This is a genomic window from Jiangella ureilytica (assembly GCF_004348545.1).
Classification (GTDB): Bacteria; Actinomycetota; Actinomycetes; order Jiangellales; family Jiangellaceae; genus Jiangella; species Jiangella ureilytica.
This window is the reverse complement of the sequence record NZ_SMKL01000024.1, coordinates 1-81,656: the sequence shown is the minus strand read 5'-3', so window position 1 is coordinate 81,656 and position 81,656 is coordinate 1. Positions and strand designations below refer to the sequence as shown.

The following is an 81,656-nucleotide window of genomic DNA, read 5'->3' as shown; positions in this document are numbered from 1 at the left end:
CCCCCGGCGCCCATCCCCCGCGGCGACCGCATCCAGCAGCTGGCCTGGGCGGGCGTCATCGTGCCGCCCATCGCGCTGATCATCGTCGCCATCATGTCCTGGCGCCCGTCCGACGAGATCGTCTTCCTCGCGGTGGTCGCCTTCGTCACCGGCTTCGTCACCCTGGTCGCCCGCATGCGCGGCCACCACCCCAACGACCCCGACGACGGCGCAGTGCTCTGACGGTGGAGCCCGACGACTCCGCGCCCGGCCGGGACGGGCTCGAGGGCGGCAACGCCCGGGCCGAGGTCCTGCAGGTCATCGGGGCGACGGCAGACGAGCTCGGGCGGATGCGGGCGTCTCGTAGCGCGGAGCTGCGTGAAGTGCGCGCGCGGGCGGGTGAGGAGTCGCCGGGAGTCCAAGCCGGCCGAGGCTGATCGACTGTCCAGATCGGGTGACGACCACCAGGGCGGTCGTCACCCGCCCACGACCCGGTGTCGCCGCCCGCGACTTCACTGCCGCCCGCGACTTCACTACCGCCAGCCGTCTTCACTACCGCCAGCCGTCTTCTGAGCCCTGACACGCGCGCAGAAGACGGCTCCCGCGAGTGAAGTCGATCCGCGGACGTGAGGTTGCCGGCCGGCGCCATGAACGCGAGCGGACGCGGGTGACAGAGGACCAGTCGCGCGGGCGCCGTCACCCCCGCAGGGTCAGGTCCGCCACCACGGGGAAGTGGTCGCTCGCCACCCGGGCGTCCGGGGTGTCGACGACGCGGTAGGCGGTCACGTCGGCGCCGCGGACGAAGAGGCCGTCGATGCGGTGCTGCGGCTGCGCCACCGGGAACGTCGGCGTCGGGTCGTTCGCACCGGCGTCGGTGTACTGCGAGGCCAGGCGGGTCCAGGTCGGGGCGGTCGAGACCTCGTTCACGTCGCCGCCGAGCACCATGGCCGACAGGCTCAGCCGGTTCACCAGGCCGGTGATGTCGGTGAGGTGCCGGGCCCGCTCGCCGGCGTCCAGGCCCAGGTGCAGCGACCCGGCGCCGAACACGACCCCGTCCTTCTCGAGCCGGGCCAGCACCAGGCCGCGCCGGGTCAGGCCGGGCGTGCGCCGCAGCCGGTGCTCCTGCACCTCGCGCAGGTCGACCCGGACCGCGGTGAACAGCGCCGTCCCGCCGGTCGTGCCCCCGCCGGCCGCGTAGAGCAGGTCGGCACGCCGTGCGAACGACGCCGCGCGGCCGCGCCACAGCAGGTACTTCGGCAGCTCCTGGACGAAAGCGACGTCCGGGTCGAGGTCGCGCAGGACGCGCGCGACGGCGGTGCCGTCGTCGCGCAGTCCGTGGACGTTGTAGCTGACGACCCGCAGCCGGACGGCCGTCACACCCGCGCGAGGTCGGCCGCGCCGATGACGCCGGCGTCGTTGCCCAGCGTCGCGACCCGGACCTCGGGCTCGGGGCGGTGCCCGGCGCCGGTGGTGTGCTTGCGCAGCGCCTCTTCGGCCGGCCCGACGAGCAGGTCGCCGGCCGCGGACACGCCGCCGCCGATGACGAACACCGCGGGGTCGAACAGCGCCGTGAACGAGCCCATCGCCTCACCCAGCCAGCGGCCGACCTGCGCGATCAGCACGATGGCGAGCTCGTCGCCGTCGTTCGCGAGCTCGGTGACCATGGGGCCGGTGATGCGCTGCGGGTCGCCGCCGGCCCGCTCGAGCAGCCGCTCCGCGGAGGGCAGCGACGCCGCCGCCCGCGCCTCGCGGACCAGGGCGGTGCCGCTGGCGTACGCCTCGAGGCAGCCGCGCAGCCCGCAGCCGCACAGGTGGCCGTCGGGGACCACGCGCATGTGGCCGACCTCGGCGGCGACACCGTGCGCGCCGCGGTAGATCTGGCCGTCGAGCACCAGGCCGCCGCCGACGCCGGTGCCGATGGTCAGCAGGATCATGTCGTCGACGTCCTCGGCGGCGCCGAACTTGAACTCGCCCCAGGCCGCGGCGTTGGCGTCGTTCTCGACGACGGCGGGCAGGCCGGTGGCATCGGCGACCTGGTCGCGGACGGGGACGTCGCGCCAGGCGAGGTTCGGCGCGAACAGCACCCGCGACCGGGCGGAGTCGATGAAGCCGGCCGAGCCCACGCCCACCGCGTCGACCTCGTGCTGGGCGGCCAGCTCCTTCGTGACCTCGATGATCGTGTCGACGATGGCCGCGGGGTCGTGCGACGGCGTCTCGCGGCGCGCCCGCGCCCCGATGACGCCCTTCTCGTCGACGACGCCGGCCGCGATCTTCGTGCCGCCGACGTCCACTCCGATGGTGAGGCTCACTCGTCCACTCCGTCCTCGACGCGCTTCTTGAGCTCTTTCAGAGCCGTGTCGATGATGACCTTCTCCGCCTTGCGCTTCATCAGCCCGAGCATCGGGATGGAGACGTCGACCGTCAGCTGGTACGTCACCTCGGTACTCGCGGCGTCGACGGCGGCCAGCGCATAGGAGCCGGTCAGCTCCTTGATCAGGCCGCCCTCGACCAGGCTCCAGCGGACCTCGTCGTCGCCGTCCCACTCGTAGGACAGCGTGTAGCGGTCCTTGACGGGTCCGGCGTCGAGGACGAACCGTGCTTCCTTCGGCCGCCCGGTGCCTGAACGACCTCCGGCCGCACCGGAGGTGAGTGGCTCGGCCGGGTACACCGTCAGCACCTCGACCTCGCGGACCGATGCGGTCCACTCCGGGTACGCCTCGAGGTCCGCGATGACGGCCATGATGCGGTCCGGGGTCGCGGCGACGACGATGCTCGACGTGGTCTGCGAAGCCATGTGTGACAGTGTCCCATCTGCCAGAAGGCGGAGATCGCAGACTACCGAGCCGGCGGCAGCCGCGGCACTCCGGCCGGTCGTCCGTGCTCGAGCCGGTCCTTGAGCTCGTGGATCCGCTCCTTGTAGGCGACGGTGTACCGGCGGGCCAGCCGCCGCACGCCTCGGGGCGACGGCGTCCGCGCCGGATCCGCGCGCAGGAACCAGTGGACGAGGACGCCGTCGCCCCATCGCTCCAGCCAGATCTCCGTGCTGCCGGTCAGCTCGCCGGCCACCGTCCAGCGCACGCCCTCGAGGCCGCGGTCCTGGTGGACGGTCAGCGTCAGCCGCGGCCACCACGCCCGCGCGACGGCGGGGTCGCGGACGTAGGTCGCCAGCTCGGCCCGTTCGGCCACCACGAACGTGTCGTCCATGAGATCGATCGCCGGCGCCATCAGGGCAGCCTACGGGGCGCACGTGACGCACCTCATGTCACACGCGCGGCCGGTCCCGGGTCGTATGGGCAGGAGCGACACCACGGGAGCGCACCATGTCAGACATCGATCCACGCCACTGGGCCGGCCGCGTCGTGCGGCTGGCCGATCGCCACGGCGGCCCGGTCCGCCGGCTGGCCCGCCGCCGCGCGGTGTTCCCGACCCGGTGGTCCGGGCTCTTCGGCCACATCGCGGTGGGCGGCTTCCTCGTCCTGCTGGTCACCGGCGTCCTGCTCACGTTCTGGTTCGAGCCGTCGTCGCGGCAGCTCGTGTACGACGGCGGATACGGCCCGCTCCGCGGTGTCCAGGTGTCCGAGGCGTACGCGTCCACCGTCGACATCTCCTTCGAGGTCCCCGGCGGGCTGCTGGTCCGTCAGGCGCACCACTGGGCCGGGCTGGTCTTCGTCGCCGCGCTGTCGGCGCAGCTGCTGCGTGACTTCCTGACCGGGGTGTTCCGCGGCCGACGGCGGGTGGGCTGGGTGCTCCTGCTGGTCCTGCTGGTCCTGGCGATCGTCGAGGCCTACGCCGGGCACTCGATGCTCGACGACTTCCAGTCCGGCACCGGGCTGCAGGTCACCGAGGGCTACCTGCTGGCGGTGCCCGTGGTCGGGACGTGGCTGTCGTGGCTGGTGTTCGGCGGCACGTTCCCGGGCGACGAGATCATCGCCCGCCTGACCGTGGTGCACGTCTACCTGCTGCCTGCCCTGATCGTCGCGCTGTTCGTGGCCCGGCTGGTGCTGCTGTCGCGGGGCCGGCGGGGTGGGCCCGCTACGGAGGAGGCGGACCGGCGGGTGGCGCCGTCGGACCATGTCTTCCCCGGCTACGCGGCCCGCATGGCCGGGCTGGTGGCGCTCGTCAGCGGCGTCCTCGTGCTGATGGCGGCCACCCTGCAGGTCAACCCGGTGTGGCTGTGGGGTCCGTTCGACCCGTCCCAGGCCGCGGCCGGCAGCCGGCCGCCCTGGTACCTGGGGTTCCTCGACGGCGCCGTGCGGCTGATGCCGCCGTGGGAGGTCGGCGTGTTCGGCTACACGCTGACGCTGAGCGTGATCATCCCCGTCATGGTGCTGCCCGGGGTGCTGCTGACGACGCTGGCGCTCTACCCGTGGTTCGAGCAGTGGGCCACCGGCGACCGCCGCGACCCGGACCTGCCGGACCGGCCCCGCGACGTGCCGGTGCGCACCGCGCTGGTCGCCGGGTTCGTCTCGTTCTACCTGGTGCTCTGGCTGGCCGGCGGCAACGACGTCCTGGCCACGCTGCTGCACATCCCGCTGAACGGGCTGACCCGGGCCCTGCAGGTCGCCGTGTTCGTCGTCCCGCCCCTGACGTTCTGGGTGACCAAGCGGATCTGCCTCGGCCTGGAGCTGAAGGACCGTGACGAGCTGGCACACGGACGGGCGACGGGCATCGTCGTCGTCAGTGCGACCGGCGGTTTCAGCGAGCTGCACCAGGCGCTGACGCCCTGGCAGGCCGAGCGCCGGGCGCCGCGCGCGGAGCTGGTGGCGGTCGGTGCCGGCGCACCGGCCGAAGACGCCTGGGGCATCCCCCACCCGCGGCACCGAGCCGAACACCGTCGTGCCGTGGCCGCCCGGTTCTACTTCGCCGACCTCCCTGCAACCGGTCCGTCGCGCGCAACGTCCAAGATGACAGAGGATGGTTGACTCGTCGTCCGGAGGTGCGTTCATGTCCCTGCCCCGCGTGGTCACCGCGGTGCTCGCCGGTGCTCTGCTGCTCGCCGGCTGCGGCTCGGCCGGCTCCGGCGACGACGGCGACGGCGGCGGCTCGGACACCGGCGCTGGAGGCGAGGCTTCCACCGTCGATCCCGGCCCGGCGCCGCGCATCGACGTCGTCGCCGATCTCGCGCCCGCCGACGCCGGCACCGTCGCCTCGTCGGTCAACCAGTTCGGCTTCGACCTGCTCGGGCAGCTCACCGACGGCACGGAGAACACCGTCACCTCCCCCGTCTCCGTCGCCTCGATGCTGGCCATGCTCCTGGCCGGCGCGGGCGGCGAGACCGCCGAGGCCATGGCCTCCACGCTGCACCTCGAGGACTCCCGCGACGTCCGGGTCGGCCAGCTGCTCCAGCAGCTCTCCGACACCGACGACGTCACGCTGTCGGCGGCCAACGCGCTCTGGGCGCAGCAGGGCATCCCGTTCGAGGACGGCTACCTGAGCTTCGTCCGCGACTCCTTCGGCGCGACGGTCGACGAGGCCGACCTCGGGTCCGAGGACACCGCCGAAGAGATCGACGCCTGGGTGCGCGAGCACACCGAGGACCGCATCGAGGGCATCGCCGAGGACCTCGGCCTGCCCGACCCGCAGGCGGCGCTCGTGCTGGTCAACGCCGTCTACTTCCTCGGCACCTGGACCACGCAGTTCGATCCCGCCGACACCCGGCCGCAGGCGTTCACGATGGGCGACGGCAGCAGCGCCGACGTGCCGCTGATGACGCTGCGCGAGCAGGTGCTGCCGGTCGTCCAGCGCGACGGCTACCGCATGCTGCGGCTCCCCTACGGCGCCGACGGCCGGTTCGCCATGGAGATCCTGCTCCCCGACACCGCGACCGGGCTGCCGCAGCTGCTCTCGACCATCGACGCCGCGGAGTGGTCCGCGGCCGTCGCCGCCCTCACCCCGGCCGAGCTGCAGACCGTCGTCGTGCCGAAGTTCGAGCTGGAATGGGACGCGAAGCTCAATGACGCCCTCACCGCGCTGGGCATGGGCCCGGCGTTCCAGGGCGCCGACTTCCGGCCGATGTCGCCGCAGCCGCAAGACCTCGCCAGCGTCGTGCACAAGACCTACATCCGCGTCGACGAGGCCGGCACCGAGGCGGCCGCCGTCACCGGTGGCACCACCCGCACGTCGGGCGGCGCCGACGACACCAGCTTCCGCGTCGACCGTCCGTTCGCGTTCACCATCTCCGACAGCCAGACGGGGACCATCGTCTTCCTGGGGGCGGTGACCGACCCGCTCGGCTGACGCTCCACCTCTGGGGGTCCGCATGCCGTACCGACGACTGATCGCCGCCATGCTGGCGGGCGGGCTGCTGACGGCGGCCTGTGGAACCGCGGACTCCTCCGGTGACGACGACGGCGCCGGCTCGGGTGACGGCGCGGCGGCCGCGGCGTCGATGGAGCTGGTGGCCGACCTCGCGCCGGGCGACGCGGCCGCCGTCGGCTCGTCGGTCAACCAGTTCGGCTTCGACCTGCTCGGCCAGCTCACCGACGGCACCGAGAACACTGTCACGTCGCCGGTGTCCGCGGCCGCACTGCTGGCTATGGTGCTGGCCGGGGCCGGCGGGCAGACGGCGGACGAGATGGCCGGCGTCCTGCACCTCGACGACGCCCGCGATGTGCGGGTCGGGGCGCTGCTGCGCGAGCTGGCCGACACCGACGACGTCACGCTCTCCGTCGCCAACGCCCTGTGGGCGCGGGAGGGGTACCCGTTCGAGGACGACTACCTGGCGTTCACCCGCGACTCCTACGGCGCCACCGTCGACGACGCCGACCTCGGGTCGCAGCAGACGGCCGACGAGATCGACGCCTGGGTCCGCGACCAGACCGAGGACCGCATCGACGGCATCGCCGAGGACCTCGGCCTCCCCAACGCCGACGCCGTGCTGGTGCTGCTCAACGCCGTCTACTTCCTCGGCACCTGGACCACCCAGTTCGACCCCGGCGACACGCGCGAGGAACGGTTCACGCTCGCCGACGGCGAGTCGGCCATGGTGCCGCTGATGCACCTCACCGACGTGGACGTGCCGGTCGCCGTGCGCGACGGCTACCAGATGCTGCGGCTGCCGTACGGCGAGGACGAGCGGTACGCCATGGAGATCCTGCTGCCCGACCACGGCGTCGAGCTGCCACAGCTGCTGGCCTCACTCGACGCCGCCGAGTGGACCGCCGCCACCGGCGCCCTGACCGAGCAGACGATCAGCGACGTCGCCCTCCCGCGGTTCGAGCTGGAATGGGACGCGGACCTGAACGACGCCTTGGTGGCCCTGGGCATGGGGAGCGCGTTCGGCGGCGGCGACTTCACCCCGATGTCGCCGGAGAACCCGTTCCTCGACGTCGTCGTGCAGAAGACCTACATCCGGGTCGACGAGGCCGGCACCGAGGCGGCGGCCGTCACGGGCGGCGTCATGACGGAATCGGCCGGCCAGACCTTCCGCGTCGACCGCCCGTTCGCGTTCACCATCTCCGACGGCGAGACCGGGACGATCCTCTTCCTGGGCGCCGTCACCGACCCGCGCGGCTGAGACGCCGTCCAGCAAGGGGGCAGCCATGACGACCACCCGACCGGCCGCCGGCGTCCTGGCCGGCGCCCTGCTGCTCGCCGCGTGCGGGACGAACGCGGCGACCGGGGACTCCGCCGGCGACGGAGCGGCGGCTGCGGCCCACATGGAGCTGGTGGCCGACCTGTCGCCGGCCGACGCGGCCGCCGTCGGCTCGTCGGTCAACCAGTTCGGCTTCGACCTGCTCGGCCAGCTGACCGACGGCACCGAGAACACCGTCACGTCGCCGGTGTCCGCGGCCGCGCTGCTGGCCATGGTGCTGGCCGGCGCCGAGGGCCAGACGGCGGCCGACATGGCCGGCGTCCTGCACCTCCAGGACTCGCGCGACGTACGGGTCGGCGCGCTGCTGCGCGAGCTGGCCGACACCGACGACGTCACGCTGTCGATCGCCAACGCGCTGTGGGCGATGGAGGGCGTGCCGTTCGAGGAGGACTACCTGGCGTTCGCCCGCGACTCCTTCGGCGCCACCGTCGACGAGGTCGACCTCGGGTCGCAGGAGACGGCCGACGACATCGATGCCTGGGTCCGCGACCAGACCGAGGACCGCATCAAGGGCATCGCGCGTGACCTCGAACTCCCGAATCGGGACACACTGCTCGTGCTGGTCAACGCCGTCTACTTCCTCGGCACCTGGACCACCCGGTTCGACCCCGACGAGACCCGGCCGCAGGCGTTCACGATGGGCGACGGCACGACCGCGACGGTGCCGTTCATGCACCTGGTGGGGGCGTCTGCGGCGGTCGCGCAGCGCGACGGCTACCAGATGCTGCGACTCCCCTACGGCAAGGACGAGCGGTACGGCATGGAGATACTGCTCCCCGACCACGGCGTCGAGCTGCCACAGCTGCTGGCGTCGCTCGACGCCGCCGAGTGGGCCGCCGCCGTCGCCGCGCTGCACCCCCAGCACGTGACCGAGCTGGCACTGCCGACATTCGAGCTGGAGTGGAAGGCGACGCTCAACGATGCGCTCGCGGCTCTCGGCATGAGCAGCGCGTTCGGCGGCGGCTTCCGGCCGATGTCGCCGGCCGAGCCGTTCCTCGGGCCGGTCGTGCAGAAGACCTACATCCGCGTCGACGAGGCCGGGACCGAGGCGGCCGCGGTCTCGGGCGCCGCGATGCCGTCCTCCGCGGGCGGTGGGTTCCGGGTCGACCGGCCGTTCGCGTTCACGATCTCCGACAGCGAGACCGGGACGATCCTCTTCCTCGGTGCCGTCACCGACCCGCGCGGCTGACTCGCCGAACCGGCCGCGATGTCCGATTCGGCGGCGCAAACGCCGCCCCGATTCGGGCTCATAACCCATATCCGGCGATCGCGCGAATCGAAGCGAACGGGGCGTCACAGCGTCACAGTGAGTTTTCGGCCCGTCACTGCCAGTAACGGAGCGATCTGTGGGGCAGATCACGTTTCCTTGATCCAATCACCGTCTCGAACTACGGGCACATGCCGCGATTCGGAACTCGCCGATCGACGTTTTACGGCAAACTGCCGCCTGTGAGTGTGTGGGCCCCCGATTCCGTCCAGCGTCATTGGCATGGCGTCGCCGTCGCGCGACCCGGCATGCTCGCGCTCGTCATCGCCCTCACGGGGTCCGCCCGCAGCGTCGTCACCGACTGGTGGTGGCTCGGCGCGCTGGCGCTCGTCGCGCTGGCGGCCGCCATCTCCGAACGGATCCTCCCCCGCACGCGCGTGCGGGTGGCCGCGGAGATGGCGCTGGCGTCGATCATCGTCGGGCTCGGGCTACCGGAGGCCTACCTGGCGCTCCCGTACCTGCTGGTGCCGGCATTCGCCGCCGGGCTCGCCGGCAGCATCATGGGCACGGCCGTCACGACGCTCACCGGCGCCATCGGCCTGGCCATCGGCAACGTGCTCGCCGGCGGCAACCTCATCGAGCTGCCCACGTTCGGCAGCGTCTCCGTCTGGGTCGTCATCATCTTCGCCACCGGCGCCATCGGGGCATGGGTGCTGCGGCTCGACAGCATCCAGATCGCCGACGGCGGACGCTATGCCGCCGCGTACCGGCTGCTGTCGGAGCTGCGGGTGGTGTCGCGCCGGCTCTCCGTCGGCCTCGACCCGGGCACGCTCGCCGAGGGCCTGCTCGACCACGTCGCCGGGCCGCTCTCGGTCCGCCGGGCCGCACTGCTGGTGCGGCGCGAGGGCGGCAACCTGTTCCCGCTCGCCCACCGCGGCGAGGACGACGGCTGGCTGCTCGGCGCCGAGCGCGACCCCGTCGTCCTCGAGGCATGGAGCAGCGAGACCCCGGCCTGGACCCCCAACGGGCGGCGCGGCTACCGCGTCGTGCTGCCGCTGCGGGTCGGGTCGCGGACCATGGGCGTCATCGTCGCCGACGTGCCGGACCAGGTGTCCTCCGACGAGCTGCAGATGCTCGTCGGCTCCACCGACGAGGGCGCGCTGCGGCTCGAGACGGCCCTGCTCTTCGACGAGGTGCGCGAACTGGCCACCCGCGAGGAGCGGCGGCGGCTGGCGCGCGAGATCCACGACGGCATCGCCCAGGAGCTGACCTCGCTGGGCTACCTCGTCGACGACCTCATCGCCCGCACCACCGACGCCGACGCCAAGTCGCTGTCGACCACGCTGCGCCAGGAGCTCACCCGCATCCTGTCGAACCTGCGGCACTCGATCTTCGACCTGCGCAGCGACCTCGACCACGACGGCGGCCTCGGCACGTCGCTCTCGGCCTACGCCCGCCAGGTGGGCGCCCAGGCCGGGCTCAAGGTCCACCTCGTGCATCAGGAGGAGCACGACCGTCTGCGGCCAGAGGTCGAGGCGGAGCTGCTGCGCATCGGCCAAGAGGCCATCACCAACGTGCGCAAGCACGCCAAGGCGAAGAACCTGTGGGTCACCGTGTCGGTCAGTCCGCCCAACGCGCAGATCCGCGTGGTCGATGACGGCATGGGCATGCGGGAGCAGCCACGTGGCCGCTACGGTCTGGAGATCATGGCCGAGCGTGCCCGGCGAGTGGGCGCCACACTCGTCATCGAAGACAGGCCCGAGAGCGGTACGGTCGTCGACGTATCCCTCGGCAACGCTCATGGAGAGGGGTAACAACCGTGCCCATGTCGGTCATGCTCGTGGACGACCACGAGCTCATCCGCCAAGGCCTGCGCCGCGCGTTCGAGCGTGACGCCGGGTTCACCGTGGTCGGCGAGGCGGCCACCGTCGCCGAGGCGGCCAAGCTCGCCGAGGCCACACAGCCCACGGTGGCGGTCATCGACATCCGGCTTCCCGACGGCAGCGGCCTCGAGCTGGCGCAGATGCTACGGCAGAACCGCGGCGACATCGGCCTGGTCATCCTCACCATGTACGCCGGCGACGACCACCTGTTCGGCGCACTCGATGCCGGTGCGTCGGCGTTCGTGCCGAAGAGCTCCCCCAGCGACGACGTCGTGGCCGCCGCGCGGCACGCCGCCGCCACGCCGTCCGCGTTCGTCGCCGACGGCCTGGCCGAGGCCATGCAGCGCCGTCTGCACCCCACGGGGCCGCAGCTCACGCGGCGCGAGCGCGAAGTGCTCGACCTGCTCGCCGACGGCCTGGGCGTGTCCAGCATCGCCCGCAAGCTGTACATCAGCGAGTCGACCACGAAGACCCACGTCTCGAAGCTCTACGACAAGCTCAACGCATCCAACCGCGCCCAAGCGATCATGGCCGCGGTACGCGCCGGCCTGTTGAGCAATGGCGAAGAGGCCCAGCCGGGGTAATGTGACACCAGGACATGTCCCCGTGACATCGGGGCCGTGGTTGTGACACTGGGTGACGCGCCGTCACCGAGTGTGACGCGCCTCCCCCGTTCGGTCGATACGTAAGTAGACGCTCGCTCCATCGACCCCGAAGTCATCTGACCTCATCCTTGATGTAGGCCGGTAGTGAGAGCTGCCGGAAGCGAGGTTGAGAAGTCCGGGGGTGATCGACCATGCGTGACGTACTACGGCAACGGAGTTCTCTGCGCTACGAGAGCGCTCTGATGCGGCTGGCCGTGTGCGCTGTGATTCTGGCCGGCACGTGGTTCATCAGCTGGCAGTTGGCTCACGCCATCACCGTGAGCTGACCGGAACCGATCAGCGGTTGCACCGCGAGAGCAACCGGTGGGGCGAGCGTCCGCGACAACGGCGTCGCGGGTCGCTCGCTCGGTTCTTCCCTCCATCTGTGCAGCGACCCGGAAACGACCGAGCCGGACGCCATTGTGGCGCCCGGCTCGTGTGTCGCTCTGGCGTGGTGCGCCGTCAGCCCGGCCGCGAGGCCCCCGCGAACGGCATGAGGTCGACGTCGTCGACGCTCACGACGTCGCCCGGGTGGGTGGCGTGCACGATCTTGCCGTCGCCGATGTAGATGCCGACGTGGCTGATGGGACTGTAGTAGAAGACCAGGTCACCCGGCTGCAGCTGGCTCTTCGAGACCCGCGCGCCGTCGTTGATCTGGGCGCTGGACGAGCGCGACAGGCTGACCCCGGCCTCGGCCCACGCGGCCTTCGTGAGGCCCGAGCAGTCCCAGCCGTCGGGCCCGTTGCCGCCCCAGACGTAGGGGTCGCCGACCTGCGCCAGCGCGAACTCGACGGCGACACCCGCACGGCCGGACACCGGGACGTCTGGCGCGGTCTCGCCGCCGTCGTCCTCTTCCTCGTCCTCGCCGCGGTCGGGCGCCTCGGAGCTCTCCTCGCGGTCCTCCTCGAGCTGGGCCTGCTCTTCGGCCTCCAGCTGGTCGAGGATCGCCTGCGCCTCGTCGAGCAGCTTCTCGACGTTCGCCTTCTCGGCGTCGAGGGTGGTCTCGATGGCCTGCTGGCGGATCAGCTCTTCGTCGGCGACCATGCGCGCCTGCTCGAAGCTGCGGCTCACCTCGGCGGCCGCGGCGAGGCTGTCGGCCTGCTGGCCGGCGAACGCGTTCATGACCGACGCCTGGGCGAGGAAGTCCTCGGGGCTCTCGGCGAGCAGCGTCTGCACCGTCGGGTCGACGGTGCCGCCGGAGCGGTAGCTCGCGGCCGCGAACGCACCGATCTGCGCCCTGACCGCGTCGACCGCCGCCTGCTGACGCGCCACCGACGCCTGCGCCCGCTCGATGCGGCGCTGGACCTCGGTCAGCTCGTCGGTGGCGGCGTTGTACCGCTCCGTGGCCTGCTCGGCCCGGTGGTACAGGTCGTCGACCTGCTCCCTGACCTCGGCGAGCGTCGGCTCGGGATCGGCATGACTCTGGGTGATGAGGGTCAGTCCCCCGGTGACACTGACTGCGGCAGTGCACAGCGCGACAAGCGCGCGGCGCGGTCGGCGGGGGTGACCACCTGGCTCAGGCACTCTGGTCCTTCCTTTGGGGGGAAACAGGCACCTGGGCCGGGAGCCTAGCCAGCCTCACGTGCCTCCCGCAAATCCCTCGGCCCGGTTTCGGCCGACTTTCTCGCCGCGATGTCACCCTCTGTCACGACCAGGCGCAGCGGCGGCACCAAACCCGCCTCGGCGAGCACGCCGAGCGCCTGGCGCTCCTCACCACCCAGTTCGGTGTCGATGGGCCCCAGGAGCACCGACACCACGCAGTCGGAACATGCCAGGCCCCGCATCTCGCAGCGATCGCAGTCGATGTGCATGACGTTCCCTCACTTCTCACGCCGTTGCGACGAGTCCTCTCGCCTGCCTGATCCACGACGTTAGAGGCAGGGTCCGACAAAGTCCGACGACGCACGTGAGGCGCATGTGACTGGAGGGACTGGGGGCGTCGTGGTGTCGCTCGCGGTGGACCTCCGTGATCATCGAGGATCCACCACACCACACACACCACAGGGGGTCGAATCCTTGATGATCATGGAAGAGGTAGGCTCTCCAGCGCAGCGGAAGCCGCTCTTCTCCATGGTTCAACAGCCAGCGGCCGGCGCGGCCCCACCACGACGGGACCAATGGCCGACACCACCCACGCAGCCGTCAGCGGCCGGCGCGGCCCGGGACACGGCGGGGCTGGAGGCTGGGCCATCCTGGGGAGAGGGCCGACCGGGCACCAACCCCGCCGAACTCGGCTAACGCGTCAACAACCCGATCAACGCTACCGACTCGACGCTGCGCACCCCCGGACGCCGCACCCCTTCGGCCACCTCGCGATCCGACGACACCACCACAACGGGACGCCCTTCCGGCTCGGCGCGGACCATCCGCCGGATCAGCTCGTCCGCCGTCTGGCCGGTGGGGCTGAACCGGACCCGGATCCCGGGAGCGGCGACCGGCGGCGGGACCGTCACGTCGGCGCCGTCGAAGACCAGGGTGACCTCGGACCCCGTCCGGGCCGCCACTGCCGCCAGCCCCTGCCCCAGCCGGGCCCGTTGCGCGTCCAGCGGCATGGTCGGCCACGCGGTCTTGGTGACGTTGTAGCCGTCGACGATCAGGTGCACCCGGGGCAGCGCCAGCAGCTCGTCCAGGTAGCCGGGCTCGTGGACGGCCCGCGCCCGCCCCACCCCGCCGCCGGCCAGCGGATCACCGGGGACGGCGGCCTCGACGGTGTCGGCGGGCGCGAGCGTCGACGCCGGTAACGCCAGCTCGCGACGGAGTCCGGCGGCGGCCTCGCCCAGGGTGTCGAGCAGCAGCGCCAGCCGGGCCGTGCCGAGGCCGCGTTCGGCGCGGCCGCTGCGGCGGGCGGCCTCGAGCGCCGCCTCGGCGTCGGCGAGGCGGGTGCGCAGGCGGCGGGCCTCGACCTCGGCGGCGCGCAGCGCGGCGCGGGCGTCGGTGAGCTCGCGGCCGGCCTGTTCCTGCTCGTCCTGCTCCTGCTGGCGCGCCTCGCTCAGCCGCTCGCGAGTCTCTTGGACGCGCCGTCGCAGCATGGTGTTCTCGGCCTTGAGCCGGTCGATCTCGGTGCGCATGGTGGTGCGCAGCTCGCGGGCCGACGCGCGGGCGGCCTCGAGCTGTTCGCGCAGCCGCTCGGCGGTGGCCGCCTCGCGGCTGAGCCGGGCCTCGTCGTCGCCGCGGCGGACGGAGGAGGCCGCCGTCTCGACCATGCCCTCCCACCCGTCAGGGCGCAGCAGGTAGGCCATGACGGCGACGTCGACGGGGTCCGCCGCGGCCGGGGCGGTCCCCTCGCCCAGCGCCTTCGCCAGCGCGGGGTCGGCCGCCGCGGCGGCCTCGTAGACGCGCCGCCGGAACCCGGCCTCGGTGTCGAGAGCCGAGGCGATCGAGCTGCCCCCGAGCCGGGCCCGCTTGGCCGCCGCGAACCGGGCGACGGGGCGCAGCACGCCGGGCACGTCGCCGGCCGGCAGCGCGCCGAGCACGTCGGACCCCAGGGCGACCAGCCGCGCCCGCACCGCGTCGGGCAGTGTGCTCACGCGGAGTCGGGCCGGGCGACGAGCTCCACCGTTCCCTCGCCGCCGCACCAGCGGCAGACCACGCGCTCGACGGAGTCGACCAGGACGTCCGTCTGCTCGACCTTCGCGACGCCGGCGAGGTCGACGTGCACGAACTCGCGCACGCGGCTGGACCGCACGACGTCGAACCGGGTGAGGTTGCCGCACTGCGCGCAGCGCCACCGAGTGGTCTCGGACGGCTGGGGAACGGGCATGTGCTCCTCCTCGGCGTCGGTGCGCTGGACGTGTTCCCAGCGTAGGCCGTCGCCCGGCGGGTCGTGGCCGGAGATTGTCAGTGGCGGTCCCTACTGTTCGATCAGGTGGCCGAAACGACCGAGAGGGGTGGGACATGACGGCCGTGGCCATCCAGGGCACCCTGGACGAGATCGGCATGCCGCTGGTCTCCACCACGTTCGTCGTGGTCGACCTCGAGACCACCGGCGGGGCGCCCGACGGCAACGAGATCACCGAGATCGGGGCGGTCAAGGTCCGCGGCGGCGAGGTCGTCGGCGAGTTCGACTCCCTGGTCCGGCCGGCCTCGGCCATCCCGCCGTTCATCGCCGTGCTCACCGGCATCACCGACGTCATGGTCGCCAGTGCGCCGCGCATCGGGTCGGTGCTGCCGGCGTTCCTCGAGTTCGCCCGCGGCAGCGTCATCGTCGCCCACAACGCCCCGTTCGACGTCGGCTTCCTCCGGGCCGCGTGCGACCTCACCGGCCACCACTGGCCGACGGTCCAGGTGCTCGACACCGCCCGGCTGGCCCGCCGGGTGCTCTCGCGCGACGAGGCCCGCGACTGCAAGCTGTCCACGCTGGCCCGGCTGTTCCGCGCGTCCACCACGCCCAACCACCGGGCGCTGGCCGATGCCCGGGCCACGGTCGACGTCCTGCACGGGCTGCTCGAGCGGCTCGGCAACGTCGGCGTGCACACGGTCGAAGAGCTCGCGCTCTGGCAGAGCAAGGTCACCGTGGCGCAGCGGCAGAAGCGGCACCTGTCCGAGCAGCTGCCGCACGCTCCCGGCGTGTACATGTTCACCGCGCCCGACGGCGAGACCCTCTACGTCGGCAAGAGCAAGGACATGCGCACCCGCGTGCGCACCTACGTCACGGCGTCCGAGACACGGCCGCGCATGACCGAGATGGTCTCCATCGCCACCGGTGTCACGGGCATCGAGTGCGCCACGCCGCTCGAGGCCGAGGTCCGCGAGCTGCGGCTCATCGCCGAGCGCAAGCCCCGCTACAACCGCCGGTCCCGCTTCCCCGAACGCGGCAGCTGGCTCAAGCTCACCGTCGAGGCGTTCCCGCGGCTGTCGCTGGTCCGCCAGGTCCGCGAGGACGGCTCGGCCTACCTCGGGCCGTTCGGGTCGCGGCGCATCGCCGAGGCCGCCATGACGGCGGTCCACGAGGCGGTTCCCATCCGCCAGTGCACGCAGCGGCTGTCCGCGTCGCCGTCGTCGTCGGCGTGCATCCTGGCCGACATGGGCCGCTGCGGCGCGCCCTGCACCGGCAAGGAGTCGGCCGCCGAGTACGCCGTGCACGTCGACCAGGTGCGCCAGGCGTTCACCGGCGACCCCGGCCCGCTGGTGCACCGGCTGCTCGAGCGCATCGCGGCGCTGGCCGGGCACGAGCGCTACGAAGAGGCCGCCGTCCGCCGCGACCGCCTGGCCACGCTGGTCCGCTCGCTCGTCCGGTCGCAGCGCATGGCGTCGCTGGCGGCCGTGCCGCAGCTGGTGGCGGCCCGGCGGCGCGAGGTGGGCGGGTGGGAGCTGCACGTCGTCCGGTACGGCCGGCTCGCCGGGGCCGAGGTCTCGCCGCCCGGAGCCGATCCCCGTCCGTACGTCGACGCCCTGGTCGCCACTGCCGAGACCGTCCAGCCCGCGCCGCAGCCGCTGCCCGCCGCCACCGCCGAAGAGACCGAGTGCGTGCTGCGCTGGCTCGAGACGCCCGGCACCCGGCTGGTCCGGGTCGACGGCGTCTGGACCCTGCCGTGGCCCAGCGCGGCCGGCTACACCGCCATCGCCGACGCCCGCGAGGACGACCACCGCGCCGCCCGCCCGTTCGCCGACCGCCGCCCCCTGCGGCCGCTGCGCTAGATGTGATGTCAGCCAGAGGTGCCCGCCCGGTAATGTCGGCGCCGAACAGGCACACCCCCGAGGAGACATCACGTGATCACTGCGATCGTGTTCATCCAGGCCGACGTCGCGCGCATCCCGGAGATCGCGACCGAGATCGCCGCCCTCGACGGCGTCAGCGAGGTCTACTCGGTCACCGGCGAGATCGACCTCGTCGCGCTGGTGCGGGTCCGCACCCACGACGCGATCGCCGACGTCGTCGCCGACCGGCTCAACAAGGTCGACGGCGTCCTCAACACCGAGACGCACATCGCCTTCCGGGCGTACTCCAAGCACGACCTCGAGGCGGCCTTCGCCCTCGGCGCCGAGGACTGACGGTCGCGGCAGCGGCAGCACGGACGGGCCGGTGCCGGGCGGCGTCTGCCGTGAGCCACCCGCCGGCCTGACGTGAGCGCGGCGCCCCGTCCCTTCTGACGTCAGCGCGCCCGCATCCGAGCCGGCCACGCCCGGCCGCAGCTGACGCGGTCGCGCCCGGCCCGTCGGGTGGGGCCCACCATCGGGGCGGGCACCGGCGGTCCCGGCTCGCGATCGCCGGAGCACTCCCGGCGTCAGGCCGAGGCGGCCGCGATCCAGCGGTCGAGCAGCTGCGCCGCCGCGCCGGAGTCGACGGCGGCGGCGGCCTTTTCGAGGCCCGCCGCCAGCCGGTCGGTCAGCGGCGCGTCCAGCGCCTCGTACGCCGCCAGCCCGGCCGCGGCGTTGAGCAGGACGGCGTCGCGCACCGGCCCCGTCTCGCCGCCGACGAACCGCCGGGCCACGCCGACGTTGTAGGCGACGTCGCCGCCGCGCAGCGCCTCGGCCGGCACCGGCGCGATGCCGAGGGACGCCGGGTCGAACCGCTCCTCGGCGACGTCGCCGTCGCGCACGACCCACACCCGCGACGTCGTCGTGGTGGTGAGCTCGTCGAGACCGTCGTCGCCGCGGAAGACCAGAGCGGACGTGCCGCGCCCGGCCAGCACGCCGGCGATCAGCGCCGCCACCCGCGCGTCGGCCACGCCGACGGCCTGGGCGCTGGGCCGGGCCGGGTTGGCCATGGGGCCGAGCATGTTGAACGTCGTCTGGATGCCCAGCTCGCTGCGCGCCGTCGACGCGTGCCGCAGCGACGGGTGGAACGCCGGGGCGAAGCAGAAGGTGATGCCGGCCTCGACGGCGATCTCGGCCACGCGGGCGGGCGGCAGGTCGAGCCGGATGCCCAGCCCTTCGAGCAGGTCAGCCGACCCGCACAGCGACGACGCGGCCCGGTTGCCGTGCTTGACGACCCGCGCGCCGGCGCCGGCCGCGGCGATGGCGGCCATGGTGGAGATGTTGACGGTGTGCGCGCGGTCGCCGCCGGTGCCGACGATGTCGAGGGCCGGGCCGGGGTCGGGGAACGGGGTCGCGACGTCGTACATGGCCTGGACCAGGCCCTCGAGCTCGGTGACCGTCTCGCCCTTGGCACGCAGTGCGACCGCGAACCCGGCGATCTGCACCGGCGTGGCCTCGCCGCGCATGATCTCGCCCATCGCCCAGGCGGCCGCCTCGGTGGAGAGGTCCTCGCCGTTGACGAGCGCCGTCAGGACGGCGGGCCAGGTCTGCTGCGTCTCGCTCATGACGTGGCGGGAACGCCGCTGGCGCGGCGCCGCATGAGGTCGGCGACGGCGTCGGCGACGGCGATGGGTTCGAGCGGGTGCGACACGACCGACTCCGCGCGCGACCACGTGGCCAGCCAGGCGTCCTGGGGCCGGCCGATGAGCACGAGCACCGGCGGCGCGTTGTAGATCTCTTCCTTGATGGTGCGCGCGAGGCTCATGCCGCCCTCGGGGACCGCCTCACCGTCGAGCACGGCGACGTCGATGCCGCCGGCGTCGAGCGTCCGGATGACGACGGCGGGCGTGGCGACCTCGACGAACTCGACCTTGGGCAGGTCGGCCGCGGGACGCCGGCCGACGGCCAGCCGCACCTGCTCGCGGGTGGCGCGGTCGTCGCTGTAGACGAGGATCGTCATGGTCGGCTCGGTGCTGCTCATCCTGCGGGCCCTCGCTGGCATCGGTCGTGATGGCTGGCTGGTCGGAACGATGGTACCGGTGCGCACGTTCTCACCGGCGAGGGCGCCGCCAGGTCCGGATGGTGAAGGTAAGGCTTGCTTCACCTCCGACGCCTCGGCGAGTATCGATAGGGACACGCCGGGCGTCTCTACCCCGGGGTCCTGTCGTGCTCGCGAAGAGCGACCGACATAATGACGGACGTGGCTTCTGCAACCGCCGTCGACGCTGCCCACACGCGGCAACCCGAGCGACCGAATCTCGTCGCCGTCGGGGTGATCGTGTGGCTGTCCAGCGAGCTGATGTTCTTCGCGGCCCTGTTCGCGATCTACTTCACGCTCCGGTCCAATGCCCCGGCACTCTGGGATCAGCAGTCCGAGCTGCTCAACGTCCCCTTCTCGCTGCTCAACACCACCGTTCTGGTGCTGTCGTCCGTCACGTGCCAGCTGGGCGTGCTGCGGGCCGAGCGCGGCCAGGTCGGGCGGCTGGGCACCGTGTTCCAGGTCGGCAAGTGGGGCATGCGCGAGTGGTTCGTGCTGACGTTCCTCATGGGCGCGTTCTTCATCGGCGGCCAGGTCTTCGAGTACGCCGAGCTGGCCATGCACGAGGGCCTGACGCTGTCCAGCGACCCGTACGGCTCGATCTTCTACCTGGCCACCGGATTCCACGGCCTGCACGTCACGCTCGGGCTCATCGCGTTCCTGTTCCTGCTGGGGCGCACCTACATGACGCGCCGGTTCACCCACGAACAGGCCACCAGCACGATCGTCGTGTCCTACTACTGGCACTTCGTCGATGTCGTGTGGATCGCCCTGTTCCTCACCATCTACGTGGTCAAGTGACGAGGAGAGACGTGCCCAGATCGTTGCCCGGCCGGCCCGGCGGCTCCTGGATCGGGCGGCTGCTGTCCACCCGGCGACGGCACCCGCTCGCCGCCGTCGGGGTGCTGGTCGCCGTCCTGTTCACCACGGGCGGGGCCTACGCCGCGCTGGCTCCGACCACCTCGCAGAACGTGCAGGCCGCCTCGTCCACGCAGATCGAAGAGGGCCGGCAGCTGTTCGCCATCGGCTGCTCCTCGTGCCACGGCCTCGACGGCGAGGGCCAGGTGGCCCGCGACGGCGAGGTTCTCGGCCCGTCGCTCATCGGTGTCGGCGCCGCCGCCGTCGACTTCCAGGTCGGCACCGGCCGCATGCCGCTGGCCGCGCCGTCCGCGCAGGCGGAGCGCAAGCCCGTCTCGTACAGCCAGGAGCAGATCGACGCCCTGTCCGAGTTCGTCGCCTCGCTGGCTCCCGGGCCGGAGCGCCCGCCCGAGGAGTACCTCGACCCCGCGGCCGGCAACGTCGCCCGCGGCGGCGAACTGTTCCGCACCAACTGCTCGCAGTGCCACAACACCACCGGCCAGGGCGGCGCCCTGACCATGGGCCAGTTCGCGCCCAATTTGACGGGCGTCGAGCCGCGGCACATCTACGAGGCCATGCTCACCGGCCCGCAGGCGATGCCGGTGTTCAACGACAAGACGGTCACGCCCGAGGACAAGCGAGACATCATCGCCTTCCTCGACTCCGTGCAGAACGAGCCGAACCCCGGTGGCCTCGCCATCGGCCGCGTCGGCCCGGTCGCCGAGGGTTTGTGGGCGTGGCTGGTGGGCATCGGCCTGCTGATCGGCATGGCCACCTGGATCGTGACGAGGTCGTCGAAGGCATGAGCACCCACAACCAGAACCCCAACGGCGACGAGCACGCCGTCGTCCCCCACGGCTCGGACGCGGTGGCCCGTCAGGGCGACCCGATCACCGACCCCGGCCTGCACCACGAGGAGCCGCGGCTCACCGACGTCGAGCCGAAGGCCGGGCGCCGGGCCGAGCGCCAGGTGGCCGGCATGTTCGCGCTGGCCTCGATCCTGATCGTCGCCTTCATCGTCTCCTTCGTGGTCTTCGGCATCCACCCCGACGACCCTGAGACGGGCGTCAACCTCGGCGACGTGCAGGTCTCGAACCTCACGCTCGGCCTGACCCTGGGCCTGGCCCTGTTCCTGGTCGGCACCGGCGCCGTCCAGTGGGCTCGCTCGCTCATGACCTCTCCCGAGATCGTGCACGAGCGGCACCCGCTGCGCAGCGACGACGAGACCCGCGCCGCCGCCCTGGCCGACTTCAACACCGGCACCGAGGAGACCGGCTTCGGCCGTCGCAAGCTGATCCGCAACTCGCTGCTCGGCGCGTTGGCACTGCTGCCGCTGCCCGCGGTCATCATGCTGCGCGACCTCGGCCCCAACACCGGCCTGTCGCCCAGCGAGCGCAGGGCGCACACCATCTGGGACGAGGGCGTGCGCGTCCTCACCGACGTCACCTTCCAGCCGATCCGGGCCGCCGACCTCGAGATCGGCCAGCTGGTCAACGCGATGCCGGCCACGTTCGAGGACCTCCCCGACCACGGTCCCGAGCGCATCAACGAACGGGCCAAGTCGCCCGTCATGCTGGTCCGCATGCTGCCCGAGGACATCCACGTCGCCCCGGGCCGCGAGAACTGGAACGTCGACGGCATCCTGGCCTACTCCAAGATCTGCACGCACGTCGGCTGCCCGATCAGCCTGTACGAGCAGACCACGCACCACATGCTCTGCCCGTGCCACCAGTCCACGTTCGACCTCTCGGACAACGGCAAGGTGATCTTCGGCCCGGCCACGCGGAGCCTCCCGCAGCTGCCGATCGCCGTCGACGACGAGGGCTATCTGATCGCGCAGAGCGACTTCACCGAGCCCGTCGGGCCGAGCTACTGGGAGCGCACGCGATGAGCGCCATCGTCAACGGTGCCGGCAAGGTCGTCGACTTCGTCGACCAGCGGATCACCGCCTCCAACTGGTTGAAGCGCAACATCCGCAAGGTCTTCCCCGACCACTGGTCGTTCCTGCTCGGCGAGATCGCGCTGTTCAGCTTCATCATGATCCTGCTGTCCGGCGTGTTCCTGACGCTGTGGTTCAAGCCGTCGATGGCGCACATCGTGTACGAGGGCGCCTACACCCCGATGCGCGGCGTGGGCATGTCCGAGGCGTACGCCACGACCCTCGAGCTGTCGTTCGAGGTGCGCGGCGGCCTGCTCATGCGTCAGGTGCACCACTGGGGCGCGTTGATCTTCCTGGCCGCCATGTCGGCGCACATGCTGCGGGTCTTCTTCACCGGCGCCTTCCGCAAGCCGCGCGAGATCAACTGGCTGATCGGCGTCATCCTGCTGCTTCTGGGCGTGGCGGCCGGCTTCACCGGCTACTCCCTCCCCGACGACCTGCTGTCCGGCACCGGCCTGCGCATCATCGAGGGCGGCATGCTGGCGATCCCGATCATCGGGACCTACGCCTCGTCGTTCCTGTTCGGCGGCGAGTATCCCGGCGACGACATCATCGCCCGGCTCTACCCCATGCACATCCTGCTGATCCCAGGTCTCATCCTGGCGCTGGTCACGGCCCACCTGATGATCCTCTGGTACCAGAAGCACACCCACTGGGGCGGCCCCGGCAAGACCAACGAGAACGTCGCCGGCGCGCCGTTCTACCCGATCTACGTGGCCAAGGCCGGCGGCTTCCAGTTCATCGTCATGGGCGTCCTCGTCCTGCTGGCCGCGACCATCCAGATCAACCCGGTCTGGCTGTGGGGCCCGTACGATCCATCGGTGGTGTCGGCCGGTACCCAGCCCGACTGGTACGTCGGCTTCCTCGACGGGGCACTGCGCGTGATGCCTGCGTGGGAGTTCTACGTCTTCGACCGCCCGATCACGATGAGCGTGCTGATCCCGGCGATCATCCTGCCCGGGCTCATCCTGACGCCGCTCGCGCTGTACCCGTGGCTGGAGCAGCTGGCGACCGGCGACAAGCGTGAGCACCACCTGCTGGACCGGCCCCGCAACGTGCCCGTCCGCACCGGCATCGGCGCCGCGTTCATCACGTTCTACCTGCTGCTGATGATCGCCGGTGGCAACGACTTCTTCGCCACTGTGCTCGAGATACCGGTCAACTGGATCACCCGCTTCATCCAGGTCGGCATCATCGTGCTGCCACCGCTGGTGTTCGTGTTGACGAAGCGGATCTGCCTGGGCCTGCAGCGCCGCGACCGCGACAAGGTCATGCACGGCCGCGAGACCGGCATCGTCATGGTCAGCCCCGACGGCGAGTTCTCCGAGCTGCACGCGCCGCTCACGCCGCCCGAGGCCTACCAGATCACCTGGCACGAGCGGCAGCTGCCGTCGGACCCGGGGCCGGCCACGGACGCCAACGGCATCCCGAACCCGAAGTACCGGAGCAAGCGGGTCCAGGCCCGCCTCTCCCGCTTCTACTTCGGCGACGTGGTGCAGAAGCCGACGCGGGAGGAGCTCGAGTCGGCCCACCACGACGGCGGCCACGGCCACGATGCCGTCGAGGCCGATCACCGCGACGAGCTGCCCAGCGGCCAGCAGTAACCGGCAACACTACCGGAGCGCCCGGGTCGTCCTCCGCGGACGGCCTGGGCGTTGCGCATTTCGAGCCCGCGCCGGTGCCGGTGCCGGCGCGGGCGCGGGTGCGGGCGCTCGATCATGGCGCTCTCATGATCGTCATGGCAGCGACAACAGCGCCATGGTCACGGCTGACGGGGAACGCCGCTCACCTCCCTGCGGGCGCTGGACGCCGCGGCGCGGGTCATGGCGGTGATGTGGTCGGGGGTGACCTGGCCGTCGAGGCAGTAGCGCAGCAGCATGGCCATGGTGTGCCCCGGGTCGACGGCCAGGACGCGGTCGAGCGCGACGTTCGCGACGGCGCCGTCGCCCTGCTGGTAGGCGACCCAGGCCAGGACCGTGCAGACGGGCGTCGACCGCGCGTCGGGCGTGCGCCGGGCCAGCGCGGTCAGCAGGCTCAGCCAGGCCGCCGGATCGGGTGTCTGGAGCGCCACGAACCGGTCGCGCACCGGCAGGTCGGCCGCGCCGAGGCACATCCGGGCGACGTCGTCGTCGGAGAGGTCGAGCCGGCCCTCGGCGGACTGCGTCAGCAGCACCCTCGCCAGGGCCAGGGTCCGCCCGCGGACGGCCTCGGCGCCGTCGGCACGCGCCTCGGCGGCCAGCTCGCGGTCGACCCGCTCGAAGACCCGCAGCAGCGCCTCCTCGTCCGCGCCGGTGGGCCCGCGCACGGCGTCCTCGAGCTCGCGCCGCGACGACAGCGTGCGCCGTCCCTGCAGCGCCGCCCGCGCCGCGACGTCAGCCGCGGTGCCGGTGCCGGAGTCGGGCAACGCGACACCGCCGGGCGGGCAGCACCCCGGATGGTCGCAGTCGTAGGTCCACCACCGCCCGTCGTCGACGTACGCGGTGCCCAGGACCTGGACCGGGCCGCCGGCCAGGTGGTCGAGGATGTGCGCGATCAGCCCCGCACGCGGCAGCCCGCCTGCGCGGTCGTCGGGCGGGTGGCCCGGAGCGTCCGGCTCTGCGCCGTAGCAGAGCAGGATGACGGCGTCGGGAGGGTGGTGCTCGATGCGCTGCGCCAGGTCGGCCGCGTAGTCCTTCTCGTGCTCGGGTGCGGGCAGGTCGAGGCGCATGATCATGCCGGTGCGCCGCTTCTCCAGGTCGACGCAGACGACGACGAGGCTGGAATGCGGGTGGAAGCCGATGAGGTGCGGTACCGCGGCCAGGAGGTCGCCCGGCCCGCCCGCCGTCGCCGCGCCGCTGAGGTGTTCGCGTATCGTCATGGAGGCGACACTCCCCCGCCCGGCCGCCCGGCTCAACCGCCGATCGCCGAAATGTGGACAACTGCCGTCGCCGGATGATGCTGTGGACGACGTGCTCCGAGCGGAGCGCGTCGTGAGGGGCAAAGGAGGCCCGGGTTGTCCCGTCGAGGGTGGATTCTCTTCGTCGCGCTGGGGATCATCTGGGGCATCCCCTATCTGCTCATCAAGGTGGCCGTCGAGGAGCTGTCCCCGGCCGCGATCGTGCTGGCTCGGACGGCCATCGGCGCGGCCCTGTTGCTGCCGCTCGCCGCCCGGAAGGGCTATCTGCGCCCGCTGGTCCCCTACTGGCGGCCGCTGCTCGCCTTCACCCTCATCGAGGTCTGCATCCCCTGGTATCTCCTCGGGTACGCCGAGCAGGAGCTCACCAGCTCGCTCACCGGCCTGCTCGTCGCCGCCGTGCCGCTGGTCGGCGCGGTGCTGGTGTGGGTCATGGGCACCGAGCAGCGACCGGGCGGGCGGCGGCTGGCCGGCCTGCTGGTCGGGTTCGCCGGCGTCGCCGCGCTGGTCGGCTTCGACGTCGAGGCGAGCAGCCCGGCGCCGGTCCTCGCCGTCGCGGGGACCGCCGTCTGCTACGCCGTCGGGCCGATCATCCTGTCGCGCTGGCTCTCGCACCTGCCCGGCCTCGGGGTCATGGCCGCGTCGCTGACGGTGTCGGCCGTCCTGTACCTGCCGCTGGGCCTGGTGCAGTGGCCCGGAGAGCCGCTGTCGAGCGAGGTCTGGCTCAGCATCACCGGCTTGGGCGTGGTGTGCACGGTAGCGGCGTTCCTGGTGTTCTTCGCCCTGGTCGCCGAGGTCGGGCCGAGCCGCTCCACCGTCATCACCTATGTCAACCCGGCGGTCGCGCTGGTGCTCGGCGTCCTCGTGCTGGACGAGCGGTTCACCGTCTTCACCGCCCTCGGGTTCGGTTTCATCCTGTTCGGCTCGGTGCTGGCGACCTCGAAGGACAAGGAGCCCGAGCCGGTGCCGGCCATCGCGTCGCCGGCCGGGTCGACGACGGCGACGGCGCCGGTCCCGGCCGCACAGGGCCATGGTCACCGCGACGCGCTCGACGTCAGCTGCGACGACATCGCGCGCCCGGTCGCCGAGCCATGACAGTCGGCGTCAGCCCCGCCGCTCGCCCGTCGTGACCAGCGCCGGGTCGCCGTCGCGACTGCGCATCAGCACGATCCGCTCGTCGAGCCACCGGTCGATCGACTCCGCCGTGCGCAGGGCGTAGGCGGGATCGTCGTTGTCGCCACGGCGTTCGACCAGCTTGCGCAGGGTGTCGTCCACGCGCCGGATCTTCGCCGTCAGAGGCTGAGCCATCATCGCGACCTCCTCCGAGGATGTCTGTGGCATCTGACACCCCAGAGGTAACCGGATCGGCCGCCTCGAAACCTCATCGAGGCACATCGCCCGCGGACCCAGCGGGCCCACGGGCGATGTGCGTCGATCAGAGAGCGATCAGTGGGCGTACTCGCCCCGGTAGTACTCGAACACCCAGCCGACCGCGGCCATGGCGGCCAGCGCGACCCCGATGATGAAGATGAACCAGGCGAACACGAGGCCGATGAACACCATCGACACCGCGCCGGCGGCGGCCAGCGGCCACCACGAGTGCGGGCTGTAGAAGCCGTACTCGCCGGCCAGCTCCTCGACCTCGCCGTCGCGGTCCTCGGGCCGCGGCGGGAAGCGCCGCGACAGCAGCAGGAAGTAGAACGCGATCATGGCGCCGAGGCCGAACGTCAGCACGAGCGCCGTCGTGCCGGTGGGGTCCTCGGACATGAACCAGTACACCGGCGTGACGCCCGCGAAGAAGACCGTCACGATGGCGAAGATCATGCCTTCGATCTTCACTTGTCCTCCTCCGGGCCGGCGACGTCAGCGGGCCCGAGCGTCTGTGTGAGTGGCCCGGCCTTGGCCGGTTTGCCCTCGGCCATGGCCGCGACCTCGGGGTACTTGAGGTCGAAGGCCGGCCGCTCGCTGCGCACCCGCGGCAGCGAGGTGAAGTTGTGCCGCGGCGGCGGGCAGGACGTGGCCCACTCCAGCGAGTTGCCGAAGCCCCACGGGTCGTCGACCTGCACCTTCGGCGCGAGCCGGGTCTGCCACACGTTCCACAGGAACGGCAGCGTCGACGCGGCCAGCACGAAGGCGAACACCGACGAGAACTGGTTCAGGAACGTGAACCCGTCGCCCGGCTCGTAGTCGGAGTAGCGCCGCGGGAAGCCCTCGACGCCCAGCCAGTGCTGCACCATGAACGTGCCGTGGAAGCCGATGAACAGCAGCCAGAAGTGCACCTTGCCGAGGCGCTCGTCGAGCATGCGGCCGGTGAACTTGGGCCACCAGAAGTAGAACCCTGCGAACATCGCGAACACGACCGTGCCGAACACCACGTAGTGGAAGTGCGCCACCACGAAGTAGGTGTCGGACACGTGGAAGTCCAGCGGCGGCGACGCCAGGATGATGCCCGTGAGGCCGCCGAACAGGAACGTCACGAGGAAGCCGATGGAGAACAGCATCGGTGTCTCGAACGTCAGCGACCCTCGCCACATGGTGCCGATCCAGGCGAAGAACTTCAGCCCGGTCGGGATGGCGATGAGCATGGTCATGGCCGCGAAGAACGGCAGGTTCACCGCCCCGGTGACGAACATGTGGTGCGCCCACACCGCCACGGACAGGCCGGCGATGGACAGCGTCGCGAACACCAGGCCCTTGTAACCGAAGATCGGCTTGCGGCTGAAGACCGGGATGACCTCGGTGATGATGCCGAAGAACGGCAACGCGATGATGTAGACCTCGGGATGGCCGAAGAACCAGAACAGGTGCTGCCAGAGGACCGCACCACCCGCCGTCGGATCATAGATGTGGGTGCCGAGGTTGCGGTCGGCGAACATCGCGAACAGCGCCGCCGCCAGCAGCGGGAACGCGATCAGCACCAGGACGCTGGTGACGAAGATGTTCCAGGTGAAGATCGGCATCCGGAACATCGTGACGCCGGGCGCGCGCATGCACACGATGGTCGTGATGAAGTTGACGGCGCCGAAGATGGTGCCGAAACCGCTCATCGCCAGGCCCGCGACCCAGAGGTCGCCACCGACGTTCGGACTGTAGACGGTGTTGTGCAGCGGCGCGTAGGCGAACCAGCCGAAGTCCGCGGCACCGCCCGGCGTGATGAAGCCCGCGCAGACGATGAGCCCGCCGAACAGGAACAGGTAGAAGCTGAACATGTTCAGCCGCGGGAACGCGACGTCGGGAGCGCCGATCTGCAGCGGCACGATGACGTTGCCGAAGCCGATGAACAGCGGCGTCGCGAACAGCAGCAGCATGATCGTGCCGTGCATGGTGAACAGCTGGTTGTACATCTCGTCGCTGACGACCTGACGGCCGGGCGAGAACAGCTCGGCCCGGATGAACAGCGCCAGCACGCCGCCGAACAGGAAGAACCCGAACGACGCGATCAGATACATGTAGCCGATGATCTTGTGGTCGGTGGACGTCATCCACCGGACGACCACGTTGCCCTTGCGCTTGGGCAGCGTGACGGCGGCTTCCGCCGCGGCGGTCCGCTCCAGATATGTGGTCACTCGTGGTCACCCCCCGTGTTCTCGTCGTCCAGGACCTCGTCGTCGTAGGCGCCGCGGATGGGCGGCTCGATGATGGTGTCCTGGCCGGCCTCGCGCAGGGCGTCGATGTGGTCCTGGTACTCCTGCTCGGACACCACCTCGACGTTGAACAGCATCGACTGGTGGTAGGCGCCGCACAGCTCCGCGCAGCGGCCGACGTAGCTGCCCTCGCGGTCAGGGGTGACCTGGAACGCGTTGGGGTGGCCCGGGATGACGTCCATCTTCATGTAGAACGCCGGGATCCAGAAGGAGTGGATGACGTCGGGCGACATGAGGTCGAACCGGACCGTCTGGCCCACCGGGAGGTACAGCGTCGGGCGGTCGTTGATGGTGCCGATGTCGTGCGCCTCTTCGTCCATGTAGTTGAACGTCCAGGACCACTGCTGGCCGATGACGCCGATGGTGACGTCGGGGTCGTCGGACAGCTCGGTGATCTTCTCCTGGTGGTCGGCCGTGAACCAGAACAGCGGCACGATGACGAACAGCGGGGCGACCGTGTAGAGGAACTCGATCGGGATGTTGAACCGCGTCTGCTTCGGCAGCTCGTCGTCGCGCCGGCGGTAGGCGATGACCGCCCAGATGATCAGGCCCCACACCAGGACGCCGACGGCGAACGCGGCGACCCAGGCGCCGACCCACAGGTTGCCGATCAGCGGCGTCTCCTCTGTGGCCGGCTCCGGGAGCGCCAGGCGCGACCAGTCGTCGCGCTGCTGTGCCGAGCAACCAGCCAGCACGATCAGCGTGCCGAGAAGGAGTACGGCGGCGGTCGCCGCCCGGCGACGCGCCGGGCGGACCCTGCCAGACTGACTCACGAGGCGCCCTTCTCTTTCGACCCGCTCGCCCGGGCGGGCGGTTGGCAACCGGCACCGTGGCGAGAGCAAACTTCTCCTGTCGCGCCCAACCCTAGCGGTAGCCGTCCGCCGTCATTCCGGGAGGTACACGATGAGCACGCGCGGCGTGTCGGCCTCGTCCGACGGGTACTTCGACGCCGCGTCGACGGAGCCCTTGCACCCCGCGGCGCGCGAGGTGCTGCTGGCCGCCGCCGACGAGGGCTGGGCCGATCCGGCGCGGCTGTACGGCTCGGCCCGCCGGGCCCGCATGCTGCTGGACAACGCCCGCGAGGTCGTCGCCGCGGTCGTCGGCGCCCGTCCCGACGAGGTGTCGTTCACGGCCAGCGGAACGCAGGCGATCCAGCTGGGGATGCTGGGGACGGCCGCGGCCCGACGGCGTGAGGCCGGCGATCCGCGGGTGGTCGCCGTCTCCGCCGTCGAGCACTCCGCGGTGCTGCAGTCGGCGGCGCACCTGGCCCGGCACGAGGGGGCCCGGACGGTGGAGGTCGGCGTCGACCGCGACGGCCGGGTCGACCCCGCGGCGTTCGCCGCCGCCGTCGCCGACGACACCGTCCTGGCCTGTCTGCAGGCCGCCAACCACGAGGTGGGCACCGTCCAGCCGGTCGACGAGGTGGCCGCGCACTGCGCCGGCCGGGGCGTCCCGTTGCTGGTCGACGCCGCACAGGCGGCCGGGCGGGTCCCGCTGCCGGCCGGCTGGTCGGTGCTGACGGCGAGCGCGCACAAGTGGGGCGGGCCCGCCGGCGTCGGCGTCCTCGCCGTACGCAGGAACGTGCGCTGGCGCTCCCCGCTCCCCGGGGACGAGCGCGAGGGCGGCCGCGTGCCCGGCTTCGAGAACGTGCCCGCCGCGCTGGCCGCCGCCGCGGCGCTGCGGGCCCGCTGGGAGGAGGCCGACGCCGTCGCCGCCCGGCAGCGCGAGCTCGTCGACCACATCCGCGCCCGCGTCCCGGAGCTGCTGGCCGACGTCGACGTCGTGGGGCACCCGACGTTGCGGCTGCCGCACCTGGTGACGTTCTCGTGCCTCTACGTCGACGGTGAGGCACTGGTCACGGAGCTGGACCGGGCCGGGTTCGCGATCTCGAGCGGCTCGTCCTGCACGTCGAGCACGCTGCGGCCCAGCCACGTGCTGGCCGCCATGGGGGCGCTCACGCACGGCAACGTCCGCGTGTCGCTGACCAGTGACGCCACCCGCGACGACGTCGACCGCCTCCTCGTCGCCGTCGCCGACGTGGTGACCCGGCTGCGCGCCGGGCTGGGGGCGCTGTGAGCGACGCCACGCCGGTGCTCGACTGCCGCGGGATGCGCTGCCCGCTGCCGATCATCGAGCTGGCCAGGCACATCGGCGAGGCCGAGGTCGGCGCGCTGGTGACGGTGCTGGCCGACGACCCCGCCGCGGCGTCGGACGTGCCGGCGTGGTGTCGCATGCGCGGCCACGAGTACCTGGGCGCCGACGGCGACGCCTACACCGTCCGCCGGCGGCACTGACAGCACGAAGGCTCCCGTCCCCGGCGAGGGGACGAGAGCCTTGGTGAGCGACCGCTCAGTGGAAGGAGTCGCCGCAGGCGCATGAGCCGCCGGCGTTGGGGTTGTCGATGGTGAACCCCTGCTTCTCGATGGAGTCGACGAAGTCGATGGTGGCTCCGCCGAGGTACGGGGCGCTCATGCGGTCGACGACGACGTTGACGCCGCCGAAGACCTTGACGACGTCGCCGTCGAGGGAGCGCTCGTCGAAGAACAGCTGGTAACGCAAGCCCGAGCAGCCGCCGGGCTGAACGGCGATGCGCAGCGCCAGGTCGTCGCGGCCCTCCTGGTCGAGCAGCGCCTTGACCTTGGATGCCGCGCCGTCAGTCAGCACGACACCGTCGGCGACCTGTTCCTGAACCGTCATCTCGTTCTCCTGCTTCGAGGTCGGACTACGTCTCCACGCTACAACGCGACCCGGCAGAAGGACATTCCTTCCGCGTCACACATCTCGTCAGCGGCTCCAGGTGCGCGCCACGCGCTCGGCGACGGCGGCGAGGCTCTCGCGCGGCCGGCCGAACGACTCCTCGGTGCCGACGATGTCGACCATGGCGTACGCGGCCTCGATGCCGTTGGCGCGCAGCTCGCGGTTGCCGACCTGGACGGCGCCTGCGACGGCGATGCACGGGCGCAGCGCCGGACCGGCCAGCGCCGCCAGCCCCGACACGACCTTGCCGCTCATGGACTGCCAGTCCAGTTTGCCCTCGCCCGTGATGACGAGGTCGACGCCGGCGACGAGGTCGGACAGTCCGACGGCGCCGGCGACGGTGTCGAAGCCGGGCTCGCGCACGCCGCCGAGCAGCAGCAGCGCGTAGCCCAGCCCGCCTGCGGCGCCGGCCCCGCGGTGGTCGGCGACCCGGCGGTCGGCGAGGTCGGCGAACGTCGCCAGCGCCCCGTCGGCCGCCAGCTTGGCGCCGTCGTCGACGATGCCCTTCTGCGGGCCGAACACGTTGGTGGCGCCGCGCAGGCCGAGCAGCGGGTTGTCGACGTCGGACGCCGCCACCAGCGCCACGCCGTCGAGCCTGGCCAGGGCCGGCGCGAGGTCGAGATCGGTGAGCCCGGCCAGCGCGTCGGACCCGCCGAGCAGCGCGCCCTCGGGCTTCGCCACCGCGCCCAGCGCCGCGAGCAGCCCGGCGCCGCCGTCGTTGGTGCCCGATCCGCCCAGCCCGACGACCACGCGCCGCGCCCCGGCGTCGACGGCGTGCGCGACCAGCTCGCCGACGCCGTACGTGGACGCCCGCGCGGCCGAACCGGGCAACGGCGTGCGGCCGTCGTCGCCGAGCGGCAGCAGCGCCAGCCCGCAGGCCTGCGCGGACTCGATGAACGCGGTGTCGCCGGCCAGCAGGAACGTGGCCGGGACGGGCTCACCGAGCGGCCCGGCGACGGTGGCGGCGAGCAGCTCGCCGCCGAGGCTGGAGTGCAGGACGTCGACGAAGCCGGGACCGCCGTCGGCCATGGGCACGGCCACGACGTCGTCGCCGGGTGCGCTGCGCCGCCAGCCCTCGGCGATGGCGTCGGCGGCCTCGACCGCGGTGAGCGTTCCGGCGAACTTGTCCGGTGCAACCAGGATCCGCATGGTCCGAGTGTGCCGTATGTCGCACACCGGTCACGGCGCCGTCCATGCTGCGGCCCGAACGCAGCGGCCGTCTTGACTCGACGGTTCTGCATCCTGTATGCATTCGTACTATGACCTGGATAGTTGCTCACAAGGCACGGGTGGCACTCCAGGCGGCGACCATCCGGCTCCTCGGCCGGTTACCCGAGCCTCCGCGACGGGTATCGTCCGTGCACGACATGTCCGCCGCGCGGGTGGGGGGTGCACCGTGACCGCGTCCAGCAGCCGGCGGACGCCCGGAACCCGGCCGCCGCGCACCGCGCTCACCGGCGGCATCCTGCTGTGGGCCGACGGCCGCCTCGAGCCCGGCTCCGTCGTGTTCGGCGACGGCGTCATCCAGACCATCGCCGCCGGCGAGGTCCCGGCCGGCACCGACCCGTCCGACGCGGTCCGGGTCGACATCGTGCACGACGCCACCGGCTGCATCGTCGCGCCGGGATTCGTCGACACCCACGTGCACGGCGGCCTGGGCGCCAACTTCATGGCCGCCGACGCCGCCGCCGGCATCCGCATCTCCCGCTGGCTTGCGGCCGGCGGCGTCACGTCCTGCCTGGCCACCACGTCCGGCGCGAGCGCCGACCAGCTGCACCGGTCGCTCGACGGGCTGGCCGGCCTGCGCGGCCGCCTGGCCGGGGGTCACGGCGTCGACCTGGTGGGCATCCACGCCGAAGGGCCGTTCCTCGACCCGTCGCACCGCGGCGTCCACCGTCCCGAGCACCTCCGGCTGCCGTCGCCCGAGGCCGTCGACGCCCTGCTCGAGGCCGGAGACGGCGCCGTCAAGGTCGTGACGCTGGCGCCGGAGCTGCCCGACGGCATGGATGCCGTCGCCCGGCTCGCCGAGGCCGGCGTGCACCCGTCGCTGGGCCACTCGGGCGCGTCGTTCCAGCAGGCCGAGGCGGCCGTCCGGCGTGGTCTGAACCGCGCCACGCACCTGTTCAACGCGCTGCCGCCCATGCACCACCGCTCCCCCGGGCCCGTTCCTGCGCTGCTCGCCGACCCGCGGGTGCGCTGCGAGATCGTCGGCGACGGCGTCCACGTCGCCCCGGAGATGGTGCGCTTCGCCGTCGGCGTCGCCGGCTGGGAGCGGATCATGCTCGTCAGCGACGGCTCCGACGTGTCCGGCCTGCAGCCCGGCCGGCAGACGCGCTGGGACGGCACCGAGGTCGAGGTCACCGAGGACGGGGCGCGGACCCTCACCGGCGCCGTGGCCGGCGGCGTCGACCGGCTGTGCGACGCGGTGCGCACCGTCGTCCGCCTCGGTGGCGTCGAGACGGCCGACGCACTGCGCATGGCGTCCGCCGTCCCGGCGGAGTCGCTGGACCTCACCGACCGCGGCCGGCTGATCCCCGGCCAGCACGCCGACCTGGTCGTGCTCGACGCCGAGCTGCGGGTCCGCACCACCTATGTCAGGGGCGAGATCGTCTACGACCGCGAGGAGACGGCGTGAGCCTGGCCGACCGGACCCGGACCAGGGGGACGCCGGGGTGGCGGCCCATCGCGCGCGGCGGCCCGCTGCGCGACCGGGTGCGCTCCGAGCTCGAGCAGCTGATCATCTACGGCGTGCTGGCGCCGGGCGAGCACCTGCGCGAGGAGACGCTGGCCGAGCGGCTGCAGGTGAGCCGCCAGCCGGTGCGCGAGGCGCTGCAGATGCTGGCCCGCAGCCACTTCGTCGAGCTGCGCTCCGGCCGCGGCGCGTTCGTGCACGAACCGACCCGCCGCGAGGTCGACGAGGTGTTCCACCTGCGCACGCTGCTCGAGGCCGAGAGCGCCCGGCTCGCCGCGCAGCGGATGGACGCCGAGACGCTGCGGGCCATGGCCGGCATCTGCGCCGACGGCTTCGCCGCCCTCGATCGCGACGACAAGCGCGAGCTCGTCGGCCTCAACCGGCTGTTCCACCAGCTGGTCACCGACACCGCCGGCAGCCAGGTGCTGGCCGAGACACTGGCCGGCCTGCAGGTGCGCATCGACTGGTACCTCGCGTCGATCATCCTCGACCGCGCGCCGGCGTCGTGGCGGCAGCACCAGGACGTCTACGAGGCCATGGCCGCATCCGACCCGGACCGCGCCGCCGCGCTCATGGCCGAGCACGTCGACCACACCCGCCGCCTGCTCGACGAGACCTACGGACCCGCCGAGTGAGCGCCGGGTGAACGGCGTCGAGCTGGTCGTCGTCGCGGCCGCCGGGTTGCTCGCCGGCATCGTCAACGCGGTCGCCGGCGGCGGGGCGATGCTGGCCTTCCCGGTCCTGGTCTGGATGGGGCTGCCGCCGCTGACCGCCAACGTCACCAAGGCCGCCGGGCTGCTGCCGGGATACGCGTCGAGCGCGTTCACCTACCGGGCCCAGCTGCGCGGGGTGTCGCGGCGCCGGCTGGCCGTGTCGGGCGCGGTGTCGCTGGTCGGCGCCGGGCTGGGCTGCGTCCTGCTGCTGCTCCCGCCGCCGGGCGTCTTCGAGACGGTGGTGCCGTTCCTGCTGGTCGGCAGCTGTGTGCTGATCGTCGTGCAGCCGCGGTTGTCGCGGGCGCTGGCGGCCCGCGGCGCCGCGGCCTCGCCGGAGCGCGACGGCCGGCCGGGCGTCGCGGAGGGCGGGGTGTTCGCCGCGGGGGCGTACGGCGCCTACTTCGGCGCGGGCCTGGGCATCCTGCTGTTCGCCGTGCTGGCGCTCGTCCACCCGTCGAAGCTGCAGCAGGCCAACGCGCTCAAGGTGTTCCTGTCGTTCCTGATCAGCGCGCTGTCCGTGGCGGTGTTCGCGGTGTTCGGGCCGGTCGACTGGTCGGTGGCGGTGGTGCTGGCGGCGTTCAGCCTGGCCGGCGGCATCATCGGCGCCCGGATCGCGCAGCGGCTGTCCGACCGCGGGCTGCGGCTGGCCGTGCTCGGCGTGGGGGTCGCCTGTGCCACCTGGCTGCTGATCGACCTGTGATCTCTGGGACGGTGGAGGCATGCGGATCCGGCCGATGCGACCCGAGGACGTCGACGCGGTGGAGCGGCTGACGGCACTCGCCTACCCCGCCGACCGCACCGGCGACCACCGCCGCCGCTGGCGCGAGCAGGCCGCGCACCTGCTCGGCACCGACCCGGGTGGCTGCTGGGTCGCCGACGAGGCCGGCGGCGCCGGTCCCGTCGCCGGCGTCGCGATCTCGCTGCGCCGGGACCTGCTGTGGATCCTGTCCTCCTACGCCGTCCACCCCGGCCACCAGGGCCGGGGCATCGGCACCGCGCTGCTCCAGGCCGCCGTCGGCTACGGCGCCGGCTGCCTGCGCGGCATGCTGACGTCGCTGCCCGACCACCAGGCGCTGCGGCGCTACCGCCGGGCCGGGTTCACGCTGTACCCGACCATGCGGCTCACCGGCGTGGTCGACCGGTCCGCCCTGCCCGCCGTCGACGGTGTCCGCCTCGGCACCGCGGCCGACTTCGACCTGGTCGACTCCGTGGACCGCCGGGTCCGCGGCGCCACGCACCGGCCCGACAACGCGCACGTCCTCGGCTACAGCACGCTGCTGGTCTGCGACCTGCTGACCGGCACCGGCTACGCCTGCGTCGCGCCGTGGGGCGTCACCCGGCTGGCCGCGACCAACCGGGCCGTGGCGCAGCGGCTGCTCTGGGCCGCGCTGGCGCGTTCGGCGCCCGGGTCGGCCGTCGACGTGCGCAATCTCACATCGGACCAGGAGTGGGCCATCGACGTCGGCCTCGCCGCTGGTCTGCGCATCGACCAGGACTCCTACCTGGCGTTACGCCACATGCGCCCGCCCGCGCCGTACGTCCCGTCCACCGGATTCGGTTGACGGCGTGGGACGATTGTGAGGACGGCGTGTGTTGTCACCAGCGCCGAGGCGACGCGGTCGCACGCCCACACCCAGGTTGGCGCCGACTGCCGGAGAGAGGGCTGACGAGCCGTGACCGTGACCCAGACCCCGTCGACACCCGTCCCGTTGCTCCTGCTGGGCCGGAACGCCGACCCCACCAGCGAGCGTGGCGTGGAGTGTCCCGGTGACCTGCCCGCCGCCAGCGACCCCGACCTGGTCGAGCGCGCCCGCAGGGCCCGCGAGGCCCTGGGCGACCGCGTGTTCGTCCTGGGGCACCACTACCAGCGCGACGAGGTCATCCAGTTCGCCGACGTCACCGGCGACTCCTTCAAGCTGGCCCGCGACGCCGCCGCCCGCCCCGACGCGGAGTTCATCGTCTTCTGCGGCGTGCACTTCATGGCCGAGTCGGCCGACATCCTCACCGGCGACCACCAGCAGGTGATCCTGCCCGACCTCGCCGCCGGCTGCTCCATGGCCGACATGGCCCGCATCCTGCAGGTCGAGGACGCGTGGGCGCGGCTCGAAGAGGCCGGCGTCGCGTCGAGCACCGTGCCGATCACCTACATGAACTCGTCGGCCGACATCAAGTCGTTCTGCGGGCGCAACGGCGGCGCCGTCTGCACGTCGAGCAACGCCAGGCAGGCTCTCGAGTGGGCGTTCGAGAAGGGCGAGAAGGTGCTGTTCCTGCCCGACCAGCACCTGGGCCGCAACACCGCCGTTCTGCAGCTGGGCCTGTCGCTCGACGACTGCGTGGTCATCGACCCGCACAAGCCGGGCTTCGGCGTCACCGACGAGGAGCTGCGCGCGGCCACCATGCTGCTGTGGAAGGGCCACTGCTCGGTGCACGGCCGGTTCAGCGCCGAGTCCGTGGCCGACGTCCGGGCCCGCATCCCCGGCGTCAACGTGCTGGTCCACCCCGAGTGCCAGCACGAGGTCGTCGTCGGCGCCGACTACGTCGGGTCGACCGAGTACATCATCAAGGCCATCGCCGAGGCGCCGGCCGGCTCGGCCTGGGCCGTCGGCACCGAGCTCAACCTGGTCAAGCGGCTGGCCGCCGAGCACCCCGACAAGACGGTCGTCTTCCTCGACAAGACGGTGTGCTTCTGCGCGACGATGAACCGCATCGACCTCCCGCACCTGGTCTGGACGCTGGAGAGCCTGGTCGAGGGCCGCGTGGTCAACCGCATCGAGGTCGACGACGACACCGCCCGTTGGGCCGGGGTCGCCCTCGACCGCATGCTCGCACTGCCCGGCAGCGGCGCCGTCAAGGACTGACCCCTCGCGTCCACGCGCGAGCGCCCCTCGTCCGTCCCGGGGCGAGGGGAGCTTCCGGCAGCGGCGGCACCTCGGGTCAGACGCCGGGGGCGCCCCAGACGGGGAACCAGCGGGTGACGTCGGGCTCGATGGGGAGGTCGCCACCGACCAGGGCGCGCACCTGCAGCTCCAGCGCGTTGTCGCGGTCCTGCCGCTGCGCGTCCAGGGGCGCGAACGGGTAGAACGTGCCGCGCTTGTAGAGGTAGACCAGCGCCAGCCCGCGGCCGTCCTCGGAGCGCAGCCCGATGGTCGTGCACAGCAGCGACGGCCCGAAGCCGGCCTCTTCGAGCGTGGAGTTCACCGCGTGGAGGTCGGTGCACAGCTCGGACATCTGCTCCGGCTGCCGCTTCACGACCAGCCAGGTGTAGCCGTAGGCGTCGTGCACCTCTTCGGGCTCGGAGCCGCCGAGCAGCGTGGTGACGTCGGCCTTGAGCCGGGCGAACGGGCCGCCCTCGGCCTGGCGGAAGCACACCGCGCCGACCCCGCTGGGATGCATCTGGGCCGACGCCTCCAGGGTCAGCGCCGCCGTGGGCAGCGCGAACAGGGCGTCGAGGTTGGGCTGGACCTGCTTGGACCGACCGAAGAGGGCGTCGAGGAGACCCACGGATTCACTCCCGGCCCAGCTCGACGGAGATGCGGCTGAGCTGCTCGAGCCGCTTCTCCAGCGGCGGGTGCGAGGCGAAGAGGGACGCGATGTCGACCTTGCCGGTGAGGGCCGGGACGAAGAAGAACGCGTTGTACGGCTCGGCGGCGCGCAGATCTTTCTTCGGGATGCGGCCCATGTCGCCGGAGATCTTCGTCAGCGCGCTGGCCAGGGCCGACGGCTGACCGGTGAGGATGGCGCCGGCGCGGTCGGCGGCCAGCTCGCGATAGCGCGAGAGCAGCCGGGTCAGCACGAAGCTGACGCCGTAGACCACGGCCGCCACGACCGTGACGATGAGCACCATGATGGCGGCGTTGTTGTTGCCGCCGCGGTTGTTGCCCAGGCCGGACCAGAGCAGCATCTTGGTCAGGAACCCGGCCAGCACGCCCACCACCGAGGCCACCGTCATGACCAGCACGTCGCGGTGTGCGACGTGCGAGAGCTCGTGCGAGAGGACGGCCTCGAGCTCGCGCTCGTCGAGCCGGCGCAGGACGCCGGTGGTGACGGCGACGACGGCGCGGTCGGGGCTGCGGCCGGCCGCGAACGCGTTGGGGATGTCGGTGTCGGCGATGGCGACCCGCGGCTTCGGCATGTCGGCCAGAGCGCACAACCGGTCGATCATGGCGTGCAGCTCGGGCGCCTCGGCTGGCGACACCTCGCGGGCGCCCATACCGCTCAGCGCGAGCTTGTCGGAGAAGTACCACTGGCCCCACAGGACACCCAGGCCGATGAGCACGCCGAGCCAGACGGCGCCCGTGCCGTACGAGATGGCGCCGATCAACACGACGTAGAGCAGGGCCAAGACGATCATCGTCAGGCCCATCCGGAACGAGAGACCCCGGTCCGGGGCGAACCTCGAGCGAGCCAACGCTGTTCCCTTCCTACCTGCGGCGAGTGACACCGCTCCTACTGGTGGAACGCGCCGCCCGCGGCCGCCGTTCCCGTCGCCGCCGGGAGAGCCGCCACGTGACCCGCCCGGCGACGCAGGACAGCAGCACGGGTCACGTGACCGGCGGCTCCGACGGGACGAGGCCCTCGTCGGTGAGCAGCTCGCGCACCTCGTCGATGTGCGCCTCGTCGTAGGGGAGGACGAGGTCGCTGTCGACCAGCGCGTCGTCGGCGACCGGCGAGCCGGCCCGTCGGACCTCGGCGAGCAGGGCGCCCAGTGCGGCGCGGAAGGTGTCGTCGTCGCCGCCCTCGATGGCCTCGCCCAGCACGTCGTCGAGACGGTTGAGCTCGGTCAGGTGGGTGTCGTCGACCTCGAACTGCCCCTCACCCATGATGCGGATGATCACAGCTGGCCCTCCTCGCGCTGCCGCTGCGGCTCGGCCGACTCGGCGGCCGGGGCCGCACCGTTGCCCTCGAGCTGCTTCGGCGGCTCGGCGCCACCGGTGATCTCCTGCTTCATCCGCGACAGCTCCAGCTCGACGTCGCTGGTGGACGCGAGGCGGTCGAGCTCGAGCGTGATGTCGTCCTTGGACGTGCCGGTGGGGTCGTCGAGAGCGCCCGACGCCAGCAGCTCGTCGATGGCACCCGCCCGCGCCTGCATGTTCGCCGTCTTGTCCTCGGCGCGCTGGACGGCCAGGCCGACGTCGCTCATCTCTTCGGAGATGCCGCTGAACGCCTCGCCGATGCGCGTCTGGGCCTCGGCGGCGGTGTAGCTGGCCTTGATCGTCTCCTTCTTCGTGCGGAAGGACTCGACCTTGGCCTGCAGCCGCTGGGCGGCGAGGGTGAGCTTCTCCTCCTCGCCCTGCAGCGACTGGTGCTGAGTCTGCAGGTCGGTGATCTGGTTCTGCAGCCCGGACCGGCGGGTGAGGGCCTCGCGGGCGAGATCCTCGCGGCCCAGGGACAGCGCCTTCTGCGCCTGCTCCTGCAGCTTGCCCGACTGCGACTGCAGCTGGGTCATCTGGACCTCGATGCGCTTGCGGCTGGTGGCGACGTCGGCCACGCCCCGGCGCACCTTCTGAAGCAGTTCGAGCTGCTTCTTGTAGGAGTAGTCGAGCGTCTCCCGGGGGTCCTCGGCGCGGTCGAGCGCCTTCTCGGCCTTCGCCCGGAAGATCATGGACATTCGCTGGAGGATCCCCATGAGGCCAGGTATCCCTTTCTCGAGCTGGTGGCACTGCCAAGCACAGTGTTTCCATCCAACCCTACGGCGTAGGTGGCTCGGCGTGGCAGGGCCGGTGGGAATACTGTCCTACCCTTGTCAACGTGTTCCGTCGCCGAACTTCTCCCGAGACCGCTGACGTCCCCGCCGCCGAGGTCGCGGACGCCCCCGGCCGCGCCGGTGGCAAGGGCCGTCCCACGCCCAAGCGCTCCGAGGCACAGAAGGCCCGCAAGCAGCGGGTCCGGCCCGCGCTGAACCGCCGCGAGGCCATGCGGCGCGAGCGCGAGCGCATGCGCGCCGAACGCGTCAAGACCCGCGAGGCGCTGAACACCGGCGACGGACGCCACCTCCCCGCGCGCGACCAGGGCGAGGTGCGGATGTTCATCCGCAACTACGTCGACTCCCGGCGCACGGTGGCGGAGTTCTTCCTGCCGATCATCCTGATCATCCTGCTCACCAGCCTCATCGGCATCGCCGCCGTCCAGGTCGTGTCCACCATCGTCTGGCTCGCCGCGATGATCCTGCTCATCCTCGACTTGACGATGCTCGGGGTCCGGGTGAAGCGTGAGGTGCGCAAGCGCTTCCCCGACGACCCCGGGAAGGGACACGTGCTGTACGCCATCACCCGCGCCACCCAGCTGCGCCGGCTCCGCCTCCCCAAGCCTCAGGTCAAGCCCGGGACGCTCGTGTGAGCACGGCGCCCACGGCCGACCGCGACGACACCGGCCTGTTCATCCGCGCGCTGCGCTACGCCGACCCCGTCGTGCGGGCGCTCGAGAGCGAGCTGCAGCTCGAGTACGCGGAGCGCTACGGCGACCCCGACGTCGGGCCCATCGCGCCCGAGGACTTCACCCCGCCCGAGGGCCAGTTCCTCGTCGGGTTCGTCGGCAACGAGCCGGTGGCCACCGGCGGTTTCCGCCGCCACGACGACGGCGTCGCCGAGATCAAGCGCATGTACGTGGCGCACGAGCACCGTGGCGGCGGCCACGCCCGCCGGCTGCTGGCCGAGCTCGAGGCGCAGGCCGTCAAGGCCGGATACCGCCGGGTCGTCCTCGAGACCGGCCTCAAGCAGCCCGAGGCCATGGCGCTGTACCAGTCCAGCGGGTACGTCCCCACTGAGCCCTACGGCTACTACAGCGACGCCGAGTTCAGCCGGTTCTTCACCAAGGACCTGGTCCTCCCCGAAGGGTGATGCACCACCGTTCGGCGATGGGACCCAAGGTCCCCTGAGTCCTCGGTTCGTTCTCGGCCGTTGTCTCACCCGGCATCGAGGCGATGGTCCGACATCTGACGTCTGGGGCCCCTCCTCGCGAGCCGCCGCGGCCGGACCGATAGATTCTCGTGCATGGACTTTCGCAGCCTCGGCCGGTCCGGCCTCAAGATCAGTGAGATCGCGTACGGCAACTGGATCACGCACGGCTCCCAGGTGCAGGACGACACCGCCGTCGCCTGCGTCCGCGCGGCGCTCGACGCCGGCATCACCACGTTCGACACCGCCGACGTCTACGCGGGCGGCCGCGCCGAGGAGGTCCTCGGCCGGGCGCTGGCCGGCATCCGGCGTGAGTCGCTCGAGATCTTCACGAAGGTGTTCTGGCCCGTCGGCCATGACGGCGCCAACGACCGCGGCCTGTCGCGCAAGCACATCCACGAGTCGATCGACAGCTCCCTGCGCCGCCTCGGCGTCGACTACGTCGACCTCTACCAGGCGCACCGCTACGACGCGAGCACCCCGCTCGAGGAGACGATGGAGGCGTTCGCCGACCTCGTCCGCTCCGGCAAGGCCCTCTACATCGGCGTCTCGGAGTGGACCGGCGAGCAGATCCGCCAGGGCCACGCCCTCGCGCGCGAGCTGCGCATCCCGTTCGTCTCCAACCAGCCCGAGTACTCCATGCTCTGGCGAGTCATCGAGTCCGACGTCGTGCCGGCCTCGGAAGAGGTGGGGGTCTCGCAGATCGTCTTCTCGCCCATCGCCCAGGGCGTGCTCACCGGCAAGTACCAGCCGGGCCAGGGGGCGCCCGAGGGCTCCCGCGGCGCGCTGACGTCAGGCGGCTCCGACATCACCCGGCGCTGGCTCACCGACGACGTCCTCGGCCGCGTGCAGCGGCTGCAGCCGCTCGCCGAGCAGGCCGGGCTCTCGCTCGCCCAGCTCGCGGTGGCGTGGGTGCTGCAGAACCGCAACGTCGCGGCCGCCATCGTCGGCGCCTCGCGGCCGGAGCAGGTCACCGAGAACGTCAAGGCCAGTGGGGTCACGCTCGACGCGGATCTGCTGACGGCGATCGACGACGTGCTGGGCGACGCCGTCGTGCGCGACCCGGCCGAGACCGCCAAGAGGTCGCCCAAGTACTGACGGCAGTCACAGGGCTCGCACGCGCGGCGGGCCGGTCTACACCGGACCGGCCCGCCGCACCGCGGCCGCCGGCCCGGCGGCCTCCGCCGTCAGTCCGGCGGCTTGAGGCTCATCGGGCCGTAGACGTCCCGGCCGTCCTCGACCAGCACCACCGAGTCGACGCCGGCCTCGACCAGCCCGCGCCAGTGCTCTCCCAGCCAGCTCTCGGCGTCGGACTGCGTCGGGAAGCCGGCCTCCGAGCGCCCCGCGCCGTCGTCGACACCCGACGCGTTACCGCCGTCCGGCGCCAGGAACCGCCATGTCCAGCTCATCTTCGCCTCCCGATCTACGCCGTTCACTCCGCCCGACAGTACGGTCCGCCGCCCGCGCAACGGCGCCCGGCCCGCTGTTGCCCACGTCACACGAAGAATTCTCCGCCGGCCCGCGTCATAACCCGCGGCCCGCTCTGTCTTGACGGGTACAAGGGTGCGTCGTTGCCGCGCAGGGGACGGCAACGACGCGCCCTCGTTCCTCCATCGGAGCAACGGCGCCAGGGCCACTTCGGCGGGCGCCTCGTGGGCGCCCGGCGACGCGCCCCAGCGCGCCTTGACAAGTCACGCGTCATGCTGTTGCCTTCCGCGTAAAGTTCGAATGCCGGGGGGCGGGGGTTCATCGACGTGAGTAGTTCAGCGCCTACGCGGCGCACGCGTCTGCTCAGTGATCCGGACGTCTTCCGGTACGTGGCGGCGCGCATCGTTTCCTTGACGGGCTCGGCGGTGACGTTCATCGCCATGCCGGTGCTGATCTACGGCATCACCGGGTCGGCCACCTGGACCTCGCTGGTCATCGTCGCCGAGGCCGTCCCGTACCTGGTCTTCGGCCTCTGGGCCGGGGCGCTCGCCGACCACGTCGACCGCCGCCGCGTCATGGTCGGCGCCGACGTCCTGGCCGCGCTCGCCCTCGCCACCGTGCCCGTCGCCTACTGGCTCGACGTGCTCACCGCGGCTCACGTCCTCATCGCCGCGTTCGGCGTGCGGACCATCTTCGTGTTCTTCGACGCCGCCAACCAGGGCGCGCTGCCCAGCCTGGTCGGCCGCGACCGGTTGCCGGCGGCCAACGCCCTGGTGTTCGGCGGCAGCACGGTGGCCGAGACGGTCGTGCCCATGGCCGCCGGCGCCCTCATCGTCGTCGTGTCGCCCGCCTCGATCATCGCCGTCGACGTGCTGACGTTCGTGGCGTCGGCCATGCTCATCCGCAGCATCACCCGGCCCCTGAGCGGCGCCCGCGACCGCGTCAACCCGCTGCGGCTGACCGCCGTCGCCGACGGGACGCGGTTCATCCTGCGGCACCCGATCGTGCGCGTGATGATCGTCATCGGGATCCTGGTCGCCTTCAGCGCCGGTGCGCTGATGGCGATCCTCGTCGTCTGGGCCGACCGCACGCTGGGCGTCCAGGAGGGCGACTGGCGCCTGGGCATGCTCTTCGGCGCCTGGGGCGTCGGGGGCGTCATCGGCAGCGTCCTCGTGCCGCGGCTCATGCACCGCTTCGGCGGCGTGCGGGCGGCGCTGGTCACGCTGCCGTTCGCCGCCGCCACGGGCGTCGCGCTGGCCATGGCCGAGAGCTGGGTGGCCGGCGCACTGGCCATCGTCGCCTGGTCCGTCGCCTACGTCCTCATCGCGACCGTCTCGGTCACGCTGCGCCAGCAGGTCACCCCCGAGCCGCTGATGAGCCGGGTCATGACGGCGGGGCGCATGGTCACGTTCGGGCTCGGCTACCCGGTGGGCGCCCTGGTCGCCGGCGCGCTGGCCGGGGTCATGGAGACCGACGAGGCGCTGCTGCTGAGCCAGCTGTCGCTCGCCGTCGCCGCGATGATCGCCTGGTCCTCGTCGCTGCGCCACGCGCCGCGGCGGCTCGAGGTCGCCGAGGACTAGGCTCCGAGCCGCCCCGCCACCGTCCGTGCGCACTGCGCGGGCGTGGTGTGGGTGGTGTCGACCTCGAGGTCGTAGGTCACGCCGCGGTGCGCGAGATCGGCCGGGGCGGCGGCCATGCCGGTGACGCCGTCGCCGTCCTGAAGCGCCGCCGGCATCGCGTCGATGAGGGAGTCGACGGCGAAGGTCAGCCGAGGCTCGGGCAGGACCGCCTGCGACCGGGCCGGCGCCGTGGTGCCCGCGCTGCAGCCGCTGTCGAGCACGATCACGCGCGTCACGGCGACCGGTCAGCTCCCCTTGGTCGAGGGCCGCACGAACGGCGGCCGCACGACCTCGAACGTCTCGGCCCGGCCGCGCACGTCGACCTGCACCTCGCTGCCCTCGGCGATGTCGGGCGGCAGCAGGGCCAGCCCGATGCCCTGCTTGAGCGTCGGCGAGAATGTCCCCGACGTGACGGTGCCGGCCGGCTCGCCGCCGGCGGTCACCGTCATGCCCGGGCGCGGGATGCCGCGGCCGCGCGCCTTGATGCCCTGCAGCCGCCGCGCCGGGCCGGCCGCCTTCTCGGCCAGCAGCGCGTCGCGGCCCCAGAACGCCGGCTTGGACCAGCCGACCGCCCAGCCGGCCCGCGCCTGCACCGGCGAGATGTCCAGCGAGAGGTCCTGGCCGTGCAGCGGGTAGCCCATCTCGGTGCGCAGAGTGTCGCGGGCGCCCAGTCCGGCCGGCACGATGCCGTGGCCGGCCCCGGCCGCCAGCAGTGCGTCCCACACCGTCGCGGCGTCGTCCCACGGCACCAGCAGCTCGTAGCCGCGCTCGCCGGTGTAGCCGGTGCGGCACACCACCAGAGGGACGCCGTCGTGCGCGGTCTCGGTGAACGACATGTACGGGTGGCCGGTGGGCAGCCCGAGCGCCGTCAGCACCTCGTCGCTGCCCGGGCCCTGCACGGCGAGCACGGCGTAGTCGCGGTGCCGGTCGCGCACCTCGACCCCGCCGGGCGCGGCCGCGGCGAGCCGCCGGACCACCTCGGCGTTGTTGGCGGCGTTGGGCACCAGCAGCAGGTCGTCGTCGGCACGCAGGTACACGATGAGGTCGTCGACCACTCCCCCGGACTCGTCGCAGCACAGCGTGTACTGCGCCTGCCCCGGCCCGATCTTCTCCAGGCTGTTGGTCAGGCACGAGTCGACGAACGCCCGTGCGCCCGGCCCGGTGACCGATGCCTTCCCGAGGTGGCTGACGTCGAACAGCCCGACCCGCTCGCGCACGGCGGTGTGCTCGTCGACGACGCCGGAGTACTGCAGCGGCATGGACCAGCCGCCGAACCCGGCGAACTTGGCGCCCAGCGCCACGTGGCGGTCGTACAGGGAGGTCTTGGCGAGGTCGTCGGTGCTCACGGGCGACACCCTACGGGGTGACCAGCAGGTGCCGGCCTCCCCTATCCTCGGGGCATGGCCGCCTCCGTCGCCGTCCTGTCCGACGTCCACGGATCGCTGCCCGCGCTCGAGGCGGTGCTGGCCGAGCCGGACGTCCGTGCGGCCGAGCGCATCGTGCTGACCGGCGACATCGCGGCCGGGCCGCTGCCCGTCGAGACCCTCGACCGGCTCGCCGACGAGGGCGACCGCGTCGTCTGGGTGCGGGGCAACGCCGACCGCGAGCTGGTCACCGTCGCGCGCGGCGGCGCGTCGGGCATCGACGTGTCGGACTGGGCCGGGCGGCAGCTGCGGCCGGACCAGGTCGAGCTGCTCGACGCGCTCCCCCATCCGGTCACCCTCGAGGCCGACGGGTTCGGGCCGGTGCTGTTCTGCCACGGCACACCGCGCGACGACGACGAGGTGGTTCTGGTCGACAGCTCGCTGACGCGCTGGGCCGACGTGCTGTCCATGGTCCCGGCCGACGTGCGCACCGTCGTCTGCGGGCACACCCACATGCCGTTCCAGCGGCTGGTCGACCGCCGGCTGGTCGTCAACCCGGGCAGCGTCGGCATGCCGTACGGTCGGCCCGGTCCGCACTGGGCGCTGCTGCGCGACGGCGTCGTGACGCTGCGGACGACGGCCGTCGACCCCGAGGCGCTCGGCGACGCCGTCGTGGCGGCCAGCTCGTACCCGGGTGCGGCCGCCTGGGCCGACGCGTACGCGCGCACCGTGTACTCCGATGCCGAGGCGCTGACGGTGTTCGCTCCGCGCGACGGGCGCGAGGTGGAACGAGGGTGACCCGGCGGTAGCATCGGGCGGAATCGTCTGAAACGCGCGACCGTCAGGAGAACCGTGACCAGCATTGCCCTGTCCTCCGCCGCCCCGACGGGCGTCAAGGCCGACGCCGTCGTCGTGGGTGTGGCCCCGGGCGACGCCGACGTCGCCCTGCTGCCGGGCAGCGAATCCCTCGACAAGGCCCTCAAGGGCTCGCTGGCACAGCTGCTGGGGCAGCTCGGTGCCACGGGCAAGGCCGACGAGGTCACGAAGCTGCCGGCCATGGGCGCCGCGAAGGCCGGCCTGCTGGTCGCCGTCGGAACCGGGCCGCTGGCCGAGCCCGGCACGCCCGCCCGCCACGAGTCGCTGCGCCGCGCCGCCGGTGCCGCCGCCCGCGCGCTGGCCGGCAAGGCGTCCGCCGCCGTCGCACTGCCCGTCCTCGACGAGCACGACGCCGCCGCGGTCGTCGAGGGGCTGCTGCTCGGCGGCTACTCGTTCGACCGGTACAAGAGCGCCGACCCGAAGGCCCCGCTGGCGTCCGTCACGCTGATCGGCCCGGGCGTCAAGTCCAAGGGCGTCAAAGAGGCGGTCGCGCGCGCCGAGGCCGTCTCGGTCGCCGTCAACCGCGCCCGCGACTGGGTCAACCTCCCGCCGCGCGACCTCACGCCGGCCACGTTCGCCGACGCCGCCACCAAGCTGGCCAAGAGCGCCAAGCTCGACGTCGAGGTGCTCGACGAGAAGGCGCTGGCCAAGGGCGGCTACGGCGGCCTCATCGGCGTCGGGCAGGGCTCCGTGCACCCGCCGCGGCTCGTCCGCGTCGCCTACAGGCCGTCGCGGGCGAGGAAGCACGTCGCACTCGTCGGCAAGGGCATCACGTTCGACTCCGGCGGCCTCTCGCTCAAGCCGGCCGACAGCATGCCGGAGATGAAGAGCGACATGAGCGGCGCCGCGGCCGTCATCGCCGCCGTCCACGCCATCGCCGCGCTCGGCACCAAGGTCGCCGTCACCGCGTACGCCGCCATGGCCGAGAACATGCCGTCGGGCAGCGCGCAGCGCCCGTCCGACGTCATCACGATCTATGGCGGCAAGACCGTCGAGGTGCTCAACACCGACGCCGAGGGCCGCCTGGTGCTGGCCGACGGCATCGTGCGCGCCGCCGAGGACGAGCCCGACGTCATCATCGACGTCGCCACGCTGACCGGCGCCGCCGTCGTCGCGCTGGGCAAGCGGGTCTCGGGCATCATGGCCAACGACGACGAACTGAGCGCCGGCATCCATGACGCCGCGGGCCGGGCCGGCGAGGCCATGTGGCCGCTGCCGCTGCCGGCCGACATGCGCGAGAAGCTCGACTCCCCCATCGCCGACATCGCCAACATCGGCGACCGCTGGGGCGGCGCGCTGCAGGGCGGGCTGTTCCTGCAGGAGTTCGTCGCCGACGGCATCGGCTGGGCGCACCTCGACATCGCCGGGCCGGCGTTCAGCGACAAGGCGTTCGGCTACACGCCCAAGGGCGGCACCGGCGCCGGCGTGCGCACCCTGGTGCGCCTTGTCGAGGATCTGGCCGACGGCGTCAGCTGACGTCGCTCCGCGAAACCGGCGGATACTCGCGAGACCGGCGCTTAGCGCCGCAATGGGGTCGCCAAGCACCGGTTTCGCGAGTATCCGGCGGATTCCCGGGTATCAGTGCGCGGCCGGCGAGACGTCATCCGGCGGGACTGGTCGCCACGCCCCATCGCAGCCGTCAGCGGCCAGACCGGCCCAACGCACAGCGGATCTAGGGGCCACGCGCATTCTTTCGGGCGTCCCCCTGATGGCTGCTGTAGCGGTGGCGCGAGAGGTCGGGTCAAGCGGTCCCTCTCTCGTGCGAAGCGCCGTCGGTCCGCTTGAGGCGGCCTCTCGCGCTGCCGACAATGGATGCAGCAGGGGGACGGCGGAGGACGGCGGTCGCCGGCGCTCAGACGCCGCGGCCGCCGTTCTTGCGGTTCCAGTCGCGCATGCGCTGCGGGTAGCCCACGACCTGCGCGTCGTACGCGGGGATGCCCAGCTTGCGGGCCAGCCCGTGCGCGGCGGCGGCGTCGCGGACCCGGCGGCGGGTCCACTCGCCGTCGTGGGCGACGAAGACGACGGTGGTCGCCGTCATGGTGGTGGGCGGCTCGACGAACGCCTCGACGCCCCGGCGGGTCCGGGCGAACTCCTCGAGGTGCTTGACGTCGGCGGAGTCGGCAGCGCGATCCAAGCTGCCCTCGGCGCTCTTCCGCCGTCGCCGGAACAACCCCATCGTGTCGACCTCCGAGTCTCGTTCGCCTGGTGGAAACCAGGACCGTATCGCGACAGTACCTCGCCACAGTGCAACGTCCCGGTCCGGTGAATGGTGTCGGAACAGCGGATGGAAGGATGCTGTTGACGTGGAAGGAGCTTCGGCGGGCCGATCCCGGCCGGAGCCACCCGCGACAGACGTCTCGACGACACCGACGACATCGAGGAGCACCACCGTGGCCGACACCGCCGCATTCGACGTCCTCATCCTCGGCGGCGGAAGCGGCGGCTACGCCGCGGCGTTCCGCGCCAGCGAGCTGGGACTGAGCGTCGCCCTGATCGAGAAGGACAAGGTCGGCGGCACCTGCCTGCACTACGGCTGCATCCCCACCAAGGCGCTGCTGCACGCCGCCGAGGTGGCCGACCAGTCCCGCGAGAGCGAGCAGTTCGGCGTCAAGACCTCGTTCGAGGGCATCGACATGCCGGGCGTCAACTCCTACAAGGACGGCATCGTCGCACGGCTCTACAAGGGCCTGCAGGGCCTGGTCAAGGCCAACAAGGTGACGTTCGTCGAGGGCGAGGGCACGCTCGTCGCGCCCAACGCCGTCGAGGTCGCCGGCACCCGCTACGAGGGCCGCAACGTCGTCCTCGCCACGGGGTCGCGCAACCGCACGCTGCCCGGCCTCGAGATCGACGGCACCCACGTCCTCAGCAGCTACGAGGCGCTCACGCTCGACCGCGTGCCGTCGTCGGTGGTCGTGCTCGGCGGCGGCGTCATCGGCGTCGAGTTCGCCAGCGTCTGGCGCTCGTTCGGCGCCGAGGTCACCATCGTCGAGGCGCTCCCCCGGCTGGTCCCGGCCGAGGACGAGGCCGCCTCGAAGGTGGTCGAGCGCACGTTCCGCAAGCGCGGCATCGGCTTCAAGACCGGCGTCCGGTTCGCCGGCGTCGAGAAGCGCGACGACGGCGTCACCGTGTCGCTCGAGAACGGCGAGACCATCGACGCCGAGGTGCTGCTGGTCGCCGTCGGCCGCGGCCCGGTCACCGAGAACCTCGGCTACGAGGAGAACGGCGTCACGCTCGACCGCGGCTTCGTCGTCACCGACGAGCGGCTGCGCACGTCAGTGCCGAACGTCTACGCCGTCGGCGACATCGTCCCCGGCCTGCAGCTGGCGCACCGCGGCTTCGCCCACGGCATCTTCGTGGCCGAGCACATCGCCGGCCTGAACCCGGTTCCGGTCGACGACCTCGGCATCCCCAAGGTCACCTACTGCGACCCCGAGGTCGCCTCGGTAGGGCTCACCGAGGCGCAGGCCAAGGAGCGGCTGGGCGACGACAAGGTCGAGGCGCTCGAGTACAACCTCGCCGGCAACGGCAAGAGCCAGATCCTCAAGACGCAGGGCTTCGCGAAGGTCGTGCGCGAGAAGGACGGCCCGGTCATCGGCATCCACCTCGTGGGCGCGCGGGTCGGCGAGCTCATCGCCGAGGCCCAGCTCATCTACAACTGGGAGGCCATGCCGCACGAGGTCGCCCAGCTCATCCACCCGCACCCCACCCAGAGCGAAGCCCTGGGCGAGGCGCACCTGGCGCTCGCCGGCAAGCCGTTGCACGTCCACGGCTGACCTGCCGGGGCATAAGCTTGCCTCGGCCTTGTAGCGAAGACGGTATGTAGGACTCGAGAGGACAGACGATGGCAACCTCCGTCACCTTGCCCGCACTCGGCGAGAGCGTCACCGAGGGCACGGTCACGCGCTGGCTCAAGCAGCCGGGCGACACGGTCGCCGTCGACGAGCCACTGCTCGAGATCTCCACCGACAAGGTCGACACCGAGATCCCGTCGCCGGTCGCCGGCACGCTGCTCGAGATCAAGGTTGCCGAGGACGAGACCGTCGAGGTCGGCGCCGAGCTGGCGGTCATCGGCGAGGAGGGCGAGACCAGCGGCGACGGCGGCAGCGGCGGCCAGGAGCCGGCCCAGGCCGAGGCCGCTCCGACGCAGGAGGCTCCGTCCGCCGAGGAGGCCCCTCCGGCCGAGGACGCTCCGGCCCAGGTGGAGGCACCGGCTGCGGAGGCACCGTCCGAGGAGGCCGCTCCGGCCGCGGAGGCACCGGCCGCGGAGGCCGCGCCGGCCTCGTCGGGCGACGGCGCCGGTGGCTCGGGCGAGAGCACGCCGGTCACCCTGCCGGCGCTGGGCGAGAGCGTCACCGAGGGCACGGTCACGCGCTGGCTCAAGCAGCCGGGCGACACGGTCGCCGTCGACGAGCCACTGCTCGAGATCTCCACCGACAAGGTCGACACCGAGATCCCGTCGCCGGTCGCCGGCACGCTGCTCGAGATCAAGGTCGCCGAGGACGAGACCGTCGAGGTCGGCGCCGTGCTCGCGCTCGTCGGCACCGCCGGCGGCAACGGCGCGTCGGCCGCGCCCGCTCCCGCGGCTCCGGCACAGGAGTCCGCGCCGGCGCAGGACGAGGCTCCGGCCCAGCAGGCGGCGCCCGCGCCGCAGCAGGCCGCGCCGGCTCAGGCGGCCCCGGCCGAGCAGCCGGTGCCGCAGGCCGCGCAGACCCAGGGTCCGCAGGCCACCGCCACGCAGGCGCCGCCGTCCGCTCCGGCTCCATCGGCGCCCGCCGCGGCCCCGTCGGGCAACGGCGCCACGTACGTCACGCCGCTGGTGCGCAAGCTGGCCGCCGAGCACAACGTCGACCTCGGCAGCGTCCAGGGCACCGGCGTCGGCGGGCGGGTCCGCAAGCAGGACGTGCTCGCCGCGGCCGAGGCCGCCAAGGCGGCCGCCGCACAGCCGGCGCCGTCGGCCCCCGCACCGGCGGCCCAGCCCGCCGCGGCGGCCGAGTCGGTCGAGCCGTCGCCGCTGCGTGGCACCACCGAGAAGCTGACCCGCATGCGCAAGGTCATCGCCAAGCGCGTGCACGAGTCGCTGCAAGAGACCGCGCAGCTCACCACCGTCATCGAGATCGACATCACCACGCTGGCCCGGCTGCGCGACCGCCTGAAGGGCGACTTTGCCCAGCGCGAGGGCGTCAAGCTGTCGTTCCTGCCGTTCTTCGCGAAGGCCGCGGTCGAGGCGCTCAAGGCGCACCCGAAGATCAACGCGTCCATCGACGTCGAGAAGGGCGAGGTCACCTACCACGACCGCGAGAACCTCGTCATCGCCGTCGACACCGAGCAGGGCCTGCTGGTCCCCGTCGTGAAGGACGCCGGCGACCTCAACATCGCCGGGCTGGCCCGCAAGATCGCCGAGGTCGCCGAGAAGGCGCGCACCGGCAAGCTGACGCCCGACGAGATCACCGGCGGCACGTTCACGCTGACCAACACCGGCAGCCGCGGCGCGCTGTTCGACACGCCGATCTTCTTCCAGCCGCAGGTCGCCATCCTCGGCACCGGCGCCGTCGTCAAGCGTCCGATGGTCATCGACGACCCCAACCTGGGCGAGACCATCGCCGTGCGGCACATGGTGTACTTCGCGCTGAGCTACGACCACCGGCTCATCGACGGCGCCGACGCCGCCCGGTTCCTCGGCACGGTGAAGAAGCGGCTCGAGGGCGGGGCGTTCGAGGCCGACCTGGGCGTGTAAGCGCGTGCGGGTCGCGGTCGCGGGTTCCAGCGGGTTCATCGGCACGGCGCTCGTCGCGGGCCTGGAGTCCGCCGGCCACGACGTGCTGCGGCTGGTCCGGCACCGTCCGGCCGCCCCGGACGAGGCACAGTGGGACCCCGAGCAGGGCGTGGTCCCGCTGGCCCGTATGGCCGGCGTCGAGGCCGTCGTGCACCTGGGCGGCATCAACGTCGGCTCGCGGCGGTGGACGCGACGGTTCAAGAAGCAGCTCCACCACAGCCGCATCCGCTCGACGACGGTGCTCGCGTCGGCCCTGACCGGGCTCTCGACCCGGCCCCGGGTCTTCGTGTCGGCCTCGGCCATGGGCTTCTACGGCCCCGACCGCGGCCGCGAGGTGCTGGACGAGGAGTCCGAGGCCGGCGACGGCTTCCTCGCGCGGCTGTGCCAGGACTGGGAGCACGCCGCCGCCCCCGCCCGGGCCGCCGACATCGCCGTCTGCCACCCTCGGTTCGGCCTGGTGATCGGGCCCGGCGGCGGGGCGCTGAAGCCGCTGCTGCCGCTGTTCCGGCTGGGCCTGGGCGGTCACTTCGGCAACGGGGAGCAGTTCTGGAGCCCCGTGTCGCTGCACGACGTGGTCCGGGCGCTGCGGTTCATGATCGAGCAGCACGGGTGCGTGGGCCCGTACAACGTCTGCTGCCCGGCGCCGGTGTCCAACGGCGAGTTCAGCCGGGTCCTGGCCCACGAGCTGCACCGGCCCCGGCTGCTGCCGGTGCCGGGGATCGGCCTGCAGATCGCCCTCGGCGAGGCGTCGTCGGAACTGCTGGGCAGCCTGCGGATCCTGCCCACGAGATTGACCGAGGCGGGGTTCACGTTCGACCACGAGGACGTGCGCGAGATCATCCGCGCCGCTCTGTGACGCCGGCTCGCCGGGATCTGCCGCGCTTGCCAGCCACCTGCTGGTTCCGCTGGCCGCTACCTGTGGATCTCCGTGATCATCGGCGATCGACCCCGTCCTGGCGTGGTCGATCGCCGATGATCGCGCGCGCTCCTGCCGTATGGCGGGCCCCCTGGTGCTGTTGAGCCGAGGGCGCGGACTCGAGGCGCACCCTCGTCGATCGAGACAGCAAAGGGCTGACCCACCGGCTCGGCACACGACTCCGGCGCACTAGCCGAACCGCCAGGACGTGGTGCCGTCGGGGTTGGCGACGGCGACGAGGTCGGCGTCCCAGGTCTGGTCCTCGGTGCCGGCGATCTCCTGCTCGACCTCGCCGTCCTCGTTGACCAGCGTGTAGTCGGGGATGCGCTGGGTGATGGTGACCGTCGCCCGGCCGCCCTCTTGCGAGACCAGTTCGGCGTTGACCACCTCGAAGGTGAGGCCCTCGGTGTGGACCCCGGCGTCGGCGTACTCCTCGAGGAGCTCGGCGTCGTCGGCGAGGATGGAGTTGGTCGGGGCGTGCACCTCGCAGAGCAGCTCGGGGTTGCTCTCCTCGAACGCCTGCGCGCGCAGCGAGTACAGCCGCTGGACCTCTTGCGTCCAGTCGGTGACGGCGGGCGGCGGCGCGGTGGGCGCGGGCTGCGGCCCACCGCAGAGGTCGGTCGACGCCTCGGTGTCGCTGGGGCTGGAGCCGGTGCCGGGGCCGGCCGTCGGGGTGTCGTCGCCGAAGATGCGCCAGCCGACGATCGCCACGCCCGCCACCAGCAGCAATGCCACCAGCGCGCTGACGATCCAGAGGCGGTCCTTGCGCTTCGTGCCGCCGTCAGGGTCCTCGGGTGCGGGCGGACGGCCGCGGCGCGACTGCTTCGCGGCCGGCGCGGCGGCGAGAGCTTCGCCGGCGCTGCGGCCGCGGCGGCGCTCGCCCGGCAGCACGCCGTCGGGCACCGGCACGTTGGCGCCGTCGTCGATGCCGCCGGGACCACGCCCGCCAGGACCGCCCGGCCCAGCGCCACCCGGCCCGGCGCCACCCGGCCCCGCGCCGCCCGGGCCGGCCGGGGTCGCCTCACCCCGCCCACGGCGGCCACGGCGCGGCGTGCGGATCGGCCCGGTGGGCGCCGTCGGGCTCGCCCCGGCGCCACCCGGCACGGGCGGCGCACCCACGCCCGGAGCCGCAGAAGCGCCGGCGGCGCCAGCGGCACCGGCAGCGCCAGCCGCGCCCGCCGGCCCCACCAGGCCGCCGATGGCGCCCGGCGTGCCGACCTCGGGGACGTCGCGCTGGTCGCCGGACTCGGCCCGGCGGCGGGCGCGGCGGCCGGTGGCGGTGGAGCGGCGCATGAAGGCGGCCACGTCGTCGTCGGCGCCCATGGCGGGGGCGTCGAGGACCGGCCGCATGGTGCCCGTCGTCGCGTGGCCCTCTTCGAGGACGAGCTCGACCGGTGCGGGGTCGGCGACGGCGAAGAAGACGTTGCCGATGCTGCTGGCGGGCGGACGCCGGTTGGGCACGGGGTCGAGCGCGCTGGCCAGCAGCGCCTGGGTGGCCGGCGGGACGGCGGGCAGCGAGAGCCGCGCGGACGGCAGATACCCCGTCAGGGCGACGACGGCGGCCGTGACCAGCCCGTACACATCGGCCGGCGGGCCGGGCGGCGAGCCGGCCTGGACCTCGGGCGGCACCGGCCGCGCGCGCTGGCCGACCCGCAGCGGGATGCCGGCCTGGACCAGCCCGATGCCGGCGACCATGGGCCGGCCGTCGAGGCTGAAGACGATGTCGTCGAGCGTGAGGTCGCCGTGGACGAGCCCGCGGCGGTGCACCTCGGTGAGCCCTTCGGCGACCGGGGCGCAGGCCGTCACGACCTCGCCGGCCGGCAGCACGCCGCGTGCGCCGATGATGCCGGCCAGGCTTCCGCCCTCGGCCGCGCCCAGCACGACGACCACGCCGCCGGGACCGTCGACGATATCGAGGAACTCGATGACGTGCGGGTGATTGACGGAGCGCAATGCCGCCGCGGAGAGCCGGAGGCGGTCGCGCACCTGGCGGTCGGGCTGGCCGACGAAACGCAGGGTGACGGACGCACCGGTCGCGTCCTCTCGCGCGAGGAACATGGCCGACGCGTCGGAGCCGAGCCGCCGGGTGACGGTGTAACCCGCGGGAGTCTCGAGACCCTGCATCGGCCCATCGTTGCAAACCTCGGGCCCGGATGCCTCATCGGCCGTGTCACAAGTCCGCAGGGCCGATGTCACACATCGGTCCGGATGCTTCGTCGGGCGTGTCGCGACGGTGACTACGATGCCGGACATGGACGGGGTCACGCCGCTCGCCGCCCCCGAGAGCCCGTTCGGACTTCCCCTCTGGATCGGCATCGCGGTGATGTTCGGCATCGTCGTCGCGCGCGCCCAGGCGACCTACTGGCTGGGACGCGCCGCCGGGACGGGGATCGCGCGGTCACGCTGGGGCGACCGCATCGGCCGCGACCGCCTGGCCCGGGCCGAACGGGTCGTCGCGCGGTACGGTCCGGCCGCCGTCACGCTGTCGTTCCTGACCATCGGCGTCCAGACCGCCGTCAACGCGGTCGCCGGCGCCACCCGCATGCCGTTCGGCCGCTATCTGGCGGCGATGCTCGTCGGGTCGGCGCTGTGGGCGGTCGTCTGGACCGTCGGCGGGCTGAGCGTGGTGTGGGGCGCGGCCGAGGTCGCGTCGGCCTCGCCGCTGGCCGCGGCCGCCGTCGTGCTGGGAGCGCTGGCCGTGGTCGCGGCCGTCCTGAGCTACCGTCGCCGCCGGGCACGACAGACGCTCGTCCACGACCAGGAGGCCCGATGACCCGCACGCCGACCATCCTCGCCACCAGCGGCGGGTTCGCCCGCGACGCCCGCGACAACCTCCGGCCGGCGGGGCTGGCGAAGCTCGCGCTGCGGCTGACCGGCGCCGATCGGCCCAAGCTGTGCTTCCTGCCGACGGCGTCCGGCGACAACGTGAGCTACGTCCAGCTCACGTACGCCGCGTTCGCGGGCTGGTCGGTCGACGTGTCCCACCTGAGCCTGTTCCCGATGCCGAACGTCGAGGACGTCCGGGCGCACGTGCTGGCCCAGGACGTGCTCTGGGTCGGCGGGGGCTCGGTCGCGGGGCTGCTCGCGATGTGGCGGCTGCACGGCCTCGACGACGTCATGCGCGAGGCGTGGGAGGCCGGCGTCGTTCTGGCCGGCGTGTCGGCGGGCTCGATCTGCTGGCACGCGGGCGGCCCGACCGACTCGTTCGGGCCGCGATTGCGCGCGGTCACCGACGGGCTCGCGCTGCTGCCGTACGGCAACGGCGTGCACTACGACTCCGAGGAGGAGCGCCGCGTCGTCCTGCACCGGATGGTCGCCGACGGCGTCCTGCCCACCTCGTACGCCACCGACGACGGCGCCGGCCTGCTGTACCGCGGGACGGAGCTGGCCGCCGTCCACGCCGAGCGCGACGGCGCCCGCGGCTACGTCGTCGACGCGGTCGGCGGCGAGGCCAAGGAGTCCGTCCTCACCGCCGAGCCCGTCTGACGAGGCGCAGGTTCAGCTCCGCGACGTTCGGCTCACGACGGTGTCGGTGCCCGCCCGTAGGGTGGGCCTCCCACCCGGCCGGGCGGGGTCGATCCGGCGACCGCCACCGCGACCGTGCCGGCCTGCGCGACGGCGGCGTTGTCGGTGCCCGCCCGTAGGGTGGGCCTCCCACCCAGCCGGGCGGGGTCCGTGCCGGGCGGCCTCGCCGTCGGGGGCGAGCCATTACCGCCACAGCAGCAGTAACTCGCCCACACCGGGCGTGGTCCGCCGGCGTCAGGGCAGCAGCTTCGCCAGCAGCTCGTAGGAGCGCAGCCGGTCGGCCTGCGGGGTCACCGTCGTCACGATCATGAGCTCGTCGGCCGCCGTCCGGTCCAGCAGCGCCGCCAGCTCGCGGCGGACGGTGTCGGGCCCGCCCGCGATCTGCCCGCCCAGGAACGGCGCCATCATCTCCAGCTCGGCCGGGGTGAACGTGTGCGCCGCGGCCTCCTCGGGCGTCGGCAGGGGCCCCGGCCGCCCGGTCCGGACGCGCAGCATCGACAGCTTCATCGGCGCGGCGAGCCACTCCGCGCGCGCGTCGTCGTCGGCCAGCACGACGCTGACGGCGACCATCGCGTGGGGCGCGGGGTGGGCGGCCGACGGCTGGTAGCGGTCGCGATAGAGCGTCAGCGCCGGGACGGTGTTCGCCGAGCTGAAGTGGTGCGCGAACGAGAAGGGCAGCCCCAGCGCGGCCGCCGCCTGCGCGCTGTAGTCGCTGGACCCGAGCAGCCAGACCGGCACGTCCGCGCCTCGGCCCGGCGTCGCGGTGATGGCGGCGTAGGGGTGGTCGGCGGGCCAGTCGCCGGAGAAAAAGGCCCGGACCTGGGCCAGATGCTGCGGGAACTCCTCGACCAGGCGCGGGTCGCTGCTCCCGCGCAGCGCGTGCGCCGTCAGCCCGTCGGTCCCCGGCGCCCGGCCGATGCCGAGGTCGATGCGACCGGGGTGCAGCGCATCGAGCGTGCCGAACTGCTCGGCGACCACGAGCGGCATGTGGTTGGGCAGCATGACCCCGCCCGAGCCGACCCGGATCGCCGTCGTCGCGGCGGCCACCGCCCCGATGAGGATCGGCGGCGCGGAGCTGGCGATGCCCGGCATGTTGTGGTGCTCGGCCAGCCAGTAGCGCCGGAAGCCCAGGCCGTCGGCCAGCCGGGCCAGCTCCAGCGTGTTCGCCAGGGCCGCCGACGGGGTCGACCCCGTGACGACAGGAGCGAGGTCGAGAACGGACAGGGGTACTCCGCGGAAGCGGGCCTGCGCGCTGCGGGAGCCCGCCGGAGGAGAAGAGGTCACGACAGGTGCCAACCGCGGTGTTGCCGGAAGCCTTCCCGGCGGGCGTAGGCTCGACGTCTGTGGGCGAGCTACGGATCATCCGGCACGAGGGCTACGTGCCGTACCAGGAGGCCTGGGACGAGCAGCGGCGGCTGCACGCCGCGCGGGTCGCGGGCGAGATCGACGACACCGTCGTGCTGCTCGAGCACGAGGCGGTCTACACGGCGGGCAAGCGCACCACGCCCGACGAGCGGCCACTGCTCGACGCCGGCGCGCCGGTCATCGACGTCGACCGGGGCGGCAAGATCACCTGGCATGGGCCGGGCCAGCTCACCGGCTACCCGATCCTCGAGCTGCCCGAGCCGTACGACGTCATCGGCTACGTCCGCCGCGTCGAGCAGCTCATGCTCGACGTCTGCCACGATTTCGGCGTCGACGGCGTCCGGGTCGACGGCCGCAGCGGCGTCTGGATCCAGCCCGGCGACGGCGGCCCCGACCGCAAGCTGGGCGCCGTCGGGCTGCGGGTCGCCCAGGGCGTCACCATGCACGGGTTCGCCCTCAACTGCGACAACGACCTCGGCTGGTACGACCGCATCATCGCCTGCGGCATCAGCGACGCCGGCACCACCACGCTCTCGAAGGAGCTGGGCCGCCGGGTCACCGTCGCCGAGGTGCTCCCGTATGTCGAACGTCACCTCGACGATCTCCTCGCGCTGCAGCCGCAGACGTAAGGTGAAGGGGTGACTGTCGCACCGGAGGGACGTCGGCTGCTCCGCCTCGAGGTACGCAACGCCGCCACGCCCATCGAGAAGAAGCCTTCCTGGATCAAGACGAAGGCGACCATGGGCCCGGAGTACCGCGAGCTGCAGTCGCTGGTGAAACGCGAGGGCCTGCACACGGTCTGCCAAGAGGCCGGCTGCCCCAACATCTTCGAGTGCTGGGAAGACCGCGAGGCGACGTTCCTCATCGGGGGCGACCACTGCACGCGACGGTGCGACTTCTGCCTCATCGACACCGGCAAGCCCGACGACCTCGACCGCGACGAGCCGCGCCGGGTCGCCGAGTCGGTCCAGGCCATGGGCCTGCGTTACGCCACGGTCACCGGCGTCACCCGCGACGACCTCCCCGACGAGGGCGCCTGGCTCTACGCCGAGACCATCCGCGAGATCCACAAGTTCAACCCGAACACCGGGGTCGAGATCCTGACGCCCGACTTCTCCGGCCGCGCCGAGCTGCTGCAGCAGGTCTTCGACGCGCAGCCGCAGGTGTTCGCGCACAACGTCGAGACCGTGCCGCGCATCTTCAAGCGCATCCGGCCGGCGTTCCGGTACGAGCGCTCGCTCGACGTCATCTCCATCGCCCGGGCCGCAGGCATGATCACCAAGTCGAACCTCATCCTCGGCATGGGCGAGACCCGCGAAGAGATCTCGCAGGCGCTGGTCGACCTGCACGAGGCCGGCTGCGACCTCATCACCATCACGCAGTACCTGCGCCCCTCCGTCCGGCACCACCCCATCGAGCGGTGGGTCAAGCCCGAGGAGTTCGTGGAGCTGCAGGCCGAGGCCGAGCAGATCGGCTTCGCGGGCGTCATGTCCGGGCCGCTGGTGCGCTCGTCGTACCGCGCCGGCAGGCTCTACCGGCAGGCCATGGAGGCCCGCGCCGCGCGCTGACGGCGGACGGCTCGGCTGTCGCTTTCGGGTGGTTCCGGAGCACCACCAGCGAAGAAGTACTCTTCTCCCCATGGCACGCAACGACGAGGCGGGAACCGAGAAGACCGGACGCATCGCGCAGATCCGGCAGACCTACAAAATGGCCCGCCGGTCCGACCGCTGGGTCGGGTGGATCATTCTCGGCATCCTGCTCGGCGTCATCGCATTGTCGGTGCTCGTGGGCCTGTTCGTCGGCCCGCTGTGGCTGTGGATCATCGTCGGTCTGCCCATCGCGCTGCTGGCCGCCGCCATCGTGTTCGGACGGCGGGCCGAGCGGGCCGCGTACGGCCAGATCGAAGGCCAGCCCGGCGCCGCCGCGGCCGCCCTGGGCACGCTGCGCCGCGGCTGGGACACCACGCCCATGGTCGGCGCAAACCGCCACCAGGACGTCGTCCACCGCGCCGTCGGCCGCCCCGGCATCGTGCTCATCGGCGAGGGCGCCGTCGCCGGCCGGGTCGCCAACCTGCTGGCGCAGGAGAAGAAGCGCCACGCCCGGGTCGCGCCCGAGATGCCGGTCATCGAGATCATCGTGGGCCGCGAGGACGGCCAGGTGCCGCTCCCCCGGCTCACCCGGCACCTCAACAAGCTGCCCAAGAACATCCGGCCGGCCGAGGTCACCGAGCTGCGGCAGCGGCTGCGGGCGCTGGGCAGCACGCCCATCGGCATCCCCAAGGGCCCGCTGCCCAAGGGTGCCCGCATCCCCCGCGGAACGCAGCTTCCCGGCCGCTGAACGGCTCAGCCGCGGGGTGCAGCTCCCCGGCTGGCTCAGCCGCGGGGTGCAGCTCCCCGGCTGGCTCAGCCGCGGGGTGCAGCTCCCCGGCTGGCTCAGCCGCGGGGTGCAGCTCCCCGGCCGTGAGTCGCGTGCCCGCTGCCTGGATTGCGGAGGGTGTCGGTGCCCGCCCGTAGGGTGGGCCTACCCACCCGAACGGGAGGGGTCCACCCGGCGAGCGACAGAGGCGAGTCCCCGCCGACCGCAGGCTGACGCCGTCGGCCCCAAGCGTGTTCAGCGGACGTTGACGACCGCGGTGTTGGAGGCGAGGTCGTGCAAGCCGCGACCGTCGCGCGTGAACACCAGGGGCGGAATGACCAGCGCGATCATCAGGGTTCGCACCGCCGCGACCAGCAGGTTGACGCGCCGTCCGCCCAGATGCGCCACCCGCAGCCCCAGCATCAGCTGGCCCAGACTGCCGCCCGCCAGTGTCGTGGACAGCACCACGAGCAGGTACCAGCAGACCAGCGGCAGCCAGAACACGTCACTCTGCGCGTCCCAGACGCCGGAGTCGCCGCCGGTGACGATGAACGCGACGAGGTTGCCCGCGAGCCAGTCGAGCAGCAGCGCCCCGATGCGCCGCGGCCAGCTCCCCGGCGAGCCGGGGCCGCGTTCGGGCAGCTGGACGTCGGTGGCGGGCGGCTGGTTCGAGCTCACAGGCCGAGCCTAGCCGGGCGCCGGCCGCGAGGTCCCAGGCGGCGTCGAGTCCCACGAGGGAAAGGGGAATCGCCCTGGCCGCGACACGGCGGCCACCGGATCAGCGGAGGGCCTCACGCGGCACGTAACACTGGTGAAACACTTGGGACACCATCGGGAAATCCCAGGAATCTAGCGTCCGGGCCACGAGGGCAATTCGGTCAACGCCGACCGTCGACGGATGCGGACTGCGCCGTACCGGCGCGAAGGAGAATGCGGATGTTCACCAACGCGGACGAGCTGTTGAAGTTCGTCAAGGACGAGGGCATCGAGTTCGTCGATGTCCGCTTCTGCGACCTGCCGGGCGTGATGCAGCACTTCAACGTGCCCGCGACGGCGTTCGACGCCGATGCCATCGCCGAGGGCCTGATGTTCGACGGCTCTTCGATCCGTGGCTTCCAGGCCATCCACGAGTCCGACATGAAGCTGATCGCCGACCCGGCGACGGCATTCGTCGACCCGTTCCGCAAGGCCAAGACCCTCGCGCTGAACTTCTCCATCGTCGACCCCTTCACCGGTGAGCCCTACAGCCGCGACCCGCGCAACATCGCGGCCAAGGCCGAGGCGTACCTCGCCAGCTCCGGCATCGCCGACACCGTCTACTTCGGCCCCGAGGCGGAGTTCTACGTCTTCGACGACGTCCGCTTCGAGACCAAGCAGAACGCGGGCTACTACTACATCGACTCCATCGAGGGCGCCTGGAACACCGGCCGCACCGAAGAGGGCGGCAACCGCGGCTACAAGACGCGGTACAAGGGCGGCTACTTCCCCGTCCCGCCGGTCGACCACTACGCCGACCTCCGCGACGACATGGTCAAGGCGATGACCAACGTCGGCATCGAGATCGAGCGGGCCCACCACGAGGTCGGCACCGCCGGCCAGGCCGAGATCAACTACAAGTTCGACACCCTCAAGCACGCCGGCGACCGCCTGATGCTGTTCAAGTACATCGTCAAGAACGTCGCCTGGGAGGCCGGCAAGACCGCCACCTTCATGCCGAAGCCGCTGTTCGGCGACAACGGCTCGGGCATGCACTGCCACCAGTCGCTCTGGAAGAACGGCGACCCGCTGTTCTACGACGAGCTCGGCTACGGCGGCCTGTCCGACATGGCGCGCTGGTACATCGGCGGCCTCATCAAGCACGCCGACTCGCTGCTCGCCTGGACCAACCCGACGGTGAACTCGTACCACCGCCTGGTGCCCGGCTTCGAGGCCCCGGTCAACCTGGTCTACTCGCAGCGCAACCGCTCCGCTGCCGTCCGCATCCCGGTCACCGGCACCTCGCCGAAGGCCAAGCGCATCGAGTTCCGCGTGCCCGACCCGTCGAGCAACCCGTACCTGGCCTTCTCCGCCATGCTCATGGCCGGCGTCGACGGCATCCGCAACAAGATCGAGCCGCCGGAGCCGGTCGACAAGGACCTGTACGAGCTCCCGCCCGAGGAGCACGCCAACATCGCGACGGTCCCGTCGTCCCTCGGCGAGGCCCTCGACGCCCTCGAGTCCGACCACGACTACCTGCTCGAGGGCGGGGTCTTCACCGACGACCTCGTCGAGACCTGGATCGACTGGAAGCGCACCAACGAGATCGACCCGATCCGCCTGCGCCCCCACCCGCACGAGTTCGAGCTGTACTTCGACATCTGATCGGTACTGCAGGGCACACCCCTGACGGGAGCCGCCGGCCGCCTGCCTCGAGGCGCGGCCGGCGGCTCTCCAGCTGTGTGGTCCGGACAGGGCGTTCTCGGCCGGCGGCCGTCATGTGGTCAGCGGCCGCGGAAGACCGGGTCGCGCTTCTCGACGAATGCGGCCACGCCCTCGCGACCGTCCTCGGTGGCGAACAGCGACGACAGCACGGCCTGCTCGAACCCCAGTGCGTCCGGCAGCGGCATCGCCGATCCTTCGCGGACCAGCCGCTTGGCCCCCCGCACCGCGAGCGGCGCACCTGCGGCCACGGTGCCGGCGAGGTCCCATGCACCCGCTCGCAGCGCCGCGTCGTCGGCGTACACCTCGTCGACGAGCCCGCGCCGGTAGAGCTCACCGGCCGGCACCATCGCGCCCGTGGCGACCAGCCGGAGCGCGAACCGCACGCCGAGCGCCCGGGCCAGCCGCTGGCTGCCGCCCCCGCCGGGCAGCAGGCCCAGTTTCACCTCGGGCAGGCCGAACTTCGCCCGCTCGGTGGCGAGGATCGCGTCGCAGCACAGGGCCAGCTCGAACCCGCCGCCGAGGGCGTACCCGTTCACGGCGGCGACGGTGTACTGCGGCAACGCCTCGACGGCGTCGAGAACCCGCCGGCCCAGCCGCTGGTAGTCGTCGAAGCGCCGCTGGTCGACGCCGTGGTACTCGCCGATGTCGGCGCCGGCGACGAACCCGCGGCCGGTGCCGGTCAGCACGACGACACGGACGTCGTCGTCGTCGGCGAGCCCGGGCAGGAAGGCGTCGAGCGCCACCAGCATCGAGCGCGACAACGCGCCGAGGGCGTCCTCGCGGTCCACGGTGACGGTGACGACGGCGCCGTCGCGCCGGACGACGAGGTGCTCGTCGATGCGGCGCTCGATGGCGCTCACTGGATGGCCCCGGCCGCACGCAGCGCGGCGATCTCCGCCGGCGGCAGCGCCTCGGCGAGCACCTCGTCGGTGTGCTCGCCCACCAGCGGGGGCCGGCGGCGCTGGGTCCAGGGCGTGGCGCTGAGCGTGATCGGGCAGCCGACCAGCTCCACCTCGCCGGTCTCCGGCAGGTCGACGGTGACCAGCAGCGGCGAGCCGTCGGCGCGCAGCTCGTCGACGGCCTCGCGCATGGTCCGCACCCGGGCCGCCCACAGGCCGGCGCGCGTCAGCGCGGCCACCAGTTCGTCGGCGGACCGCCCGGCCACCAGGACGTCGAGCGCGGACTTGATCTCGTCGCGGTCCAGCCAGCCGTCGAGACCGGTGAGATCGCCCCCCACCACGGCGCCGAGCCGGTCGAGGTCGCCCATCGCGATCGCGACCGCGCCGTCGGCGACCGCGTAGATGCCGTACGGCGCCGCCAGCCAGGGCTGGGCGATGCCGGCCTCCGATCGCTCGTACTCCTGCTTCTGGTTGACCATGGCCGCGATCTCCTGGCACATGATCGCCATCGTGCTGTGGAAGAGATCGACCTCGACCCGCTGGCCTCGGCCGGTCCGGCCGCGAGCCACCAGCGCGGCGAGGATGCCGTTGCCGAGGGTCAACGCACCGACCGCGTCGCTGACGGACGTGCCCGCGACGACCGGCGGCTCTCCCGCGCGCCCCGCATTGGCGGCCAGCCCGCTCATCGCCTGGACCAGCAGGTCCTGCCCGGGCCGGTTCTGCCGCGCGTACGTCGTCTCCTGCCCCCAGCCGGATCCGGAGCAGTAGATCACGTCCGGCCGGACGGCGCGAAAGTCCTCGTAGCCCAGACCCAGCCGGTCCATGACGCCGGGCCGGAAGTTCTCGACAACGACATCGAACCCGGCCGCCAGCGACAGGATCGCGTCGCGGCCGGCCGGCGACTTCAGGTCGACGGCGACGGAGCGCTTGTTCCGGTTCATCGCCAGGAACGCCGACGACACGTCGTTGAGCAGCCGGCCGCCCATCTCGAGGCCGCGTTCCCACTCGCCCACCACCGGCCGCTCGACCTTGACCACGTCGGCGCCGAGATCGGCGAGCAGCTGGGTGGCGAACGGGCCGAGCATCATCTGGCTGAAGTCGAGGACGCGGATGCCGTCGAGGGCACCGGGGCTGTCGTTCACGCGGGAACCACCTTCGTTTCGACGTCGGAAGGGATGCCATGCCGGCGTTGCAGGGCACGCAGCTCAGCGGCGAGGCCGGGGGGCCGGGCGCCGCCGGCGAGCCCGTCGCGCAGCAGCAGGCCGGCCTCGTGCTGGAACCGCGGCCACCGCGGGTGCGCCGGCCGGCGGACGGCGCCCAGCATCGACCGGCGGGTGGCGGAGTAGAAGCCGCCGAAGGCGCGGTCGAGGTCGTCGTCACCCCAGGCCGCGGCCGCCGCCGGCTGGCCGCCGGCAGGGCCGACGATTTGCCGCTGTACGTCCGCGCTGCCGTACCACGCGGCGAACTCCGCGGCGAGATCCGGCGCGGTGCTCGCGGCACTGACCCCCAGCCCGGCGCCGCCCAGCAGCGTGCCGATGGCGCCGCCGGGCCCGGTGGGCGCATCGTGCCAGGCCAGCCGTGCACCCGTCGATGCCGGCGCCGGCTCCCGGCCCGCTGTGCCGGACCGCGCGGAGAAGCGCGCATAGCCGAACGAGAGCGGGATGTAGAGCCAGCGGCCGGTCGTGGCCAGCTCGGCGAGAACGGCCGGCGGGTTGCGGTACAGCAGATCGTCGTCGACCAGTGCGGCCAGCTCGCACAGCAGTTCGACCGCGGCGTCGTCGACCGCGAACCCGCCCGGCCCGATCGGGGCGCCGATGGCGGCGGTGAGGCTGAGCAGCACGCACAGCAGGTCGCTGTGGAACAGCGGGACGGCAACCCGGCCCGGGTGGGCGCGGGCGAAGGCGACCACGTCGGGCCACGTACGCGGCACGTCGGCGCCGGGCAGCAGGTCCGGCCGGGAGACCGCGACCTGGCAGGCGGCATCGACCGGGATCCCCCACGACCTGTCTTGCCAGTCGAACGATCCCTGTGTTGCACCGACGGCGTCCGTGCCGGCCGGCCCGAGCGGCAGCAGTGCGCCGGACTCAGCCGCTCGCGGTGCCATCGGATGATCGAAGACGACGAGGTCGTGGCCGGCGGCGGCCTCTCCGATGGGCTGGTCGTTGAACGCCGCGAGCGGCCGGCCGGCCACCTCGACCCGCACCCCCGGCCGGGCCGCGGCGAACGCCGTCGCCGCCGCCCGCATCGGCGCCAGACACCGCGGATCGTCCCAGCACAGCACGCGCAGCGTGGTCACGAGCTCACACCGGAGGAGCCGAGCACGGCCGCACCGCCGTCGACGAGGAGCACGTGGCCGGTGACGAACGACGCTTCGGCCGAGGCGAGGAACGCGACCGCGGCGGCCACCTCGGCCGGCTCGCCGATGCGGCCGAGCGCGTGGAGCGAGTTCCAGGTCGCCCGGACGGCGTCAGGGTCGGCCGCCTCGGCGAGGATCCTCTCGTTCATCGGGGTCGCGATGGTGCCCGGCGCGACGGCGTTGACCCGGATGCCGTCGCGGGCGTATTCGATGGCCGCCTGCGTGGTCAGACCGATCAGGCCGGCTTTGGTCGAGGCGTACGCCGCCCAGCCGGCGAAGCCGCGGATCCCCTGCAGGCTGGACACGTTCACGACGGCGGCCGCGTCGGACGCGCGCAGCCACGACAGCGCATGCTTCATGGTCAGCCACGCGGCGCGCAGGTTGACGTCGAACGCCGTCTGCCAGTCGTCCAGGCCCAACGACTCCACGCTGCCCGCCACCGCGACCGCCGCGTTGTTGACCAGGACGTCCAGCCCGCCGAGACGGTCGACGGCGGTGGCGAGGCCGGCCTCGACCTCTGGCGGGTCGGCGAGATCGAGCGGGACGAGGTGGGCCACGCCGCCCGCCTCCTCGACCTCGCCCGCGGTCTGCCACAGCGCCGCCTCGTCGCGGTCCAGCAGCGCGGTGACCATGCCCTCCTCGGCCAGGCGGACCGCCACGGCCCGGCCGATGCCGCCGCCCGCTCCGGTCACGACAGCGCGCCGGCCAGTCAAGCCTCTCATGCCACTCCTGGTAAAACGTTTGTCTGATACGCTCCGATATCGTGCGGGACAACCGCACGGGATGTCAATCGGACGAGGTGGGCCATGGCAGGGATCGTCGATGTCGCGGCCGCGGCCGGCGTCACCGTCGGCACCGTGTCGCGGGTGCTCAACGGCGACCCCGCCGTCCGGGTCCGGCCGGAGACCCGAGAGCGCATCCACGCCGCCGCCCGGGCCGTCAACTACACGCCCAACCGAGCCGCGCGCGCCCTGCGGCGGGCCCGGCTGGGCACCCTGGCGCTGGCCGTGCACGACGTCAGCAACCCGGTCTACGCCGCGGTCATCGCCGGAGCCCAGCAGGCCGCGTCGCGACACGGCTACGTGCTCATGCTGGCCGACGTGCCGGAGCTCGCCCGCGACGCCGCCAGCTTCAGCCGGGTGGTCAACAGCGGAATAGTCGACGGGTTGCTGCTGCTCCCGGCCGGCATCGAGGCGGACCGGCGGGTGGCCGCGGAGGCCGCCGGTATCGTGCCGACCGTCATCGTCAACGACTCGGCCGACGCGCTGGGCAGCGTCACCCTCGACAACGAGGCGGCCGCAAGGATGGCCACTGAGCACCTCATCGGCCTCGGTCACCGCGATATCGGGCTGCTCGAGCTCGACGGCGAGACCGAGCGTGGCTTCGCCCGCACCCGCGGCTGGGAGGTGGCCATGCGGACGGCCGGGCTGCCGGTCAACGTCGCCTGGGTCCGCCGCGGCGGGCACACCGCGGAGGCCGGCCGGCAGGCCATGGGCACCGTCCTCGACCGCGCCGACCGGCCGACGGCCGTCATGGCGGCCAGCGTGCTGGCCGCGGTCGGCGCCGTGGCCGCCGCCCGTGACCGCGGCCTCGACGTCCCCGCCGACCTCTCCGTCATCGGGTTCCACGACGTCTTCTTCGCCCAGTACCTGCAGCCCGGCCTGACGGTCGTCGAGCTGCCACTGCAGGCGCTGGGCCACCGCTCGGTCGAACTGCTGCTCGCGCTGCTCGACCACGGCGAGCCCGAGCACGTCGTCATCACCGAGCCGCCCCCGCGCATCGTCGTGCGCGGGACGACCACCCGGTACCGCCCGCCTGCCCGCTGACGCGGCATCCTCCCCGCTCGCCTTGACATGTCACTATGTCCGGACATAGAAAAAGGTTTTACCGTTCCGGCCGATGGACGCCGAGCCCGGGCGTTCCGCCCACACGATGCGCTCGAAGGAGAGACCCGTGAATGCACCCGTGCGTTGGCTCACCGGCGGCGGAGCCGTCGTCGTCCTCACCCTCGCCGCCTGCGGCACGCCGGGTTCGTCGTCGGAGGACGACGCGCCGGCGCGTGCGGGCACCGAGGAGATCACCGCACCGGTGACCGCGGACGAGGTGGCCGAGCTCGGCGAGGTGACCTTGCGCGTCCTCGCCGACGCCGGCGAGGAGAGCACCCTCACCGAGCTGATCCCGGAGTACGAGGAGCTGTACCCGAACGTCACGGTCGAGGTGGAGTACCGCAGTTACGACGACATCGTGCGCACCGAAGCCAACACGCTCAGCGGCGGCGACCCGCCCGACCTCGCGCAGGGAGCCCAGGGCTACGCGCTCGACGGAGCGCTGGTCGAGGCCGGCCTGATCCGGCCGCTGGACGACCTCGCCGAGGCCTACGAGTGGTACGACCGGTACGGCGAGTCGACGCTCGGCGAGTTCCGCTGGTCCGACGACGGCACCCGGTTCGGCACCGGCAGCATCTACGGCATCTCCCCCGTCGTCTCGATGGTCGGTGTCTACTACAACACGGCCAAGCTCGACGCGCTCGGGCTCGAGCTGCCACAGACCTTCGACGACTTCGAGGCGGCTCTGGCGACCGCCCGGGCGGCGGGCGAGCAGCCGATCATGTTCGGCAACGCGCTCAAGAGCACCGGCCTGCACATCTTCGGCGTGGTCCAGGGCCAGAACGCCGACCCGGCCGTCACCCGCGACTGGATCAGCGGCACCGAAGGCGCCACCTTCGACACCCCAGAGAACGTCGCCACCGCGACGACGATCCAGGAGTGGGCGCAGCAGGGCTACTTCGGCGAGGGCTACAACGGCCTGGCCGAGGACGACGCCGTCGCCCGGTTCGCGGCCGGCGAGGGCGTGTTCCTGATCGGCGGGACGTGGCAGCTGGCGGCGATCCAGGCCGGCGGCGGCGACTTCGGCTTCTTCCCGATGCCCCCCGGCGAGTCCGGCCTGCACGTCGCGTCCGGCTCGCTGGGGATGGGCTGGCACGTCAGCACCGAGTCCGACGTGGTCCCCGCGGCGGCCGCGTTCATCGGCCTCATCACCAGCGACGAGTGGGCGCAGAAGTTGGCCGACCTCGGCCGGGTGCCCGTGCTGGCACAGCAGATCGACACCGCGGAGCCCTTGTTCGCCGACGCCGTGGCCGGGTCCGGGACGATCCTGGCCGACGGTGGCAACACCTACTCCTTCGACTGGGCCACCGGCTCGATGATGGCGACCATGGGCGGCGCCCTCCAGGAGCTCATGGACGGGCGGGTGACCCCGCAAGAGTTCGTCACACCCATCCAGGACGACTGGGCGGCCTTCCAGGCCGAACGCTGATGACGTCGACCGCCACCCCGCGGGCCGGGCGCGACCACGCGCCTGGCCCGCGGGCGCCCGCACCGGCCCCGGCCCGCCGACGCCGGCGGGACTGGTGGGGCTACCTGTACGTGCTGCCGGCGCTCGCGGTCTACGTCGCGTTCGCGCTGCGGCCGATCGGCGAGACGGCGTACACCTCACTCTTCGAGTGGGACGGCCTGACGCTCGCCACGTGGGTGGGGTTCGACAACTACACCGAGCTGTTCGAGTCCGGCGTCCTGCAGTCGACGCTCGGGCACTCGCTGGTGTTCCTGGTCTTCTATGCGCTGCTGCCGACCGCCGTCGGACTGGTCATCGCCGGCCTGATGACCAGGATCCGGATCCGCGGACTGGCGCTGTTCCGCTCGGTGCTGTTCATCCCGCAGATCCTGTCGTCCGTGGTCATCGCCGTCGCGTGGCGGTGGATCTACGACCTCGGCGGGCCGCTCAACGCAGTGCTCGACGCCGTCGGTCTCGGCGCACTGACGCGCGCCTGGCTCGGGGACTTCGACACCGCACTGGTGAGTGTCGGCCTGATCGGCACGTGGGTGCAGTTCGGGTTGTGCATGATGCTCTTCCTGGCCGGTGCGCAGCGGATCCCGCGCGAGCTGTACGAGTCGGCGCGCATCGACGGCGCCGGCGCGATCCGCGAGTTCTTCGTGGTCACCGTCCCGGGGCTGCGGACGGAGCTGCGGATCGCGCTGGTGCTCACCAGCATCTTCGCGCTGCGCAACTTCGACATCGTCTGGAACACGACGGCAGGCGGGCCGGGAACGTCGACCACCGTCCCCAGCGTGTACGTCTACGAGGGCGCGTTCCTGACCCGCGAGGTCGGCGATGCCGCGGCGGTCGCCGTCGTGCTGACACTGTTCATCCTCGTCGTGGTCGGCGCCGTCATGGCCGGGCTGCGAGACCGGGACGCGGCCCGGTGACGCGCCGCCGCGACGCCGTCGTCAGCCATGCCCTGCTCGTCCTGGCCTCGCTGGTGGCGCTCTACCCGTTCCTGTCGATCCTGATGCTGGCGCTCAACGAGCCGGGCCGGCGGTTGTCCGGGTTCGCGCTGCCGGAGAACCCGAGCCTCGGCAACTTCACCAACGCCTGGGAACGGGGCGGGTTCTCCGACGCGCTGGTGTCCAGCCTGATCATCACCGGGACCGTGGTGGTCGTGGCCGTGCTGTTGTCGGTGCTGGCCGGCTACGCACTCGGAGTGCTGGACCTCCCGCTGGCGAAGGTCGTGGTCGGGGTGTTCCTGCTCGGCCTGGTGATGCCGTACGAGGCCACCGTCATCCCGATCTACCACCAGATGAAGGACTGGGGTCTGCTCGGCACGTATCCGGCGGTGATCCTGCCGCAGATCGCGTTCTCGGTGGCACTCGGGACGGTGTGGATGCGCGGCTACTTCGGCAGCATCCCGGCGACGCTGCGCGAGGCCGGCATGATCGACGGCGCCGGGCGGATGCAGGTGCTCCGGCACATCCTGCTCCCGGTCGCCGCTCCCGCGGTCGGGGTGCTCGCCACGCTGTTGTTCCTGTACACGTGGAACGAGTTCCTGCTCGGGCTGGTGCTGCTCTCGGACAACCCGGAGGCCCGCACCACGCCGGTGGCGCTGTCGTTCTTCGCCGGCAACCGCCGCGAGAGCGACCCGGGCACGACGGCTGCGGCTGCCGTGCTCGTGGCGCTGCCGGTGCTGATCGCCTACATCGTCGCCCAGCGCAAGTTCGTCCAGGGCCTGCTGGCCGGAGCCGTCAAGGAATGAGCTTCGTCTGGGCGCGGTTCCGCGCGGCGCGCTCGTGGAGCACGCGCACGCGTTCGTCGTAGGGCGCAACCGGCCCGGTGACCTCGATCCCGGGCACGACGTCGGTGATCGGGAACGCTGTGACGGGTGACGGCGGCAGGCCCCACTCCGCGCGCCAGGCGGCCAGCTGCGCGCTCGACGCCGCGAAGACGATGCGGCCCAGCCCGACCCAGCCGTGCGCCGCTGCACACATCGGGCAGTGCTCGCCTGACGTGTAGACGGTCGCGCCCGCGCGCTGGTCGGGCGGCAGGTGCCGAGCGGCCCACCGGGCCAGCGCGAGCTCCGGATGCGCGGTGGGGTCGGAGGCGGTCGTCTCGTGGTTGTGGTCCTCGCCGAGCACCGTGCCGTCGGCGCCCACCAGTACCGACCCGAACGGGTCGTCGCCGGCGGCGAGGGCCGCCTCGGCCAGCTCGATACAGCGCTCCAGATACGCGGCGTCGGTGGAGTTCTCGTCAACAGTCGTCATCACAAAGCTCCTCTCGTCCAACTCCGATCAGCGCGGTCAGCGGACGTCGTCGTAGAAGAGGCGTTCGACGACGGCGCGGGCCTTGCGGGCGCTGCGGTGGTAGTCGTCGACGAAGACGGTGCTCTCGCCGACGCCGTAGCCGAGGACGCGCGACACCGCCGCCAGCGTCTTCGGATCTTTCGGGAGCATGTCGGACGGGCGGCCGGTGACCAGGACCGTCGCGTTGCGGATGCGGGCCGCCTGCCGCCAGGCGTCGACGAGAACCGTCCGGTCCGGCGACGACAGCAGCCCGGCCGCCACGGCCGCGTCCAGCGCCCCCGGTGTCGACGTCGTGCGCAGGGCGGCCACCGACGACGCGTGCCGCAGCTGCAGCAGTTGCGCCGTCCACTCGACGTCAGCGAGCCCGCCCGGGCCCAGCTTCAGGTGCATCGAGGGGTCGGCGCCGCGGGGCAGCCGCTCGGACTCGACCCGCGCCTTCATGCGCCGCACGTCGCGGATCTGCCCGTCCGTCAGCCCCGCAGTCGGCCACCGCAAGGGGTCGATCAGTGCCGAGAAGCGGCGCAGCAGCTCGGGATCGCCGCAGCACGGCGCCGCCCGCAGCAGCGCCTGCCGCTCCCACACCTCACCCCACCGGTGGTAGTAGGCGGCGTACGAGGCCAGCGTGCGCACCAGCGGCCCCTGCTTGCCCTCGGGCCGCAGCGCCGCGTCGACGGTCAGCGACGGCTCGGGTGAGGGCAGCGACAGCAGCCGCGTCATCTCGTTGGCGACGGCGAGGGCGGCGGATCCCCCCGCGGTCTCCTCCTCGTCGGGGTAGGGCGTGTGCACGAACAGCACGTCGGCGTCCGAGGCGTAGCCCATCTCGCGCCCGCCGAGCCGGCCCATGGCGACCACGGCCAGCCGGGTGGGCAGCGGCCCGCCGCGCGCGGCTTCGACCGCGCGGGTGGCGGCGGCCAGGGCGCCGGACAGCGTGGTCTCGGCGATCACCGTCAGCGCCTCGCCGATGCTCTCGACCGGCACCTCCCCCACCAGGTCGGCGACGGTGACGCGGAACAGCTCGCGACGGCGCATGGCCCGCACCACCCCGATGGCGTCGACGGGATCGTCGTGGCGCTGGACGCCGGCCAGGACCTCCTTCTCGAGCGGCCCGCGCTCGCGCAGCCGCAGCGCGTCGTCGTCGCCGAGCATGGCGACGGATTCGGGCGCGCGCAGCAGCAGCTCCGTGGCGTACCGGCCGGACGCCAGCACCCGGGCCATGCGCTCGGCCGCGGCGCCGTCGTCGCGGAGCAGCCGCAGGTACCACGGCGTCGTCCCCAAGGCCTCGCTGACCTTGCGGAACCCGGCCAGCCCGGTGTCGGGCTCGGGCGCGTCGGCGAACCAGCCGAGCAGCACCGGCAGCAGCGTCCGCTGGATCGAGGCCCGCCGCGACACCCCCGTGGTCAGCGCTTCGAGGTGTCGCAGCGCGCCCGCCGGGTCGGCGTACCCGAGCGCCTGCAGCCGGGCCAGCGCCGCCTCGGGGCTGAGGCGGACGCCGTCGCCCGGCAGCCGCGCCACGGCGGACAGCAGCGGCCGGTAGAACAGCTTCTCGTGCAGCCGCCGCACCTCGCGCGCCTGCTGGTGCCAGACGTCGTTCAGCTCCGAAGGCTGGCGAAGCGACAGCGAGCGCGCGAGGATGCGCAACTGCTCGTCGGAGTCGGGGACGACGTGGGTGCGGCGTAGCCCGCGCAACTGGATGCGGTGCTCGAACGTCCGAAGGAACCGGTACGCGGCGTCGAGCACGGCGCCGTCCTCGCGCCCGACGTAGCCGCCCGCCGTCAGCGCCCCGAGCGCCCCGAGCGTGTTGCCGTCGTGGAGGCTCGCGTCGGCCCGGCCGTGCACGAGCTGCAGCAGCTGGACGGCGAACTCGACGTCGCGCAGGCCGCCTGGACCCAGCTTGAGCTGCCGGTCCGCGTCGGCCGGGCGGATGTGGTGCTCGACCCGCCGCCGCATGGCGTGCACGTCGTCGACGAAGCCGTCGCGACCGGCCGCCGTCCACACCATGGGCGTGACGGCGTCGAGGTACTCCTGCCCGAGCTCGCGGTCGCCGGCCACGGGACGCGCCTTGAGCAGCGCCTGGAACTCCCAGGTCTTCGCCCAGTCGCGGTAGTAGGCGACGTGGCTGGCGACGGTGCGCACCAGCGGTCCCTGCTTGCCCTCGGGCCGCAGCGCGGCGTCGACCGGCCAGATGGTGCCCTCGCCGGTGTAGACGGAGCACGCCCGCATCAGGGCGGTGGCCAGCGTCGTCGCGGTGGCCAGCCAGCCAGTCGCGTCGTCGGGCGCGTCGGCCGGCGGCTCGCCGACGAACACGACGTCGACGTCGGAGGCGTAGTTGAGCTCGCGGCCGCCGGCCTTGCCCATGGCGATGACGGCGAGCCGGCAGCCGGGCGCGTCGGCGGGCAGCCCGGCCCGGGCGACGGCGAGGGCGGCCTCGAGCGTGGCACCGGCAAGGTCGGCGAGCTCCGCGGCGACGGCGGCGACGTCGAGCCGGTCGGCGAGGTCGAGCGCCGCCAGCGACGTGACGTGCCGGCGGTAGGCCGTGCGCAGCGTGTCGAGGAGCTCCGGCTGCTCACCGGTGGCTCCAGGTTCGGCTGCGGCGGGATCGGCGCCGACGGCCTCGAGCATGCGGGCGCGGACGGAGTCGGCCCCCGGGCGGTTCTCGGGGTCCAGATCGACGAGGTCACGCCAGTGCTCCGGGTGCCGGCACAGGTGGTCGGCGAGCGCCGAACTGAACCCGAGCACCGCGAGCAGCCGGCGCCGGTGCGGCGAATCGCCGGCGAGCACCGTGCGCAGCTGGTCCAGCTCGGCGGGGTCGTCCAGCGCCGAGACCGACTCGAGCAGCCGGCCCAGCCCGCGCAGCCCGAGGTCGGGATCGGCGACGACGGCGAGCGCGGCGACCAGGTCGGCCTCGGCGGCCAGACCGCCGAGCAGCGGGCCGTCGAGCTCGCGCTGAGCCGCGGCGGTGTCGGCGAACCCGGCCTTGGCCAGCGACGCGACGCGGCCCTCGGTCCGGTTCACAGACATGCGACAAACCTACCGCCGTAGGTTCGCGCTCAGGACGCGAGCCACCAGCCGAGCGCGGCGGCGCCCAGGCCGGCGGCCATGCTCACCAGCACGTTGGCGGCACCGCGCGACCAGGCGCCGTCCTCGATCAGCCGCAGCGTCTCGTAGCTGAACGTGCTGTAGGTGGTCAGCGCGCCGCAGAACCCGGTCCCGGCCACGGCGACGACCGGCGCCGACACCGTCGGCGAGCCCAGCACCAGCCCCAGCACGAGCGAGCCCGCCACGTTGACCACCAGCGTCCCCCACGGGAACCCGGCGCCCAGGCGCGTCTGCACCCAGCGGTCCACGACGTAGCGCAGCGGCGCCCCGACGGCGGCCCCGGCGGCCACCAGCAGCACCGTCACGCAGCACCGCCGCCGCGATCGCCGGCGCCCCGCCCCACGTACCGGACCACCTCGACGTCGGCCAGGGTGATGAGGCCCTCGTGGACCAGCGGCGCGATCTCGGCCGCGAACGGCTCGACCTTCTCGGCGACGTCCACGACGACGACGGCGACCGGCAGGTCCTCGGACAGGCTGAGGATGCGTGTGGTGTGGATGTGGTTCGACGCGCCGAACCCCTCGATGCCGCGGAACACGCTGGCGCCGGCCAGGCCCGCGGCATGCGCCCGGTGCACGATCTCGGTGTACAGCGGCATCCCGTGCCAGGTGTCGTTCTCGCCGACCGCGACGGTCAGCCGCCGAGCCGGCCCCTCGAGCGTCATGCACGTCCCCTTCCTCTGACGGAACGGCTCAGGACCGTCCCGACCCAGACCGCCACCAGCGCCAGCACCGGCGTCACCAGGACGTACGCCAGCGCCGCCACCTCACGCCCGGACACGACCAGCCGCTGCACGTCGACGGCATAGGTGGAGAACGTCGTGTACCCGCCCAGCACGCCGATGCCGAGGAACGGCCGCAGCAGCCGGTGCGGCGCGGTGAGGTCGAGCAGCACCGCCATCAGCACGCCGATGAGCAGACAGCCCGACGTGTTGACCAGCAGGATCGGCCACGGCCAGGCGGTCTCGCCCGCCAGCAGGCCGGCGCCGCAGCGGGCCAGCGACCCGAGCATTCCCCCGGCCGCGATGACCGCCAGCACCGGCGCATGCCACCGAACGCGGGACATGGTCTGCCTACCGAGGGACCGCCGACGACGCCGCCCTGGCGACGATCGCGGCGAACCGGGTGGCCAGCTCGCGCCCGGCGGCTGCCACCTCGGCGTCGCGTGACACCAGTTCGCCCACCACCGCGGCCGAGTCGACGTCGGGGTGCTCGGCCGCCCAGCCCGCGAACGTGGGCTCCGACACCTCTGGGTGGAACTGCACGCCCCATGCCGCGGCGCCGACCCGGAACGCCTGGTGCGGGTACATCGCCGACGATCCCAGCAGGACGGCGCCGGCCGGCAGCGACGCCACGGCGTCGGCGTGCATGCTCGGCCCCGGGAACGGGTCGGGCAGCCCGCTGACCAGCGGATCGTCGGCCGCCGACGACAGCCAGCGCACGTCGACCACACCCGACTCGCGCCCCGGCGCCGCATCGACCTCGACCCGGCCGCCGCAGGCGACCGTGAGCAGCTGGGCGCCCAGGCAGATCCCGAGCGTCGGCGTCGCCTCGGCGGCGGCAACCGCGAGCAGCGCACGCACCGCCGGCAGCCACGGCGCCACGCCGTCGTCGTAGGCCGACATCTGCCCGCCCAGCACGATCAGCCCCTCCGCGGGGACCGACGGCACCGGGTCGCCGTCGTACGGGCGCACCACCCGCACGTCCGCAGCCGCCGCCGTCAACCAGCCCTCGAACCGGTCCAGCGGGCAGCCTGACTCATGCTGGATGACGTCGATCAACGGATCACATCACCGGCAGCATCTTGGCCCGCTCGAACGCGGTGACCTGCAGGCTGTACTCGTTCCACTCCGCGCGCTTGTTGCGCAGGAAGAACTCGAAGACGTGCTCACCCAGGGTCTCGGCGACCAGCTCGGAGTTCTCCATGGCCTGGATCGCCTCGTCGAGCGAGGCCGGCAGCGGGTCGATGCCCATGGCCCGGCGCTCGCGGTCGGTCAGCGCCCACACGTCGTCCTCGGCGCCCGGCGGCAGCTCGTAGCCCTCTTCGATGCCCTTGAGGCCGGCCGCGAGGATGACCGCGTAGGCGAGGTACGGGTTGCAGGCGGAATCGAGCGAGCGGAACTCGACCCGTGCCGACTGCCCCTTGTCGGGCTTGTACATGGGCACCCGGACCAGCGCGGACCGGTTGTTGTGGCCCCAGCAGATGTAGGCCGGCGCCTCGCCGCCGCCACGCAGCCGCTTGTAGGAGTTGACCCACTGGTTGGTGACGGCGGTGATCTCGGGCGCGTGCTTGAGCAGCCCGGCGATGAACGAGCGGGCCGTCTTGGACAGCTGGTACTCCGCACCCGGTTCGTGGAAGACGTTGCGGTCGCCCTCGAACAGCGACACGTGGGTGTGCATGCCCGACCCCGGCCAGGCGGTGAACGGCTTGGGCATGAACGACGCGTAGAGGTCCTGCGACAACGCGACCTCGCGGACCACGGCCCGGAACGTCATGAGGTTGTCGGCCGTGGCCAGGGCGTCGGCGTAGCGCAGGTCGATCTCCTGCTGGCCGGGCGCGCCCTCGTGGTGGCTGAACTCGACCGAGATGCCCATGTCCTCGAGCATCGTGATGGTGTCGCGGCGGAAGTCCTGGGCGATGCCGTGCGCCGTGTGGTCGAAGAAGCCGCTGGCGTCGACGGGAACGGGCTCGTCGCCGCCCTCGGGCTGGTTCTTGAAGACGAAGAACTCGACCTCGGGATGGGTGTAGAACGTGAAGCCCTGCTCGGCGGCCCGGCTGAGGGCGCGCTTGAGCACGTGCCGCGGGTCGGCGTACGACGGCGAGCCGTCGGGCATGAGGATGTCGCAGAACATGCGAGCCGTCCCGTTGGACCCGCCGCGCCACGGCAGCACCTGGAACGTCGTCGGGTCGGGCTTGGCCAGCATGTCGGCCTCGTAGACGCGGGCGAACCCCTCGATGGCCGAGCCGTCGAACCCGATGCCCTCCGAGAACGCGTTCTCGAGCTCGGCCGGCGCCACCGCCACGGACTTCAGGAACCCGAGCACGTCGGTGAACCAGAGCCGGACGAACCGGATGTCGCGCTCTTCCAGCGACCGGAGGACGAACTGCTGCTGCTTCTCCACGCCGCCAGTCTGCCCCACGGGTGTGTCCGCCGGGTAGCTGACGGGTGTCGACGCGCAGTTAAGCTCGGATCGTGCCGCAGATCAGAATCGCGCTCGCTCAGGTGAACCCCACCGTCGGTGCGCTCGAGGCCAACGCCGACCTCGTCGTGCGCATGACGAGGCACGCCGCCGGCCAGCACGCCCACCTCGTCGCGTTCCCCGAGATGATGCTCACGGGGTATCCGGTCGAGGATCTCGCGCTGCGGGCGTCGTTCGTCGACGCGTCCCGTGCGGCACTCGAGAAGCTGGCGGTCCGCCTCGACGCCGAGGGCCTGGGCGCCGCTGCCGTCGTCGTCGGCTACCTGGGCCGCGACGACACCACGGCGAGGCAGTACCAGCTGGGCCGGCCCAAAGGGTCGCCGCAGAACGCCGTCGCCGTCCTCTACGGCGGGCGCGTGGTCGCGCGGCAGGCCAAGCACCACCTGCCCAACTACGGCGTGTTCGACGAGTTCCGCTACTTCGTCCCCGGTGACCACCTGGGCGTCTTCCGGCTGCACGGCATCGACGTCGCGCTGGCCGTCTGCGAGGACATCTGGCAGGACGGCGGGCCGGTGTCGGTCGCGCGCGAGGCCCGGGCCGGGCTGCTTCTCGTCGTCAACGGGTCGCCCTACGAGCGCAACAAGGACGACACCCGCCTCGACCTCGCCCGCCGCCGCGCCGCCGACGCGCAGGCCACGCTGGCATACGTGAACATGGTGGGCGGCCAGGACGAGCTGGTGTTCGACGGCGACAGCCTGGTCGTGCGGCCCGACGGCGAGGTGCTCGCCCGGGCGCCGCAGTTCGACGAGGGCTGCCTCGTCGTCGACCTGCAGCTGCCCGAGGCCGTCGCGCCGGCGCCCGGCCCGTGGGGCATGGCACAGGAGCGCATCGCCGGGTTCGCCGTGCACCGCACCACGCTGACCACGGCGCCGCTGCCGGCCTACACGCCCGACCCCGGAGCCCTGGCGCCGCGGCTGTCCGACCACGCCGAGGTCTACGCGGCCATCGTCACCGGGCTGCGCGACTACGTGCGCAAGAACGGCTTCACGTCCGTGGTGCTGGGCTTGTCGGGCGGCATCGACTCCGCGCTCGTCGCCGCGCTGGCCGTCGACGCGCTGGGCGCCGAGAACGTGTACGGGGTCTCGATGCCGAGCTCGTACTCGTCGGATCACTCGAAGTCCGACGCCCAGGAGCTGGCCGACCGGACCAAGCTGAACTTCCGCACCATCCCGATCGCGCCCATGGTCCGCGCCTTCCTCGACAACCTCGAGCTCACCGGGCTGGCCGAGGAGAACCTGCAGGCCCGCGTGCGCGGCATGGCGCTCATGGGGCTGTCGAACCAGGAGGGCCACCTGGTCCTCGCCACCGGCAACAAGACCGAGCTCGCGGTCGGCTACTCCACGATCTACGGCGACGCCGTCGGCGGCTACGCGCCCATCAAGGACGTCCCCAAGACGCTGACCTGGGAGCTGGCCCGCTGGCGCAACGCCGCCGCGGCCGAGCGCGGCGAGACCCCGCCCATCCCCCAGGGCTCCATCGACAAGCCGCCGAGCGCCGAGCTGCGCCCCGGCCAGCTCGATTCCGACTCGCTGCCCGACTACCCGCTGCTCGACGACATCCTGTACCGGCACCTCGAGCAGGACCTCGACGCCGGTGAGCTGCAGGCCGCCGGGTTCGACGCCGACCTCGTCGCCAAGGTGCTGCGCATGGTCGACACCGCCGAGTACAAGCGGCGCCAGTACCCGCCCGGCCCGAAGATCACCATCCGCAACTTCGGCCGCGACCGCCGGGTGCCCATCACCAGCGCCTGGCGTGAGGTTCCGCACCCGGCGTCCGCCCCCGAACCGCAGGCTGCCGCCGTGGTCGACCAGCCGCAACCACCTGCGGGACCGCAGGCTGCCGCCGTCGTCGACCAGCCGCAACCGCCTGCGGGACCGCGGGCTGCCGCCGTCGTCGACCAGGAGCCGCGGCGGGAGCTGCCGCCGCCCCCTCCGCCCGGCTGACGGGCGCCGCGGGCCCGCGCGTGGGACAATGGGGGGCGTTAGGGGACCCGGCCACGGGCCTCGAGACACACTCTAGGAGTCCTGCGATGACGCACGAGACCGTCCCGTTGTACGGCGGCAAGCTCTCCCGGCGGGTCACCATCCGCGACCTGCGCACGGCCAAGGAGCGCGGCGAGCGCTGGCCCATGCTCACGTCGTACGACATGTACACCGCCGAGATCTTCGACGCCGCCGGCATCCCGGTGCTGCTGGTGGGCGACTCCGCCGGCAACAACGTCTACGCCCACGCCGACACCGTCCCCGTCACGGTCGAGGAGCTCGTCCCGCTGGCCCGCGCCGTGGTGCGCTCGACCAGCCGGGCGCTCGTGGTGTGCGACCTGCCGTTCGGCTCCTACCAGCTGGGACCCGAGCAGGCGCTGGCCACGTCGATCCGCATCATGAAAGAGACCGGCGCGCAGGCGGTGAAGCTCGAGGGCGGGCTGCCGGTCGTCGAGTCGGTCCACCGCATCGTCGAGGCGGGCGTCCCGGTCATGGCGCACATCGGGTTCACGCCACAGAGCGTCAACGCGCTCGGCGGTTACCGAGTACAGGGCCGCGGCACCGACGGCGATCGCCTGGTCGAGGCGGCGCTGGCGTTGGAAGAGGCCGGCGCGTTCGCTGTGGTCCTCGAGATGGTGACGGCCGAGGTCGCCGCCGAGGTCACGAAGCGCCTGCACATCCCGACGGTCGGCATCGGCGCCGGCCCCGACGTCGACGCCCAGGTGCTGGTCTGGCAGGACATGGCCGGCATGCGCGAGGACCGCATGCCGCGCTTCGTCAAGCAGTACGGCGACGTCCGCGGCGCGCTCCTCACCGCCACCCGGGCCTTCGCCGACGACGTCGTCAGCGGCACCTTCCCGGCCGAGGAGCACACGTACCACTGAGCCGGGGGTCTTTGCCGAGTTCGGCGGGGTTCGGGGTTGGCTCCCCGTCCCCCTGCTGCCCATTCTCTTAACCCCGGGCACCCGCCTCAAGCCGGCGCCCGCTGTGGTTGCTTCGCTGCTGTGCTTGCGGGGCTTCGGCTTGACCCGGGCACCCGGGGCATAAGAACGGGCAGCTATCAGGGGGACGGGGAGAACCTGGGCACGCCTCGCGGTCCGCGTGCCCGTTTCGTCCCGGTTCGCCGGGCTGTGCACAGCCTTGATCATCGGCGATCCGCTACATCACCAGGCGTTCTGCCACATCACCAGGCATGCATGCCTCGTGAAGCGGCAGAGAACCTCGTGATGGCCCCGCGAAACGCGCCAAATCCCACATCGCGGACGCACCAAGGCCCGCCGACCCCGCGCACGTCGCCAGACTCCCCCCGTCCCCCTGATAGCTGCCCGTTCTTAGGCCGCGAAGCCGCGGGTCAAGCGGACCCCAAGGGCGCGCAGCGCCCACCGGTCCGCTTGAGGCGCGGATTCGCGGCTAAGAG

Annotated in this window: 81 protein-coding genes and 1 pseudogene; 43 read left to right on the top strand and 39 right to left on the bottom strand. The window is 72.5% G+C overall.

Annotation, left to right across the window (positions count from 1 at the left end; all coding sequences use genetic code 11):
- Together E1212_RS29425 and E1212_RS12880 are read left to right on the top strand one after the other, a co-directional pair.
- Window positions 1-222 (top strand): annotated as a pseudogene (locus tag E1212_RS29425) (hypothetical protein); the annotation flags it as partial.
- 2 nt (window positions 223-224) lie between these two features.
- Window positions 225-416 carry a hypothetical protein gene (locus E1212_RS12880; protein WP_131982993.1) on the top strand — a complete coding sequence of 64 codons (192 nt, stop codon included), beginning with the start codon at window positions 225-227 and terminating at the stop codon, window positions 414-416.
- Between the two features lie 259 nt (window positions 417-675).
- Here the strand turns inward: E1212_RS12880 and E1212_RS12875 are convergent, their stop codons facing one another.
- The 4 genes from E1212_RS12875 to E1212_RS12860 are packed head-to-tail and all read right to left on the bottom strand — an operon-like array spanning window position 676 to window position 3,204.
- The gene (locus E1212_RS12875; protein ID WP_131982991.1) at window positions 676-1,356 is read right to left on the bottom strand and encodes an endonuclease/exonuclease/phosphatase family protein; all 681 of its coding nucleotides are present in this window, start codon (window positions 1,354-1,356) and stop codon (window positions 676-678) included.
- Window positions 1,353-2,288: an ROK family glucokinase gene (locus E1212_RS12870; RefSeq protein WP_131982989.1), complete on the bottom strand. Its 936-nt coding sequence runs from the start codon at window positions 2,286-2,288 to the stop codon at window positions 1,353-1,355. Before E1212_RS12870 ends, E1212_RS12875 begins: the two co-directional genes overlap by 4 nt.
- Complete coding sequence (locus E1212_RS12865; protein WP_131982987.1) at window positions 2,285-2,773, bottom strand: SRPBCC family protein; 489 nt, start codon at window positions 2,771-2,773, stop codon at window positions 2,285-2,287. Before E1212_RS12865 ends, E1212_RS12870 begins: the two co-directional genes overlap by 4 nt.
- Window positions 2,774-2,814: 41 nt before the next feature.
- Window positions 2,815-3,204 carry a polyketide cyclase / dehydrase and lipid transport gene (locus tag E1212_RS12860; RefSeq protein ID WP_131982985.1) on the bottom strand — a complete coding sequence of 130 codons (390 nt, stop codon included), beginning with the start codon at window positions 3,202-3,204 and terminating at the stop codon, window positions 2,815-2,817.
- 95 nt (window positions 3,205-3,299) lie between these two features.
- On the opposite strand from E1212_RS12860, the gene qcrB (E1212_RS12855) reads away from it, so the two are divergent.
- The 6 genes from qcrB (E1212_RS12855) to E1212_RS12830 all read left to right on the top strand — a co-directional run bounded on the left by qcrB (E1212_RS12855) (window position 3,300) and on the right by E1212_RS12830 (window position 11,247).
- The gene (gene qcrB, locus E1212_RS12855) at window positions 3,300-4,901 is read left to right on the top strand and encodes a cytochrome bc1 complex cytochrome b subunit (RefSeq protein ID WP_131982983.1); all 1,602 of its coding nucleotides are present in this window, start codon (window positions 3,300-3,302) and stop codon (window positions 4,899-4,901) included.
- A 22-nt stretch (window positions 4,902-4,923) separates the two neighbouring features.
- Entirely contained in the window at window positions 4,924-6,216 is a 1,293-nt protein-coding gene (locus E1212_RS12850) for a serpin family protein (protein WP_131982981.1), read from the top strand.
- Window positions 6,217-6,238: 22 nt separating this feature from the next.
- On the top strand, window positions 6,239-7,495 hold the full coding sequence (locus E1212_RS12845) for a serpin family protein (protein WP_131982979.1): 1,257 nt from the start codon (window positions 6,239-6,241) through the stop codon (window positions 7,493-7,495).
- A gap of 25 nt (window positions 7,496-7,520) precedes the next feature.
- Window positions 7,521-8,762 carry a serpin family protein gene (locus E1212_RS12840; protein WP_131982977.1) on the top strand — a complete coding sequence of 414 codons (1,242 nt, stop codon included), beginning with the start codon at window positions 7,521-7,523 and terminating at the stop codon, window positions 8,760-8,762.
- Window positions 8,763-9,022: 260 nt separating this feature from the next.
- A complete protein-coding gene (locus tag E1212_RS12835; RefSeq protein WP_131982975.1) occupies window positions 9,023-10,594 on the top strand; it encodes a GAF domain-containing sensor histidine kinase in 1,572 nt (523 codons plus the stop codon).
- 11 nt (window positions 10,595-10,605) lie between these two features.
- Entirely contained in the window at window positions 10,606-11,247 is a 642-nt protein-coding gene (locus tag E1212_RS12830) for a response regulator transcription factor (protein WP_131982973.1), read from the top strand.
- Between the two features lie 522 nt (window positions 11,248-11,769).
- Here E1212_RS12830 and E1212_RS12825 read toward each other — a convergent pair.
- The 4 genes from E1212_RS12825 to E1212_RS12810 form a co-directional block, all read right to left on the bottom strand.
- Complete coding sequence (locus E1212_RS12825) at window positions 11,770-12,831, bottom strand: NlpC/P60 family protein (RefSeq protein ID WP_131982971.1); 1,062 nt, start codon at window positions 12,829-12,831, stop codon at window positions 11,770-11,772.
- Between the two features lie 44 nt (window positions 12,832-12,875).
- Window positions 12,876-13,118, bottom strand: a complete 243-nt coding sequence (locus tag E1212_RS12820) for a hypothetical protein (RefSeq protein WP_131982969.1) — start codon at window positions 13,116-13,118, stop codon at window positions 12,876-12,878.
- Window positions 13,119-13,541: 423 nt separating this feature from the next.
- Entirely contained in the window at window positions 13,542-14,834 is a 1,293-nt protein-coding gene (locus E1212_RS12815) for an NYN domain-containing protein (protein WP_203416804.1), read from the bottom strand.
- Window positions 14,831-15,067: a hypothetical protein gene (locus E1212_RS12810; RefSeq protein ID WP_131982965.1), complete on the bottom strand. Its 237-nt coding sequence runs from the start codon at window positions 15,065-15,067 to the stop codon at window positions 14,831-14,833. The genes E1212_RS12815 and E1212_RS12810 overlap by 4 nt, the downstream gene beginning before the upstream one ends.
- Before the next feature lie 134 nt (window positions 15,068-15,201).
- Here E1212_RS12810 and E1212_RS12805 point away from each other — a divergent pair, with 134 nt between their 5' ends.
- Both E1212_RS12805 and E1212_RS12800 read left to right on the top strand, forming a co-directional pair.
- A complete protein-coding gene (locus E1212_RS12805; protein WP_131982963.1) occupies window positions 15,202-16,944 on the top strand; it encodes a DEDD exonuclease domain-containing protein in 1,743 nt (580 codons plus the stop codon).
- A 72-nt stretch (window positions 16,945-17,016) separates the two neighbouring features.
- Window positions 17,017-17,298 (top strand): Lrp/AsnC family transcriptional regulator, encoded by a 282-nt coding sequence (locus E1212_RS12800; protein WP_131982961.1) that lies wholly within the window; start codon window positions 17,017-17,019, stop codon window positions 17,296-17,298.
- Window positions 17,299-17,531: 233 nt separating this feature from the next.
- Here the strand turns inward: E1212_RS12800 and trpD are convergent, their stop codons facing one another.
- Together trpD and E1212_RS12790 are read right to left on the bottom strand one after the other, a co-directional pair.
- A complete protein-coding gene (trpD, locus tag E1212_RS12795) occupies window positions 17,532-18,569 on the bottom strand; it encodes an anthranilate phosphoribosyltransferase (protein WP_131982959.1) in 1,038 nt (345 codons plus the stop codon).
- On the bottom strand, window positions 18,566-18,985 hold the full coding sequence (locus tag E1212_RS12790; protein WP_131982957.1) for a response regulator transcription factor: 420 nt from the start codon (window positions 18,983-18,985) through the stop codon (window positions 18,566-18,568). The genes trpD and E1212_RS12790 overlap by 4 nt, the downstream gene beginning before the upstream one ends.
- Before the next feature lie 210 nt (window positions 18,986-19,195).
- On the opposite strand from E1212_RS12790, the gene ctaE reads away from it, so the two are divergent.
- Genes ctaE through qcrB (E1212_RS12770) form a run of 4 tightly spaced genes read left to right on the top strand, consistent with a single transcriptional unit; the run spans window position 19,196 to window position 23,443 of the window.
- The gene (gene ctaE, locus E1212_RS12785) at window positions 19,196-19,843 is read left to right on the top strand and encodes an aa3-type cytochrome oxidase subunit III (RefSeq protein ID WP_131982955.1); all 648 of its coding nucleotides are present in this window, start codon (window positions 19,196-19,198) and stop codon (window positions 19,841-19,843) included.
- Window positions 19,844-19,854: 11 nt separating this feature from the next.
- Window positions 19,855-20,706 carry a cytochrome bc1 complex diheme cytochrome c subunit gene (gene qcrC / locus E1212_RS12780; protein ID WP_238992337.1) on the top strand — a complete coding sequence of 284 codons (852 nt, stop codon included), beginning with the start codon at window positions 19,855-19,857 and terminating at the stop codon, window positions 20,704-20,706.
- Window positions 20,703-21,791, top strand: coding sequence for a cytochrome bc1 complex Rieske iron-sulfur subunit (gene qcrA / locus E1212_RS12775; RefSeq protein ID WP_131982953.1), 1,089 nt, complete (start codon window positions 20,703-20,705; stop codon window positions 21,789-21,791). Before qcrC ends, qcrA begins: the two co-directional genes overlap by 4 nt.
- Window positions 21,788-23,443: a cytochrome bc1 complex cytochrome b subunit gene (qcrB, locus tag E1212_RS12770; protein ID WP_131982951.1), complete on the top strand. Its 1,656-nt coding sequence runs from the start codon at window positions 21,788-21,790 to the stop codon at window positions 23,441-23,443. Before qcrA ends, qcrB (E1212_RS12770) begins: the two co-directional genes overlap by 4 nt.
- Window positions 23,444-23,601: 158 nt before the next feature.
- Here qcrB (E1212_RS12770) and E1212_RS12765 read toward each other — a convergent pair whose 3' ends face one another.
- Entirely contained in the window at window positions 23,602-24,696 is a 1,095-nt protein-coding gene (locus E1212_RS12765; RefSeq protein ID WP_131982949.1) for a DUF4192 domain-containing protein, read from the bottom strand.
- 135 nt (window positions 24,697-24,831) lie between these two features.
- On the opposite strand from E1212_RS12765, the gene E1212_RS12760 reads away from it, so the two are divergent.
- Window positions 24,832-25,827 (top strand): DMT family transporter, encoded by a 996-nt coding sequence (locus tag E1212_RS12760; protein WP_131982947.1) that lies wholly within the window; start codon window positions 24,832-24,834, stop codon window positions 25,825-25,827.
- A 9-nt stretch (window positions 25,828-25,836) separates the two neighbouring features.
- On the opposite strand, the gene E1212_RS12755 is transcribed toward E1212_RS12760, so the two are convergent.
- The 4 genes from E1212_RS12755 to ctaC form a co-directional block, all read right to left on the bottom strand.
- Window positions 25,837-26,043 (bottom strand): hypothetical protein, encoded by a 207-nt coding sequence (locus E1212_RS12755; RefSeq protein ID WP_131982945.1) that lies wholly within the window; start codon window positions 26,041-26,043, stop codon window positions 25,837-25,839.
- 135 nt (window positions 26,044-26,178) lie between these two features.
- Entirely contained in the window at window positions 26,179-26,571 is a 393-nt protein-coding gene (locus E1212_RS12750) for a cytochrome c oxidase subunit 4 (protein WP_131982943.1), read from the bottom strand.
- Window positions 26,568-28,298 (bottom strand): aa3-type cytochrome oxidase subunit I, encoded by a 1,731-nt coding sequence (gene ctaD / locus E1212_RS12745; RefSeq protein ID WP_238992336.1) that lies wholly within the window; start codon window positions 28,296-28,298, stop codon window positions 26,568-26,570. Before ctaD ends, E1212_RS12750 begins: the two co-directional genes overlap by 4 nt.
- Complete coding sequence (gene ctaC / locus E1212_RS12740) at window positions 28,295-29,149, bottom strand: aa3-type cytochrome oxidase subunit II (protein WP_131982941.1); 855 nt, start codon at window positions 29,147-29,149, stop codon at window positions 28,295-28,297. Before ctaC ends, ctaD begins: the two co-directional genes overlap by 4 nt.
- Before the next feature lie 130 nt (window positions 29,150-29,279).
- Here ctaC and E1212_RS12735 point away from each other — a divergent pair, with 130 nt between their 5' ends.
- Both E1212_RS12735 and E1212_RS12730 read left to right on the top strand, forming a co-directional pair.
- Window positions 29,280-30,452 carry a cysteine desulfurase family protein gene (locus tag E1212_RS12735; protein ID WP_131982939.1) on the top strand — a complete coding sequence of 391 codons (1,173 nt, stop codon included), beginning with the start codon at window positions 29,280-29,282 and terminating at the stop codon, window positions 30,450-30,452.
- Window positions 30,453-30,484: 32 nt separating this feature from the next.
- Window positions 30,485-30,670 (top strand): sulfurtransferase TusA family protein, encoded by a 186-nt coding sequence (locus E1212_RS12730; protein WP_131983008.1) that lies wholly within the window; start codon window positions 30,485-30,487, stop codon window positions 30,668-30,670.
- Between the two features lie 55 nt (window positions 30,671-30,725).
- Here E1212_RS12730 and E1212_RS12725 read toward each other — a convergent pair whose 3' ends face one another.
- Window positions 30,726-31,073 (bottom strand): HesB/IscA family protein, encoded by a 348-nt coding sequence (locus E1212_RS12725; RefSeq protein WP_131982937.1) that lies wholly within the window; start codon window positions 31,071-31,073, stop codon window positions 30,726-30,728.
- 87 nt (window positions 31,074-31,160) lie between these two features.
- The gene (locus E1212_RS12720; RefSeq protein ID WP_131982935.1) at window positions 31,161-32,282 is read right to left on the bottom strand and encodes a glycerate kinase family protein; all 1,122 of its coding nucleotides are present in this window, start codon (window positions 32,280-32,282) and stop codon (window positions 31,161-31,163) included.
- Window positions 32,283-32,529: 247 nt separating this feature from the next.
- Between E1212_RS12720 and nagA the strand changes: the two genes are divergently transcribed.
- The 5 genes from nagA to nadA all read left to right on the top strand — a co-directional run bounded on the left by nagA (window position 32,530) and on the right by nadA (window position 37,396).
- Complete coding sequence (gene nagA / locus E1212_RS12715) at window positions 32,530-33,768, top strand: N-acetylglucosamine-6-phosphate deacetylase (RefSeq protein ID WP_162605447.1); 1,239 nt, start codon at window positions 32,530-32,532, stop codon at window positions 33,766-33,768.
- Window positions 33,765-34,460: a GntR family transcriptional regulator gene (locus E1212_RS12710; RefSeq protein WP_131982931.1), complete on the top strand. Its 696-nt coding sequence runs from the start codon at window positions 33,765-33,767 to the stop codon at window positions 34,458-34,460. Before nagA ends, E1212_RS12710 begins: the two co-directional genes overlap by 4 nt.
- A 7-nt stretch (window positions 34,461-34,467) precedes the next feature.
- Window positions 34,468-35,238: a sulfite exporter TauE/SafE family protein gene (locus tag E1212_RS12705; RefSeq protein ID WP_131982929.1), complete on the top strand. Its 771-nt coding sequence runs from the start codon at window positions 34,468-34,470 to the stop codon at window positions 35,236-35,238.
- A gap of 19 nt (window positions 35,239-35,257) precedes the next feature.
- The gene (locus tag E1212_RS12700; protein ID WP_131982927.1) at window positions 35,258-36,100 is read left to right on the top strand and encodes a GNAT family N-acetyltransferase; all 843 of its coding nucleotides are present in this window, start codon (window positions 35,258-35,260) and stop codon (window positions 36,098-36,100) included.
- A 111-nt stretch (window positions 36,101-36,211) separates the two neighbouring features.
- A complete protein-coding gene (gene nadA, locus E1212_RS12695; protein ID WP_131982925.1) occupies window positions 36,212-37,396 on the top strand; it encodes a quinolinate synthase NadA in 1,185 nt (394 codons plus the stop codon).
- A 76-nt stretch (window positions 37,397-37,472) separates the two neighbouring features.
- Here nadA and pspAB read toward each other — a convergent pair whose 3' ends face one another.
- The 4 genes from pspAB to E1212_RS12675 all read right to left on the bottom strand — a co-directional run bounded on the left by pspAB (window position 37,473) and on the right by E1212_RS12675 (window position 40,146).
- Window positions 37,473-38,039: a PspA-associated protein PspAB gene (gene pspAB, locus E1212_RS12690; protein ID WP_131982923.1), complete on the bottom strand. Its 567-nt coding sequence runs from the start codon at window positions 38,037-38,039 to the stop codon at window positions 37,473-37,475.
- Between the two features lie 4 nt (window positions 38,040-38,043).
- Window positions 38,044-38,946: a zinc metalloprotease HtpX gene (gene htpX, locus E1212_RS12685; protein ID WP_131982921.1), complete on the bottom strand. Its 903-nt coding sequence runs from the start codon at window positions 38,944-38,946 to the stop codon at window positions 38,044-38,046.
- Between the two features lie 133 nt (window positions 38,947-39,079).
- A complete protein-coding gene (gene pspAA, locus E1212_RS12680; protein ID WP_131982919.1) occupies window positions 39,080-39,373 on the bottom strand; it encodes a PspA-associated protein PspAA in 294 nt (97 codons plus the stop codon).
- Window positions 39,370-40,146: a PspA/IM30 family protein gene (locus E1212_RS12675; RefSeq protein ID WP_203416802.1), complete on the bottom strand. Its 777-nt coding sequence runs from the start codon at window positions 40,144-40,146 to the stop codon at window positions 39,370-39,372. The genes pspAA and E1212_RS12675 overlap by 4 nt, the downstream gene beginning before the upstream one ends.
- A 140-nt stretch (window positions 40,147-40,286) precedes the next feature.
- Between E1212_RS12675 and E1212_RS12670 the strand changes: the two genes are divergently transcribed.
- From E1212_RS12670 to E1212_RS12660, 3 genes are all read left to right on the top strand, one after another.
- Window positions 40,287-40,874: a DUF3043 domain-containing protein gene (locus E1212_RS12670; RefSeq protein WP_131982915.1), complete on the top strand. Its 588-nt coding sequence runs from the start codon at window positions 40,287-40,289 to the stop codon at window positions 40,872-40,874.
- Complete coding sequence (locus tag E1212_RS12665) at window positions 40,871-41,374, top strand: GNAT family N-acetyltransferase (RefSeq protein ID WP_238992334.1); 504 nt, start codon at window positions 40,871-40,873, stop codon at window positions 41,372-41,374. Before E1212_RS12670 ends, E1212_RS12665 begins: the two co-directional genes overlap by 4 nt.
- 153 nt (window positions 41,375-41,527) lie before the next feature.
- Window positions 41,528-42,529 (top strand): aldo/keto reductase family protein, encoded by a 1,002-nt coding sequence (locus E1212_RS12660; protein ID WP_131982913.1) that lies wholly within the window; start codon window positions 41,528-41,530, stop codon window positions 42,527-42,529.
- A gap of 89 nt (window positions 42,530-42,618) precedes the next feature.
- Here the strand turns inward: E1212_RS12660 and E1212_RS12655 are convergent, their stop codons facing one another.
- A complete protein-coding gene (locus E1212_RS12655) occupies window positions 42,619-42,840 on the bottom strand; it encodes a hypothetical protein (protein WP_131982911.1) in 222 nt (73 codons plus the stop codon).
- A gap of 345 nt (window positions 42,841-43,185) precedes the next feature.
- Between E1212_RS12655 and E1212_RS12650 the strand changes: the two genes are divergently transcribed.
- On the top strand, window positions 43,186-44,439 hold the full coding sequence (locus E1212_RS12650; RefSeq protein ID WP_275296166.1) for an MFS transporter: 1,254 nt from the start codon (window positions 43,186-43,188) through the stop codon (window positions 44,437-44,439).
- Here E1212_RS12650 and E1212_RS12645 read toward each other — a convergent pair.
- Both E1212_RS12645 and gcvT read right to left on the bottom strand, forming a co-directional pair.
- A complete protein-coding gene (locus E1212_RS12645; RefSeq protein ID WP_203416801.1) occupies window positions 44,436-44,714 on the bottom strand; it encodes a phosphotransferase-like protein in 279 nt (92 codons plus the stop codon). The two genes, E1212_RS12650 and E1212_RS12645, sit on opposite strands and share 4 nt — an antisense overlap.
- A 9-nt stretch (window positions 44,715-44,723) precedes the next feature.
- Complete coding sequence (gene gcvT, locus E1212_RS12640) at window positions 44,724-45,824, bottom strand: glycine cleavage system aminomethyltransferase GcvT (RefSeq protein WP_131982908.1); 1,101 nt, start codon at window positions 45,822-45,824, stop codon at window positions 44,724-44,726.
- A gap of 54 nt (window positions 45,825-45,878) precedes the next feature.
- Between gcvT and E1212_RS12635 the strand changes: the two genes are divergently transcribed.
- Both E1212_RS12635 and E1212_RS12630 read left to right on the top strand, forming a co-directional pair.
- A complete protein-coding gene (locus E1212_RS12635) occupies window positions 45,879-46,640 on the top strand; it encodes a metallophosphoesterase family protein (protein WP_131982906.1) in 762 nt (253 codons plus the stop codon).
- 54 nt (window positions 46,641-46,694) lie between these two features.
- Entirely contained in the window at window positions 46,695-48,194 is a 1,500-nt protein-coding gene (locus E1212_RS12630; protein WP_131982904.1) for a leucyl aminopeptidase, read from the top strand.
- Window positions 48,195-48,570: 376 nt separating this feature from the next.
- Here the strand turns inward: E1212_RS12630 and E1212_RS12625 are convergent, their stop codons facing one another.
- The gene (locus tag E1212_RS12625; RefSeq protein WP_131982902.1) at window positions 48,571-48,894 is read right to left on the bottom strand and encodes a hypothetical protein; all 324 of its coding nucleotides are present in this window, start codon (window positions 48,892-48,894) and stop codon (window positions 48,571-48,573) included.
- A gap of 214 nt (window positions 48,895-49,108) precedes the next feature.
- On the opposite strand from E1212_RS12625, the gene lpdA reads away from it, so the two are divergent.
- The 3 genes from lpdA to E1212_RS12610 all read left to right on the top strand — a co-directional run bounded on the left by lpdA (window position 49,109) and on the right by E1212_RS12610 (window position 53,347).
- Window positions 49,109-50,491, top strand: a complete 1,383-nt coding sequence (gene lpdA / locus E1212_RS12620; protein ID WP_131982900.1) for a dihydrolipoyl dehydrogenase — start codon at window positions 49,109-49,111, stop codon at window positions 50,489-50,491.
- Window positions 50,492-50,559: 68 nt separating this feature from the next.
- Entirely contained in the window at window positions 50,560-52,452 is a 1,893-nt protein-coding gene (gene sucB / locus E1212_RS12615) for a 2-oxoglutarate dehydrogenase, E2 component, dihydrolipoamide succinyltransferase (RefSeq protein ID WP_131982898.1), read from the top strand.
- A gap of 4 nt (window positions 52,453-52,456) precedes the next feature.
- Window positions 52,457-53,347: a TIGR01777 family oxidoreductase gene (locus E1212_RS12610; protein ID WP_131982896.1), complete on the top strand. Its 891-nt coding sequence runs from the start codon at window positions 52,457-52,459 to the stop codon at window positions 53,345-53,347.
- Between the two features lie 249 nt (window positions 53,348-53,596).
- Here E1212_RS12610 and E1212_RS12605 read toward each other — a convergent pair whose 3' ends face one another.
- Complete coding sequence (locus tag E1212_RS12605) at window positions 53,597-55,531, bottom strand: protein kinase domain-containing protein (RefSeq protein ID WP_162605445.1); 1,935 nt, start codon at window positions 55,529-55,531, stop codon at window positions 53,597-53,599.
- A gap of 127 nt (window positions 55,532-55,658) precedes the next feature.
- Between E1212_RS12605 and E1212_RS12600 the strand changes: the two genes are divergently transcribed.
- Together E1212_RS12600 and E1212_RS12595 are read left to right on the top strand one after the other, a co-directional pair.
- Window positions 55,659-56,180, top strand: a complete 522-nt coding sequence (locus tag E1212_RS12600) for a DedA family protein (protein WP_131982892.1) — start codon at window positions 55,659-55,661, stop codon at window positions 56,178-56,180.
- On the top strand, window positions 56,177-56,893 hold the full coding sequence (locus E1212_RS12595) for a Type 1 glutamine amidotransferase-like domain-containing protein (RefSeq protein ID WP_131982890.1): 717 nt from the start codon (window positions 56,177-56,179) through the stop codon (window positions 56,891-56,893). Before E1212_RS12600 ends, E1212_RS12595 begins: the two co-directional genes overlap by 4 nt.
- A gap of 273 nt (window positions 56,894-57,166) precedes the next feature.
- Here the strand turns inward: E1212_RS12595 and E1212_RS12590 are convergent, their stop codons facing one another.
- Window positions 57,167-58,216: an LLM class flavin-dependent oxidoreductase gene (locus tag E1212_RS12590; protein WP_131982889.1), complete on the bottom strand. Its 1,050-nt coding sequence runs from the start codon at window positions 58,214-58,216 to the stop codon at window positions 57,167-57,169.
- Between the two features lie 59 nt (window positions 58,217-58,275).
- Here E1212_RS12590 and lipB point away from each other — a divergent pair, with 59 nt between their 5' ends.
- From lipB to E1212_RS12575, 3 genes are all read left to right on the top strand, one after another.
- Window positions 58,276-58,926 carry a lipoyl(octanoyl) transferase LipB gene (gene lipB / locus E1212_RS12585; protein ID WP_203416800.1) on the top strand — a complete coding sequence of 217 codons (651 nt, stop codon included), beginning with the start codon at window positions 58,276-58,278 and terminating at the stop codon, window positions 58,924-58,926.
- 9 nt (window positions 58,927-58,935) lie between these two features.
- Complete coding sequence (gene lipA, locus E1212_RS12580; RefSeq protein WP_131982887.1) at window positions 58,936-59,865, top strand: lipoyl synthase; 930 nt, start codon at window positions 58,936-58,938, stop codon at window positions 59,863-59,865.
- 70 nt (window positions 59,866-59,935) lie between these two features.
- The gene (locus E1212_RS12575) at window positions 59,936-60,634 is read left to right on the top strand and encodes a DUF4191 domain-containing protein (protein WP_131982885.1); all 699 of its coding nucleotides are present in this window, start codon (window positions 59,936-59,938) and stop codon (window positions 60,632-60,634) included.
- A gap of 273 nt (window positions 60,635-60,907) precedes the next feature.
- Here E1212_RS12575 and E1212_RS12570 read toward each other — a convergent pair whose 3' ends face one another.
- On the bottom strand, window positions 60,908-61,330 hold the full coding sequence (locus E1212_RS12570; protein WP_131982883.1) for an RDD family protein: 423 nt from the start codon (window positions 61,328-61,330) through the stop codon (window positions 60,908-60,910).
- Window positions 61,331-61,588: 258 nt separating this feature from the next.
- Between E1212_RS12570 and glnA the strand changes: the two genes are divergently transcribed.
- Window positions 61,589-63,013 (top strand): type I glutamate--ammonia ligase, encoded by a 1,425-nt coding sequence (gene glnA / locus E1212_RS12565; protein WP_131982881.1) that lies wholly within the window; start codon window positions 61,589-61,591, stop codon window positions 63,011-63,013.
- Window positions 63,014-63,132: 119 nt separating this feature from the next.
- On the opposite strand, the gene E1212_RS12560 is transcribed toward glnA, so the two are convergent.
- The 4 genes from E1212_RS12560 to E1212_RS12545 are packed head-to-tail and all read right to left on the bottom strand — an operon-like array spanning window position 63,133 to window position 67,050.
- Window positions 63,133-63,933, bottom strand: coding sequence for an enoyl-CoA hydratase/isomerase family protein (locus E1212_RS12560; RefSeq protein ID WP_203416799.1), 801 nt, complete (start codon window positions 63,931-63,933; stop codon window positions 63,133-63,135).
- Entirely contained in the window at window positions 63,930-65,114 is a 1,185-nt protein-coding gene (locus E1212_RS12555; protein ID WP_203416798.1) for a CaiB/BaiF CoA transferase family protein, read from the bottom strand. Before E1212_RS12555 ends, E1212_RS12560 begins: the two co-directional genes overlap by 4 nt.
- Window positions 65,111-66,268, bottom strand: a complete 1,158-nt coding sequence (locus E1212_RS12550) for an extracellular solute-binding protein (RefSeq protein WP_131982879.1) — start codon at window positions 66,266-66,268, stop codon at window positions 65,111-65,113. The genes E1212_RS12555 and E1212_RS12550 overlap by 4 nt, the downstream gene beginning before the upstream one ends.
- Entirely contained in the window at window positions 66,265-67,050 is a 786-nt protein-coding gene (locus E1212_RS12545) for an SDR family NAD(P)-dependent oxidoreductase (protein WP_131982877.1), read from the bottom strand. The genes E1212_RS12550 and E1212_RS12545 overlap by 4 nt, the downstream gene beginning before the upstream one ends.
- An 84-nt stretch (window positions 67,051-67,134) precedes the next feature.
- Between E1212_RS12545 and E1212_RS12540 the strand changes: the two genes are divergently transcribed.
- From E1212_RS12540 to E1212_RS12525, 4 genes are all read left to right on the top strand, one after another.
- The gene (locus tag E1212_RS12540) at window positions 67,135-68,154 is read left to right on the top strand and encodes a LacI family DNA-binding transcriptional regulator (protein ID WP_131982875.1); all 1,020 of its coding nucleotides are present in this window, start codon (window positions 67,135-67,137) and stop codon (window positions 68,152-68,154) included.
- A gap of 127 nt (window positions 68,155-68,281) precedes the next feature.
- On the top strand, window positions 68,282-69,643 hold the full coding sequence (locus E1212_RS12535) for an ABC transporter substrate-binding protein (protein WP_162605444.1): 1,362 nt from the start codon (window positions 68,282-68,284) through the stop codon (window positions 69,641-69,643).
- Window positions 69,643-70,593: a carbohydrate ABC transporter permease gene (locus tag E1212_RS12530; RefSeq protein ID WP_131982871.1), complete on the top strand. Its 951-nt coding sequence runs from the start codon at window positions 69,643-69,645 to the stop codon at window positions 70,591-70,593. Before E1212_RS12535 ends, E1212_RS12530 begins: the two co-directional genes overlap by 1 nt.
- Window positions 70,590-71,417, top strand: coding sequence for a carbohydrate ABC transporter permease (locus E1212_RS12525; RefSeq protein ID WP_203416797.1), 828 nt, complete (start codon window positions 70,590-70,592; stop codon window positions 71,415-71,417). Before E1212_RS12530 ends, E1212_RS12525 begins: the two co-directional genes overlap by 4 nt.
- Here E1212_RS12525 and E1212_RS12520 read toward each other — a convergent pair.
- From E1212_RS12520 to E1212_RS12490, 7 genes are read right to left on the bottom strand one after another with little or no spacing between them, the layout of a single operon-like run.
- Window positions 71,407-71,922 carry a nucleoside deaminase gene (locus tag E1212_RS12520; protein WP_131982869.1) on the bottom strand — a complete coding sequence of 172 codons (516 nt, stop codon included), beginning with the start codon at window positions 71,920-71,922 and terminating at the stop codon, window positions 71,407-71,409. The genes E1212_RS12525 and E1212_RS12520 overlap by 11 nt on opposite strands.
- 36 nt (window positions 71,923-71,958) lie before the next feature.
- Complete coding sequence (locus E1212_RS12515) at window positions 71,959-74,979, bottom strand: bifunctional [glutamine synthetase] adenylyltransferase/[glutamine synthetase]-adenylyl-L-tyrosine phosphorylase (protein ID WP_131982867.1); 3,021 nt, start codon at window positions 74,977-74,979, stop codon at window positions 71,959-71,961.
- A 29-nt stretch (window positions 74,980-75,008) separates the two neighbouring features.
- Window positions 75,009-75,362: a fluoride efflux transporter CrcB gene (crcB, locus tag E1212_RS12510; protein WP_131982865.1), complete on the bottom strand. Its 354-nt coding sequence runs from the start codon at window positions 75,360-75,362 to the stop codon at window positions 75,009-75,011.
- Window positions 75,359-75,721 carry a DUF190 domain-containing protein gene (locus E1212_RS12505; protein WP_131982863.1) on the bottom strand — a complete coding sequence of 121 codons (363 nt, stop codon included), beginning with the start codon at window positions 75,719-75,721 and terminating at the stop codon, window positions 75,359-75,361. The genes crcB and E1212_RS12505 overlap by 4 nt, the downstream gene beginning before the upstream one ends.
- On the bottom strand, window positions 75,718-76,122 hold the full coding sequence (locus tag E1212_RS12500) for a fluoride efflux transporter FluC (protein WP_203416796.1): 405 nt from the start codon (window positions 76,120-76,122) through the stop codon (window positions 75,718-75,720). Before E1212_RS12500 ends, E1212_RS12505 begins: the two co-directional genes overlap by 4 nt.
- Before the next feature lie 7 nt (window positions 76,123-76,129).
- On the bottom strand, window positions 76,130-76,837 hold the full coding sequence (locus E1212_RS12495; protein ID WP_203416795.1) for a type 1 glutamine amidotransferase: 708 nt from the start codon (window positions 76,835-76,837) through the stop codon (window positions 76,130-76,132).
- A gap of 4 nt (window positions 76,838-76,841) precedes the next feature.
- Window positions 76,842-78,179, bottom strand: coding sequence for a glutamine synthetase family protein (locus E1212_RS12490; RefSeq protein WP_131982861.1), 1,338 nt, complete (start codon window positions 78,177-78,179; stop codon window positions 76,842-76,844).
- Between the two features lie 71 nt (window positions 78,180-78,250).
- Here E1212_RS12490 and E1212_RS12485 point away from each other — a divergent pair, with 71 nt between their 5' ends.
- Entirely contained in the window at window positions 78,251-80,200 is a 1,950-nt protein-coding gene (locus tag E1212_RS12485; protein ID WP_131982859.1) for an NAD+ synthase, read from the top strand.
- A gap of 86 nt (window positions 80,201-80,286) precedes the next feature.
- Complete coding sequence (panB, locus tag E1212_RS12480; protein ID WP_131982857.1) at window positions 80,287-81,123, top strand: 3-methyl-2-oxobutanoate hydroxymethyltransferase; 837 nt, start codon at window positions 80,287-80,289, stop codon at window positions 81,121-81,123.
- Window positions 81,124-81,656: the final 533 nt, after the last annotated feature.

Coding starts and splice junctions, on each gene's coding strand:
- E1212_RS12655 (WP_131982911.1), bottom strand. CDS start 42,840: ATGAGCTGGACATGGCGGTTCCTGGCGCCGGACGGCGGTAACGCGTCG.
- qcrA (WP_131982953.1), top strand. CDS start 20,703: ATGAGCACCCACAACCAGAACCCCAACGGCGACGAGCACGCCGTCGTC.
- panB (WP_131982857.1), top strand. CDS start 80,287: ATGACGCACGAGACCGTCCCGTTGTACGGCGGCAAGCTCTCCCGGCGG.
- qcrB (WP_131982951.1), top strand. CDS start 21,788: ATGAGCGCCATCGTCAACGGTGCCGGCAAGGTCGTCGACTTCGTCGAC.
- E1212_RS12820 (WP_131982969.1), bottom strand. CDS start 13,118: ATGCACATCGACTGCGATCGCTGCGAGATGCGGGGCCTGGCATGTTCC.
- E1212_RS12720 (WP_131982935.1), bottom strand. CDS start 32,282: ATGCGGATCCTGGTTGCACCGGACAAGTTCGCCGGAACGCTCACCGCG.
- ctaE (WP_131982955.1), top strand. CDS start 19,196: ATGACGGACGTGGCTTCTGCAACCGCCGTCGACGCTGCCCACACGCGG.
- E1212_RS12530 (WP_131982871.1), top strand. CDS start 69,643: ATGACGTCGACCGCCACCCCGCGGGCCGGGCGCGACCACGCGCCTGGC.
- E1212_RS12860 (WP_131982985.1), bottom strand. CDS start 3,204: ATGGCGCCGGCGATCGATCTCATGGACGACACGTTCGTGGTGGCCGAA.
- qcrB (WP_131982983.1), top strand. CDS start 3,300: ATGTCAGACATCGATCCACGCCACTGGGCCGGCCGCGTCGTGCGGCTG.
- E1212_RS12515 (WP_131982867.1), bottom strand. CDS start 74,979: ATGTCTGTGAACCGGACCGAGGGCCGCGTCGCGTCGCTGGCCAAGGCC.
- E1212_RS12805 (WP_131982963.1), top strand. CDS start 15,202: ATGACGGCCGTGGCCATCCAGGGCACCCTGGACGAGATCGGCATGCCG.
- E1212_RS12790 (WP_131982957.1), bottom strand. CDS start 18,985: ATGAGCAGCACCGAGCCGACCATGACGATCCTCGTCTACAGCGACGAC.
- E1212_RS12520 (WP_131982869.1), bottom strand. CDS start 71,922: ATGACGACTGTTGACGAGAACTCCACCGACGCCGCGTATCTGGAGCGC.
- E1212_RS12545 (WP_131982877.1), bottom strand. CDS start 67,050: ATGAGAGGCTTGACTGGCCGGCGCGCTGTCGTGACCGGAGCGGGCGGC.
- E1212_RS12845 (WP_131982979.1), top strand. CDS start 6,239: ATGCCGTACCGACGACTGATCGCCGCCATGCTGGCGGGCGGGCTGCTG.
- sucB (WP_131982898.1), top strand. CDS start 50,560: ATGGCAACCTCCGTCACCTTGCCCGCACTCGGCGAGAGCGTCACCGAG.
- E1212_RS12500 (WP_203416796.1), bottom strand. CDS start 76,122: ATGTCCCGCGTTCGGTGGCATGCGCCGGTGCTGGCGGTCATCGCGGCC.
- glnA (WP_131982881.1), top strand. CDS start 61,589: ATGTTCACCAACGCGGACGAGCTGTTGAAGTTCGTCAAGGACGAGGGC.
- E1212_RS12830 (WP_131982973.1), top strand. CDS start 10,606: ATGTCGGTCATGCTCGTGGACGACCACGAGCTCATCCGCCAAGGCCTG.
- E1212_RS12765 (WP_131982949.1), bottom strand. CDS start 24,696: ATGACGATACGCGAACACCTCAGCGGCGCGGCGACGGCGGGCGGGCCG.
- E1212_RS12735 (WP_131982939.1), top strand. CDS start 29,280: ATGAGCACGCGCGGCGTGTCGGCCTCGTCCGACGGGTACTTCGACGCC.
- E1212_RS12575 (WP_131982885.1), top strand. CDS start 59,936: ATGGCACGCAACGACGAGGCGGGAACCGAGAAGACCGGACGCATCGCG.
- E1212_RS12625 (WP_131982902.1), bottom strand. CDS start 48,894: ATGGGGTTGTTCCGGCGACGGCGGAAGAGCGCCGAGGGCAGCTTGGAT.
- E1212_RS12850 (WP_131982981.1), top strand. CDS start 4,924: ATGTCCCTGCCCCGCGTGGTCACCGCGGTGCTCGCCGGTGCTCTGCTG.
- trpD (WP_131982959.1), bottom strand. CDS start 18,569: ATGAGCGAGACGCAGCAGACCTGGCCCGCCGTCCTGACGGCGCTCGTC.
- E1212_RS12725 (WP_131982937.1), bottom strand. CDS start 31,073: ATGACGGTTCAGGAACAGGTCGCCGACGGTGTCGTGCTGACTGACGGC.
- E1212_RS12755 (WP_131982945.1), bottom strand. CDS start 26,043: ATGATGGCTCAGCCTCTGACGGCGAAGATCCGGCGCGTGGACGACACC.
- E1212_RS12635 (WP_131982906.1), top strand. CDS start 45,879: ATGGCCGCCTCCGTCGCCGTCCTGTCCGACGTCCACGGATCGCTGCCC.
- E1212_RS12700 (WP_131982927.1), top strand. CDS start 35,258: ATGCGGATCCGGCCGATGCGACCCGAGGACGTCGACGCGGTGGAGCGG.
- E1212_RS12840 (WP_131982977.1), top strand. CDS start 7,521: ATGACGACCACCCGACCGGCCGCCGGCGTCCTGGCCGGCGCCCTGCTG.
- E1212_RS12660 (WP_131982913.1), top strand. CDS start 41,528: ATGGACTTTCGCAGCCTCGGCCGGTCCGGCCTCAAGATCAGTGAGATC.
- E1212_RS12605 (WP_162605445.1), bottom strand. CDS start 55,531: ATGCAGGGTCTCGAGACTCCCGCGGGTTACACCGTCACCCGGCGGCTC.
- E1212_RS12540 (WP_131982875.1), top strand. CDS start 67,135: ATGGCAGGGATCGTCGATGTCGCGGCCGCGGCCGGCGTCACCGTCGGC.
- E1212_RS12730 (WP_131983008.1), top strand. CDS start 30,485: ATGCGCTGCCCGCTGCCGATCATCGAGCTGGCCAGGCACATCGGCGAG.
- E1212_RS12810 (WP_131982965.1), bottom strand. CDS start 15,067: ATGCCCGTTCCCCAGCCGTCCGAGACCACTCGGTGGCGCTGCGCGCAG.
- E1212_RS12600 (WP_131982892.1), top strand. CDS start 55,659: ATGGACGGGGTCACGCCGCTCGCCGCCCCCGAGAGCCCGTTCGGACTT.
- E1212_RS12675 (WP_203416802.1), bottom strand. CDS start 40,146: ATGTCCATGATCTTCCGGGCGAAGGCCGAGAAGGCGCTCGACCGCGCC.
- E1212_RS12505 (WP_131982863.1), bottom strand. CDS start 75,721: ATGACGCTCGAGGGGCCGGCTCGGCGGCTGACCGTCGCGGTCGGCGAG.
- E1212_RS12595 (WP_131982890.1), top strand. CDS start 56,177: ATGACCCGCACGCCGACCATCCTCGCCACCAGCGGCGGGTTCGCCCGC.
- E1212_RS12865 (WP_131982987.1), bottom strand. CDS start 2,773: ATGGCTTCGCAGACCACGTCGAGCATCGTCGTCGCCGCGACCCCGGAC.